The 110,591-nt window shown below is 72.8% G+C and carries 108 protein-coding genes (2 of these 108 running past the window's edge); 51 read left to right on the top strand and 57 right to left on the bottom strand.

Annotated features, from left to right (window positions below; all coding sequences use genetic code 11):
• From SGA01_RS16525 to SGA01_RS16510, 4 genes are all read right to left on the bottom strand, one after another.
• Positions 1-111 carry the 5' portion of a DinB family protein gene (locus SGA01_RS16525; protein ID WP_141297256.1) on the bottom strand. 396 nt of this gene lie to the left of the window's left edge, so the window shows 111 of its 507 coding nt (coding positions 1-111); the start codon lies at positions 109-111; its stop codon lies off the left edge, out of view.
• A gap of 52 nt (positions 112-163) precedes the next feature.
• Positions 164-793 (bottom strand): hypothetical protein, encoded by a 630-nt coding sequence (locus SGA01_RS16520; RefSeq protein ID WP_141297255.1) that lies wholly within the window; start codon positions 791-793, stop codon positions 164-166.
• Between the two features lie 282 nt (positions 794-1,075).
• Positions 1,076-2,044 carry a WXG100-like domain-containing protein gene (locus tag SGA01_RS16515; RefSeq protein ID WP_141297254.1) on the bottom strand — a complete coding sequence of 323 codons (969 nt, stop codon included), beginning with the start codon at positions 2,042-2,044 and terminating at the stop codon, positions 1,076-1,078.
• Between the two features lie 116 nt (positions 2,045-2,160).
• Positions 2,161-2,901 carry a PIG-L deacetylase family protein gene (locus SGA01_RS16510; protein WP_055642088.1) on the bottom strand — a complete coding sequence of 247 codons (741 nt, stop codon included), beginning with the start codon at positions 2,899-2,901 and terminating at the stop codon, positions 2,161-2,163.
• 171 nt (positions 2,902-3,072) lie between these two features.
• Here SGA01_RS16510 and asnB point away from each other — a divergent pair, with 171 nt between their 5' ends.
• The 6 genes from asnB to SGA01_RS16480 all read left to right on the top strand — a co-directional run bounded on the left by asnB (position 3,073) and on the right by SGA01_RS16480 (position 10,529).
• Positions 3,073-4,890, top strand: coding sequence for an asparagine synthase (glutamine-hydrolyzing) (gene asnB, locus SGA01_RS16505; RefSeq protein ID WP_141297253.1), 1,818 nt, complete (start codon positions 3,073-3,075; stop codon positions 4,888-4,890).
• Between the two features lie 169 nt (positions 4,891-5,059).
• Positions 5,060-6,025: a 2-methylaconitate cis-trans isomerase PrpF family protein gene (locus tag SGA01_RS16500; protein WP_167534117.1), complete on the top strand. Its 966-nt coding sequence runs from the start codon at positions 5,060-5,062 to the stop codon at positions 6,023-6,025.
• A gap of 91 nt (positions 6,026-6,116) precedes the next feature.
• Complete coding sequence (locus SGA01_RS16495) at positions 6,117-6,863, top strand: SDR family oxidoreductase (RefSeq protein ID WP_086832434.1); 747 nt, start codon at positions 6,117-6,119, stop codon at positions 6,861-6,863.
• Between the two features lie 64 nt (positions 6,864-6,927).
• On the top strand, positions 6,928-8,493 hold the full coding sequence (locus SGA01_RS16490) for a class I tRNA ligase family protein (protein WP_141297251.1): 1,566 nt from the start codon (positions 6,928-6,930) through the stop codon (positions 8,491-8,493).
• Between the two features lie 211 nt (positions 8,494-8,704).
• Positions 8,705-10,060, top strand: coding sequence for a D-inositol-3-phosphate glycosyltransferase (mshA, locus tag SGA01_RS16485; RefSeq protein WP_141297286.1), 1,356 nt, complete (start codon positions 8,705-8,707; stop codon positions 10,058-10,060).
• Between the two features lie 217 nt (positions 10,061-10,277).
• Positions 10,278-10,529, top strand: coding sequence for a hypothetical protein (locus SGA01_RS16480; RefSeq protein WP_141297250.1), 252 nt, complete (start codon positions 10,278-10,280; stop codon positions 10,527-10,529).
• A 102-nt stretch (positions 10,530-10,631) separates the two neighbouring features.
• On the opposite strand, the gene SGA01_RS16475 is transcribed toward SGA01_RS16480, so the two are convergent.
• The 10 genes from SGA01_RS16475 to SGA01_RS16430 all read right to left on the bottom strand — a co-directional run bounded on the left by SGA01_RS16475 (position 10,632) and on the right by SGA01_RS16430 (position 19,879).
• Positions 10,632-11,657 (bottom strand): helix-turn-helix transcriptional regulator, encoded by a 1,026-nt coding sequence (locus SGA01_RS16475; RefSeq protein WP_229918081.1) that lies wholly within the window; start codon positions 11,655-11,657, stop codon positions 10,632-10,634.
• Positions 11,658-11,903: 246 nt separating this feature from the next.
• A complete protein-coding gene (locus SGA01_RS16470) occupies positions 11,904-12,941 on the bottom strand; it encodes a helix-turn-helix domain-containing protein (protein WP_141297249.1) in 1,038 nt (345 codons plus the stop codon).
• A 98-nt stretch (positions 12,942-13,039) separates the two neighbouring features.
• Positions 13,040-13,480, bottom strand: coding sequence for a Fur family transcriptional regulator (locus tag SGA01_RS16465; protein WP_229918079.1), 441 nt, complete (start codon positions 13,478-13,480; stop codon positions 13,040-13,042).
• An 80-nt stretch (positions 13,481-13,560) separates the two neighbouring features.
• On the bottom strand, positions 13,561-14,448 hold the full coding sequence (locus tag SGA01_RS16460; RefSeq protein ID WP_167534115.1) for an SAM-dependent methyltransferase: 888 nt from the start codon (positions 14,446-14,448) through the stop codon (positions 13,561-13,563).
• A gap of 191 nt (positions 14,449-14,639) precedes the next feature.
• Positions 14,640-15,008, bottom strand: a complete 369-nt coding sequence (locus tag SGA01_RS16455; protein ID WP_229918077.1) for a GNAT family N-acetyltransferase — start codon at positions 15,006-15,008, stop codon at positions 14,640-14,642.
• A 274-nt stretch (positions 15,009-15,282) separates the two neighbouring features.
• The gene (locus SGA01_RS16450; protein WP_141297246.1) at positions 15,283-16,194 is read right to left on the bottom strand and encodes a M56 family metallopeptidase; all 912 of its coding nucleotides are present in this window, start codon (positions 16,192-16,194) and stop codon (positions 15,283-15,285) included.
• A complete protein-coding gene (locus SGA01_RS16445) occupies positions 16,191-16,592 on the bottom strand; it encodes a BlaI/MecI/CopY family transcriptional regulator (RefSeq protein ID WP_141297245.1) in 402 nt (133 codons plus the stop codon). The genes SGA01_RS16450 and SGA01_RS16445 overlap by 4 nt, the downstream gene beginning before the upstream one ends.
• 327 nt (positions 16,593-16,919) lie before the next feature.
• Positions 16,920-17,201: a metal-sensitive transcriptional regulator gene (locus SGA01_RS16440; protein WP_051494446.1), complete on the bottom strand. Its 282-nt coding sequence runs from the start codon at positions 17,199-17,201 to the stop codon at positions 16,920-16,922.
• Between the two features lie 38 nt (positions 17,202-17,239).
• On the bottom strand, positions 17,240-19,507 hold the full coding sequence (locus tag SGA01_RS16435; protein WP_141297244.1) for a heavy metal translocating P-type ATPase: 2,268 nt from the start codon (positions 19,505-19,507) through the stop codon (positions 17,240-17,242).
• A gap of 87 nt (positions 19,508-19,594) precedes the next feature.
• Positions 19,595-19,879, bottom strand: a complete 285-nt coding sequence (locus tag SGA01_RS16430; RefSeq protein ID WP_141297243.1) for a heavy-metal-associated domain-containing protein — start codon at positions 19,877-19,879, stop codon at positions 19,595-19,597.
• A gap of 197 nt (positions 19,880-20,076) precedes the next feature.
• Here SGA01_RS16430 and SGA01_RS16425 point away from each other — a divergent pair, with 197 nt between their 5' ends.
• Positions 20,077-21,087: a DUF8832 domain-containing protein gene (locus tag SGA01_RS16425; protein ID WP_141297242.1), complete on the top strand. Its 1,011-nt coding sequence runs from the start codon at positions 20,077-20,079 to the stop codon at positions 21,085-21,087.
• Positions 21,088-21,139: 52 nt separating this feature from the next.
• Positions 21,140-21,838: a copper homeostasis protein CutC gene (locus tag SGA01_RS16420; RefSeq protein WP_141297241.1), complete on the top strand. Its 699-nt coding sequence runs from the start codon at positions 21,140-21,142 to the stop codon at positions 21,836-21,838.
• Positions 21,839-21,949: 111 nt separating this feature from the next.
• On the opposite strand, the gene SGA01_RS16415 is transcribed toward SGA01_RS16420, so the two are convergent.
• Both SGA01_RS16415 and SGA01_RS16410 read right to left on the bottom strand, forming a co-directional pair.
• Entirely contained in the window at positions 21,950-22,621 is a 672-nt protein-coding gene (locus tag SGA01_RS16415) for a response regulator (RefSeq protein WP_141297240.1), read from the bottom strand.
• Positions 22,618-23,778: a sensor histidine kinase gene (locus SGA01_RS16410; protein ID WP_141297239.1), complete on the bottom strand. Its 1,161-nt coding sequence runs from the start codon at positions 23,776-23,778 to the stop codon at positions 22,618-22,620. The genes SGA01_RS16415 and SGA01_RS16410 overlap by 4 nt, the downstream gene beginning before the upstream one ends.
• A 216-nt stretch (positions 23,779-23,994) precedes the next feature.
• On the opposite strand from SGA01_RS16410, the gene SGA01_RS16405 reads away from it, so the two are divergent.
• Complete coding sequence (locus SGA01_RS16405) at positions 23,995-24,390, top strand: DUF6223 family protein (protein WP_141297238.1); 396 nt, start codon at positions 23,995-23,997, stop codon at positions 24,388-24,390.
• Between the two features lie 96 nt (positions 24,391-24,486).
• A complete protein-coding gene (locus tag SGA01_RS16400; RefSeq protein ID WP_141297237.1) occupies positions 24,487-25,365 on the top strand; it encodes an aminoglycoside phosphotransferase family protein in 879 nt (292 codons plus the stop codon).
• A gap of 21 nt (positions 25,366-25,386) precedes the next feature.
• Here the strand turns inward: SGA01_RS16400 and SGA01_RS16395 are convergent, their stop codons facing one another.
• The 5 genes from SGA01_RS16395 to SGA01_RS16375 all read right to left on the bottom strand — a co-directional run bounded on the left by SGA01_RS16395 (position 25,387) and on the right by SGA01_RS16375 (position 30,173).
• Positions 25,387-26,328: a transporter substrate-binding domain-containing protein gene (locus tag SGA01_RS16395; protein WP_141297236.1), complete on the bottom strand. Its 942-nt coding sequence runs from the start codon at positions 26,326-26,328 to the stop codon at positions 25,387-25,389.
• 16 nt (positions 26,329-26,344) lie between these two features.
• A complete protein-coding gene (locus SGA01_RS16390) occupies positions 26,345-27,058 on the bottom strand; it encodes a hypothetical protein (protein WP_141297235.1) in 714 nt (237 codons plus the stop codon).
• Positions 27,059-27,060: 2 nt separating this feature from the next.
• Positions 27,061-27,546: a hypothetical protein gene (locus SGA01_RS16385; protein WP_141297234.1), complete on the bottom strand. Its 486-nt coding sequence runs from the start codon at positions 27,544-27,546 to the stop codon at positions 27,061-27,063.
• Between the two features lie 186 nt (positions 27,547-27,732).
• Positions 27,733-28,137, bottom strand: a complete 405-nt coding sequence (locus tag SGA01_RS16380) for a VOC family protein (RefSeq protein ID WP_141297233.1) — start codon at positions 28,135-28,137, stop codon at positions 27,733-27,735.
• Positions 28,134-30,173, bottom strand: coding sequence for a HelD family protein (locus SGA01_RS16375; protein WP_141297232.1), 2,040 nt, complete (start codon positions 30,171-30,173; stop codon positions 28,134-28,136). The genes SGA01_RS16380 and SGA01_RS16375 overlap by 4 nt, the downstream gene beginning before the upstream one ends.
• A gap of 250 nt (positions 30,174-30,423) precedes the next feature.
• Between SGA01_RS16375 and SGA01_RS16370 the strand changes: the two genes are divergently transcribed.
• Together SGA01_RS16370 and SGA01_RS16365 are read left to right on the top strand one after the other, a co-directional pair.
• A complete protein-coding gene (locus tag SGA01_RS16370; protein WP_017239332.1) occupies positions 30,424-30,612 on the top strand; it encodes a hypothetical protein in 189 nt (62 codons plus the stop codon).
• Positions 30,613-30,661: 49 nt separating this feature from the next.
• Entirely contained in the window at positions 30,662-30,955 is a 294-nt protein-coding gene (locus SGA01_RS16365; RefSeq protein ID WP_141297231.1) for a hypothetical protein, read from the top strand.
• Positions 30,956-30,974: 19 nt separating this feature from the next.
• On the opposite strand, the gene SGA01_RS16360 is transcribed toward SGA01_RS16365, so the two are convergent.
• Positions 30,975-32,615, bottom strand: a complete 1,641-nt coding sequence (locus SGA01_RS16360; protein WP_055642063.1) for a DNA repair helicase XPB — start codon at positions 32,613-32,615, stop codon at positions 30,975-30,977.
• A gap of 205 nt (positions 32,616-32,820) precedes the next feature.
• On the bottom strand, positions 32,821-35,346 hold the full coding sequence (locus tag SGA01_RS16355; protein WP_141297230.1) for a helicase C-terminal domain-containing protein: 2,526 nt from the start codon (positions 35,344-35,346) through the stop codon (positions 32,821-32,823).
• A gap of 72 nt (positions 35,347-35,418) precedes the next feature.
• Between SGA01_RS16355 and SGA01_RS16350 the strand changes: the two genes are divergently transcribed.
• Positions 35,419-36,477: a hypothetical protein gene (locus SGA01_RS16350; RefSeq protein WP_141297229.1), complete on the top strand. Its 1,059-nt coding sequence runs from the start codon at positions 35,419-35,421 to the stop codon at positions 36,475-36,477.
• Positions 36,478-36,550: 73 nt separating this feature from the next.
• Here SGA01_RS16350 and SGA01_RS16345 read toward each other — a convergent pair whose 3' ends face one another.
• From SGA01_RS16345 to SGA01_RS16335, 3 genes are read right to left on the bottom strand one after another with little or no spacing between them, the layout of a single operon-like run.
• On the bottom strand, positions 36,551-37,354 hold the full coding sequence (locus SGA01_RS16345; protein ID WP_141297228.1) for an ABC transporter ATP-binding protein: 804 nt from the start codon (positions 37,352-37,354) through the stop codon (positions 36,551-36,553).
• Positions 37,351-38,406 (bottom strand): FecCD family ABC transporter permease, encoded by a 1,056-nt coding sequence (locus SGA01_RS16340; protein ID WP_141297227.1) that lies wholly within the window; start codon positions 38,404-38,406, stop codon positions 37,351-37,353. The genes SGA01_RS16345 and SGA01_RS16340 overlap by 4 nt, the downstream gene beginning before the upstream one ends.
• Positions 38,403-39,407 (bottom strand): FecCD family ABC transporter permease, encoded by a 1,005-nt coding sequence (locus SGA01_RS16335; RefSeq protein ID WP_141297226.1) that lies wholly within the window; start codon positions 39,405-39,407, stop codon positions 38,403-38,405. Before SGA01_RS16335 ends, SGA01_RS16340 begins: the two co-directional genes overlap by 4 nt.
• Before the next feature lie 102 nt (positions 39,408-39,509).
• Between SGA01_RS16335 and SGA01_RS16330 the strand changes: the two genes are divergently transcribed.
• Positions 39,510-40,163, top strand: a complete 654-nt coding sequence (locus SGA01_RS16330; RefSeq protein WP_141297225.1) for an HAD family hydrolase — start codon at positions 39,510-39,512, stop codon at positions 40,161-40,163.
• Here the strand turns inward: SGA01_RS16330 and SGA01_RS16325 are convergent.
• Positions 40,151-40,429 (bottom strand): hypothetical protein, encoded by a 279-nt coding sequence (locus SGA01_RS16325; protein WP_055642056.1) that lies wholly within the window; start codon positions 40,427-40,429, stop codon positions 40,151-40,153. The two genes, SGA01_RS16330 and SGA01_RS16325, sit on opposite strands and share 13 nt — an antisense overlap.
• A gap of 364 nt (positions 40,430-40,793) precedes the next feature.
• Between SGA01_RS16325 and SGA01_RS42595 the strand changes: the two genes are divergently transcribed.
• Complete coding sequence (locus tag SGA01_RS42595; RefSeq protein ID WP_033211384.1) at positions 40,794-41,177, top strand: cold-shock protein; 384 nt, start codon at positions 40,794-40,796, stop codon at positions 41,175-41,177.
• A 19-nt stretch (positions 41,178-41,196) separates the two neighbouring features.
• Here the strand turns inward: SGA01_RS42595 and SGA01_RS16315 are convergent, their stop codons facing one another.
• The 4 genes from SGA01_RS16315 to SGA01_RS16300 form a co-directional block, all read right to left on the bottom strand.
• Positions 41,197-42,060, bottom strand: coding sequence for a 1,4-dihydroxy-6-naphtoate synthase (locus SGA01_RS16315; RefSeq protein ID WP_141297224.1), 864 nt, complete (start codon positions 42,058-42,060; stop codon positions 41,197-41,199).
• Entirely contained in the window at positions 42,057-42,851 is a 795-nt protein-coding gene (locus SGA01_RS16310; protein WP_141297223.1) for a futalosine hydrolase, read from the bottom strand. Before SGA01_RS16310 ends, SGA01_RS16315 begins: the two co-directional genes overlap by 4 nt.
• Before the next feature lie 7 nt (positions 42,852-42,858).
• Complete coding sequence (locus SGA01_RS16305) at positions 42,859-43,338, bottom strand: DUF2771 domain-containing protein (RefSeq protein ID WP_141297222.1); 480 nt, start codon at positions 43,336-43,338, stop codon at positions 42,859-42,861.
• A gap of 87 nt (positions 43,339-43,425) precedes the next feature.
• Positions 43,426-44,814, bottom strand: a complete 1,389-nt coding sequence (locus SGA01_RS16300; protein ID WP_141297221.1) for an MFS transporter — start codon at positions 44,812-44,814, stop codon at positions 43,426-43,428.
• A 536-nt stretch (positions 44,815-45,350) separates the two neighbouring features.
• On the opposite strand from SGA01_RS16300, the gene SGA01_RS16290 reads away from it, so the two are divergent.
• Positions 45,351-46,280 (top strand): DUF3027 domain-containing protein, encoded by a 930-nt coding sequence (locus tag SGA01_RS16290; protein ID WP_055642052.1) that lies wholly within the window; start codon positions 45,351-45,353, stop codon positions 46,278-46,280.
• Between the two features lie 175 nt (positions 46,281-46,455).
• Complete coding sequence (locus SGA01_RS16285) at positions 46,456-49,620, top strand: sacsin N-terminal ATP-binding-like domain-containing protein (protein ID WP_141297220.1); 3,165 nt, start codon at positions 46,456-46,458, stop codon at positions 49,618-49,620.
• Between the two features lie 21 nt (positions 49,621-49,641).
• Here the strand turns inward: SGA01_RS16285 and SGA01_RS16280 are convergent, their stop codons facing one another.
• The 5 genes from SGA01_RS16280 to SGA01_RS41080 form a co-directional block, all read right to left on the bottom strand.
• Positions 49,642-49,977 (bottom strand): SCO4225 family membrane protein, encoded by a 336-nt coding sequence (locus SGA01_RS16280; protein ID WP_141297219.1) that lies wholly within the window; start codon positions 49,975-49,977, stop codon positions 49,642-49,644.
• A 168-nt stretch (positions 49,978-50,145) separates the two neighbouring features.
• Complete coding sequence (locus SGA01_RS16275; RefSeq protein WP_229918075.1) at positions 50,146-50,502, bottom strand: hypothetical protein; 357 nt, start codon at positions 50,500-50,502, stop codon at positions 50,146-50,148.
• 105 nt (positions 50,503-50,607) lie between these two features.
• Entirely contained in the window at positions 50,608-50,991 is a 384-nt protein-coding gene (locus SGA01_RS16270; protein WP_141297217.1) for a VOC family protein, read from the bottom strand.
• 75 nt (positions 50,992-51,066) lie between these two features.
• Complete coding sequence (locus SGA01_RS16265) at positions 51,067-51,285, bottom strand: hypothetical protein (protein WP_141297216.1); 219 nt, start codon at positions 51,283-51,285, stop codon at positions 51,067-51,069.
• On the bottom strand, positions 51,282-51,455 hold the full coding sequence (locus tag SGA01_RS41080; RefSeq protein ID WP_167534114.1) for a hypothetical protein: 174 nt from the start codon (positions 51,453-51,455) through the stop codon (positions 51,282-51,284). Before SGA01_RS41080 ends, SGA01_RS16265 begins: the two co-directional genes overlap by 4 nt.
• A gap of 164 nt (positions 51,456-51,619) precedes the next feature.
• Here SGA01_RS41080 and SGA01_RS16260 point away from each other — a divergent pair, with 164 nt between their 5' ends.
• From SGA01_RS16260 to SGA01_RS16245, 4 genes are all read left to right on the top strand, one after another.
• Complete coding sequence (locus tag SGA01_RS16260) at positions 51,620-52,951, top strand: NsdA family TPR-like regulatory protein (protein ID WP_141297215.1); 1,332 nt, start codon at positions 51,620-51,622, stop codon at positions 52,949-52,951.
• Positions 52,952-53,100: 149 nt separating this feature from the next.
• Positions 53,101-53,538 (top strand): hypothetical protein, encoded by a 438-nt coding sequence (locus SGA01_RS16255; RefSeq protein WP_229918073.1) that lies wholly within the window; start codon positions 53,101-53,103, stop codon positions 53,536-53,538.
• A gap of 315 nt (positions 53,539-53,853) precedes the next feature.
• Positions 53,854-54,600, top strand: coding sequence for a helix-turn-helix domain-containing protein (locus SGA01_RS16250; protein WP_229918072.1), 747 nt, complete (start codon positions 53,854-53,856; stop codon positions 54,598-54,600).
• Between the two features lie 9 nt (positions 54,601-54,609).
• Positions 54,610-55,401: a class I SAM-dependent methyltransferase gene (locus SGA01_RS16245; RefSeq protein ID WP_141297213.1), complete on the top strand. Its 792-nt coding sequence runs from the start codon at positions 54,610-54,612 to the stop codon at positions 55,399-55,401.
• A gap of 19 nt (positions 55,402-55,420) precedes the next feature.
• On the opposite strand, the gene SGA01_RS16240 is transcribed toward SGA01_RS16245, so the two are convergent.
• The 3 genes from SGA01_RS16240 to SGA01_RS16230 form a co-directional block, all read right to left on the bottom strand.
• Entirely contained in the window at positions 55,421-57,517 is a 2,097-nt protein-coding gene (locus SGA01_RS16240) for a serine/threonine-protein kinase (protein WP_229918070.1), read from the bottom strand.
• 128 nt (positions 57,518-57,645) lie between these two features.
• Complete coding sequence (locus SGA01_RS16235; protein ID WP_141297211.1) at positions 57,646-60,054, bottom strand: HAD-IC family P-type ATPase; 2,409 nt, start codon at positions 60,052-60,054, stop codon at positions 57,646-57,648.
• Between the two features lie 88 nt (positions 60,055-60,142).
• A complete protein-coding gene (locus tag SGA01_RS16230) occupies positions 60,143-60,472 on the bottom strand; it encodes a DUF2530 domain-containing protein (protein ID WP_141297210.1) in 330 nt (109 codons plus the stop codon).
• Between the two features lie 146 nt (positions 60,473-60,618).
• On the opposite strand from SGA01_RS16230, the gene SGA01_RS16225 reads away from it, so the two are divergent.
• On the top strand, positions 60,619-62,070 hold the full coding sequence (locus SGA01_RS16225; RefSeq protein ID WP_141297209.1) for an NCS2 family permease: 1,452 nt from the start codon (positions 60,619-60,621) through the stop codon (positions 62,068-62,070).
• Here SGA01_RS16225 and SGA01_RS16220 read toward each other — a convergent pair.
• Positions 62,040-62,306, bottom strand: a complete 267-nt coding sequence (locus tag SGA01_RS16220) for a hypothetical protein (protein WP_141297208.1) — start codon at positions 62,304-62,306, stop codon at positions 62,040-62,042. The two genes, SGA01_RS16225 and SGA01_RS16220, sit on opposite strands and share 31 nt — an antisense overlap.
• A 200-nt stretch (positions 62,307-62,506) precedes the next feature.
• Between SGA01_RS16220 and SGA01_RS16215 the strand changes: the two genes are divergently transcribed.
• The 3 genes from SGA01_RS16215 to SGA01_RS16205 all read left to right on the top strand — a co-directional run bounded on the left by SGA01_RS16215 (position 62,507) and on the right by SGA01_RS16205 (position 66,073).
• Positions 62,507-62,950 (top strand): MarR family winged helix-turn-helix transcriptional regulator, encoded by a 444-nt coding sequence (locus tag SGA01_RS16215; protein WP_024759949.1) that lies wholly within the window; start codon positions 62,507-62,509, stop codon positions 62,948-62,950.
• Positions 62,951-62,977: 27 nt separating this feature from the next.
• Positions 62,978-64,315: an MFS transporter gene (locus tag SGA01_RS16210; RefSeq protein WP_141297207.1), complete on the top strand. Its 1,338-nt coding sequence runs from the start codon at positions 62,978-62,980 to the stop codon at positions 64,313-64,315.
• A 354-nt stretch (positions 64,316-64,669) separates the two neighbouring features.
• Positions 64,670-66,073 carry a signaling protein gene (locus SGA01_RS16205; RefSeq protein WP_141297206.1) on the top strand — a complete coding sequence of 468 codons (1,404 nt, stop codon included), beginning with the start codon at positions 64,670-64,672 and terminating at the stop codon, positions 66,071-66,073.
• Positions 66,074-66,103: 30 nt separating this feature from the next.
• Here the strand turns inward: SGA01_RS16205 and SGA01_RS16200 are convergent, their stop codons facing one another.
• Complete coding sequence (locus tag SGA01_RS16200; RefSeq protein ID WP_255325206.1) at positions 66,104-66,604, bottom strand: GNAT family N-acetyltransferase; 501 nt, start codon at positions 66,602-66,604, stop codon at positions 66,104-66,106.
• 49 nt (positions 66,605-66,653) lie between these two features.
• Here SGA01_RS16200 and thpR point away from each other — a divergent pair, with 49 nt between their 5' ends.
• A complete protein-coding gene (gene thpR, locus SGA01_RS16195) occupies positions 66,654-67,238 on the top strand; it encodes an RNA 2',3'-cyclic phosphodiesterase (RefSeq protein WP_141297204.1) in 585 nt (194 codons plus the stop codon).
• A 172-nt stretch (positions 67,239-67,410) separates the two neighbouring features.
• Positions 67,411-68,400, top strand: coding sequence for an aldo/keto reductase (locus SGA01_RS16190; protein WP_141297283.1), 990 nt, complete (start codon positions 67,411-67,413; stop codon positions 68,398-68,400).
• A 12-nt stretch (positions 68,401-68,412) separates the two neighbouring features.
• On the opposite strand, the gene SGA01_RS16185 is transcribed toward SGA01_RS16190, so the two are convergent.
• Positions 68,413-68,952 (bottom strand): MarR family winged helix-turn-helix transcriptional regulator, encoded by a 540-nt coding sequence (locus tag SGA01_RS16185; RefSeq protein ID WP_218037837.1) that lies wholly within the window; start codon positions 68,950-68,952, stop codon positions 68,413-68,415.
• On the opposite strand from SGA01_RS16185, the gene SGA01_RS16180 reads away from it, so the two are divergent.
• A complete protein-coding gene (locus tag SGA01_RS16180; protein WP_141297203.1) occupies positions 68,951-69,400 on the top strand; it encodes a carboxymuconolactone decarboxylase family protein in 450 nt (149 codons plus the stop codon). The two genes, SGA01_RS16185 and SGA01_RS16180, sit on opposite strands and share 2 nt — an antisense overlap.
• A 40-nt stretch (positions 69,401-69,440) precedes the next feature.
• Here the strand turns inward: SGA01_RS16180 and SGA01_RS16175 are convergent, their stop codons facing one another.
• Positions 69,441-70,130, bottom strand: coding sequence for a GDSL-type esterase/lipase family protein (locus SGA01_RS16175; protein WP_141297202.1), 690 nt, complete (start codon positions 70,128-70,130; stop codon positions 69,441-69,443).
• A 63-nt stretch (positions 70,131-70,193) separates the two neighbouring features.
• Positions 70,194-71,039 carry an alpha/beta fold hydrolase gene (locus SGA01_RS16170; RefSeq protein WP_167534113.1) on the bottom strand — a complete coding sequence of 282 codons (846 nt, stop codon included), beginning with the start codon at positions 71,037-71,039 and terminating at the stop codon, positions 70,194-70,196.
• 71 nt (positions 71,040-71,110) lie between these two features.
• Between SGA01_RS16170 and SGA01_RS16165 the strand changes: the two genes are divergently transcribed.
• On the top strand, positions 71,111-72,112 hold the full coding sequence (locus SGA01_RS16165) for an SdiA-regulated/phytase-like domain-containing protein (protein ID WP_141297200.1): 1,002 nt from the start codon (positions 71,111-71,113) through the stop codon (positions 72,110-72,112).
• Here the strand turns inward: SGA01_RS16165 and SGA01_RS16160 are convergent.
• The gene (locus SGA01_RS16160) at positions 72,099-72,881 is read right to left on the bottom strand and encodes a TetR/AcrR family transcriptional regulator (protein ID WP_141297199.1); all 783 of its coding nucleotides are present in this window, start codon (positions 72,879-72,881) and stop codon (positions 72,099-72,101) included. The genes SGA01_RS16165 and SGA01_RS16160 overlap by 14 nt on opposite strands.
• 98 nt (positions 72,882-72,979) lie before the next feature.
• Here SGA01_RS16160 and SGA01_RS16155 point away from each other — a divergent pair, with 98 nt between their 5' ends.
• A complete protein-coding gene (locus tag SGA01_RS16155; RefSeq protein WP_141297198.1) occupies positions 72,980-73,987 on the top strand; it encodes an ATP-binding cassette domain-containing protein in 1,008 nt (335 codons plus the stop codon).
• The gene (locus SGA01_RS16150; protein ID WP_141297197.1) at positions 73,984-74,838 is read left to right on the top strand and encodes an ABC transporter permease; all 855 of its coding nucleotides are present in this window, start codon (positions 73,984-73,986) and stop codon (positions 74,836-74,838) included. The genes SGA01_RS16155 and SGA01_RS16150 overlap by 4 nt, the downstream gene beginning before the upstream one ends.
• A gap of 70 nt (positions 74,839-74,908) precedes the next feature.
• On the opposite strand, the gene serC is transcribed toward SGA01_RS16150, so the two are convergent.
• On the bottom strand, positions 74,909-76,027 hold the full coding sequence (gene serC / locus SGA01_RS16145; RefSeq protein WP_055642027.1) for a phosphoserine transaminase: 1,119 nt from the start codon (positions 76,025-76,027) through the stop codon (positions 74,909-74,911).
• Positions 76,028-76,078: 51 nt separating this feature from the next.
• On the opposite strand from serC, the gene SGA01_RS16140 reads away from it, so the two are divergent.
• Positions 76,079-78,841 (top strand): FAD-binding and (Fe-S)-binding domain-containing protein, encoded by a 2,763-nt coding sequence (locus SGA01_RS16140; protein ID WP_141297196.1) that lies wholly within the window; start codon positions 76,079-76,081, stop codon positions 78,839-78,841.
• A complete protein-coding gene (gene ppnP / locus SGA01_RS16135; RefSeq protein ID WP_229918066.1) occupies positions 78,838-79,179 on the top strand; it encodes a pyrimidine/purine nucleoside phosphorylase in 342 nt (113 codons plus the stop codon). The genes SGA01_RS16140 and ppnP overlap by 4 nt, the downstream gene beginning before the upstream one ends.
• 21 nt (positions 79,180-79,200) lie before the next feature.
• Here the strand turns inward: ppnP and SGA01_RS16130 are convergent, their stop codons facing one another.
• On the bottom strand, positions 79,201-79,734 hold the full coding sequence (locus tag SGA01_RS16130; RefSeq protein ID WP_141297195.1) for a DinB family protein: 534 nt from the start codon (positions 79,732-79,734) through the stop codon (positions 79,201-79,203).
• 100 nt (positions 79,735-79,834) lie between these two features.
• Between SGA01_RS16130 and SGA01_RS16125 the strand changes: the two genes are divergently transcribed.
• Positions 79,835-80,404 (top strand): GNAT family N-acetyltransferase, encoded by a 570-nt coding sequence (locus SGA01_RS16125; protein WP_141297194.1) that lies wholly within the window; start codon positions 79,835-79,837, stop codon positions 80,402-80,404.
• Here SGA01_RS16125 and SGA01_RS16120 read toward each other — a convergent pair.
• Positions 80,391-81,248: a LysR family transcriptional regulator gene (locus SGA01_RS16120; protein ID WP_141297193.1), complete on the bottom strand. Its 858-nt coding sequence runs from the start codon at positions 81,246-81,248 to the stop codon at positions 80,391-80,393. The two genes, SGA01_RS16125 and SGA01_RS16120, sit on opposite strands and share 14 nt — an antisense overlap.
• 161 nt (positions 81,249-81,409) lie before the next feature.
• On the opposite strand from SGA01_RS16120, the gene SGA01_RS16115 reads away from it, so the two are divergent.
• From SGA01_RS16115 to SGA01_RS16100, 4 genes are all read left to right on the top strand, one after another.
• Complete coding sequence (locus SGA01_RS16115; protein WP_229918064.1) at positions 81,410-82,372, top strand: EamA family transporter; 963 nt, start codon at positions 81,410-81,412, stop codon at positions 82,370-82,372.
• Positions 82,373-82,402: 30 nt separating this feature from the next.
• On the top strand, positions 82,403-82,780 hold the full coding sequence (locus tag SGA01_RS16110) for a VOC family protein (protein ID WP_141297191.1): 378 nt from the start codon (positions 82,403-82,405) through the stop codon (positions 82,778-82,780).
• 130 nt (positions 82,781-82,910) lie between these two features.
• Entirely contained in the window at positions 82,911-83,096 is a 186-nt protein-coding gene (locus SGA01_RS16105) for a DUF1272 domain-containing protein (protein WP_055642019.1), read from the top strand.
• A gap of 46 nt (positions 83,097-83,142) precedes the next feature.
• Complete coding sequence (locus tag SGA01_RS16100; RefSeq protein WP_141297190.1) at positions 83,143-83,607, top strand: pyridoxamine 5'-phosphate oxidase family protein; 465 nt, start codon at positions 83,143-83,145, stop codon at positions 83,605-83,607.
• A 35-nt stretch (positions 83,608-83,642) separates the two neighbouring features.
• Here SGA01_RS16100 and SGA01_RS16095 read toward each other — a convergent pair whose 3' ends face one another.
• On the bottom strand, positions 83,643-87,416 hold the full coding sequence (locus SGA01_RS16095; protein ID WP_141297189.1) for a trypsin-like peptidase domain-containing protein: 3,774 nt from the start codon (positions 87,414-87,416) through the stop codon (positions 83,643-83,645).
• Between the two features lie 7 nt (positions 87,417-87,423).
• The gene (locus tag SGA01_RS16090) at positions 87,424-87,738 is read right to left on the bottom strand and encodes a trypco2 family protein (protein ID WP_141297188.1); all 315 of its coding nucleotides are present in this window, start codon (positions 87,736-87,738) and stop codon (positions 87,424-87,426) included.
• Between the two features lie 202 nt (positions 87,739-87,940).
• Between SGA01_RS16090 and SGA01_RS16085 the strand changes: the two genes are divergently transcribed.
• From SGA01_RS16085 to SGA01_RS16065, 5 genes are all read left to right on the top strand, one after another.
• Positions 87,941-88,735: a TIGR03084 family metal-binding protein gene (locus SGA01_RS16085; RefSeq protein WP_141297187.1), complete on the top strand. Its 795-nt coding sequence runs from the start codon at positions 87,941-87,943 to the stop codon at positions 88,733-88,735.
• A gap of 71 nt (positions 88,736-88,806) precedes the next feature.
• Complete coding sequence (locus tag SGA01_RS16080) at positions 88,807-90,474, top strand: acyclic terpene utilization AtuA family protein (RefSeq protein WP_229918102.1); 1,668 nt, start codon at positions 88,807-88,809, stop codon at positions 90,472-90,474.
• Between the two features lie 190 nt (positions 90,475-90,664).
• Entirely contained in the window at positions 90,665-92,263 is a 1,599-nt protein-coding gene (locus tag SGA01_RS16075) for an acyl-CoA carboxylase subunit beta (RefSeq protein ID WP_141297185.1), read from the top strand.
• Positions 92,264-92,271: 8 nt separating this feature from the next.
• Complete coding sequence (locus tag SGA01_RS16070; protein WP_141297184.1) at positions 92,272-94,155, top strand: acetyl/propionyl/methylcrotonyl-CoA carboxylase subunit alpha; 1,884 nt, start codon at positions 92,272-92,274, stop codon at positions 94,153-94,155.
• The gene (locus SGA01_RS16065; RefSeq protein ID WP_141297183.1) at positions 94,152-95,285 is read left to right on the top strand and encodes an acyl-CoA dehydrogenase family protein; all 1,134 of its coding nucleotides are present in this window, start codon (positions 94,152-94,154) and stop codon (positions 95,283-95,285) included. Before SGA01_RS16070 ends, SGA01_RS16065 begins: the two co-directional genes overlap by 4 nt.
• Positions 95,286-95,309: 24 nt before the next feature.
• Here SGA01_RS16065 and SGA01_RS16060 read toward each other — a convergent pair whose 3' ends face one another.
• The 3 genes from SGA01_RS16060 to SGA01_RS16050 all read right to left on the bottom strand — a co-directional run bounded on the left by SGA01_RS16060 (position 95,310) and on the right by SGA01_RS16050 (position 98,352).
• On the bottom strand, positions 95,310-96,953 hold the full coding sequence (locus SGA01_RS16060; protein WP_141297182.1) for an FG-GAP repeat domain-containing protein: 1,644 nt from the start codon (positions 96,951-96,953) through the stop codon (positions 95,310-95,312).
• Between the two features lie 179 nt (positions 96,954-97,132).
• Positions 97,133-97,939 carry a sporulation protein gene (locus tag SGA01_RS16055; RefSeq protein ID WP_141297181.1) on the bottom strand — a complete coding sequence of 269 codons (807 nt, stop codon included), beginning with the start codon at positions 97,937-97,939 and terminating at the stop codon, positions 97,133-97,135.
• Between the two features lie 17 nt (positions 97,940-97,956).
• Positions 97,957-98,352 (bottom strand): RidA family protein, encoded by a 396-nt coding sequence (locus tag SGA01_RS16050; protein ID WP_141297280.1) that lies wholly within the window; start codon positions 98,350-98,352, stop codon positions 97,957-97,959.
• A 115-nt stretch (positions 98,353-98,467) separates the two neighbouring features.
• On the opposite strand from SGA01_RS16050, the gene SGA01_RS16045 reads away from it, so the two are divergent.
• From SGA01_RS16045 to SGA01_RS16030, 4 genes are all read left to right on the top strand, one after another.
• Positions 98,468-99,439, top strand: a complete 972-nt coding sequence (locus tag SGA01_RS16045) for a helix-turn-helix transcriptional regulator (RefSeq protein WP_141297180.1) — start codon at positions 98,468-98,470, stop codon at positions 99,437-99,439.
• 161 nt (positions 99,440-99,600) lie between these two features.
• On the top strand, positions 99,601-101,178 hold the full coding sequence (locus SGA01_RS16040) for a 4-coumarate--CoA ligase family protein (protein WP_141297179.1): 1,578 nt from the start codon (positions 99,601-99,603) through the stop codon (positions 101,176-101,178).
• Complete coding sequence (locus tag SGA01_RS16035) at positions 101,175-101,897, top strand: enoyl-CoA hydratase family protein (RefSeq protein ID WP_141297178.1); 723 nt, start codon at positions 101,175-101,177, stop codon at positions 101,895-101,897. The genes SGA01_RS16040 and SGA01_RS16035 overlap by 4 nt, the downstream gene beginning before the upstream one ends.
• A complete protein-coding gene (locus SGA01_RS16030; protein WP_141297177.1) occupies positions 101,885-102,502 on the top strand; it encodes a TetR/AcrR family transcriptional regulator in 618 nt (205 codons plus the stop codon). The genes SGA01_RS16035 and SGA01_RS16030 overlap by 13 nt, the downstream gene beginning before the upstream one ends.
• Before the next feature lie 12 nt (positions 102,503-102,514).
• Here SGA01_RS16030 and SGA01_RS16025 read toward each other — a convergent pair whose 3' ends face one another.
• The gene (locus SGA01_RS16025) at positions 102,515-103,558 is read right to left on the bottom strand and encodes a M4 family metallopeptidase (protein WP_141297176.1); all 1,044 of its coding nucleotides are present in this window, start codon (positions 103,556-103,558) and stop codon (positions 102,515-102,517) included.
• Positions 103,559-103,949: 391 nt separating this feature from the next.
• On the opposite strand from SGA01_RS16025, the gene SGA01_RS16020 reads away from it, so the two are divergent.
• Positions 103,950-105,065 (top strand): isopenicillin N synthase family dioxygenase, encoded by a 1,116-nt coding sequence (locus SGA01_RS16020; RefSeq protein WP_229918063.1) that lies wholly within the window; start codon positions 103,950-103,952, stop codon positions 105,063-105,065.
• 17 nt (positions 105,066-105,082) lie between these two features.
• Here SGA01_RS16020 and SGA01_RS16015 read toward each other — a convergent pair whose 3' ends face one another.
• Complete coding sequence (locus SGA01_RS16015) at positions 105,083-106,183, bottom strand: citrate synthase 2 (protein ID WP_055642003.1); 1,101 nt, start codon at positions 106,181-106,183, stop codon at positions 105,083-105,085.
• Positions 106,184-106,419: 236 nt separating this feature from the next.
• Here SGA01_RS16015 and pdxH point away from each other — a divergent pair, with 236 nt between their 5' ends.
• Positions 106,420-107,046, top strand: a complete 627-nt coding sequence (pdxH, locus tag SGA01_RS16010; RefSeq protein ID WP_229918100.1) for a pyridoxamine 5'-phosphate oxidase — start codon at positions 106,420-106,422, stop codon at positions 107,044-107,046.
• 362 nt (positions 107,047-107,408) lie between these two features.
• Positions 107,409-108,734, top strand: a complete 1,326-nt coding sequence (locus SGA01_RS16005) for a PAS domain-containing protein (RefSeq protein WP_141297175.1) — start codon at positions 107,409-107,411, stop codon at positions 108,732-108,734.
• 42 nt (positions 108,735-108,776) lie between these two features.
• Here the strand turns inward: SGA01_RS16005 and SGA01_RS16000 are convergent, their stop codons facing one another.
• Entirely contained in the window at positions 108,777-109,532 is a 756-nt protein-coding gene (locus SGA01_RS16000; protein ID WP_055642002.1) for an SIS domain-containing protein, read from the bottom strand.
• Positions 109,533-109,706: 174 nt separating this feature from the next.
• On the opposite strand from SGA01_RS16000, the gene SGA01_RS15995 reads away from it, so the two are divergent.
• Positions 109,707-110,396: an iron-dependent transcriptional repressor DtxR gene (locus SGA01_RS15995; protein ID WP_055642001.1), complete on the top strand. Its 690-nt coding sequence runs from the start codon at positions 109,707-109,709 to the stop codon at positions 110,394-110,396.
• A gap of 61 nt (positions 110,397-110,457) precedes the next feature.
• On the opposite strand, the gene SGA01_RS15990 is transcribed toward SGA01_RS15995, so the two are convergent.
• Positions 110,458-110,591, bottom strand: the final stretch of a protein-coding gene (locus SGA01_RS15990) for a hypothetical protein (RefSeq protein ID WP_141297174.1). 634 nt of this gene lie beyond the right edge of the window; 134 of the gene's 768 nt are visible here — the last part of the coding sequence; the start codon falls outside the window, past its right edge; it ends in the stop codon at positions 110,458-110,460.

Here is a 110,591-nt window from a genome sequence, read left to right as displayed (position 1 = left end):
CGCGGAGACGCCCTCGCACTTGGTGCGGGCGGTGTCGCGTGCGTAGTCGAGGAACGTGGTGAGCTGGGTGCGCTCGTCCCACGCGGGCGGTGTGTCGTCGATTCTGGTCATCGCGCGTAGCGTCCCCGATCGCACGGATCGTGTCGAGGCATTTGATTGCGTCTCACGAGCGGAGGACGGCGTCCGCGAGCGCGATCACGACGCCGTCGGGGTTGCAGAAGGAGCCCTCGCTGATGTCGATGTCGAAAGCGAGTGTGACCACGCCGGTGAGGTCCACCGTGACGGTCTGAGGGCGGTTGATCTCCAGCATCACGCTCTTGAGCGGGCGCCCGTCACCGGTGACGGTCAGCTTCCCCGGTTTCGCCAAGCCGTTGTCGTCGAGGCCCGTGGTGAGGGTGAGGCTCTTGTAGCGCTCGTTGAGGCCGTACGCGACGGGGTCCTGGCACGGGTACCGGAGGATGATCGCGTTCTGGTGGGACTTGCCCCCCAGCGTGGCGGTGCTCAGGCCGACAATGTCGGCTCCCCAGTCGCCGAGAGGGGTGAGGTCCTTGAGCGCCACGGTGCCGGTCGGCAGCGGTGGCGGGGCGGGGATCGACCGGGGATCGTCCGCGTCCGTGGTGCTCGTCTCCGGCGACGGCGTCGGCGACGACGATTCCGAGGCGCCGGCGCTGGTGGCAGGGGCCGCGGGCACGGTCACCGTCACCACGACCGGGCGGGCCGTCGGCGAGTTGACCAGGGTCGGCAGGCCGAAGAAGCCCAGCAGGAGCCCCGCCACGGCGGTGAGGGCGGACACGAGTGCCGCGACCTCGCCCAGCCGCCGGGGTCGGGGCGGCGGCTGATCCGGAGCGGCTGCTGCGGGGACCGCCGTCGGCGGCCGGTCCGGCTGACTCGGCTGATCCGGCCGGCTCGGCGGCTGCGCCGGCGGAGGCGGCGCCTCCGGTGGAACCCGGTCATGGGAGGGCGGTAACTCGCTCACAGATGGCCCCTGCTCGTCGACGGAAGGGCATTGAACCCGATCACTGCCCCACACACCAGAGGTCCAGGGCCCGGTCCGGCCCTGATCCGCCGGACGGTCCTAGCGGTCCAGCTGGGACATCCGCTGCCTGTTGTCGTCGTCCGTGGCCTGCTGGCTGGTCGAGATCAGCAGGATCCCGTCGGGGAGCGCCCCGTCCAGGTGGTCGCCGAAGGCGGTGTTGGCCTTGGAGAGGCGGTCAAGGACCGAGTCGAGCACCGGGGCAAGGGCCGCGCCGAGGGAGCCGCTCGCCGTGGCGGTGGCGTGGTGGCCGACGGCCTGGGACAGGGCGGCGACGGTCGTTCCGAGGACCGCGGCGGCGACCTCCCTGAGCTTCCCGGCCGCGAGCCGGTGCTCGGCGTGGTCGACGTGGACGCCCCCGGCGATGGCCCGGCCGGTGTCGGAGGGGAGGCCGTGGGCCCAGCCCCGGCCCGTCCCCGAGCCGCCCGCCACGCCGCCTGCCGCCCCGCCCGCCTGGCCGCCGACGCCCGCCCCGAGGTCGGCGGCGGCGCTTTCGAGGGCGGCCACGGACGGGTCCTTCTCCAGCCGGGCCAGAGTCTGGAGGGTGTGCTCCAGGCACCTGCTGACGACCGCCTGTGCCTGGGCCCGGCACTGGACGGTGGCGCTCCCCACCACGGCTTCGCTCGCGCCGAAGGTCAACGGCCCGGCGGCTGTCGCGGCGACGGTGGTCTCGGCGAGCGAGGCCGCGATCTGCACGATGTTGATCTTCGCAGCGGCGATGTCGGTGGCGATCGCGGCCGCGGCGGCGCCGGACACCTGCGCCGCCGCCGTGATGGCGGCGGCGTGCTGGTCCTTGACCTTGTTCCAGTGCTGCCCCAGCGCGTCCATCGCTTCGCCGCTGCCCGTCGACAGCAGGCGCTGGACGTGCTGGTTCGCGGCCCAGGTGTCGTCCAGGGTGAGGTCGGCGTACGAGCCCAGGCTGTTCGCCGCCGACTGGTAGGCGTCCTCGTCGGCCTCAGGCCATACGAGGAACTGGGTGATCAGGGTCTGAAAAAGGTCAGGTACGTCCATGGCCATTGCGTGAACTCCCCCTCGTCACGCGCGTGTTGGTGGCACGCGCCCCCACGTGTGCCGTTCACCGTCTCACGCGCCCCGGGGCGCCACAAGGACTCCGCGGAGGGCGCGGCTCAGTCGATGTGCACGATCTGGAAGGCCTCGGCCATCCGGCCCGGCGGCAGCCCGCCCGCCGTCGCGTGCTCGCCGAGCCAGTCGCGGAGCAGGCCCGCCAGGTCGTCGAAGTGGGCGGTCTGGGAGGTGTGGATGCGCAGCGCCTGGACCTTGCGGTCGAAGACCGGGGTGACGTCCACGTACTGGTTGGGGGTGGGGCCCGTCATCAGCCACAGCTCGTGGACCGTCCAGGGCTCCAGGCCCTCTTCCTTGAGGAGTTGCGCGTGCGCGAAGGGGTTGCGGGCCTCGGGGTAGATCGCGCGCAGGCAGGCGTCCCCGACCGCGCGGTGGTCGGGGTGGAGGTCGGCGACACGGGCCCAGTTGATCTCGGGGGACGGGATGATGGCCCGCTGCGGCCGTACTTCGCGGATGACCCGGCAGAGATCGCGCCGCAGCTCCACGGAGGCCTCGACGAAGCTGTCGGGGTAGCCGAGGAAGCGGACGTCGGCGACGCCGCTGAGCTTCGCGGAGTGGACCTGCTCGGCGCGGCGCAGATCCGCCATCGCCTGCCGGGGGAGCTGTTCGTCGTAACCGCCGGCGCCGCCGTCCGTGACGATGCAGTACGTGACGCGGGTGCCGCGCTCGATCCACTGCATGACGGTGCCGCTGACGCAGAACTCGATGTCGTCCGGGTGCGCGGCCACGACCAGCAGTGATTCGGGCGCGCCGCGGTCCTTGGCGACTTCCTCCATGTCCCTCATGGGGCCAGCCTGTTGGGGCGGCGGGGGCGTCGCAAGGCCGAGCCGTGGCGTGAACTGGACATGGCACTTACGCGCCATTCAAAAACTTGGTAGATTCAAATCATTGGGTGCGACCAGTGTGAGACGGACAGTGACTCGGAAGCGTGACTTCGGATTTCGGAGGCGACCGCCATGTGCAGGATTCTCGGCACCATCGCCGCGGGGGCGGACCGCCCGGACCCCGCCGAGCTCGCGGCGGTCTCCGCCCGCCAGCGCCACGGCGGCCCCGACGAGCACCATGTGCTCAGCGGGCCCGGCTGGTCGCTCGGCTGCGACCGGCTCGCCGTGACCGACCCGTGCGGCGGGCAGCAGCCCTACCGGCTGCCGCACCTCCCCGGCGTCCTCGCCGTGCTCAACGGCGAGATCTACAACCACGCCGAACTGCGCCGCGCGCTCGCCGCCCGCGGCCACCGCTTCCCCGACCGCTGCGACGGCACCGTGCTCCCCGCGCTCTACGCCGAGTACGGCCCCGCCTTCGCCGAGCACCTCGACGGCATGTTCGCCGTCGCGATCCTCGACCTGCGCCCCGGCTCCACCCGACTCGTCCTCGCCGTCGACGACATGGGCATGAAGCCGGTCTACTTCCACCACGATACGTACGACGGCTCCACCCGATTCGCCTCCGAGATCCCCGCCCTCCTCGCCTTCGAAGGGGTACGGATCTCCCCGCGCGACGACGCCCTCGACACGGTCCTCGCCACCCGCACCTCCTTCTCCACGCACACCGCGCTCGACGGCGTCAGCGTCCTGCCGCCCGGCGCCACCGCCGTCGTACGCCCGGGATCGGCCCCCGTCGTACGGCGCCGGGGCCCCCGGACGCCCGCGGCGCCCCTCGGCGACACCCGGGACACCCAGGACCTCCTCCGCCACGAGGTCCGGCGGCTCGCCCACGCCGAGGTGCCCGTCTGTGCGATCACCAGCGGCGGCCTCGACTCCGGCCTCGTCACCGCGCTCGCCGCCGAACACGCCCGCGAGACCGACGCCCCGCCGCTCCACACCTTCCACCTCACCTACCGGGGCAAGTGGCCGGACTCCGAGGCCGCCCACGCCCGTTCGGTCGCCCGGCGAGCCCGAACCGTCCACCACGAGGTCTCCGTCGACCCCGGCGAGCTCTCCTCTCTCCTCACCAGAACCGTCCGCCACCTCGGCCAGCCCAACGCCGACCCCATCACCCTCTCCACGTACGCGCTCTTCCGCGCGGTCCGCCAGAACGGCTTCACCGTCGCGCTCGCCGGCGACGGCGCCGACGAACTCTTCGGCGGCTACGACCGGATGCGCGCGGCGCTGGCCGCGCCGACCGGATCCGACTGGGCCGGCGCGTACGCGGACGCGCTCTCCGCAGCCCCCCGCCTCCTCCGCGACCACCTCTACACCGCCAACTACCGTGCCCACATCGCCGATCAGGGCTCCGCCGCCGACCGCATCGAGCAGGAACTGCGCTCGGCCGAGGCCGTCGGCGCGGACCGGCTCACCGCGATGACGGCCTTCGAGACGCGCTGGCGGCTCCCCGCGTACCACCTGCGGCGCGTCGACCACCTCTCCATGGCCTGGGCCGTCGAGGCCCGCATGCCCTTCTGCCAGCCGTCCGTCGTGGCCCACGCCCGCGCCCTGCCGGCGGGAGCGCGGACGGGCAAGCGGACGCTGTACGAGGCCGGGGCCGAGCTGCTGCCGGCAGGGGTCCTCCGCCGCCCCAAGCAGCCCTTCACGCTCCCCCTCGCGGCGATGCTCGCCCCCGGCAGCCCGCTCCTCGACACCGTCCGCGACCTGCTCTCGCCGGCCAGGCTGGTCCTCGGCGGCAAGGTCCGCGCCGACCGGGTCCAGAAACTCCTGACCCGCCAGCTCGAACGCCCCTCGCACCACGACGCCTTGGCCCTCTGGGGCCTCGCCGTCCACGAACTGTGGACGGAGGTCGTACAGGGCATGCGAATCCCGGTGGGCTGTGCAGCCTGATCCCCCGGGACCTCCCCGTCCCGAACCCGCCCTGGGTGCCGAGCACCCGGGTCCGGCACTTGGCCCCGCACCCGGCGGTGCCGCCGTGGGCCCTCGCCCTTCCCGTGTGCCCACCCGTTCCGCCCCGGCGGAACGAATGCCCACAACGGCGGACCACGGGGGCCGCCGCATGGGTGACGGGAACTGCCCAGCGGGCAACAGGGTCCGCTCCGCAGGCGACAGGCTCCGTCCCGCACCCGGCCGGGTCCGGTCGGCGGGCGTCGTCCGTGCCACCGTCGTCCGGGCCGAGGACGCCCCCGGGCCCACCCTCGTCGTGCGGCTCGACCAGCTGCCCGTCGGGGCGCTCGCGCTCGGTGGCGAGCTGGCGCGGTTGCGCCACGCGCTCTCCGGGACGGCGTACGCCGGGCTCGACAAGATCGCCCTGTACGGTCCCGCCACCCGCGCAGGGCACACCCTCGACTACCGCTTCGTGCAGGCCCTCCCCGACGGCGGTTTCGACTTCCGGGCCGGCTGCGGTCATTCCCTCCTGGCCGCCGTCGTCGCCGACGGCCACCCCGCGGCCGTCACCGTCCGTGCCGTGACCACCGGCGACACCGTTCTGTGTGAGCCGTACGGCGACGCGTACACCCTGAGTTTCCTCAAGGCCCCGACCGCCCCCGGCACCCTCCCCACCGGCCGCCCCGTCGACGTCCTCGGCGGGGTGCCCGTCTCCCTCGTGCGGTACGGCAACCCGTACGTCTTCGTCGATGCCCGCCACCTCCCCGAGACCGAGGACGAGGACGACCTCCGGGACCGGCTCCTCGCCCTCCGCGCCGAGGCCGCCCGGATCCTCGGCCATCCGCCCCGCTCCGCCCTCCCCAAGATCGCCGCCTTCGCCGAGGGCCCCGAGGGGCTCTCCGTCCGGGCCCTGACCGTCGGCGGCTGGCACCCCCGGCTCGCGCTCACCGGCGCCGCCGCCCTCGCCGCCGCCGGCGCGCTCGACGGCACCGTCGTCCCCGCACCGACCGGCCCCGTCCGCACCCCCGGCGGCACCGTGACCGTCTCCGCCGCGGCCGACCGCGTCCGGGTCCACCACAAGCGCGCGAAGGTCCTCGGCGGCCTCGAACTGCCGTGGCGTATCCACGCAACGGCGTGAACGCGCACCCCTCTCACCGGGCCCACGGTGTCCTTTCTCTGCCACGCTGAAATGGACCGGCAATCGGTATCCGTGGGGAGAGCAGACACACATGAAATTCGAGAATCTGCGTGTCGTCGTGACCGGAGCGTCCCGCTATTTCGGTCGCGCGCTCGCCGTCGGATTCGCGCACCTCGGCGCCGAGGTCTACGTCTCGGCGCGGACCGTCGAAGCCGCCGAACGCACCCGCACCGAAGTCATGGGCTCGGCCCGTGACCGTATCCACGCCTTCGGCTGCGACCTGAGCAGGCCCGCCGAGATCCGGGAGTTCGCCGCCCGCGTCGGCGAACGCACCGACCGCGTCGACCTGTTGGTCAACAACGGCGCGCGCTGGCTCGACGGCATGGACCTGGAGGCCGCCAGCGACGCCGAGATCGTCGAGACGATCGAGTCGACGGCCGGCGGCACGGTCCTGATGGTGAAGCACTTCCTGCCGCTGCTGCGCGGCTCGCTCCGCCCCGACATCGTCAACATGGTCGCCGTCCGCGACGCCGAGGGCGCCTCCGCGGCGACCGCCGGCGCCGCCCACGAGGCCTTCTGGGCGGCGAAGAGCGCGCAGGCCGGATTCGCCGACATCCTCTCGCGCCGGCTGCGGCCCTCCGGGGTCCGCGTCTTCTCGCTCTTTCCGCCGGACTTCTCGACCTCGGATCCGCGATTCGCGGAATGGGACGGATCGAATCCGGACGGAATAGCGCCCGACGAGAAGCTGACCACCCAGGCCCTTTTCGAATGCATCGTCTACGCCGTCGAGCAGCCGCGCGACTGCTTCATCCGTTCCTTCCACTTCGAGCCCCGCTGACCCGCGACCCGCCGCCCCGCTCACTTCGCTGAAGCCCACCGCACCACAGCGTCAAGGAGGTCCCATGAGCACCCCCGTCTGGATCACCGCGACCCCTCCCGCCACCCACGGCGAACTCCACATCGGTCACCTCGCCGGGCCGTACGTCGCCGCCGACGTCCTCACCCGCTATCTGCGGGCCGAGGGGGAGGCGGTCCGGTTCACCACCGGCACCGCCGACCACGCCAGCTCCGTCGAGGTCCGCGCGCTGCGCCACAACCGCAAGCCCGAGGAGGTCGCGGAGGGTTACCGCGCCGCGATCACCGCCGACTGGCTGCGCTCGGGCGTCGAGTTCGACCACATCGTGCGCCCACGGCGCGACAAGGGCTACGGACGCTGGGTGCAGGACCTCTTCAGCAGACTCTTCGCCCAAGGGGTCATCGCCCCGCGCACCCGTCTGCTGCCCTACTGCGAGCCCTGCGACCGCTGGCTGTACGGGGCGCACGCCACCGGCAGCTGCCCGCACTGCGGCGCGGACAGCGACGGCGGGATGTGCCACGAGTGCGCCCGCCCCAACGACGGCGGCGACCTCATCTCGGCGCGCTGCGCGGTCTGCGACACCCCGGCGGTCGCGCGCCGCTGCCGCCGGCTGTACGTGCCCCTGGAGCCGTTCCGGGAGACGCTCGCCGAGTACTGGGCGACGGCCGGGCTCCCGCCCCGGCTCGCCGCCCTGTGCGAGTCGCTCGTGGAGGACGGGCTGCCGGACATCGCCGTCGGCCACCCCGCGGAGTGGGGCCTGCCGGTGCCGGTCGACGGTTTCCCCGAGCACCGGATCGACGGCTGCTTCGAGGCCGCCGCGATGCACCTCTTCGGCTACGACACCAAGGGCCCGCTGCCCCGTCGCGCCATCCACTTCTGCGGCTTCGGGCACTCGTTCTGCCACGCGGTGCTCCTGCCGGTGCTGCTGCTCGCGCAGGACGTCAAGCTGCCGCAGGACTTCAACGTCAACGAGTCGTACGTCATCGAGGAAGGCGTCCAGGAGGGCAACGTCTGGGCGCTCGACCTCCTCACCGAGTACGGCTCCGACACCCTGCGCCGGCACGTCCTCCAGGCCCGCCCGCTGGGCCGCCGGACCGTCTTCCACCGGGAGCGGCTCGCGGCCGCCCGCCGGGAGCTGGACGAGAGCTGGAACAGCTGGCTCGCGCGGCTCTTCGCCTCCGTACGGGAGGAGTGCGGCGGTCGCGCGCCGCAGGCGCTGCCCGGCGGCACGGGCTGGGAGATCCTGGAGCGGCGGCTCCACCGGGGCGTGGACGATCTGCGCGAGGCGTACGGCCCGGACGCCTTCGACCCGCGCCGGGCGGTCGCCGTCCTCGACGAGATGGTCCGCTCGGTGGCCGACTTCGGTCATGTCAACGCCCACGAGCGGTGCCGGCCCAGCACCTCCTGCCGTCATCTTCCGGCGCTGGCGGCGCAGTTGGCGGTGGCGTCGGCGCTCTCCGCGTGGGCGCGGCCGGTGATGCCGGAGGGTGCGGACCGGCTCGCGGCGGCGCTTCAGGTGGAGGCGGGCCGGTCGGTCGACTGGCACGCGCTGACGGGCCCCCTCCCGGGGACCCGGCTGGCGCCGCCGTCCGGCCCGGTCTTCGGATTCTGATCGCACCGGCCGTCTTCATCAGCTCTACTACTAAGCAACTAAGTACTCCAGTACCTCGCTGTAGGGGTACCGCAGCACCTCGGTGCCCCGACACGTCAGTGCCCGGTACGCATGCTCGTCCCCTCCCTGCCGCGTGACCGTGCGCGCGAGCGACGCGCGGGGATACGTGGCCCCCACTCCACAGGAGCCCCACGTGTCCCTGCGCGTCGCCATGCTCAGCGTCCACACCTCCCCGCTTCACCAGCCCGGGACGGGGGACGCCGGCGGCATGAACGTCTACATGGTCGAACTCTCCCGGGCCCTCGCCGAACTGGGCGTGGAGGTCGATCTGTTCACCCGCTGCCGGGGCGAGGGCCTGCCCCCGCTCGTCGAGCTCGCCCCGGGGGTCCGGGTCCGCCATCTGTACGCCGGGCCGCGCGGGCCGCTGCCCAAGGAGGCCATGCCGGACCTGGTCGTGCCCTTCTCGCTGGCCCTGCTGAAGGAGGACCGGCGCTACGACCTGGTCCACTCGCACTACTGGCTCTCGGGCCAGGCGGGCCGGATCGCCTCGGTCGGCTGGCGCGTCCCGCTCGTGCACACCGCCCACACCCTGGCCCGGGTGAAGAACGCCTCGCTCGCCGAGGGCGACACCCCCGAGCCCGAGCTCCGCGTCCGCGGCGAGCTCCAGGTCGTCGGCTCCGCCGACCGGCTGATCGCCAACACCGCCGACGAGGCGGAGGCGCTGCGCGCGCTCTACGGGGCGGCGGAGGAGCGGACCGAGGTCGTGCGCCCCGGGGTCGACCTGCGGACCTTCCGCCCCGCCGGGGGCACCTCGCGAGCCGAGGGCGCCGAGGGCTCCGGGGGAGCCAAGGCCGCGGCCCGGGCCCGGCTCGGACTGCCCGCCGACGCCTTCGTCCCGCTCTACGCGGGCCGCATACAGCCCCTGAAGGGCCCGGACGTGCTGGTACGGGCCGTCGCCGAGCTGCTGCGCCAGGAGCCGGGGCTGCGCCGCCGTCTCCTGGTGCCGGTGGTGGGCGGTCACTCGGGCGCGAGCCGTGAGGGGACGGCCTGGAAGCTGGCGGGGGAGCTGGGCGTCACCGACGTGCTGCGGGCCTGCCCTCCCGTACCGCAGGAGGAGCTGGCGGACTGGTACCGGGCGGCGGACGTGCTGGTGGTGCCCTCGCGCAGCGAGTCCTTCGGTCTTGTGGCCCTGGAGGCGCAGGCCTGTGGGACCCCGGTGCTCGCGGCGGCGGTGGGCGGACTGCCGACCGCGGTGCGGGACGGGGTGACGGGGCTGCTGGTGCACGGCCACGACCCGGTGGAGTACGCGCGGCGGCTGCGGTGGCTCGCGGCGCACCCGGAGGAGGTGCGGGCGATGGGGGAGGCGGCGGTCCGCCACGCGCGCGGGATGAGCTGGCGCGCCTCCGCCGGCCGGACCGTCGAGGTGTACCGGGAGGCGCTTGCGGAGGGGTCGGTCCGGGGCCCGGGTCGAGGGCCGGACGGAGGGGTGGGGCAGGGGCGGCGGCACGCCCCTGCCCCGGCGGCCTCTCTCTCCTGGAGGAACGAGAAGGCCGTGGCTCAAGTCTAGCACCTCTTTTGGTTCAACCAAAGATATGGAGAGCTCCGGATGCTGCAATTCCGTTGCTGAGAAGGCGTATTGACGCATCCACGCCATGGCGGGTCCACGCCCGGACAATCCCTGGATCGGATTCCGGGGCGGGGACAGAATGGAGATGTCTTCAGGGAACGCCCGGCGGCACGGGCCCCCGGAAGGCGGAATTCACATTCCAACTCCTGGAGGAATCATGTCTGCTGAGCACGCCACGGGGATGCGCAAGACCGTCCGTCAGTTCGCCCTCGCCGCGGCCGCGTGTCTCGCCGTCGCCGGCGGCGCGGCCCTGGCGACGGCCCCGAGCGCGGACTCGGCCCCCCAGCACGTGGTCGCCGACGGCGTGGCCGACGCGGCCACCGCCACCCCGACCCCCACCCCCACCCCGTCTCCGTCCAACGGAAACGAGTGGAACAAGGTCTCCCCGGCGCCGATACCTGCCAATTGAGCGTCCGGGAATCCGAAAAGGCTCCGTGCTCGCCCCGGTTCGGGCGGTCGCGGAGCCTTTTCCGTTTGCCCGACCGTCAATTGGCGGGCATTTCCGTCCGCCTCAGTCGACCCAGCCGAGCCGATGCGCCCGCACCCCGGCCTCGAACCGGCTCGTCGCGCCCATCTCCTGCATGAGCTCGGACAGCATGCGGCTCACCGTCCGCAGCGACACCCCGAGACCGCGGGCGATCTTCTCGTCCTTCATCCCCGAGGCCAGCATCGTCAGCGCCGCCCGCTGTTGCTCCGAGAGCCCGTCACCGCCCTGTTCGGGCGTGGTGCCGTCTCCGTAGGGCGAGGCCGTGTGCCAGCAGTGCTCGTACAGCGCGATGTACGAGCGGACCAGGGCCGGTCCCCGGGCCAGCACCGCGCCCGCCATCGGCTCCGCCGGATCGACCGGCACCATCGCGAACTGCGCGTCGGCGATGATCATCGTCATGGGGACGGCCGGGGTGATCCGCACCTCCACCCCCGTCTCGACCCGGCGCCGCAGCAGCTCCGCCACCTCCGGCACGGAGACGACCCGCTCGCTGTACATGGCGCGGACCCGCACCCCGTTCTCGATCTGCCGCCGGTCCCGGCTCAGCACCCGCTCCGCCACCTCCCGGACGAGCGACGTCGGGTGCATCGAGGCCAGGCTGTGCTGGATGACGTCCGTGATGTCCTCAAGGACCTGCTGGATCCGGCGGTAGTCGCTCAGGAGCTCCACATCGGCGTCCGAGCGCGTGAGGGAACCGGCCCGCAGGAAGGCCCCCGCCAGGGTCTCCAGCGTGCCGTACGCGCGGTCCGCCTCGTCGAGGTGCTCGCGCAGCTGCTCACGCTCCCGGTGCAGCAGCCGGAGCAGTGCTATCTCCGGGTCGATCACCGCCACGGTGTCGCCGTCCGGCTGCCGGCCGCCCTCGCCCTCCCGGAGGCCCGCCCGGAGCTCTGTGCGGGCGCCGTGCTGGGCCGGATTGGTCGGCACGATGAGCCCGAGGTCCGTCAGTTCGCCGCGACATCGCTCGTACTCCTCGGGCGAGAGACGGAGTTGGGCCCCCACTTCGCCCAGGCTGGACACCCCGCGCCTGCGCAGCTCCTGGTAGAGCGTCACCACTGCATCGGGTGAGCCTTCCGAGCGCCCGGTTCCGTCCCCCGTGCCCCTACCGCCGCCGGTGGTGATCAAGGCGAAGTGACCCCCTGTTCCTTCGAGTCGCGCCGCCGTCACCCTGTCACACGGCTGGGCGGCCGTCCGTTCTGCCGATCGGGCCGGTCCGACCGATCGGGCGTCCATCGTGCGTCATCCGAACTCCCCGGCGGTATCCCGCCCTTGGTGTCCCCTGGTGTGCCCTGGTGTTCCCTACGGGGCTTCGCCGTCGAGCAGGCCGAGCCGGGACGCCTTCACGCCCGCCTCGAAACGGCTCGCCGCCCCCAGCTCCTGCATCACCTCGGAGAGCAGCCGGCTCACGGTCCGCAGAGAGACCCCGAGGTTCTTCGCGATCTGCTCGTCCTTGATGCCGGAGGCGAGCATCAGGAGCGCCGCCCGCTGCTGCTCGGAGAGCCCGTCGCCGCCCTTCTCGCTCTCCTCCTCCTCGCCGTACGGGGCCGCGGCCGTCCAGCAGTACTCGTACAGGGCGAGATAGGAGCGGACGAGGCCGGGGCCGCGCGCGAGGATCGCGGCGGACGACAGGTCGTGCGGATCGGTCGGCAGGAGCGCGAAGTTCTCGTCGGCGAGGACCATGTTCATCGGGACGACGGAGGCGAACCGCACCTCCACGCCCAGCGCGGCCCGCTCCTCCAGGTGCTGCGCCATCTCCGGCACCGAGGCGGCCCGCCGGCTGTACATGGCCCGGATGCGGACCCCGCGCTCGGCCCACAGGCGGTCCTGGGTCAGCTCGCCCGGCAGCTCCTCGCGGCGGACGGAGCCGGTGTGCATGAAGTGCGCGGCCGTCCGGACGGAGTCCGTCAGGTCCGCGAGGCTGCGCCGTACGCGGTGGGGATCGTCGACGATCTCGACCTCGATCTCCCCGCGCGGGGTGGCCCCGGCCCGCAGAAACGGTCCGGCGAGGGCTTCGAGGGCGGTGTGCGCGCGACTGGTGGCGGAGAGGCGCTCCTGGAGCCGGTCGCGCTCCCGGCGCAGCAGCCGCAGCAGGGCGACATCGGGCTCGACGACGACGCCGGCGGTGGGAGAGGGTGCGGCGAGTTCCGGCGAGGCGGCCGGGGGTGCGGTCAGTCCTAAGGAGACGAGTTCGTCACGACATCGCTCCCGCTCCTCGGCGGAGAGCTCCAGCCGGTCGGCGACCTCGTCGAAGGCCGTCCCGGGACGGGCGCGAAGCTGCTGGTAGACGGCGAGAGCCTGTTCGCTGCCCGTACGGGCCACGGCGGCGTTTCTGGACACGGCGCAGCAGACTCCCCTCGGATCCCCATGGATCCTCATGAATCGCCCTGCTAGACCCTGCCATACATTCGAACGACACGCACGGGGTTCACCGCAGCTCAGGCGGCGGGTGCGCTCGTCCGGCAGTCGGGGCACAGGCCCTTGAAGACGATCTCGGCGTCCTCGACCTGCCACTCCGGCAGTGCGCCCCGGGGCGGCTTGGGCGCGGTCGTCTCGACGTTCTCGACGCGGCCGCAGACGCTGCACAGCGCGTGCTGGTGCGCGGGGCCGGAGATCTCGAAGACGGCGGGCAGGCCGGGCCGGTCGAACTTGCTGACCAGGCCGGTCTCCTGGAAGTGCCGCAGCATCTCGTACACGGCCTGGCTGGTGAGCGTGCCGAGCCGCTCGCGCGCGGTCGTGGTGATCGCCTCGACGTCGAGATGGCCTCCGGCGGCGAGCACCGTGAGCACCTCCAGGCGCGGGCCCGTGACCCGCAGCCCGACGTCGCGCAGGCGCTGGATCACCGCCTCGCGGCCCGTCAGCTCTTCCACGACTGCCATCTTCTCCGCCCGCCACCTGGTCGGCTCAAACGTTTGTGGGCATCGTACCTCTTGCTCGTCAACCTCGTCAGGCGTCCGGGTCAGTCGTCCGTCCTGCAGACCAGCAGGACGCTCTCGGTCCGGTCGTCGATCCGGTGCCGTCGCCGGCCCTCGATGTGCAGGCCGGCCGAGTGCAGTTCGGTCGCGAGCCGCTCGGGATCCACGATCCACTTGTCGGTGGTCAGCACGACCCGCTCGGTCGAGACCTTGCCGGTGCGGGCCGCGTAGTACGTGATCCGCTCGCTCATCGACGGCAGGTCGAAGACCTGCCGGGCCACCACCCACTCGTCGATCCCGTCGAAGCGCGGCACCTGGAAGGCCCAGGTCCGGCGCGGCTCGGCGATGAGCCCGGGGAGCTGGTGCGCGGTGTAGTCGAGGGCGAGCGCCCCGCCCGCCTCCAGGTGGGAGGCGACCTCGCGCAGCAGCTCCGGCCGGTGCGCGGGCGGGACGGCCGTGACCATCGCGCCCGCGAGGAGCGCCAGCCGGTAACTCCCTTCGAGCCGCAGCTCGGTGAGGTCGGCCCGGTGGGTGACGACGAGCCCGGCGACCTGCGGGCCGATCCGGCGGGCCCAGCCTTCGAGGCGCTCGAGGGCCGAGGCGTCCCGGTCCACGGCTTCCACGGCGAAGCCGTGCCGGGCGAAGGGGACGGCGAGCCGTCCGGCGCCGGAGCCGAGGTCCAGGACGGGTCCGCCGGTGGAGCGGGCGAGGCTGAGGTACCGGACGATGTCCGCGCTGTGCGGGCCGAGCAGGGCGTCGTGCAGCCAGACCGAGCCCTCGTCGACGGGGGAGACCGATTCGAGTCCCGGCAGGGTGTCGGACTTGATCCGGATGCCGGCGCCGGGGGCGGGCTCCCGTTCGTATCGGGACGGCAGGACCGGAGCGAACGCTGCGGGCACGACGGGCAGGGAAAGGCCGCTCGGTGTGTGCATCGCTCCTCCAGGGGCTCGCTCGGTCCATGCCGTCCGGACGAGGTACCCGTGCCGCCGGGACCGCGCCGCTGAACCCATCCTGACCTGGCGGGGGAGCGCCGATCCACCGGATCGGGCTGCGTGAACACGCGATGGCGTGGATCTGCCACGACCGCCCGTTCGAGGGTCGTGCGCGGTGCCGGGGCGGTGCGTCAGACCGTACGGCTCCAGCGGGTGGGGCCGAGGGAGCCGAAGCCCATCCGTGTGTAGAAGGGGAGCGCGGGGTCCTTCTCCGCCGGGAGTTCGACCCGCTGGTCGTGGGCGCCGTAGCTCCGCATCCGGTCCGTGGCCGCGGCCAGCAGGGCCGTACCCACTCCCCGGCGGCGGGATCCGGCCGCGACGGCCAGTGCGTACACCTCGCCCTCGCCCGGGACGGGGACGCCGCCCGCGGCGACGCCGAGGACCGCGCCCTCGGGGTCGGTCGCGACGAGCCAGCCGAGCCAGCCGGGCGCGCCACCCGGAATTTCAATTTCCGCTCGGATGCGGGGGAGCGCGCATTGCGCCGAGATCAGCCGCCGCATCGGGATTTCGTCCAGTATTCCCTCGTAGCTGCTCCGAATGGCGTCCGCGAGCAGCCTGGATATCGTCGTCGCATCGCCGGCCGCGGCCGCTCGAACGCCAGCCAGCTGCATAGGTTTCGTACCCTTCGACGTGCCGAGCCAGAGCCCCAACATACCCACAATAGCGGTGAATTAAGTGGCCCGTGACCGATGCGAAATCTACGAATTCGCTTAGTAATTAACGGCGTTCGGGGGGTCGGACGGTGAAGCGGGCCGAGGCGGTGAAGCGAGTCAATTAGCCGGGGAAGGAACAGCAGGCGATGACCAGTGGCGCCATCGCGAGCGCCGCCGAGGCGACGGTGAACAGTCCGCGCAGGACGGGGTGTCCCGCGCTGTACGGGGTGAGGATGCGCCGCATCCGCAGCGCCGCCGAGGGGCCGCCCGCCGCGAAGGCGGACCGCGGCGCCCGGCCCGAGGCCAGCGCGTACAGCGCCGTCGCGAGCGCGTCGCGCGTGCACCGGCGCAACGCCCGGTCGTCGGCGGCCATTTCGAGGAGCAGCGGTACGGACGTCCCGCCGTACCGGGCGAGCGGGAGGTGCGGGAAGACGGCCGCGAAGGCCTCCGTCGCCGCGACGAGGAGGTGGTGCCGGCCCGCGATGTGGGCCCGCTCGTGCGCGAGGGCCGCCGCGAGCTGCGCGGGCGTCAGCGTGTCCACCGCCCCGGAGGAGACGACCACGCGGCGCGAGCGGCCCGGCAGGCAGTAGACGGCGGGCCGGTCGTCGTCGAGGACCGTGGCCCGCAGGCCGGGGTCGTACCGTCCGACGAGCCGCAGCACACCCGCGTGCCGCACCCGCACCCGCCGGGCCCGCGCCAGCCTCCGTAAGAAGGCGGTGACGGGGAGCGCGACGACGCCGAGGGCGATCACGAGGGCCAGCCGCTCGCGGCCTTCGAGGGCGAACAGCTGCCCGGGGGCGGGGAGTCGGAGGGTGATCACCATGTCGGTGAGGCGGTGGCTGCTCTCGCCGGGGAGCACCAGCTGGGCGGGGAGCAGGGCGGCCGCGGCGGTGAAGACGGCGCCGCACGCCGCCCAGACGGCGAGCGCGAGGCGGGGCACCTGCTGGGCCCAGCGGGCCCGGACGACGAGCCACGGCACGAGGAAGCCGGCGACCAGCACGAGCCCGAGGGGGACGAGGGCGTGGTGGTTCACGCGCCACCGCCCCCGGGGCCGGCGCCCGGGTCCTCGGGCTGGCCGCCGCGGGTCGCCCGGAGGGCCGCGTCCAGGGCGGCCATGTCCTCGTCCGAGATGACCTCGACGAAGCGCAGGAGGGCGGCCGGCCGGTCCTGGCTGTCGCCGAGGGCGTCCCGCATCAGTCCGGCGGTGTACTCCTCGCGGCTGCGGACGGGCTCGTACAGCCAGGCCCGGCCCGCCTTCTCGCGGCGGAGCCAGTCCTTGCGGTGCAGGATGTCCGCGACCGTCATGACGGTCGTGTAGGCGACCCGGCGTCCCCGATTGATGTCGTCGACGATCTCGCGGACCGTGGCGGGCCGCTGCCAGGCCCACAACCGGTCCATGATCTCGGCCTCCAGCTCTCCCAGCCGGCGCACGTGGATCCCCTTCCCCCTGGGCGGCTCATCGTACGGGCCGCCTCCCTCGTCCAGGTATACCCCCCAGGGGTACGATGGCGGGATGTCGACCCTCATGAGGAACCGCCCCTGCGTGAAGCTCTGCGGCCCCGGTCTGCCCGGTTCGGCGGAGCTGGTGCTCCTCCGGCAGGTGCTCGGGCTCTGTCTTCGCCTGAGCATCAAGCTGTCCGCTGAGTGCCCTTCACACAAGGGCGGTTGACACCGCTTCGGCCCTCCGAAGCACCGCTTCGGTCCTCCGGAGTCCCGCTTCGGTCGTGCGGAGTCCCGAAGGCCGTACGCGGTACTTCGTCAGGTCCGGATGAGCCGGGCGATCGCCTTCGACGCCTCGCCCACCTTCACCTTGGCCTGGTCCCCGCCCTGGGCGATGGCCTCCGTGACGCAGCAGCTGAGGTGCTCGTCCAGGAGGGCCACCGCGCAGGACTGGAGGGCCGCGTTGATGGCGGAGACCTGGGTGAGGACGTCGATGCAGTAGGTGTCCTCGTCGACCATCCGCTGCACCCCCCTGACCTGGCCCTCGATGCGGCGCAGGCGTCTGATGATGTCTTCCTTGTGCTGTCCGTAACCGGCCACGACGGGCTCCTCGGGGGATTGGCGGGGAAGGGAGTTCGTCAGCGGTCGGCGGCCTGGAAGCCGCGCAGTCGCAGGCTGTTGCCGACGACGAAGACCGAGGAGAAGGCCATCGCGGCCCCAGCGATCATCGGGTTGAGCAGTCCGGCCGCGGCGAGCGGCAGGGCGGCCACGTTGTAGGCGAAGGCCCAGAAGAGGTTCGAGCGGATCGTGCCGAGCGTCTTGCGGGAGAGCCGGATCGCGTCGGCCGCGGCCCGCAGGTCGCCCCGTACGAGGGTCAGGTCGCCGGCCTCGATGGCGGCGTCCGTGCCGGTGCCCATCGCGAGGCCCAGGTCGGCCTGGGCGAGCGCGGCGGCGTCGTTCACGCCGTCGCCGACCATCGCGACCGAACGGCCCTCGGACTGGAGCTTCTTGACGACGTCGACCTTGTCCTGCGGCATGACCTCCGCGATGACCTCGTCGATGCCGACCTCGGCGGCGACGGCCTCGGCGACCGCCTTGTTGTCACCGGTGAGCAGGATCGGGGTGAGACCGAGGGCGCGCAGCCGCCGGATGGCCTCGGGGCTGGTCTCCTTGACGGCGTCGGCGACCTCCAGGACCGCGCGGGCCTCCCCGTCCCAGGCGACCGCGATGGCGGTCTTGCCGGCCTTCTCCGCGGTGTCCTTGGCGGCCTTCAGCTCCGCCGGGAGGGCCATGGCCCACTCCTCGAGGAGCTTCTCGCGGCCGACGAGGACGGCGTGGCCGTCGACGATGCCCTGGACGCCGAGGCCGGGGATGTTGGCGAAGTCCTCGGGGGTGGGGAGCGTGCCGACCTTCGCGGCGGCGCCGGTGGCGACGGCCTGGGCGATCGGGTGCTCGGAGGAGTGCTCCAGGGCGCCGGCGAGCCGCAGCACGTCCTTCTCGTCGACGTTCCCGGCGGTGTGGACCTTGATGAGGGTCATGCGGCCGGTGGTGACGGTGCCGGTCTTGTCGAGGACGATCGTGTCGACCTTGCGGGTGGTCTCCAGGACCTCGGGGCCCTTGATGAGGATGCCGAGCTGGGCGCCGCGGCCGGTGCCGACCATGAGGGCGGTCGGGGTGGCCAGGCCGAGGGCGCAGGGGCAGGCGATGATCAGGACGGCGACGGCGGCGGTGAAGGCGGCGGTGAGGCCCTGCCCCGTGCCGAGCCAGAAGCCGAGGGTGCCGAGCGCGAGCGCGATGACTACGGGTACGAAGACGGCCGAGATCCTGTCGGCGAGGCGCTGGGCGGCGGCCTTGCCGTTCTGGGCGTCCTCGACGAGCTTGGCCATGCGGGCGAGCTGGGTGTCGGAGCCGACGCGGGTGGCCTCGACGACGAGCCGGCCGCCGGCGTTCAGGGTGGCGCCGGTGACGGAGTCGCCGACGGAGACCTCGACCGGGACGGACTCGCCGGTCAGCATGGAGGCGTCCACGGCGGACGAGCCCTCGACGACGGTGCCGTCGGTGGCGATCTTCTCGCCCGGGCGGACCAGGAAGCGGTCCCCGACCTGGAGTTCGGCGGTCGGTACGGTGACCTCCTGGCCGCCCCGCAGGACGGTGACCTCCTTGGCGCCCAGCTGCATCAGCGCCTTGAGCGCGGCGCCCGCCTTGCGCTTCGACCGGGCCTCGAAGTACCGGCCGGCCAGGATGAAGGCGGTGACGCCGGCGGCGGCCTCCAGGTAGATGTTCCCGGCGCCGTCGGTGCGGGCGATGGTGAACTCGAAGGGGTGCGTCATCCCCGGCGTACCGGCGGTCCCGAAGAACAGCGCCCACAGCGACCAGAGGAACGCGGCGATCGTGCCGACCGAGATCAGGGTGTCCATGGTGGCCGCGCCGTGCTTGGCATTGGTCCAGGCGGCCTTGTGGAAGGGCCAGGCGGCGTAGACGACGACCGGCGCGGCGAGCGTGAGGCTCAGCCACTGCCAGTACTCGATCTGGAGGGCCGGGACCATCGCCATCGCGATGACCGGCACGGCGAGCGCGACGGCGGTGACCAGCCGCTGCTTGAGGGGCCGCAGCTCCTCGTCGGCCTTCTCCTCGTCGGAGGGGCCCTCGGGAGCGCCGGGGGCCGCGCTCTTCGGCGGCGCGGGCTCGGCGGCGGTGTAGCCGGTGGCCTCGACGGTCGCGATCAGGGCGGCGACGTCGATGTCGGCGTCGAAGGTGACCTTCGCCTTCTCGGTGGCGTAGTTGACGGTGGCCTCGACCCCGTCCATGCGGTTGAGCTTCTTCTCGATACGGGCCGCGCACGAGGCGCAGGTCATGCCGCCGATGGCGAGCTCGACCTGGGCGGTGCCCGGTGTCGTCGTTGTCATGGCTGTTCCTGCTCCTCGTGAGTACGGGTCGGGGGCCGGGACCCGGGCGTGGTGGGCGGGTCCCGGCGGCCGGGGTGGGGCGGCGTCTCAGGCGCGGCCGGTCAGCTCGTAGCCCGCGTCGTCGACGGCGGCGGCGATGGCGGCGTCGTCCGGCTCGCCGCCGGTGGTGACGGTCACCAGGCCGGCGTTGACGTCGACGTCCACGGAGATGACGCCGTCCAGCGCGCTGACGGACTTGGTGATCGCGGTCCTGCAGTGGCCGCACGTCATGCCGGAGACGGCGTAGACGGTCGCGGTGCTCTCGGCGATCGCGACCGCGGTGGTCTCCGCGGTGGTCGAGCAGCTGTTGTCGGGGGTGCAGCAGGAGCCCATGGCTTCTCCTCGGTCGGTTCCTCCGGACCGGGATACCCTCGGGGGGTATCCGGTTGTGAGTCCATGTATACCCCCCTCCCGTATCCGACGCAAGCAGATCCCCGACTTGACTTGATACCCCCCAGGGGTATGGTGAAGTGCATCGAACGGTTACCGCGCCACCCCGCGCACCCACCCCACGTATCGGGAGAGCAGCCATGAACACCGGTGTGAAGATCACTGCCTATGCCGCCGCGCTCGCCGCGACCTTCGGGGCCGCGTACGGGGTCGGCAAGGGTGTCGGACCCGTCGAGGAGCCGAAGAAGGCGGAGCACGGCGACCACGCGGCCGCCCCCTCCGAGAGCGCGACCGCCGACGACGGCCACGCGGGCCACGAGGGCGGTGGGACCGGGGACGCCCCCGCCGCCGCGAACCTTCCCGGCGGGCTCCAGGTCTCCGACGGCGGCTACACCCTCGCCCTGGAGACCCCGACCCCCGCCACCGGCAAGAGCGTCCTGAAGTTCTCGATCAAGGACGCGGCCGGCCGGAAGGTCACCGCCTTCACCACCGAGCACGGCAAGGAACTGCACTTCATCGTCGCCTCGCGCGACCTCAACACCTTCCGCCACCTGCACCCGGTGAAGGCCGCGGACGGCACCTGGACCACCCCCGTCGACCTGCCCGCCGCCGGCGGCTACAAGGCCTTCGCCGACTTCAAGCCCGCCGCGAAGGGCGCCAAGGGCATCACGCTCGGCGCCGACCTCTCCGTACCGGGCGCGTACGCCCCCAGGCCGATGCCGGCCGTCGCCCCGACCGCGAACGTCGACGGCTACCAGGTCCGCCTCGGCGGCACGCTCGACCCGGGCAAGGCCGGCGAGCTCAAGCTCACCGTCACCAAGGCCGGAAAGCCGGTCACCGACCTGGAGCCCTACCTCGGCGCGTACGGACACCTCGTCGCCCTCCGCGACGGCGACCTGGCCTACCTCCACGTGCACCCGAACGAGGGCGGCCCCGGCCCGGACGTCTCCTTCACCGCGACGGCGCCCAGCGCGGGGACGTACCGTCTCTTCCTCGACTTCCAGCACGAGGGCAAGGTCCGGACGGCGGCCTTCACGGTCACCGCGGGAGCCGGGAAGGCGACCGCCCCGGCCCCCGAGGCCACCGTCCCGGCAGCGGGTGAGACCACGGACGAGGCCACGGACGATGCGGGAGAGCACACGCACGGCTAGTCTGGTCATTGGACTAGACCTGTAGCCGTCATTCATGGAGGAATGGGCCGCGATGAGCAACCGTGCAGTCCTTGAGGTGATCGCCCTCGACGAGGAGGACGCGGTCGCTGCCCAGACCGGTGGAGCCGACCGGCTCGAACTCGTCACCGACATGGCGGCGGACGGGCTCACCCCGTCCCGGGCCGGCTTCGCCGCCATCCGCGCCGCCGTCGACATCCCGCTGCGTGTGATGCTCAGGCTCACCGACGGATTCTCGGCCGGCGGCCCCGAGGGCATCGACGCCCTCGTGGCCCGGGCCGCGGAGCTCCGCGAGGCCGGCGCGGACGAGTTCGTCCTCGGCTTCCTCACCTCGGACGGCGAACCGGACCTCGTCGCCGTCGAACGGCTCATCGCCGTCCTCGACGGCTGCCGCTGGACCTTCCACCGGGCGATCGACCGCGCCGCCGACCGCGACGGCCTTCGCAAGCGCCTCGCCGACCTCCCCGGCCTCGACACCTACCTCACGGCGGGCTCCGCCACCGGCGTCGACGACGGCCTCGCCACCCTCAAGGCCGAGGCCGCCCGCGCGGGCGAGCCGGGCTACGAGCCCCGGATCCTCGTCGGCGGCGGCCTGCGCCTCGACCACCTCCCCGAGCTGCGCGCGGCCGGCCTCGACGCCTTCCACATCGGCGGCGCGGCCCGCCCCCAGGGCTGGACCGCCCCCGTCTCGGCGGACGCGGTACGGGCCTGGCGCGAGGCCGTCGACGCCTGACGCCCGTGGCGTGGCGTGGGCCGCGCCCGGCTCGTCGCGAAGACACCCGCCAGGCCGAGCGTCCTGGACCGGGTCCTAGGCCCTGTCCGGCGGATCAGGGTCGGACAGGGCCTAGAGCGAACCAGGACTTCCCGGTGTCACCAGGCCCGATTCGTAGGCCAGGACGACGAGCTGAGCGCGGTCGCGGACAGCGAGCTTGGTCATCGCGCGATTGACGTGAGTCTTCGCGGTCAGAGGGCTGATCACCATGCGATCGGCGATCTCGTCGTTGGCCAGGCCGCTCGCCACCAGGACGACGGCCTCGCGTTCGCGCTGGGTCAGCTCCGCCAGCCGGTCGCGGACCTTCGCGGGCGGTGGCTGGGTGACGTACCGGTCGATCAGCTTCCGTGTGATCGACGGCGCGAGCAGGGCGTCGCCGCGCGCGGCGACCCGTACGGCGTGCAGGAAGTCCTCGGGGACGATGTCCTTGACGAGGAATCCGGCCGCGCCGGCGCGCAGCGCGTCGAAGACGTACTCGTCGAGGCCGTAGTTGGTCAGGACGACGACGCGCACCCCGGTGAGACCCGGGTCCGCGGCGATGCGCCGGGTCGTCTCGATGCCGTCCACGACCGGCATCCGGATGTCGACGAGCGCGACGTCGGGCAGGTGCTCCCTGGCCAGAGCCAGGCCTTCCTGCCCGTCGCCGGCCTCGGCCACCACCTCGATGTCGTCCTCGATGTCGAGGATCGCGCGGAATCCTCTGCGGATGAGCGGCTGGTCGTCGACCAGCAGGACACGGATCACGGCGTGTACTCCAACGGCGTGTTCTCCAACGGTGTGTGCTCCAACGACGTCCGTTCCACGGGAAGTTCTGCCTGGACGGTGAACCCGCCCTCGACGCGTGGCTCCGCCCGCAGCCGGCCACCCAGGGCGGTGACCCGTTCGCGCATCCCGAGCAGTCCGACCCCGGGCACCGACGCGCTGTCGTGGGTCGCCCTGCCGTCGTCGTCGACCCGGATGGCCAGGACGTCGGGACGGTGGTCGATCCGGACCGACACGCGGGTGGCGGCGGCGTGCCGGGCGACGTTGGTCAGCGACTCCTGGACGATCCGGTACGCCGTCCGGTCCACGGCGGCGGGGACGTCGATCCCGTGCCCGTCGACCGTCAGGCGTGCGTCCAGGCCGGTCGACCGGGCCCGCCGCACCAGTTCCGGTATGTCGGCGAGCCCGCGCGGCGGGTTCCTGTCGTCGTCGCGCAGCGCCTCCAGGGTCGCCCGCAGCTCCCGTGCCGCCTCACGGACGGCCTCGCGGATCACCAGGACGGCCTCCGGCACCTCTTCGCCCCGTTTGCCGGCCAGGTGGACGGCGACCTCCGCCTGCACCTTGATGACGGAGATCTGGTGGGTGAGCGAGTCGTGCAACTCCCGCGCGATGTGCAGCCGTTCCTCGTCGGCGCGGCGCCGCGCGGCCTCCTCCCGGGTGCGCTCGGCCTCGTCCGCCCGGCGCTCCGCCTGCCGCAGCGCCTCACCCGCCGCACCGGCGGCGATCAGCCAGGCCAGCTGGAGCACGTCCCGGGTCCGTGCGAACGCCTCGCCCACGGCCAGGTCGTGCGGGGAGACCAGGAGCGCCAGCGTCACCGCGCCCAGCATGAACACGGAGCCCGCCACCGCGACGACGTGATGCCCCGCCCGCACGGTGGCGTACACCGCGAACAGGTAGGCGACGGCGGGCACGTCGAAACCGATCGTCTGATGGCCCAGGGCGCACACCCCGGTCACGGCCAGCACGGTGACGGGCGCCCGACGGCCCCAGGCCAGGGCCAGACCGCCCGCGGCGAGCAACGCGTAGCCCAGCGGGTCGAGCCGCGTGGGCCCTTGCTGCGCGAGACCGGCGAACAGCAGGAGCGCCGTCACGCCCACGGCGATCGCCCCGTCCATGACACCGATCCGTTGCCTGTCCATGCGTGGACCCTAGCCGGACGCCGACGCGGGCGAATCCTGCGTGAGGAGGGCCGGCGGACTACCGCGTCCGCGGTAGTTCCGCGGTTCCTGCCGCGTCCGCGGTAGTCGGCTACGACGGCTGCGGCAGGGCGCGTTGTCCGCGTACGGGGGACGACCGGCGGGGGGTGCGGCGGACACGATCGGCGGGTAGCAACCGCCGCCGTGAAGGAGCCCTCCATGTCCGTTCGTCATCTGCTCGCCGCTTCCGTCCCGCCGGCCGACACCGCCACCGCCGCCGATGTCCTCACCCTGAGTTCCGGGCGCGTCGGAGCCATCGTGGCCACACTGCTGGGACTCGCCGGCGTCGCCGTCGGCGGTCGGGCCCTCGCCCGCGCCCTCGGGCGCACCGGCACCGGAATCGGCACCGGGTCCGTGCGGACGGGGGCCGTCGCGGCCCTCGCCGCGGGGCTGATCGCCATGGGACTCGGCGGGACGGTCGTCGCCACCTCCGACGGTTCCCTCGGCACGGGCAACGGGCTGGGCGGCGCCTTCGTGGCCCTGATCGTGGGGCTGATCGCCTCCGCCCTCGGCGCCCTGGCACTGACCCGCTCCACCCGCCGCCGTACCGCCTGACGTCCGGAGGCCCTCCACCTCGTGGAGTCGGACGTGCGTGGTCGCGGAGCCGAAAACCCGTGGTCGTAGGGGCGGGTAGCCGTTAGCGTCGCCGTCATGGCCTCCCCCGTGACCCTCGACACCGCCCTCGTGTCCCGTCTGATCGCCGCGCAGTTCCCCGAGTGGGCGGGACTCCCGGTGCGGGAGGTGGACTCCGCCGGTACCGACAACGCGATGTTCCGACTCGGGGACGAGTTCGCCGTACGGCTGCCGAAGGCCGAGTGGTCGACCGGGCAGGCCGAGAAGGAGCAGCGCTGGCTCCCGCGCCTCGCGCCGCACCTGCCGCTGCCCGTCCCCGTGCCCCTCGGGCGAGGCGTGCCCGGGGAGGGCTTCGACCGGCCCTGGTCCGTGTACGGATGGCTCGACGGCGCCGACGCCTTCACCGACCCCATCACCGATCTCGCCGACGCCGCCGTGCAGTTGGGCCGCTTCGGCGCCGCCCTGCGTGCGCTCGACGCGAGCGGCGGCCCGGCCTCCTTCCGGGGCGGCTCGGTCACGGAGTGGGAGAAGGGCGCGATGGCGGGGGCGATCCGCGACCTCGGCGCCGACGGCACGGTCGACGCCGAACTGGCCACCAGGGAATGGGAGTCGGTCCTCGCGCTGCCCCAGTGGGACAGCGGCCCCGTCTGGGTCCACGGCGACCTGCTCCCCGGCAACGTCCTCACCCGCGACGGCCGCCTCAGCGCCGTCATCGACTTCGGCGGCCTCGGCGTGGGCGATCCGGCCTGCGACATGATGCCCGGCTGGTCGCTCCTCACCGCGGAGACCCGTCCCCTCTTCCGCAAGGCGGCCCGGGTCGACGACGCCACCTGGGCGCGCGGCCGGGGCTGGGCCCTGTGCTGGGGCCTGGTGACCGAGCACTACTACCGCGTCACGAACCCGGTCCTGGCGGCCGTGGCCCACCGCACCTGGTCCGAGGCGCTCGCGGAGTACTGACCTCGGCCCCCGCGTCGGTGCTCAGCCCACCGGCGCGTTCCCCGGCTTCTCCCGGCACGACATCGCCTCGATGTCGTCCAGCGTCGGCCGGGCCTCGTTGCGGGCGGCGACGGGGACGCTGGGGAGGTTGTTCTCGAGGTCGTGGTCCCAGTCGTTGCCGGTGACGTACTTCTTCAGGGCGTCCCGGAGCTTCAGGCAGTCCTTGCGGTGGGCGGGGGTGCGGAACATGGCGATGCCGTACTGGTTGATCTCGCCGAACTCGATGGTCGGGACGACGGCGAGCGTGGGTTCCGCCGCCATGAAGCCGTAGAGGATCAGCTGGTCGGTGGAGACGGCGTCCACCATGTTCTCCTTGAGCTTCTTGACGCACTCCCCGGCGTCCGTCGCCTCGGTCTTGCCGATCTTGTCGTACGCGGGCTTTTTCAGCTCGTTCATCGACGTCGTGCCGGGCCACACGCAGATCTGCTTGCCGTGGAAGTCGGTGAGGTTGCGGTAGCGGCCCTTGTCCGCGGCGCGGATGAGGACGCCCTGAGGTGTGGACACGTACGGGCCGACGAAGTCGAGGCCGTCGCCGTTGTCGTCGTTCATCGGCCGCATCCGCTGCGCGGTGATGGAGTAGGTGGCCGCGACCAGGTCCACGCGGTCTTTCTGGAGGGCCTTGGCCCTGTTCTTGGACTGGAGGGGCTGGGGCTCGATCGCCTCGGGGTCGAGGCCGACCCGGCCGATCAGGTCCCGGGAGACCGCGAGGTCGAAGCCCTCGAACTCCTCGGCGTGCCGCATGAATCCGGTGCCGGGCTGGTCGTTCTTCATGCCGAGGCGGATCTTCTGGCCCTCGACGAGGATCGACGCGTCCGGCTTCGGGTCGGGGGAGGTGCAGCCGGTGACGAGGAACGCCAGCGCGGCGAGCGCCCCGAGCAGGCGCCCGGACAGGGGCCCGCGGGGGCTTCGCACCTTGTGGCTCACGGACGTACCTCCGGGTTCAGCGGTTGTGGAGGGTGCCCCGCACCTTCGCGAGGCGCATGACGCAGTTCGGTTCGGTGTGCAGGACGAACGAGAGGACGACCTCGCCGCGGTGCCCGCCGAGGTCGAGGTCGACCTCGGAGTCGGCCGCGATGCGGCGCGAGCCTGGCGTGACCCCGGCGGTGGTGGCGGAGAGCGTCGCGGTCGTCCGGTGGACGCAGGTCGGTGCCAGTGGGTCGGAGTCGGAGATGGTGAGCGCGACCCGGAGCCGGTCGCGGACGTCGTCCGCCGCCGGGGCCGGCATCACGAGCGTCAGGGCTCCGGTGGCGGAGCCGTGCAGGGGCTGCGTCCCGCGTACGTCGATCTCGACCGCGACCTCGCCGTTGCGGGCGACGGAGGCGTGCGCGCCGAAGGCGACGAGGGTGCAGCCCAGGGCCAGGGCGAGCTGGATCCGGCCCTGGCCGCGGACGGCGTACGCGACGGAGCAGACGAAGCCGGTGACGAGGAACGCGTAGAAGGAGAAGTACTGGCTCTGCGGGCCGCCGGGCCAGGTCAGGACGGAGTACGTGGCGACGCCGACGGCGACGAGGAGGGGCAGGGTCTCCAGGAGGCGGTGCCGCTGGAGGAAGTGGAAGGCGGCGTTGTTGCCGACGCGGCCGATGACGGGGGAGTTGGATCCGAGCGTCGTGTTGTTCTGGGACTCGCCCTCGCCCCTGCCGTTCGTTCCGGCCACGGTCAGGACCGTCGTCTCGGCCGGTCGTCGCCGCCACCGCCGAAGGTGAAGGTGGCGTTGTCGCCGACGGAGTCGATGATCGCCGAGTTCGGACCGTAGGTGGCGTAGTTCTTGGTGACCTGGGTGACCGGTTGGTCCTCCTCGTCGATCTCCCGTACGAGCTCCACCAGCCGCTCCGGATCGGGTGCGACCCCGTCCTCCTCGGCCTCCTCCAGCCACTGGGTCAACGCCCCGGCCAGCTGGCGCCGTTCGTTCTCGTCAAGCCGCGACAGCCCGTCGTCGGCCCGGTGTTCCTCCTCCTCGTCGAGGAGCTCCGGATCGGTGCGGTCCCCCCACGGGACGAGCCGGCGGAGGAACCCCTCGCCCGCGTCCACCGTCCCGTCGGCGACCCGCTGGACGGCGGTGGTCGCCACCGCCCCGCCCAGGGCGCCGAAGAACGTGGAGAGGTAGGGAGCGACTTCCGCGGTGACAGTGAGCAGTTCCGACACAGGTCCCCCAGGTGTTCCGTGGTGCACGCCGTGCACGGGAATCTCGGTGAGCGCAAGGCGATGGTAAGCCCTCACCCAGGGGTCGTGCAGTGTCCAATTCCGGGCGTTGTGAAGGAAGTTGGTGGATCGTGGAAACCCGCAGGTGGGGCGGGATCCCTTGGTCAAACGGACGCGGGTTCCACCGGTTCAGGCGGACGCGACGAGCTCCACCTCGAAGCCGTCCCCGTTCTCCAGGTAGGCCGCGTAGTGGCCCTCGCCGCCCGCGTACGGGTGCCGGTCGGCGAACAGCAGGCGCCAGCCGTGGGCCGGGGCCTCCGTGGCGAGCGCGTCGACGGCCGCCCGGTCGCCCGCGTGGAAGGCCAGGTGGTTGAGGCCGGGCCGGAGCCGGTCGTGGGTGTCTCCCGTACGGGCCGGGGACTGCTCGACCACGAGGTAGCAGGAGCCGAGAGCCCAGCTGCGGCCGCCCTCCCAGCGCTGGAAGGGCGTGTACCCGAGGGCGCCGAGCAGCCAGCCGAAGCTCGCCTCGGCGCCCGCCAGGTCGCCCACCCAGATCTCGACGTGGTGCAGGGAGCCGGCCGCAGGGCCGGTCACAGGGCGCCCAACTGTTCCGGAATCGGCGCCGAGTGAAGGATCGTCAGGCCGGACACGGCACGGGTCAGGGCCACGTACAGGCGTCGCAGGCCCGTCCGCTCGTCCGGTTCGCCGTCGACGACCGCGGCCGGCTCGTCGAGGACCACGTAGTCGTACTCCAGGCCCTTCGCGAGCGAGGCGGGGACGAGGGTCAGCCGGGACTCGGCGGTCGTCTCCTCGCCGGGGGAGAGGTACGCCATCCCGGCCGCCGTCAGGGCCTCCGCCAGCGGTGCGATCCGCGCGTCGGCGGCGATCAGGCCGACGGAGCCCTCATGGGTGAGGGACTCGACGCAGGCCGCGACCACGTCGGCGTCGAGGTCGTCGGCGGGGCGGACGGCCAGCGAGCCGGGGTTCTCCCGGACCGACTCCACCGCCGCGAGCCCCGGCGACATGTGCGGAAGCAGCCGCGAGGCGTACGCGATCACCTCGCGCGGCACGCGGAAGCCGGCGGTCAGCTCCTCCACGACCGCCTCCGGCTTGCCCAGGTGCCCGAGCGCCTGCGCCCAGCTCTCCGTGGCCCACGGCGTCGTCCCCTGCGCCAGGTCGCCCAGGATCGTCGCCGAACCCGTCGTGCACCGGCGCCCCACCGCCCGGTACTGCATCGGGGACAGGTCCTGCGCCTCGTCGAGGACCACGTGCCCGAGCGAGTGCGTCCGCTCGACCAGGTCCCTCGTCTCGTCGATCAGCACCGCGTCCGCCGCCGACCACTTCGCCGACTTCGCACTCCGCGCCGGCTTCGCCCACAGCAGCAGCTTCTGCTCGTCCTCGGTGAGCAGCCCCTCCGCGTGCTCCGCCAGGAAGTCGGCGTCGCCGAGCAGCCGCAGCACCAGCTTCGCGGGCTCCACCAGGGGCCAGCACTCCTTCACGACGGCCTTCACCGCGGGGTTCCGCGCGACCGCGTTCTGCACGCGGTCGTCGGGCGCCTCGCCGGCCTCCTCCATCCGCACCAGGACCGCGTGCGCGATCCGCTGCGGCAGCGCCTCGCGGGCCGCCCCGTACCGGATGTCCCGGTCCAGCAACTCGCGGACCATCTCCTCCAGTTCGTAGGCGGGCACCCGCCAGCGGCGCGAGCCGCGCACCACCATCAGGGGCTCCTTCGGCAGCGCGACGTGCGAGCGGACCGCGCGCCGCAGCACCTCGGCCATCCGGGCGTCGCCCTTGACGACCGCCGTCGCCGCATCGTCCGTCCCCCGCACCTCGACGTGCGCCACGAGGTCGTCGACGGTCGCCTGCTGGACCTCCAACTCGCCCAGGGCCGGGAGCACCTGCTCGATGTAGTGGAGGAAGGAACGGTTCGGCCCGATGACCAGGGTGCCGGTGCGGGCCAGCCGCTCCCGGTGCGCGTACAGCAGATAGGCGACACGGTGCAGACCGACGGCCGTCTTTCCGGTCCCGGGGCCTCCCTGCACGCACACCGTCCCGGACAGGTCGGAGCGGACGATTCCGTCCTGCTCCGGCTGGATCGTCGCCACGATGTCCCGCATGGGGCCGACGCGGGGCCGCTCGATCTCCGCCTGGAGCAGCCGGCTCGTCGTCTCCAGCTCCGCCGGGTCGGAGAGGTGCTCGTCCTCGTACGCGGTGAGCTCGCCGCCCGTGTACCCGAAGCGCCGCCGCAGCCCCACGTCCTGCGGGTCCTTCTTCGACGCCTGGTAGTACGGCTGCGACACCGGGGCACGCCAGTCGATGACCATCGGGTCGCCGTCGGCGTCGTGGACGTGCCGCCGTCCGATGTAGAAGCGCTGCCCCTCCTGCGTGGTGTGCAGGTAGTCGAGCCGGCCGAAGAACAGCGGGGTGTCGGCGAGGTCCGCGAGCGCCTTGATCCGGTCCTCGATCTGGCGCCCGAGGACGAGGGAGTTGACCCAGTTCGCCGTGACGTCCTTGATGTCGAGCGCCTCGACGTCCTCGCGCATCGCGCGGAGGGCGGAGCGGGACTCGGTCAGATGGGCGCGCTCACGCGCGAGCGGATCGAGCGGATCGAGTGGATCGGAAACGGGCACGATGAAGCCTCCGAGCAGGTGGATACACGGACACGACGAGGTGGCCGCCGGTTACCGGCCGGGCGGCGGCTCTCCACAGGGGAGGCGGGGAAGCTGGCGAGTGTAACTCCGGCCTGCCGCGCGAGGCGAATCGCTTCTCACCCTCTCCGTCCGGCCGCCTACCCGTAGGGGTCGGGGTCCGTCGTGAGAGGGACCCCGGTTCCACCCCCAGGCCGATGTGTTCGGAATGTCCGGATTCCATGATGGAAGCATGACCGCGACGACCTTCACCCTCGTGACCACCGTCCCGCGACCCCGTACCCGCCCCCTCGCCACCGCGTTCCGCGCGATACGCGCCTTCGGCGGCGCGGCGGCCGGCGTCGTCCTCCTCGGCGACTACGGCCCGCCCGAGGCGGGCGTCAGGAACCCGCGACCTGAGTACGCACCCGGCCCCGACTGAGTACGCGAACGCCTGGCCGCAGCCCTGTCGGACCTGATGTGATCAGGACATGGAGACGACCACCACCACGGACACCCCCGGCCAGACGCCCTTCACCCTGCGCGTCTGGGCGAGCTTCGGCCTGCTGCTCCTCGTGGCCTGCCTGGTGGCCACTTTCATGATCACCCTCCGCGACGCCATCGAGGGCGACGGCGCCGGCGGTATGTTCATCGTGGCCGGCTTCTGGGCGCTGGCCGCCGGAGCCGTGGCGGGCGTGGCGGCCCTGATCGTGCCCCGCCGGGGACTTGTCATCGCCCAGTACTGCCTGGCGATCGCGGGCCCGTTCCTCGCAGTGATGGACTGAGCCCGCCCTCGTACAGGCTCTAGGGGGCCAGCAGCTCGTCCGCGTCGACGATCCGGTACGCGTACCCCTGCTCCGCCAGGAACCGCTGCCGGTGCGCCGCGAAGTCCTGGTCGATCGTGTCGCGCGCGACGACGGAGTAGAAGTGCGCCTGGTGCCCGTCGGACTTCGGCCGCAGGACCCGGCCGAGGCGCTGCGCCTCCTCCTGGCGCGAGCCGAAGGTGCCCGAGACCTGGATCGCGACCGTCGCCTCCGGCAGGTCGATCGAGAAGTTCGCGACCTTCGAGACGACGAGCACGCTGATCTCGCCCGTACGGAACGCGTCGAAGAGCTTCTCCCGCTGCGCGTTCGACGTCTCGCCCTTGATGACCGGTGCGTCCAGGTGCTCGCCGAGCTCGTCGAGCTGGTCGATGTACTGCCCGATGACGAGGATCTGCTGCCCCTCGAACTTCTTCACCAGGGCCTCCGTCACCTTCCGCTTCGTCGCGGTCGTCGCGCAGAAGCGGTACTTCTCCTCCGGCTCGGCCGTCGCGTAGGCGAGCCGCTCGGAGTCGGTGAGATTGACCCGGACCTCGACGCAGTCGGCGGGCGCGATGTACCCCTGCGCCTCGATCTCCTTCCACGGCGCGTCGAAGCGCTTGGGCCCGATCAGCGAGAAGACGTCGGACTCGCGCCCGTCCTCCCGGACGAGGGTCGCGGTCAGCCCCAGCCGCCGCCGCGCCTGGAGGTCGGCGGTGAACTTGAAGACGGGCGCGGGCAGCAGGTGCACCTCGTCGTAGACGACGAGGCCCCAGTCCCGGGAGTCGAAGAGCTCCAGGTGCGGGTAGATGCCCTTCCGCTTGGTCGTGAGGACCTGGTAGGTGGCGATGGTGACGGGCCGGATCTCCTTCTTCGTCCCGCTGTACTCGCCGATCTCGTCCTCGGTGAGCGAGGTCCGCTTGACCAGCTCGCTCTTCCACTGGCGGGCGGAGACGGTGTTGGTCACCAGGATCAGCGTGGTCGCCTTGGCCTCGGCCATCGCCCCGGCCCCGACCAGCGTCTTCCCGGCGCCGCAGGGCAGCACGACGACCCCGGAACCGCCGTGCCAGAAGCCGTCGACGGCCTGCCGCTGGTACGGGCGCAGGGTCCAGCCGTCCTCGGCGAGCTCGATCGGGTGGGCCTCCCCGTCGACGTACCCGGCGAGGTCCTCGGCCGGCCAGCCGAGCTTCAGCAGCGTCTGCTTGATCTGCCCGCGCTCGGAGGGGTGCACGGCGACGGTGTCCTCGTCGATCCGCGCCCCGACCAGCGGCTGCACCTTCTTCGACCGGAGGATCTCCTCCAGGACGGGCCGGTCGGTGCTGGTCAGGACGAGCCCGTGGGTGGGGTGCTTGGAGAGCGTGAGCCGCCCGTACCGGTCCATGGTCTCGGCGATGTCGACGAGCAGCGCGTGCGGCACGGGGTAGCGGGAGTACTCGACGAGCGCGTCGACGACCTGCTCGGCGTCGTGCCCGGCGGCACGCGCGTTCCACAGGCCGAGCGGCGTCAGCCGGTAGGTGTGGATGTGCTCGGGCGCCCGCTCCAGCTCCGCGAAGGGCGCGATGGCCCGTCGGCACGCCTCGGCGAGCTCATGGTCGACCTCCAGGAGCAGCGTCTTGTCGCTCTGGACGATGAGAGGCCCATTCACGCGCGATCAGTCCTTCCCGGGCCGCTCCCGACGACGGCGGCCAATCCTCCAGTCTGCCTGATGAGGGGTGGTCGGCGCGATGCCGGCGTCGCGAGGCGGGCGCCGGACCGGGGCGCCGGACCGGGGCGCCGGACCGGGGCGCCGGACCAGGGTGTCGGACCCGGGCGTCGGACCGGGCGTCGGACCCGGTGGTCGGACCCGGTGGTCAGACCTGGTCGTCCGCCAGTTCCGCGACGCCCGTGATCCGGTGCAGGGGGTACGTGCGGACCTCGTCGGCCGTGTGGTCGTAACCCGTCACGAAGCCGCCCTCCACACGGACCGGGGCGATGACCCGCTGGCTCGCCGCGCCCTCCGCGTTGACGTAGCCGATCCAGACCGCCGAGCCGGTCATCGCGGCCGCCTGGACCGTGGCCAGGGTCTCGGCCGCCGACGTACGGGGGAGGGTGCCGGCGGTCGACGGGGTCGCGGGCTCCTTGCGGACCGCCGTCGCCGCCCGGTCGCCGGCCCGGATGGCCTTGACCGCCGCGGTGAGGAGGGTGCCGTCGGGGGACGGCGGGCCGTCGGGGACGGGGACGGGGGCCGTACGGTCCGGGGTGCGGTACGCGTCGGCGCGGGCGATCAGGACGTCGCCCTCGGCCGACTCGGCCGCCGGGGCGTACCCCATCGACCGCAGCCCGTCGAGCAGCGACACCGGGTCCGTCTGCGCCGCGAGCACGGTCGGCGCGAGGCGGCGCAGCCCCAGGGGCTGCGACCTGCGGTCGGCCAGGATCTCGCCGAGGACCGTGTCGTCGTCGCAGCGCACGTACGCCGAGGCCGCCCCGACCTTGAGATGGCCGTGGCGTCTCGCGACGTCGTCGATCAGGTAGGCGAGCGGCTGCGGGACGGGCGTCCGCGAGTGCTGCGTGAGGAAGTCGTGGAGGTCGCTCGCGGTCCGGCCCGAGTCGAGCGCGCGCCGCACGGAGCCCGGCGTGAACCGGTAGACCGTCGCACCACCCTTCGATTCCACGTCCGCGAGGACGCCCAGCGCGTCGGCGAGCGGCCGGCGCAGCGGGCCCGGTGCCACGGCCGTCAGGTCGGCCTGGAGGAGCACGTGGTCGACGGCCTCGGGGAGCAGCGGTGCGAGCAGCGTGGCCGCCCGTGTCGCGGCCACCGACAGCTCGACCCCGCCGCCCGGCTCCGCGGCGGTCGCGGCCTCGGCGAGCGGCAGGTTGAGGAGCGCGCGGGCCGGTCCTGACAGGGCGCCGCGCCCGGTCAGCCCGAGCAGCTCGGCCTCCTCCAGGGTCCAGCTCGCGATCCGGGACCGCACGGTCGCGGCCCCCGCGGTCGCCGAGCCCTCGGCGCCCCGCAGCGGGCGCTCCCAGCGCAGCCGGGCGAGCAGCGACTCGGGGTCGGCGGCGGCGCCCGGCGGGAGCGTCGCGAGCAGGAAGAGGACCCGGTGCCGCACCTCGGGGGCGGCCGAGCGGTCCAGGTCCGGGCCGAGCGCCGAGAGGGTCCGGCCCTTCGCGTCCTGCCCGCCGACCAGACCGGACGTGCGGGTCGCGCCCAGCCAGGGCGTGACGAGCCGCGCCCACCGCTCGGCGGGCGGCAGGTCCAGCCAGTCGTCGTAGGCGGGCGTCGGCGCGTACCGCTCGTCGGCCTCGCCGTCCGAGGCGAGCAGCCCCGCCGCGTAGCCGAGCTCCAGCCAGAAGCAGGCGATCTGCTCGGAGACGTCCAGGGCCGCGGCGATCCGCTTGAGGTCCCGCACGGCGAGGCCGCCCGCGCGCAGGACCGGCGGGCCGCCCCGGTCCCAGGCCTTCAGCAGCTCCTCGACGGTCGCGAGCGCCACGTACGCCTGCCCGGCGGCGGCGCTGTCCACAACCTGTGGGCGGTAGTCGCGCAGCACGACCGGCTCCGGCGCCACCGGCTCCGGCGCCCGGTGCGCCCGGCCGCCCCGCAGGTGCAGCGCCACCTCGCGCGGCAGCACCATCGTCCGCGCCGACACCGGCAGCAGCAGGCCCCGGTCGCGCAGCCAGCGCACGGGCGGCGCCGGGTTCGCCGTCACCTCCCCGTAGGGCGGACCCCACACCAGCCGGTCCAGGACGGCGAGCGCCTCCGGCGGCGCGGTGTCGAGCAGCTCGCCCATCCGCGTCCGGTCGGTGAAGAGCTCCGTCAGCACGGCCACCGCCGACACCGGGTCGTGCGTCGGCGTCAGACCGGCCGCCGCGATGATCTCCTGCACCCGGCCCGGCGACATCCCGGACGTGGCCTCGGCGACCGTCGGCCCGAGCCCGGTCGGCGACGGGTGCTGCGCCGAGGGCGCCAGCAGCTCCCGCGCGGTCCGGACGAGCCGCAGCCGGTCGTCCTCGCCCCACACGAGCGCCTGCTCGCGCAGCACGGCGACCGCGCCGGGCAGCGCCGCCTCGATCTCGGGGTCGCCCTCGTCGCCGGCGAGCAGCCCGAGGAGCACGGGGTAGGGGGTGGGGTCCGGGCCCACCGCGAGCGCTTCGGCCGTCTGGAGGGCGAACCGGTCGAGCCGCTCGATCGCCCGGATCACGGAACCGCGCGTACCGGCGCGGGTCGCCAGCTGCGTCAGGTCGTTCGGCACGGGTCCGAGGAGGTCCGGCCGGGCGCGCAGCAGCGCGGCCAGGCCGTCGTCGGCCCGCGCGCGCAGCGCTTCCGCGAGCGTGCGCGGCGCCGCGGCACCAGATGCTTCGGCCACGTGCGCCTCCCGGTCGAGCTCACCGATCCCCATCCGCACCACGTTAGCCCCTGCCCGCGCGCTACCGTCGGGTCGTACCGGGCGAACCGGCCGTGGAGGGGCACCGTGGGGATCGAGAGCGACCAGTTGGTCTACGACTATCTGAGCCGGGTCGGCGATCTGGCACAGCAGCGGCAGCTGCCGGCGAGCGACCGGATGCAGCTGGTGTCGACGCTGCGGAACGAGATCGACCGGCGCCGCGCGACGTACGGCGAGGAGAGCCCGGCGGCGGTACGGGGGATCCTCGGCGCGCTGGGTACGCCGGACGAGATCGTGGAACGGGCCGAGGACAGGCCGAGCGGGGCGGCTGGGGCGGGTGGGGCCGACGGGACGTCGGTCCCGGCACCGCGGTCCAAGACCGCCAAGGCCCCCAAGCCTCCCAAGCCCCCGAAGGCCTCCAGGAAGTCCGGGAGGACTCCCGCGAAACCGGCCGCGAGTCCCTCCGCGAATCCGGCCGTCAAGCCGGCCCCCTCCTCCACCCCCGCCGTCCCGCCGCCCCGCGACGGCGACATGGACCCGGACTGGTGGCGTACCGACGCCGGCCGCGCCACCGACATCGACGTGACCGAAGGGCTCCCGGGTTTCGTCGGCGGCATCGAGCGGCCCGACCTCTTCGAGCCCCCGGCTCCCGAGGCCGAGGACGAGGAGTTCGAGGACGAGGAGGCCGCCCCCGGCCGGTGGCGCCGCGCCGCCCGGGTCGTCCTGCGCCGCAGGACCGCACCGGCCCACGATCCCGACCTGGAGACGGAGGAGGCCGAGGAGACGGCGGAGGCCCCCGCCCGCCCCCGTCTCGCGAACCCCTTCGTCCTGCTCGCCGCGCTGCTCCTGATCGGCGGCGCCGTCTTCGGCTCGCTGATCGCCCTCGCCGTCGGCTGGCTCCTCGCCTACGCCTCCCGCCGCCTGACCCCCGGCGAGGTCAAGGGCGCCGTCCTCGTGATCCCCGGTCTCGCCGCCGCGACCGGAATCGTCTGGCTGTGGGGCCGCATCGAGGGCCGCTGGGGCGAGGCCGTGGCCCCGGGCGGCGAGGCGATGGGCGCGGCGGTCTCCGAGACCTGGCCCTGGGTGCTGCGGGGCGCGGCCGTCGCCTCGGCCCTGTTCCTGGTCTGGCGCTCCCGCAAGCACTGAGCCCGCTCGGCCCGATCAGCCCGCTCGGCCCGCCCCGCCACCGCTCGGCCCACTCAGCCCACCGGGCCTCCCGCTACAGCACGACCTCCGCATGCCACGGCGCCCCCGGCACCACCAGCGGAGAGCCCGTGACCGGGTCCGGGACGACGACCGACTCCAGCCCGAAGACGTCCCGTACGAGCTCCGCCGTCACGACCTCCGCCGGCGGGCCCTCCGCGACCACCCGGCCGGCCTTCATGGCGACGAGGTGGTCGGCGTACCGGGCGGCCTGGTTGAGGTCGTGCAGGACGAGGACGACGGTCCGGCCGCGCAGCCGGTTGAGGCGGCGCACCAGGTCGAGGACCTCCACCTGGTGGGAGATGTCCAGGTAGGTGGTGGGCTCGTCGAGGAGGAGCAGGTCGGTCTCCTGCGCGAGCGCCATCGCGATCCACACGCGCTGCCGCTGGCCGCCCGAGAGGGCGTCGACGGACCGGTCGGCGAGCGCGGCCACGTCCGTGCGTTCCATGGCGTCCGTGACGGCCCGCTCGTCCTCCTCCGACCACTGCTTCCACCAGGCCTGGTGCGGCTGGCGGCCCCGGGAGACGAGGTCGCCGACGGTGATGGCCTCGGGTGCGACGGGCGTCTGCGGGAGGAGCCCGATGGAGCGGGCGATCCGCTTCGTGGGGAGCTTGGCCAGCTCCTCGCCGTCGAGGAGGACGGCGCCGCCGGCCGGCCTGAGGAGCCGGCCGAGCGCCCGGAGGGTGGTCGACTTGCCGCAGGCGTTGGGGCCGACGATGACCGTGACCTTGCCGTCGGGGATCGCGAGGTCGAGCTCGTGGACGACGGTCCGGTCCTCGTAGGCGAGCGTCAGCCCGCGCGCGGTCAGCCTGCTGCTCACGCGTTACCTCCTGCGGTACGGCTCCGGACGATGAGCCAGATCAGATAGGGGGCGCCGACCGCCGCCGTGAGGACGCCCACGGGCAGTTCGACGGGGGAGAGGAGCCGCCGGGCGAGCAGGTCCGCGACGACCACGATCACCGCGCCGGCGAGCGCGGAGCAGAGCAGCGGGATCTGCGCGGTCCGCGTCATGCGGCGGGCGATCTGCGGGGCGAGCAGGGCGACGAAGTCGACCGGCCCGGCGACGCCGGTCGCCACCGACGCGAGGACGACCCCGACGGCGACGAGCCCGAGGCGGACCCGGCCGAGCCGGACGCCGAGGGCGGTCGCCGTGTCGTCGTCGAGGGAGACCGTCCGCTGGGCGCGGGCGGCCCAGAGCACGGCGGGCAGCATCAGGAGCAGCGTCCACCGGATCGTCGCGGACTCGTCCCAGCCCCGCCCGTTGAGGGAGCCGGTCATCCAGATCTGGGCCTGCTGGGCGACGAGGTAGTCGCCCTTCGTCATGAAGAGGGTGGTGAGGGACCGCAGCGCGATCGCGAAGCCGATGCCGATGAGCACGAAGCGGGTCGCGTGCAGCCCGCCGCGCCAGGCGAAGACGTACACGAGGGCGGCTGCGAGGACCCCGCCCGCGATCGAGAGGTACGGCAGCACGGTGTACGAGCCGATGCCGAAGGTCATCGCGGCGACGGTGACCGCGCCCGCGCCCTGGCTGATGCCGATGATGTCGGGGCTGGCGAGGGGGTTGCGGGCGACGGTCTGGATGAGGGCGCCGCCGATCCCGAAGGCGGCGCCGACGGCGAGGGCGACGACGAGCCGCGGCTCGCGCAGCTCCTCCACGACGAACGCCGACGGCGAGGACTCCCCGAGGAGGATCCGTACGACCTCCGAGGGGCCGACGAACCGCTCGCCGACGCAGAGGTACGCGACGGAGGCGGCGGCCAGGAGCAGGAGGAGCCCGCCGGCGACGAGGGCCGAGCGCCGGTGGACGAGGAACGAGCCCCGTCCGGTGCGCACGAGCCCGTATCCGGCGGGCCGGACCGCGGTGCTGCTCACGCGGGCACCGCCTTCCGGCGTACGAGGGTGACGAGGAACGGCACGCCGATCAGCGCGGTCATCACGCCGGCGGGCACCTCGCCCGGCGGGAAGACGATCCGCCCGGCGACGTCCGCGACGAGCAGCATCACGGGCCCGATCAGCGCGGCCATCGGCAGGACCCACCGGTGGTCGGAGCCGACGACGGCCCGCGCGATGTGCGGGACGGCGAGGCCGACGAAGGCGACGGGCCCGGCGGCGGCCACGGCGGCGCCGGTCAGGACGGTCGCGCCGAGACCGCCGACGATCCGCACGGTCGCGACCCGCTGCCCCAGACCCTTGGCCACGTCCTCGCCGAGCGCGAGCGCGTCGAGGCCGCGGGCCACGGAGAGCACGAGGACCGTGCCGAGCAGCAGGAAGGGCCAGATCTGCCCGACGATCTCGGCGTTGCGCCCGTCGAGGGTGCCGATCTGCCAGAACCGGAACTCGTCGAGGGCCGAGGCCCGGGTGGTGAGGACGCCGGTGGTGACGGAGAGCAGCAGCGCGTTGATCGCGGCTCCGCCGAGCGCCAGCTTCACGGGCGTGGCCCCGCCGCGCCCGCCGGAGGCGACGGCGTAGACGGCGACCGAGGCGAGCGCGGCGCCGGCGAAGGCGAACCACACGTACCCGCTCAGGTCGTGCACGCCGAGGAAGGCGATGGCGAGGACCACGGCCACCGACGAGCCCTGGCTGATGCCGAGGATGCCGGGGTCGGCGATCGGGTTGCGGGTGATGCCCTGGAGCGCGGTGCCGGCGAGGGCGAGCGCGGTGCCGACCATCAGCCCGATGAGCGTGCGGGGGACCCGGAGCTGCCGTACGACCTCGGCGTCGTCGCTCGTCCCGCCGTGCAGCAGGGCGTCGAGGACGGTGGAGGGAGCGATGGGACGGGCGCCCACGGCGAGGCTCAGGAGGACGGCCAGGAGCAGGGCGACGACAGCCGCCGAGGTCGCGAGGACCCGTCTGGAGGGGAAAGCGGCTGGCATGGGGACCCATCGGCGGAGTGCGGGGTTCGGTAAGGCTCGCCTCAGTGTAAGCAGCACGGATTTTTCGAACGTCCGGGCCCGGAGCTCCCGGAGAATGGCCCCATGACGACTCCGCAGCCGCAGCAGCAGCCCCCGACGCCCGAGCCCGCGTCCCCGCTCACGGTCGGCTTCGACCTCGACCTGACGCTGATCGACAGCCGCCCGGGCATCAAGGCCGCCTGGGAGGCCTTCGCCGCCGAGACCGGCGCCGAGATCGACGCCGACCTCGTCGTCACCCGCCTCGGCCCGCCCCTCGAACACGAGATGGCGTACTGGTTCCCCGAGGAGCGGATCGCGGAGATGGTGGTCCGCTACCGCGCGCTCTACCCGGCGTACGCGATCGAGCCCTCGCCCCCGATGCCGGGCGCCCGGGACGCGATCCAGGCCGTACGCGACGCCGGCGGCCGCACGATCGTCGTCACCGCCAAGAACGGTCCGCACGCCGAGCTGCACCTCGCGCACCTCGGCATCGAGCCGGACGCCGTCGTGGGCGGCCTCTGGGCCGAGGGCAAGGCCGAGGCCCTGCGCGCCCACGACGCCCAGGTGTACGTCGGCGACCACGTCGGCGACGTCCGCGGCGCCGCCACGGCGGGCGCCCTCGCGGTGGCCGTCGCGACCGGCCCCTGCGCCCCCGAGGAGCTGCGCGCGGCCGGAGCGGACGTGGTCCTCACGGATCTGACGGGCTTCCGCCCGTGGCTGGAGGCCTACCGCGCCTGAGAGGCCGCGGCCGCGCCTTCCCGGGCCTGCCGCCGCTGGGCCGCGATCGACCGGAGCACCCCGGCGGCGGCGACGGCGAATCCGACCCCCATGAGCATGGAGACGGTGTACGCGACGGTGGGGAACGGGTCGGTCCCCAGGAACAGCGGAGCCACCGTGACCAGCGTCGCCACCGCGCCGACGGCGAAGAGGACGACACCGGCCTTGACGAGGCCGTCACCCGGCGCGCTGTCGTTCACCGGTACGGCAGGGGATTCAGTACGCATCCGGCCAGGGTAGTTCCCGGGCCCGAGGTGCGGCCCGCCGCCGTCCTGGCGGCGGCCTCCGGGCAGGAGATCACACGACCTGACAAACCCCCCTCCCGTATTCGCTACGGGAGGGGGTTTGTCGTACGTCCCGGGGTAATCACCTCTCGGGGCGTCCCGTACGTGTGCTGTGATGTGCGTGCCTTCTCGCCCCGGGCGAGCCGCGATCGATACCGGCCAGGACTGCTGGCCGGGATGGGTGGAGCTGCTTGACGGGGGGTACACAGCTGGGGAGGCTTCGAACGACGGCAGGCACGAGCAAGCGCTGGATGGCCTGACCTGCGACGACAGTGTTTCGGCTTACTGGTGGAATGGGGTGCGTGCTTTGCCTACCGGCAAGGTCAAATGGTTCAACAGCGAGAAGGGCTTCGGCTTCCTCTCCCGCGACGACGGCGGCGACGTCTTCGTCCACTCGTCGGTGCTCCCCGCCGGAGTCGACGCACTGAAGCCGGGCCAGCGGGTCGAGTTCGGAGTCGTCGCAGGTCAGCGTGGAGACCAGGCGCTCTCCGTGGCGATCCTCGATCCGACGCCGTCCGTCGCCGCGGCGCAGCGCCGTAAGCCCGACGAACTGGCGTCCATCGTGCAGGACCTGACGACGCTCCTGGAGAACATCACTCCGGCGCTCGAGCGCGGGCGCTACCCCGAGAAGACCCAGGGCAAGAAGATCGCCGGGCTGCTCCGCGCGGTGGCGGACCAGCTCGACGTGTAGCGGCGCTGTGTAGCAGCGCTTACGGGAACGACAGCGCGTCCGGGCCGAGGGGCGGTACGAGTCCCTCGGCCGCGGCGCGGGTGAGCAGCCCGCGGACCGCCGCGTAGCCGTGCTCGCCCAGGTCGGCCGTGAATTCGTTGACGTAGAGGCCGATGTGCTGGTCGGCCACCTTCGGGTCCATCTCCTGGGCGTGCTCCAGGACGTAGGGCCGGGAGGCCGGCGGGTCGTCCCAGGCCATCCGCACGGATGTGCGGGCCGACTCGGCGAGCAGCCGCAGGGTGTCCTCGCCCAGCGAGCGGCGGGCGACGATCGCGCCGAGCGGGATCGGCAGCCCGGTCGTGGCCTCCCAGTGCTCGCCCATGTCGGCGAGGCAGTGCAGGCCGTAGTTCTGGTACGTGAAGCGGGCCTCGTGGATGACGAGCCCCGCGTCGACCTTGCCGTCGCGGACGGCGGGCATGATCTCGTGGAACGGCATGACGACGACGTTCCCGACGCCTCCCGGCACGGTCTCGGCCGCCCACAGCCGGAAGAGGAGGTAGGCGGTCGAGCGCTCGCTCGGCACCGCGACCGTCTTCCCCGCGAGGTCCGCCCCGGTGACGGCCCCGCTGCCGGCGCCGCGGGTGAGCACGAGCGGCCCGCAGCCCCGGCCGAGGGCGCCGCCGCAGGGCAGCAGCGCGTACTCGTCGAGGATCCACGGCAGTACGGCGTAGGAGACCTTCAGGACGTCGTGGTCGTCCGTGCCGCCCTCCGCCCAGCCGTTGGTGACGTCGATGTCGGCGAAGGTCACGTCGAGGCGGGGGGCGCCGGGGACGCGGCCGTGGGCCCAGGCGTCGAAGACGAAGGTGTCGTTCGGGCAGGGCGAGTAGGCGATCTTCAGTTTCACTTCGCCTCCACGGAGGTGGTGGGGTTCGCGAGGACGGTGTGGGCGGTGGGGCTCCCGACGAGGGCCGGGCTCAGCAGGGAGAACGCCCGTCGCAGCGAGTCCAGGGCCTCGCCGATGCGCCAGGCCGCGCGGTCGCGCGGGCCGACGGCGTTCGACACGGCCCGGATCTCGACGACGGGCACGCCATAGGCGGCGGCGGCCTCGGCGACGCCGAAGCCCTCCATGGCCTCGGCGGCGGCCGTCGGGTGGCGCCCGGCCAGCTCGGCGGCGCGACCGGCGGTGCCGGTGACGGTGGAGACGGTGAGGACGGGCGCGACGGTGTGCGGCCGGCCGCCGGCGTCCAGCGCGGCGGCCAGGGGGCCGGTGAGGGAGTGCGGTACGGGGTGGGCGGACCGCCCGAAGCCCAGCTCCTCGACGGCGAGGTACCCGTCGGGGGTCTCCGCGCCGAGGTCGGCGGCGACGATCGCCGCGGAGACGACGACGGTGCCGATCGGGGCGTGGGGCACGAATCCGCCGGCGATCCCGGCGGAGACGACGAGGTCGTAGGGGGCGCCGGAGCCCGCCCCGGTGAGCGAGGCGCAGGCGAGCGCCGTCCCGGTCGCCGCGGCCACGGCCGCGGGCCCGACCCCGCCGACGAGGAGATCGACTCCGTCGGCGTGGCGGCGCAAGGTGAGGTCACCCGGGAGCGGTACGGGCTCCCAGGCGGTGTCCGGCGTGTCGTGACCGAGGCCGGCGGCGACGGAGTCGGCCTCCGCCGCCACGGCCGTCACGATCAGGATCCGGTGGACCACCGGCGGATCAGGATTCCTTCTTCAGCTGGAAGTGCCAGATGCCGGTCAGCTTCTTGCCGGTGTTCTCGACGATGGTCACCTGGGTGTTGTCGGTGGCCTCGCCGGTCTGGCTGGAGAAGAAGGCGCTGGCCGGAATCGTCCGGTACGTCTTCTTGTACGGCTCGGGCTCGGCCTGCTGGCCGCCGAGGAAGATCGTCCAGCCGTTGTCCGCGATCTCGGGGTCGACCCCGAAGCGGATCTTGTCGTCCATCGCCACGGTGATGGACTTCTCGGCCTTCTTGTTGAGGCACTGCTGGATCTGCGACTCCTTGATGGCGTCGCCGTCGTTGTAGCAGGCGGCCTCGGAGTGGATCGAGTCGGACCCGACCGTGACGGTCGCGATCGGAGTCGGCTTGTCGCAGGCGGAGAGAACGAGGAGCCCGGCGGAGACGGCCCCGAGGGCGACGGCGGCCCGGCGGCGCGAGCCGGAGAAGAACGCAACGGTCATGAGCCGAAGGCTATCGGGCCGCCGCGCCCGCGCCACGCGGGGGTACGGCGCGCCGCCGGTCCGTGACCTCGGGAGAGTTCCGCGGCCCTACGCCACTCGCGCCTTGTGCCGCCCCTGCGGGCCCGGAGGGCCCGGGTTCCGGCGGGCGGCGGCGAGCAGGCCGCGGACGGCGAGGAGCGCGCCCACCGCGAGGATCCCGGCGGCCACGGCCATGCCGAGCGTGCCGTTCAGCGGCAGCGCGATGCCGATCCCGCCGCCCACCACCCACGCCATCTGCAGCGCCGTCTCCGATCGGGCGAACGCGGAGGTCCGCACCTCCTCGGGCACGTCCCGCTGGATCAGCGCGTCCAGGGACAGTTTCGACAGGGCCTGCGTGAGGCCCGCGACCGCGCCGAGGACGGCGACCATCAGGCCGCCGAAGAAGATGGCCGCGCAGATCGCCGTACCGCACACCACGGTGATCATCGTGGCGATGATCACCTCGGGCCCGTGGCCCCGGTCGCGCAGGAGCGAGCCGGCGGCCGTGCCGCAGGCGTTCCCGACGCCCGCCGCGACGCCCACGATCGCCAGGGAGACGGCGGCGCTCTGCCCCGGCAGCGGATGCTCGCGCAGCAGGAACGCCAGGAAGAAGATCAGGAAACCCGACAGCATGCGCTGGGCCGCGTTCGCCTCCAGGCCGTGCAGGACGGACGGGCCGACCGTCCGCAGGCTCGGTTTCCGCTCGCCGTGCGTCAGCAGGTGCGCCCGCCGTTCACCCTTCGCCGAGTCCACCTTGTGCGGCAGCCGCAGCGCCCAGAACGTCCCGAGCAGGAACAGCGCGCACGCCCCGTACAGCGGATAGCGCGGCCCGATCATCTGGAGCCCCGCCCCGATGGGCGCGGCGATCCCGGTGGCGAGCAGTCCGGCGAGGGTGACCCGGGAGTTCGCCTTCACGAGCGAGAACTTGGGTGGGAGCAGGCGCGGGACGACCGCGCTGCGCACCACCCCGTACGCCTTGGAGGCGACCAGGACGCCCAGTGCCGCCGGGTACAGCTCCAGGTCGCCGGTGGCGACCGCGCCCGACATCATGATCGCGAGGACCGCGCGGGTCAGCATCGCGCCCGCCATGGCCGCGCGCCTGCCGTGCGGGATGCGGTCCAGGAGCGGGCCGATCACGGGTGCGAGGAGCGTGAAGGGTGCCATCGTGACGGCGAGGTAGAGGGCGACGCGGCCGCGGGCCTCGTCCGTGGGCACCGAGAAGAAGACCGTCGACGCGAGGGCGACGGTGATCATGACGTCCCCGGCGCCGTTCACGGCGTGGAGCTCGATCAGTTTGCCGAGTCCCGACTCGCCCGCGCCGTGCGCGTGGGTGGCTCTGCGGATGCCCCTCGCGGTCCCGGTGAAGGGCAGGTGCAGGGCGCGTCCGACCGACCGGCCCGCTCGGCGGAGCGGTCCGGCATGATCTTCGGATCGTGCGGGGGGCCGTGCGGCTGCCACTCCGTCATAGTGCCCCACCGGCGCGCCGGACGAACCGTGGCGCGGCGAACGGCGGCGGTACGAAGGCCGTACGAACACGGTACGAACGCCGTACGAAGCCGGTACGGAGGCTGTGCGGACGCCAGTTCGAAGGCCGTACGAAGCTGGTGCCGAGGCCGAACGAACCTCGTGACGAAGGCGGCTCCGGGACGGCGATGGGGCGGTGACAGGGCGGCTGCAGGGCGGCCACAGAGCGCCGAGGGAGCGGCGCGGGGGCGGTCCCGGCCGTCCGCGATCCGGGCCACTTGAGACGGGCAGGTGGGCGGAGGCCCGCGAACGGGGTAGCGTGCGTAGCGCGTCACCGGCGGAAGTTCTCGGCCGCGCGCCTCTTCGGCATCCCGCAGAATGGATGGCGATAGGTGTGCCCGAGACACGCGAGACAAGTCGGGTGCGGACGTCGATGCGGCCCTCAGGTCCGCTCCGCCCGCCGCCCGTGGCTTCGCTTTCGCCCCTCGGCCGGCGCACCCGTGAGACGGCGTAGGAGAGAAGCGAGACCTGTGAGTGCTGCGACGACGCGAAGCGGTGCCCCGCGTACCCCGCGAGCCACGCGTACCCCCGACCGCCTGTGCGTCGAGGCGGTAGACCTCGCGCGGGAGGCCGCCGAAGAGGCGGCCGCGCCCGGCGTCGTCGGCCCACACGTCGAGGTCGTCGCGGAGGGCGACCGGGTCGTCACGCACTTCTTCGAGTGCCAGGAGCCCGGCTACCGCGGCTGGCGCTGGGCGGTGACGGTCACCCGCGCCTCCCGCGCCAAGAACGTCACGCTTGACGAAACCGTCCTGCTGCCCGGCGCCGACGCCCTCCTCGCCCCCGAGTGGGTGCCGTGGAGCGAGCGCCTGCGCCCCGGCGACATGGGCCCGGGCGACCTGCTGCCGACGGAGCAGGACGACCTGCGCCTGGAGCCCGGCTACTCGGGCGAGGACGCGCCGCCGCCGAACTCGGCGGTCTCGGAGGAGCTGGCGGACCACCTCGACGTCGAGGACGCCGAGATCGTCTCCCGTACGCCCTCCCGGGGCGCCATCGCCTCGGTCGCCGAGGAGCTCGGCATGCGCCGGGCCCGGGTCCTCTCCCGGTACGGACTCCACGTCGCCGCGGACCGCTGGGACGAGAGCTTCGGCGCCAAGACGCCGATGGCGCAGGCGGCGCCCGCGTCCTGCGAGTCCTGTGCGTTCCTGGTGCCGCTCGCCGGCTCGCTGAAGCAGGCGTTCGGCGTGTGCGCCAACGAGTTCTCCCCGGCGGACGGCCGCGTCGTCTCCCTCGCCTACGGCTGCGGCGGCCACTCGGAGGCCGCGGTCATGCCGAAGCCCCCGCGCCCGGCGCCCCCGGTCCTCGACTCGATGGCCGCGGACGCCTTCCCGCTCCGCCCGGCCAAGGACTCCGGCTCGACGACGGAGCCCGACGACTCCTCCGAGGACCTGGGTCACTCGTAACCCCTGACGTGTCTCCCTCCCCGGGATGTGCTTCCGCGCGCCCCGGGGCGGGGTCGCGCCCCGGCGGCCGGGGCGGGGCGGAGCGCGGTACCTTTCGGGCCCCGGACCTTCGGGTCCGGCAGTGTCACCGCCCGGGTGATCGCTCGGATCACCGCCCAGATCACCGCCCCGCAGAGTGGAGTCAGACGTGAGCGTCAGCGTCCGGACGACGACCGACGGAACCGATCCCTTCGGCACCGCACGGCTGCGGCGGGGAGTGCTCGACGCCTGGGGCGCCTCGCCCGCCCGGTTCCGGGAGGACGCCAACGCCGAGGAGGACCTCGCGCTCGGCGGCTACCGCGACCGGCTCGTCGTCGAGCTCGCCCAGAACGCCGCCGACGCCGCCCACCGCGCCGGCGTCACCGGCCGCCTCCGCCTCACCCTCCACCCCGCGGACCACGAGAGCCCCGCGATCCTCGCCGCCGCCAACACCGGCGCTCCGCTGGACGCCGCGGGCGCCGAGTCGCTGTCCACGCTCCGCGCCTCCGCCAAGCGCGACCAGAGCGGTCCGGGCGGGTCCGGCGGGCACGGTGCCGTCGGCCGCTTCGGCGTCGGCTTCGCCGCCGTCCTCGCCGTCTCCGACGAGCCCGCCGTCCTCGGCCGCCACGGCGGCGTCCGCTGGTCCCTCGCGGAGGCCCGCGAACTCGCCGCCGAATCCGCCCGGTACAGCCCGGGCCTCGGCGACGAACTGCGCCGCCGGGACGGCCACGTACCCCTCCTGCGGCTCCCGCTGCCCGCCGAGGGCACCGCGCCCGACGGCTACGACACGGTCGTCGTCCTCCCGCTGCGGGACACCGCGGCCCAGGACCTCGCCGAACGCCTCCTCGCCTCCGTCGACGACGCCCTGCTCCTCACGCTCCCCGGCCTCGCGGAGATCGTCGTCGAGACGGCCGAAGGGGTACGGACCCTCCGCCGCTCCGAGGACGACGGCTACGTCCGCATCGACGACACGGCGACCGGCACCCACCGCTGGCGGACCGTCGCCCACAGCGGGCCCCTCGACTCCGAACTCCTCAAGGACCGCCCGGTGGAGGAGCGCCTCCGCCCCTACTGGTCCGTCACCTGGGCCGTACCCGTGGACGGGGAAGGCGCCCCGGCCCACCCCCGCACGGAACCCGTCGTCCACGCCCCCACCCCCACCGACGAGCCCCTCGGCATCCCCGCCCTCCTCATCGCCTCCCTGCCGCTGGACACCGCGCGGCGCCACCCGGCGCCCGGCCCGCTCACCGACTTCCTGGTGCAGCGCGCGGCCGACGCGTACGCCGAACTCCTCGCCGACTGGCACCCGGTGACGACCTCGACCCTCGACCTCGTCCCCGGCCCGCTCGGCAAGGGGCCGCTCGACGGGGCGCTGCGCGAGGCGATCCTCGACCGCCTGCCGAGGGTCGCGTTCCTGGCGCCGGCCGCCCCGACCGAGGAACTGCCCGCGCTCCGCCCCATCGAGGCCGAGGTCGCCGAGGGCGCCGGCGCGGACACCGTCGACGTCCTCGCGGAGGTCTTCCCCACGCTCCTCCCGGCGGGCCTGGAGCGCCGCCCCGAGCTCCGCACCCTCGGCGTGGGCCGGGTCCCCCTCACCGAGGCCGTCGACCGCCTCGCCGGGGTCGACAGGGCTCCGTCCTGGTGGTGGCGGCTCTACGACTCCCTCGCCGGCGTCGACCCCGACCGCCTGACGGGCCTCCCGGTACCGCTCGCGGACGACACCGAGGCCGTCCGGATCCGCACGACGATCGGCCCCCGTCAGGTCCTGCTCCCGCAGGACAGGACCCCCGCCGAGCTGACCCGGCTCGGTCTGAAGGTGGCGCACCCGGAGGCGGCGCACCCGCTCCTGGAGAAGCTGGGCGCCCTGCCCGCCACGCCCCGCGCGGTCCTGACGACCCCGCAGGTGCGGGCGGCGGTCGCGGCCTCCCTCGACGCGGGGGAGATCTGGGACGAGGACGCCGACACCCTCGACGCGGAAGAGCTGGCCGACACGGTCCTCGCCCTCGTCCGGGACGCCGAGATCGACCCGGGCGACGAACCCTGGCTGGGCGCCCTCGCCCTCCCCGACGAGGACGGCGAACTCTCCCCGGCGGGCGAGCTGGTGCTCCCGGGCTCCGCCTTCGCGGCCGTGATGCGCGAGGACGAACTGCCCTTCGTGGACGCCGAGCTCGCCGCCCGCTGGGGCGAACGCCCCCTGGCCGCCTGCGGGGTCCTGGCGAACTTCGCCCTGGTCAGGGCGACGGACCTGGTCCTCGACCCGGACGAGGTCGAGCCGCGGGAGGGCGACTACCCGGAGCCGGACGACGCCGGGCTGCTCGACGCGGTCGACGTGTGGTGCGAGGACGTCCTGGACCGCCTGCCGGAGTCGCCGGTGCCGCCGGTGGCGACGGAGATCGTGGCGGTACGGGACCTGGACCTGGTGGACGACGAGGCCTGGCCGCAGGCGCTCGCCCTCCTGGCGCAGCCCCCGCTCCGCGACGCGCTCACCCAGCCCGTACGGATCCTCCTCCCGGACGGCACGACGGAGACGGTCCGCTCGTACACGGCGTGGTGGCTCCGGGACCACCCCGTCCTGGACGGCCGCCGCCCGGCGGGCCTCCGGGCCGAGGGCTCGGACCCGCTCCTCGCCGGCCTGTACGACTCCGCCGACGCGACCGGCTTCGACGACGAGCAGGTCCTGAGGGCGCTGGGCGTCCGCACGTCCGTGGCGGCGCTGCTGGAGGAACCGGGCGGCGCGGCGGAACTCCTGACCCGCCTGGCCGACCCGTCCCGCGAGGTCACGGCCCCCCAGCTCCACGCCCTCTACACGGCCCTCGCGGACCTGGACCCGGAGCAGGTGACGCTCCCGGACGAGCTGCGTGCGGTCGTGGACGGGGAGCTGGTCGTCGTGGACGCGGCGGAAGCCCTGGTGGCGGACGCCCCGGACCTCCTCCCCCTCACCGGCGACACCCCGCTCCTCCCGGTCGCCCCGTCCCGCGCGGCCGACCTGGCGGAGCTGTTCCAGGTCCGCCGCCTGAGCGAGGCGTTCGAGGCGGAGGTGACGACGGTCGGCGAGGAGCACGAGGTCCCGCCGTCGGTCCACGCCCTCCTGGGCCCGTCCACCCCCTCCTCGTACATCGAGCACGAGGAACTCCGCGCGGCGGGCGTGGAGCTGGACTGGCGGGTCACCCCCGACGGCATCCTCCACGCGTCGACCCTGGAGGGCGTGGCGGCGGGCCTGGCCTGGTCGGCCGCCCAATGGCCGCGCCGCTTCGAGGTGGCGGCCCTCCTGGAGGACCCGTCCCGCACGGCGGAACTGGCGAGGGACCGCTGGTTCGACTGAGCCGGGCCCGGGCGAGACCGCTCACGCGGTGGTGCGGACCTGCGGCGCCAGGCTCTTCCGGATGGCCCGGTAGGCGAGGCCGAGGAGGAAGGCGTGGAGCAGGGCGCAGAAGGCCATCGCCGAGAGAAAGTACCCGGTCGACAGAACCGAGTCGCCGTTCGCGAACTCGGGGAGGAGCAGGAACCCACTGGTGGGCATGGTGATCATGATGAGCCAGAGGGGCGCGAAGGAGGGGTCTGCGCTCCACGGGGCGAACACCACAGGGAGCGACGCCACGACCACCAGGCCGAGGTAGACCAGCGAGGCGGGGTTCGCGAACGTGAGCCGGACGAGAGTGCGGGGGCGGCTGTCTCGCATGATCGATTCCTCCTGGGCGGTTCGGTTGCGCCGTGACGCTTCGATCCTGCGGCGGTGCCGCCCCCGGCACCTGAGTAGCGCTACTCAAACCGGTGTGAGGACACGCGCGTCGCGGGCCGCGTAGCTGCTCACGGCAGCGGTCCCCCTCGAAGATCGCCCGGCCGAGCCCTAGGCGAACCAGACACCACTGTGCCGATGGCGGGCCGGGGGAATGTCCACGACGTCCGCGTAATCGAGGTCAATCACACCGGCAGGGGAGTTGACCAGCCGCAGAAGGACCCCGACCCGGCTTCGGAGCCGCTGCCGGGCCCGGCGCTCCTCCTGCGCGGCCCAGTGCGCGACGGTGCGGTCCTGGTGGTGCCGGGGCAGGGAGTAGACGTTCACGGCGCGGCGGATGAGCCGCGGCGGCCCGGGGGAGCCGTAGCGGAGGTCGCAGAGGACGACGGACCGCCAAGGCTGCCCCGGCAGCCAGTCGTCGGTGCTCCGTCTGCGGGCGGCGGAAGAGTGATGTGCGGTGCGTGCCACGGGGGACTCCGTCGGTAGCAACCGCCAGGTATCTCCTGGCGGACTACCGGAAGCCGGTCGGCTCGCCCCCGCGCGCGTTCCCGAGACCCCTGCGCCTCTCCGCCCTCAGTCCAGGCAGAACTCGTTCCCCTCCGGGTCGCCCATCACGATGATCCCCTCGTTCTCGCCGTCGGACTCGAGCCGGTACAGCCGCTTCGCCCCCAGCCCCTCCAGCCTGGCGGCCTCCACCTCCAGCGCGTCCATCCGCTCGTCCCCGGTCAGACCGGGCGCCGAGCGCACGTCCAGGTGCAGACGGTTCTTCACCGTCTTGCCCTCCGGGACCTTCTGGAAGTACATCCGCGGCCCCTTGCCGTCCGGATCCGTGATGGCCGCCCAGTCGACGAACCCCTCCGGCGGCGGCTGGAAGCGATAACCCAGCACCTCGGCCCAGAAGGCCGCCACGGCGCCCGGATCGGCACAGTCGTAAGTCACCTGAAATTCTTTGGCCATACCGGCATCCTCGCACCGCCCTCCGGCTGTCCGCGCTGATTTTCGGGTGGGGGTCACCCGACGCACCAAGTCGGGTCATGTCGGCCAGGGGGCGGCGGCGTGGATGTTGTCGGCCGAGGTCGTCCACTCGATGCCGCTCTCGGGCCGGATGTGAGCGATACGGACCACTCGGCCGTCGCTGTGCAGCTCGTGCGTCACCGCCGTCAGTTCGCCCTCGCCCTGGCTGGCGATGTCGCGGACTCTCTTGTGAAGCAGGGGGTGTTGCTCGTACCCGTCGTGGCCGACCGCGTTCACATCTTCGCCTCTCGCGGGTTCCCGACCTCGGCCCGCCGCATGAACCTCGCCCAGCCGGCGGCGGCGCGCATCCGGAGCGCCCGGCTCGGGGCGCCGGGGGCAGGCTCGGGGGCGGTGTGCCTCCGTTCGCTGGAACCGGGGATCCGGCGGGGCAGTTCGGGTGTGGTCATGCACGTGTTCCTCTCCGGCGGCGCAGCGGCGCCCATTCGCGGGATGCCGCAACGGGTGCCGCTCTGCTCAGCGATGTGATGTTCAGTCAACTGTCAGACACGGACCGTGAGTACTGTGGAAGCGGCAGTGGCCCGTGAAAGCCGTGAAAGTTCAGGGGGCAGTCATGACGGCACGCACACCGAACACCGCCCTGGCCGCGCTCTTCGAGGAATCCGGCTGGTCGAGAGGTCAGCTCATCCGCGCGGTCGCCCGCGTGGGAGCCGAGGTCGGCATCCCGTTCCAGTACGACGAATCAGCAGTGCCGCATTGGCTGGCGGGCAGCCTTCCGAGGAAGCCGGTCCGTCCCCTGGTCCTGGAGGCGCTCGCGCGCAGGCTGGGCCGTCCCATCAGCGCGTACGCAGCCGGGTTCGCCCCTTCGCCCGAGCCGTCCGGCGGCGCTCCGGATACCGTGGCGGGGCTGGCCGACCTCGGGAGCGCGGACATGGATCCATCACGCAGAAGCGTTCTCGGTGCCGGAGTCTTCTCGGCTGCCGCCGTCATCCCCGGATGGCCGGACGTGCGGGACCGCTTGGAGAAGGTCCAGGTCGACCCGCACACGCGGATCGGGCGTCCGGAGGTCGCGGCGATCACCGCCATGACCGAGCACATCAGCGATCTCGACGACAAGTTCGGCGGCCGGATGGCCCGCCCCATGGCAGCGGCCTTCCTCGTGAACACGATCGTTTCCGCGCTTCGAGCAACCGCCTCCGACGACGTGAAGAACGCTCTGCGGTCGGCGGCTGCCGACCACTGCTATCTGACCGGATACATGGCGATGGACGAGCGGAAGGACGGCCTGGCTCAGCAGTACTACACCAAGGCCCTCGAACTGGCCGGCGCGGCGGGCGACCACCTGACCTACTGCACCACCCTGCGCGGGATGAGCGTGCAGGCCGTCGACCTCGGCCACGGACCTCTCGCCGTGCGGCTGGCGGACGCCGCCGCTGCTGCGTCGCCGCAGGCCGGTCCTCGCATGGTCGCCTTCCTCGCGGGGCAGCAGGCCCACGCCGCCGCACAGGACGGAGACCGGGTGGACGCTCTGCTCCGTATCAAGGAGGCGGAGAGGGCCATGGACAAGGCGGAGTCGGGGGCGAAGGCGTTCGGGTCCTACGATCCGTCCGCGCTGAACTATCACGTGGGACAGGTCCGTTATGAGCTCGGCGATGTCGCCGGTGCGATCGAGTCCCTGGAACTGGCCGACCGTCTGAGGGAGCCCGCCTACCGTCGGACGAGAGTGCGGTACAACGCCATGCTCGCGGAGAGGAAACTGGCGATCGGGCGTCTGGAAGAGGCATGCGTCGATTGGAACCGGGTCCTGGACGACTACCCGCACGTACAGTCCGGCCGGTGCGACGACCGGGTGCGAGCCATGCTCTCCGCACTTCGACCGCATCTCGCCAACACCCACGCGCGCGAGGTCTTCGATCGAGGTCGCCCGATGCTGCGGGTGACCTGAGCGGCGACGGGAACCCGACTTCGGGTACTACGCGCAGGCCCTCGCAGAGGCCGCGCTCACCATGTCGCCGCTGGAGTGGCGCAAGACCTTCCTGCGCTGATTCCGAGGCCCCACCGGGGCTCGGCCGGCCCGGCGGGCAGACTGCGTGCATGCAGCTCCCCGCCGAAGCCGTTGCCGCCACCGTGCTGATCGAGGTCGTAAGGATCTCCGCCCTTCCGACCGAGCAGGGCGCCCCGTATCCCGGCAGGGTGGTCGCCCACTGGGCCGGGAGCGAGGCCGCCGACGCACTGGCCTTGATCGAGAGCCTGCCCGGCAGTGAGCAGCACCGCTGCGGGTTCTCGCCGGGCTGGAGCATCCGGGCGTACGAGGACTCGCTCGACGTGGCCCTGTTCGAGGCGGCGTTCTGTTTCACGTGCCACGAGGTCCGCATGCACGGATCGGCCGTGCCGCCCGCGCTGGCCACGCAGTTCTTCGACGCGGACGCACCGCCGGCCCAGGCCCTTCTGGCCCTCTTCCGAGCGGCGACTCGTCGTCGGCCGGGGCGCGCTCGGCCACGCCCCGGTGGGGCGCGTCGCCTCTTCAAGTAACGGGAAGAGAACTCCCCAACCCATCCCTCCCGCTCCCCAACTGGCCTTGCCACACGTTCGGGTGAAGGCGCGTCCGGAGTGCGGACGGATGCGGTACGGTCGGCCGCAACAACGGCATATGCAACAACTCGGCCCCCGACAGGACTGGCATCCTGGCGAGGGCCTGACCAAGAAGGAATCTAAGGCTTCCCCATGGCTTGTCCGCAGTCTAACGCGGCCGTGTCCGCGTGCCCTGTTCCGTTCGAGATTCCCGCCGACGCGCCCCGCTCCGGGGTGATCCGGGTCCGGTTCCGGCATACCGACCGGTTCACGATCGTGGGCAATCACCTCGCCCAGCATCCGTCCCTGTCGGCCGCGGCGATCGGGCTCGGGGTCCACATCCAGTCGCTGCCCGAGGGCGCCGACGTCACCGTGAAGACGCTCACGAACCGCTTCAAGGAGGGCGAGATCACGATCCGCCGAGCCCTCAACGAGCTGGTCGTCGAAGGCTACTTGGAGCGGCATCGGATGCCTCTCGGGGGCGGGCGGTTCGCCACCCGGATCGTGTCGTACGACAAGCCCGGGTGCGGCTTGTCGGCCCGGCGAGCGGCCGAGCCCGTGGCCGAGGTCGAGGCTGAGATCGCGATCGAGTACGTGCCGGAAGAGGGCCTCGCGGAGGACCTACCGACCCCGGAACCCCCCGCCCTCCCCGGGCCCGCCGCCGACCTGCTCGCGCGGCTGCGGACCGTCGACTCCCGGCTGCTGTTGCCCTGGCGAGAGGTCCTGCGGCTCGCGCCCGCCGTCGAGGCATGGCTGGCCCGGGAAGTCGCTCCGGCCCAGGTCGTCCGCACGCTCACGGCGGCCCTGCCGCCCGCCCACGTACCCATCCACCACCCGGGCCGGTTCCTGGAGTACCGCCTCTCCGCCCTCCTGCCGCCCCGGCTGCCCGCCGGTCCGCCGCCGTCGGTCGTCGAGGGGCCCGCCCCGCTCATCACCTGCGACGGGTGCGACCGGGCGTTCCGCAGTCGCGACGCCGAGGCCGTCTGCGGCGACTGCCGTGAGGAGTTGGTCCCGGCCGGGTAGCGTCACCGCATGGAAGAGGGCGAACGGCTCCTGCACAGCTCGTCGTTCGGTACCGCGGCCGCCGCATACGCCGCGCACCGCCCGGACTACGCGCAGGCCGCGGTGCGGTGGGCGCTGGGGCCCGCGCCGGGCGCGCGGGTGCTCGACCTCGGTTCCGGGACCGGCAAGCTGACCGCCACGCTGGTCGCCCTGGGCGTCGACGTCGTCGCGGTCGAGCCCGACCCGGCGATGCTGGCCGAGCTCCGCCGCGCGCTGCCCACCGTCCGCGCTCTGCCGGGCAGCGCCGAGTCGATTCCGCTGCCGGACGCATCCGTCGACGCCGTGCTGGCCGGGAACGCCATGCACTGGTTCGACATGGCCGTCGCCGGCCCCGAGATCGCCAGGGTCCTCGCGCCCGGCGGCGTACTGGCCGGCCTGTGGAACCTCATGGACGACCGGGTCGAGTGGGTCGCCGGGCTCGCGCGGACGGGCGGGAGCGCGGCCGTCGGCCCGCGTGACACACCTGCCGCCTGGCGCGCCGCGACGGCGGGCATGCACCTTCCCGGGACGGGCGTGGCCGCCCTGTTCGGCTTGCCGAAGCAGGCCGAGTTCCCGCATGGGCAGCGCCGCACCGCCGACTCCCTCGTCGCCACCCTCGCGACGCGCGCGGGAATGCTGGTCATGCCGGAACCGGAACGCGAGGCCACGCTCGCCCGGATGCGCGCTTTCCTCGCGAGCCGGCCGGAGACCGCCGACGGCGAGTTCACTCTCCCGATGCTGACCGCCGCGCTGCGCCTGCGGCGGCTGGGCGAGCCGGCGTGACGCCCCAGCGGTGGCTGACTCATCCGGCCGCCGCGGTCGACGGAGCCGCCGTCCGAGAGGCCGTGACGGTCGGCGGCGCGAGGAAGGAATGGATCCAAGCCTGGTAGGCCGGTGCGACGATGATGTCGCCGAGCACTACGGGGGCAGGGATGAGCGGGGTGAGTCTGCCCGATGGGCCCGGTTCGGATCCGCCTTGCGGAGGGCGCTGTTGCCACAGCGCGCCGCCGCTGTGACGGTCCAGGGCGATGACGGTGCCGTCCTGGGTGGTGAAGTGGATCCGGTCGCCTTCCACCGTCGGGGCGGAGAAGCGGTGGTGGAGCGTGCTGGAGGACCACAGGCGCCGGCCGGTGGCGATGTCGTACGCGCTGATGACGCCGCCGCGGTGGCTGTAGAAGACCTCGCCGACGATGTCCAGCATGCGTTCGGGGACCGCCAGGTCCGTCGTCGTCTCGCCCCCGCGCTCCGGGTCGAGCCGGACGAGTTTCGTCACGCCTCCCCGGTAGGTGAGGAAGTAGAGGAAGCCCTCACCGGACACCGTGGCGAAGTCGGTGCCCTTGGGGACGTCCTTGCGCCAGATGAGGTGGCCGTCGCCCTGGCTGATCTCGCCGACCTCCGTGGGCAGACCGGACTCGGTCTTCTTCATGACGTAGACGTTCTGCGACGGCGATCCCTTCGGCGAGGGGAGCAGGACCCGGTCCGATGGAACGGTCCACAGGGGGGAGAGTCCCTCCAGGCTCCACGCCGAGATGCTGTCGCCGTGGGAGCAGACGACGATCTCGGCAGCGATGCCGCACTCCTGCGCCCCGGGGACCGAGCGCTCGTTCCGCGGTCTTCCCGTCTCCATGTCGTACGCCTGGATCTTGTACGCCTGCGTGGACCCGGTGTCCTGGTGGGCGCCGGCCAGAACGGTCCAGCGCGTCATGCCCAGGAGGGTCGCTCCCGACCCGCCGGGTCGGGTCTGCCGCCAGAGCACCTTTCCCGAGCGGGGGTCCAGACGTGCCAGCAGCAACCGCTCGCCTGTGCACCAGAGGGCCGACACCTCGTAGTGGCAGTCGGTCATCTCGCTCACCGCGCCCCGGTCCGGGCTCAGCTGGGTCACCCACGGCTTCCACCCCGGCATCCGTACCGGCGCGGACGTCGCTTCCGATGCCGGAGGGCCGGTCGTGGCGAGCGGCTTCCGCGGGCTTTCGTCGCTGCCCGCCTTCGGCCACCACGTCCCTACGCCGATGGCCAGCGCCGCGCACGCCAGCGCGCCCGCCGCGAGGGCGCCTCGACGCAGCCGGACGCGGCGGGTGCGGGCGAGTTCGGCTTCCCGGGCGGAGCTGCGGTGGGTGCGTCGTTCCCGGCGGGAGGAGAGGAGGGCCAGCAGCGTTTCCGGGGCGGGGCGTTGGGCGGGGTCCTTGCGCAGGCAGGGTTCGACGACGGGGCGGAGGGATTCGGGCAGGCCGGTGAGGTTCGGCTCCTCGTGGACGGCGTTCCAGGCGATCGCATACGGGCTGTCCGCGTCGAACGGGCCGTGGCCGGTCGCCGCGTGGACCAGGACCGAGCCCAGCGCGAAGACGTCGGCGGCCGGTCCCGCGTCACGGGGCGTGCGGAACTGTTCGGGCGCCATGAACAGGGGCGTGCCCAGGATCTGACCGCTCTGGGTCAGGGCCGTCGCGTCCACGACGCGCGAGATGCCGAAGTCGATGACCCGGGGGCCGTCCTCGGCCAGCAGGATGTTCCCGGGCTTCAGGTCGCGGTGCACCAGGCCCGCGCGGTGGATGTCGCGCAGTGCCTCGCAGAGGCCCGACGCCAACCGCCAGACCTCGTCGGCGGGGAGCGTGCCCCGATCGTTCACGATGTCGGCGAGGGTGGGGCCTTCGACGTACTGGGTGGCCATCCAGGGGGTGGGACCCGTCGTGTCCGCGTCCAGGACCGGTGCCGTGAACGCGCCGCTCACCTGCCGGGCCGCCTGGACCTCGCGGGCGAACCGTTCACGGAAGCCGGGCTTCGCCGCGAGGTCCTCGCGGATCACCTTGACGGCGACCGCTCGCCCTGAGGGCGAGTGGGCGAGGTAGACCTCGCCCATTCCGCCGGCTCCCAGCAGTTCGGCCACCTGATAGTGGCCGAGCATCGTGAGACGCGTTTCCCCCGTACCCGCAGCCATCCCTGCCCCCAGCCGATGATCACGCACGATCGATCGGACACCCTAGCGGTACGGGGCCCGCGCGTGGCGCCCCGGCGGGGACTGACCCGAAGGCCCTACGCCGGGAACCTCCGGCTCACCCAGCGGTACGCCACCTCCAGGAGCACGCCGCCCGCCGCCGCGATCACGACCGCCGCCCACGGCATCGTCGTGCCCACCAGCTTCAGCGCGAAGAAGTCCTGGAGCCAGGGGACGACGAGGACGAGGAGGAAGGCGCCGGCCATCGTGGCGACCAGGGTGAGACGCCACCAGGTGTAGGGGCGGGCGATGATCGCGAGGACCCACATGGAGACCAGGAAGAGCGTGAGGGTGGCCGCGCTGGTCTCGGCCTCCAGGGCGCCTTCGCCGCTGTAGTGGTGGCGGGCGAGGAGGTACGTCGTGAAGGTGGCCGCCGCCGCGATGACGCCGCCGGGGATCGCGTACCGCATCACCCGGCGGACGAAGTTCGGCTTCGCGCGTTCCTTGTTGGGGGCGAGCGCGAGGAAGAAGGCCGGGACGCCGATCGTCAGGGTGGAGAGGAGCGTGAGGTGGCGGGGGAGGAAGGGGTACTCGACCTGTGAGCAGACCACCAGGACGGCCAGGAGGACCGAGTAGACCGTCTTGGTGAGGAAGAGGGTCGCGACCCGCGTGATGTTGCCGATGACCCGGCGGCCTTCCGCCACCACGGAGGGGAGCGTCGCGAAGCTGTTGTTCAGGAGGACGATCTGGGCTACGGCCCTCGTCGCCTCCGAGCCCGAGCCCATCGAGACGCCGATGTCGGCGTCCTTGAGGGCCAGGACGTCGTTGACGCCGTCGCCGGTCATCGCGACCGTGTGGCCGTGGGACTGGAGCGCCGCCACCATGTCCCGCTTCTGCTGCGGGGAGACCCGGCCGAAGACGCCGTTCGCGTCCAGGACCTTCGCCATCTCCTCCTTGTCGGTGGGGAGGGTGCGGGCGTCCACCGTGTTCTCCGCGCCGGGCATGTCGAGCTTGCCGGCGACCGCGCCGACCGAGACCGCGTTGTCACCCGAGATGATCTTCGTGGTGACGTTCTGGTCGGCGAAGTAGGCGAGCGTGTCGGCGGCGTCGGGGCGCAGTCGCTGTTCCAGGACGACGAGGGCCGTCGGCCTGGCGTCGGCGGCGACGCCGGGGTCGTCGAGCTCGTGGGCCGTACGGGCGAGGAGGAGGACCCGCAGGCCCTGCTCGTTGAGATGGTCGATCTCGGTGAGGGTCGGGTCCCCGGCGCGGAGCAGGACGTCGGGGGCGCCGAGCAGCCACGTCGAGTCCTCGCCGTTGCCCTCGCTGAACGCCGCGCCGCTGTACTTGCGCGCCGAGGAGAAGGGGAGCGACTCCGTGCAGCGCCAGTCCACCGAGTCCGGGTAGGCGTCGATGATCGCCTGGAGGGAGGCGTTCGGGCGGGGGTCGGACTCACCGAGGGCGCCGAGCACCTTGCGTACGTACGCCTCGTCGCTGCCGTTGAGGGGACGCAGCTCCGTGACGTCCATGCCGCCCTCGGTGAGCGTGCCCGTCTTGTCGAGGCAGACGACGTCGACGCGGGCCAGGCCCTCGATGGCGGGGAGCTCCTGGACGAGGCACTGCTTGCGGCCGAGGCGGATCACGCCGATCGCGAAGGCCACGGAGGTGAGGAGCACGAGGCCCTCGGGGATCATCGGGACGATGCCGCCGACCGTGCGGGCGATCGAGTTCTTGAGGTCGTTGTCCTTGACGACGAGCTGGCTGATGATCAGCCCGATCGCGGTCGGGACCATCATCCACGTCACGTACTTGAGGATCGTGGAGATGCCGCTGCGCAGCTCGGAGTGGACGAGGGTGAAGCGGGAGGCCTCTTCGGCGAGCTGGGCCGCGTAGGCCTCGCGGCCGACCTTGGTGGCGGTGAACGCGCCGCCGCCGGCCACCACGAACGAGCCGGACATCACCGGGGCGCCGGGCTGTTTCACGACCGGGTCGGCCTCGCCGGTGAGGAGCGATTCGTCGATCTCCAGGCTGTCGGCCTCGGCGACGACGCCGTCGACGACGACCTTGTCGCCCGGTCCCAGCTCGATCAGGTCGCCGAGGACGATCTCGGAGGTGGAGAGCTCGGCGGCGACCCCGTCGCGGCGGACCGTCGGTTTCGCCTCGCCGATGACCGCGAGCCCGTCGAGGGTCTTCTTGGCGCGGAGCTCCTGGATGATGCCGATGCCGGTGTTGGCGATGATCACGAAGCCGAAGAGGCTGTCCTGGATCGGCGCGACGAAGAACATGATCACCCACAGCACGCCGATGATGGCGTTGAAGCGGGTGAAGACGTTCGCGCGGACGATGTCGGTGGTGGAGCGGGAGCTGCGCAGGGGTACGTCGTTGACCTCGCCGCGCGCGACCCGCTCGGCGACCTCGGCGGAGGTGAGCCCGGCCGGGCGGTGCACGACGGGGGGTTCCACCGCCTCGGTCTCGCCGCCGCCGGTGTCGATCTTCGCCCGCTGAGTCATGTTTTCGACGGTACGACCGGAACGGGTCGTTCACCTGCCGAGAAGGGCGAAGATCAGACCGGGGGAGGAGGAGAATCGTCCCCTGGTGCTACGCGCCCGGGTGCGTCTCGGGGGCCCGGGGCTCCGGAGCCTCCGCCGCACCGGCTCCCTGCGCCGCCGCATCCGCTTCCTGCGCCGCCGCGTGTCGCTTGAGCGCCGCGTCACGGCCCCGTACGTACCAGATGCCGATCAGGCCGAGCCCGGCGCCGGCGAGGCAGGTCCACACCCACCAGGTCAGGTCCCGGTCGTCGAACCAGCCGTAGAAGGGGAGCTGGACGAGGAAGAGGACGAACCAGAGGATCGTGCCGCCGGTGATGGTGGCGACGACGGGCCCTTCGAGGGGCTCGGGTGCCTCGTGCTTCGGTGTCCACTTCGCCATGGCTCTCAGTCTAGGCGGCGGGAATTGTTGTCTACGCGCGGAGATAGACGCTCACTCGTTCATGTGTTCATACTGAAACGGTTTGCCTCTGGCGGGTTTCCCTCGTATGAACCGCCAAAAAGGACTTCTTCCGAAGAGGAACCCCCATGAGCACCACGGCCACCGCCAAGGCCACGTCCCCCGAGCCTGCGCTTCCCCCGCAGTCGGACTCGGGTCTCGACCGCTTCTTCAGGATCTCGGAGCGCGGTTCGACCGTCGCCCGCGAGGTCCGGGGCGGTTTCGCCACCTTCTTCGCGATGGCCTACATCATCGTGCTGAACCCGATCATCCTCGGCAGCGCCAAGGACATGTACGGGAACCAGCTCGACAGCGGTCAGCTCGTCACGGCGACCGTCCTCACGGCCGCCTTCTCGACGCTCCTCATGGGCGTCATCGGCAACGTCCCGATCGCGCTCGCCGCCGGCCTCGGCGTCAACACGGTCGTCGCGCTCCAGCTCGCGCCCAAGATGTCCTGGCCCGACGCCATGGGCATGGTCGTCCTCGCCGGCATCGTCGTGATGCTGCTCGTCGCGACCGGTCTGCGCGAGCGCGTCATGAACGCCGTCCCGGTCGGCCTGCGCAAGGGCATCGCGATCGGCATCGGCCTCTTCATCATGCTCATCGGCCTCGTCGACTCGGGCTTCGTCTCCCGCATCCCCGACGCCGCGCACACCACCGTCCCGCTCCAGCTGGGCGGCGACGGGCACCTCACCGGCTGGCCGGTCCTCGTCTTCGTCCTGGGCACCCTGCTGACCCTCGCCCTGATCATCCGCAAGGTGCCGGGCGCGATCCTCATCTCGATCGTCGTCATGACGATCGTGGCCATGGTGATCAACGCCGTCGCGACCGTCCCCTCCTGGGGTCTCACCACCCCGAAGTGGCCGGGCAACCCCGTCGCCTCGCCCGACTTCGGGCTGGTCGGCGAGGTCAGCCTCTTCGGCGGCTTCGAGAAGGTCGGTCTGCTGACCGGCGTCCTCTTCGTCTTCACCGTGCTGCTGTCCTGCTTCTTCGACGCGATGGGCACGATCCTCGGCGTCGGCGACGAGGCCAAGCTGATCGACAAGGACGGCAACTTCCCGGGCATCAACAAGGTCCTGCTCGTGGACGGCCTGGCCGTCGCCTCCGGCGGCGCGACCTCGTCCTCCGCCACCACCTGCTTCGTGGAGTCCACGGCGGGCGTCGGCGAGGGCGCGCGGACGGGCCTCGCCTCGGTCGTGACCGGCGGTCTCTTCTCGATCGCGCTGTTCCTCACGCCGCTGGCCACGATGGTCCCGTCCCAGGCGGCCACGCCCGCGCTGCTCGCGGTCGGCTTCCTGATCCTGGCGGGTTCGATCAAGGACATCGACTGGAGCGACTACACCATCGCGGTGCCGGCGTTCCTGGCCATGGTGATGATGCCGTTCACGTACTCGATCACGAACGGCATCGGCATCGGCTTCATCGCGTTCAGCGTGCTGCGCCTGGCGGCCGGTCGGGGCCGTGAGGTCCCGGTGGCCATGTACGTCGTGTCGGCGGTCTTCGTCTTCTACTACGCGATGCCGGCGCTCGGCCTCACGTGATCGCGGGGCGAGGCGGCCGCAGGGCCGGCCGCCTCGTCGCCGTCGGCCGTTCGGTCGGCCGCCCCGTAGAACCTCTCCGTCTCGTCGACGGCGGTCTTGAACCGCTCGTCGAAATCCTCGCGAATGAGCGTCCGGACGACATAGTCCTGGACGCTCATTCCTCTTTTCGCGGCGTGACTCCTGAGCCGGTCGAGCAGCTCACCGTCGATGCGCAGGCTGAGCACTGTCGATCCCATGCCGTTCAGGGTCGGGGCACCCGGCGCCTCTTTGCGTCACTTTCTGGATCCGACTCACTCATTTGGGTGATACATGGATGCCGAAGCGTGACCTTCCCGCGCCTGTGTTGCCGGTGCTGCCGGTGTGATCCGTGCGACGTCGGCGCGGTCGGCGTGTTTCCGTTGGTATTTAGACAGAGTAATGAGTTAGGCTAACAAACATGCCAGACCTGTCCCACGGCACCGCCGACGACGCCGCGGCCGTGAACGCGCTCCGCTCCTCCGTCATGCGACTGAGCCGACGACTCAAGCACCAGCGCGTCGACGAGTCGCTGAGCCCGACCGAGATGTCGGTGCTCGGCACCCTGAAGCTCTGCGGCTCCGCCACCCCCGGTGAGCTGGCCCGCAAGGAGCACGTCCAGCCTCCGTCGATGACCCGCATCGTCGCGCTGCTCGAAGCCAAGGGACTGGTCCGGCTGGAGCCGCACCCCGACGACCGCCGCCAGAAGGTGGTCCGCCAGACCGAGACGGCCGAGGCCATGCTCGAAGAGTCCCGCCGCAAGCGGAACGCCTGGCTGGCCACCCTCGCCGAGGGTCTGGACGAGGACGAATGGGCCAAGCTGCGCGCGGCCGCTCCCGTCCTGGAGAAGCTCGCCCATTTGTAGACCCGCAGCCGAGGAGGCGAACGCACTTTGAGTACGGGACCCGGAGCAGACTCCGCACCCGTCCATCAACCCACCCTCAAGACCCGTGGGCGGGGGGAAACCTTCTCCTCGCTCCGTATCCGCAACTACCGGCTGTTCTTCACCGGAGCCATCGTCTCCAACACCGGTACGTGGATGGCCCGCATCACCCAGGACTGGCTGGTCCTGAGCCTCACCGGCTCGGCCGCCGCCGTCGGCATCACCACAGCCCTGCAGTTCCTGCCGATGCTGCTCTTCGGCCTGTACGGCGGTGTCATCGCCGACCGCTACCCGAAGCGGAACCTGCTCCTGGTCAGCCAGGCCGCCCTCGGCCTGTGCGGCCTCGCGCTCGCCGTCCTCACGCTCTCCGGCTCCGTCCAGGTCTGGCACGTCTACCTGATCGCCTTCCTCCTCGGCATGGTGACCGTCGTCGACAACCCGGCCCGGCAGGCGTACGTCGCCGAGATGGTCGGCCCGAAGCACCTCCGCAACGCCGTCTCGCTCAACTCCGCGAACTTCCAGTCCGCGCGGCTCGTCGGTCCCGCCGTCGCCGGTGTGCTGATCGCCGGAGTCGGCAGCGGCTGGGCCTTTCTCCTCAACGGCCTGTCCTTCATCGCCCCCCTCGTGAGCCTCCTGCTCATGCGGACGAGCGAGCTCCACAAGGTGGAGCGCGCCCCGCGCGGCAAGGGCCAGCTCCGGGAGGGCCTGCGGTACGTGGCCGGGCGGCCCGACCTGATCTGGCCGATCGTCCTCGTGGGCTTCATCGGCACCTTCGGGTTCAACTTCCCGATCTGGCTGACGGCCTTCTCGGAGGAGGTCTTCCACGTCGGCGCCGGTACGTACGGCTTCCTGAACACCCTGATGGCGGCCGGCTCCCTCGTGGGCGCCCTCGCCGCGGCCCGCCGGGGCTCGACCCGGCTGCGGATGCTGGTGATCGCGGCGGCGGTCTTCGGCGTCCTGGAGATCGCGGCGGCGCTGTCGCCGGCGTTCTGGCTGTTCGCGCTGCTGCTCGTGCCGATCGGCATGATCGGCCTCACGGTCAACATCACCGCGAACTCGGCCGTCCAGATGGCGACCGACCCGGCCATGCGGGGCCGCGTGATGAGCCTCTACATGATGGTCTTCGCCGGCGGCACCCCGATCGGAGCGCCGCTCCTCGGCTGGGTCACCGACACGTACGGCGCCCGCGTCGGCTTCGCGACGGGCGGCGTGATCTCGCTGGCCGCGGCGGGCGTCATCGGCCTGATCCTGGCGAAGGTCGGCGGCCTGAAGATGGCCTTCGGCTGGCGCCACGGCCACCCGCAGGTCCGCTTCGTGGCGCGCGAGGGGCTGGCCACCGCGGCCTGACCCTCGGGGGTGGGGCGGAGGTTTCGCCCCGCCTTTCCCGGGTGGGGTGGAGCCAGAGCCTCCGTCTTCTCCGGGGCGCGAGCGGAGCCAGAGCCTCCGTCATTTCCGGGGCGGGAGCGGAGTTTCTGCTTCCGCCCCGGCCCTCCGTCAGGCGCCCGAATCTCCCTCTTGATCGCTCGCTCCCGTGTGCGAAGATCGCGGCACCGTGCAGGTGATTGATCTTGAAAGGGGGGCTTGCACGCCCATGTTCATACGTTCCGCCCACATACCGAGCCGCGGCCGAGGCCGCAGCTCGTCGAAGGCTCCGGCGGCCACCGCCGCACCGTCTCCCCGAGGAAACGGAGCCGTTCCGTCATGCCGTTGAGCCGCCGTACCCTCCTGACCGCGATGGCCGCCACCCCGGTCCTCGCCCCCGTCGGCGCCGCCCATGCGGCCGTCCCGCAGGCGGCCGTTCCCCAGGCGGTCGTCCCGCAGGCCGGGCCCGCGGTCTGGCCCGCCGCCGTGACCCTGCCCGCAGGGCACAGGTTCGACCTGAAGGCCGAGCCCGTCGATCTGTTCGGCAGGGAGATCCTCCTCGACCAGACCAGGGTGCACCAGCAGGTCGCCTTCGACCCGGTGACCGGTCTGGCCTACGCCGTGCAGTGCATCAGTGACAAGCGCGTGCTCGCCGACGAGACCGTGACCCTGCCCGACGACGAGCGTGCACGCCGGGGAGACCTGTGCGTCAACCAGGTGGCGCCCGACGGCACCGTCCTCGCCGTCATGTACCTGAGGGGCTTCGGCCACGGGGGCGGGCTCGGCGTCGAGCACGTCGACGGCACCCCCTGGCTCTGGCTGGAGACCGACGCGGACTACGTCCCCGATGACGGCAACCCCCAGACCAACGAGAACGCCTACGGCAAGCACATCGGCCGCGTCGCGTTCAAGCCCGGCACCATCGTCGACGCCGTGAGCCCCCTCGTCGAGGTCTTCGACCCCGTCCCCGGAGCCACCGCGGTCACCCCGTCCCTGGACATCGACCACGGCCGTATCGCGGTACGTCATGTGCCGTCGTCCGGCCCCGCGGAGTACCGCGTCTACGACCTCGACGCCTTCAAGAACCGCGACTTCACCCCGAAGCACAGCATCACGGCGAAGTACCGCACCCAGGCCTGGTGTCTGTACGGGAACCTCGTCTACCAGAACGAGGGCAGCGCCTACAGCACCACCAACCCGAGCCCGGGCAACTCCTGGTGGACCGTCTACGACGTCCTCACCGGCGAGGTGGTCGAGCGGACCTTCAACGCCACCGCTCTCGGCCTGGCCCACCGCGAGACCGAAGCCATCGCCGTCCGCCGAACGCCCGCCGGGCCGCAGCTCGTGTTCGGCTTCGCCACCCAGGAGAAACGACACATGGCCCTCTACGGCATTTCCGCCACCACCGTCCCGTGGACCGACCTGGACTACGGCTCCGCCTACACCGCCACCGACAGCTACCGCCCGCAGTACCGCCAGTCGGGCGACCGCGTCGACCTCCGCCTCCGGGTGACCCGTGTCGACGGCAAGGCGTGGACCAGCGGCGAGACGATCCTCACGCTCCCGTCGCAGCTCCGCCCCAGCCGCACCCAGGGCATGGTGGGCACGGCGACCGGCGCCGGCACGATCACCGGCCCTCTCACGACCCGGTGGGAGGTCATGCCCGACGGCCAGCTGCGCATCTACGACGAGCGCGCGTTCACCGGCTGGATCGCGTTGGACGCCGGGTACTTCACCAGCTGACCGCGCGCGAGCGGCGGGTCGTCTTCCTCCTCAGACCCGCCGCTCCAGCACCTGACCCGCCCACTCCCCGACCAGGAACGTGTCCGTCGGGGTGAAGCCCTGGCCCTCGTAGTACGCGACGAGCCGCCCCTCGCTGCCCGCGAAGCAGTCCACCCGCAGCAGCGACACCCCCCTCCGCCGGGTCTCCTCCGCCGCGTGGGCGAGGAGCGCCGCCCCCACCCCGTGGCCGTGGAAACGGGCGTCGGTGGCGAGGAGGCGTACGTACACCTCGGGCTCGTCGGCCGGCGCGATGTGCTGGCCGGGGTGCGGGGTCAGCGTCATCGTGCCCGCCGGTACGCCGTCGATCTCGACGATCCACGGGTCGCCCTCGCCCATGGTCCGCCGGACCTGCTCCACCGCCTTGGGGCGCCCGGAGAACGACTCCGTGCCCCACTGCGCGGTGATCCCCTTGCCGTTGAGCCACACCACCGCGCTGTCGAGCACCGCGAGTATCGCGGGGAGGTCCTCCGCCCCGCCCATTCGGATCTTCATCCCGTTGTTCATTCAGCAGAGGCTAGCCCCGCCCTGCCAGACTCTTCCCATGAGGCTTTTCGCCGCCGTCCTGCCGCCCGCGGAGCAGCTGGCCGAGCTCGGACACGTCACCGACACCCTGCACCGGCTGCCCGGGGCCGACCGGCTGCGCTGGACCTCGCGGCCCGGCTGGCACCTCACGCTCGCCTTCATGGGCGAGGTCGACGAGGAGCTGCTGCCCGAGCTGCGGGTCCGGCTCGCCCGGGCCGCGCACCGCACCCCGCCGTTCCCGCTGCGCCTCCACGGCGGCGGCCACTTCGGCCGCCGTGCCCTGTGGACGGGCGTCGCAGGCGACCTGGACGAGCTGCGGCTGCTGGCCGAGCGGGCCGATGCCGCCGCGCGCCGGGCCGGGGTCGCGATGGAGGAGCACCGCCGCTACCAGGCGCATCTGACGCTCGCCCGCGCGCGGACGGACGAGACGGACCTCCGGCCGTTCCTCGACACGCTTCACACCTTCGAGGGCGACCGCTGGCAGGTGGCCGAGCTGGCGCTCGTCCGCTCGCGGCTGCCGGTGAGCGGGGTGCAGGGCGAGCAGCCCCGGTACGAGACGCTCGACGCCTGGCCCCTTGAAGGGGGAGAGGTGCGGTCGGGTTAACCTCGATGCGTGGACCCGAAGACCCGTAACCGAATCATGGCCGGCGTGCTCGTACTGATGTTCGCGATCATCGCGGTGGCGGCGGTCACCGGACAGTAAGCACGCACCCTCCGTCTTCCTTCGTGGGAATCTCCTTGCTTCGAGCGGACTCGAAGCAGTTGGCTTGACCCTCATGGAGTACACGCAGCTCGGACGCACCGGACTCAAGGTCAGCCGACTCGTCCTCGGCACGATGAACTTCGGTCCGCAGACGGACGAAGCCACCAGTCACGCCATCATGGACGCCGCGCTGGACGCGGGTCTCAACTTCTTCGACACCGCCAACGTCTACGGCTGGGGCGAGAACAAGGGGCGGACGGAGTCGATCATCGGCTCCTGGTTCGCCAAGGGCGCCGGCCGCCGCGACAGGACCGTTCTCGCCACCAAGGTGTACGCGAACATGGCCGCCGAGGGCGACGCCTGGCCCAACCACGACAAGCTCTCGGCGCTCAACATCCGCCGCGCGGTCGAGGCCAGCCTCAAGCGGCTCGGTACCGAGTACATCGACGTCTACCAGTTCCACCACATCGACCGCGCGACCCCCTTCGAGGAGATCTGGCAGGCGGTCGACGTCCTGATCCAGCAGGGCAAGATCCTGTACGCGGGCTCCTCGAACTTCCCCGGCTACAAGATCGCCCAGGCCAACGAGACCGCCGCCCGGCGCGGCTCGGTCGGGCTCGTCAGCGAGCAGTGCCTCTACAACCTCTCCGAGCGGCGCGCCGAGATGGAGGTGATCCCGGCCGCGCAGGAGTACGGCCTCGGGGTCATCCCGTGGTCGCCGCTCCACGGCGGCCTGCTCGGCGGGGTGCTGAAGAAGGAGGCGGAGGGCAAGCGCCGGACGGAGGGCCGCGCGGCCGCCACGCTCGCCGACCCGGCGGCCAGGGCGCAGATCCAGGCCTATGAGGACCTGCTCGACAAGCACGGTCTTGAGCCGGGCGAGACGGCTCTCGCGTGGCTGCTCACCCGCCCCGGGGTGACGGGCCCGATCGTCGGCCCGCGCACCCCCGAGCAGCTGACGAGCGCGCTGCGCGCCCTGGAGGTGGAGCTCAGCGAGGAGGTCCTGTCCGGCCTGGACGAGATCTTCCCGGGCCCGGGCCCGTCCCCGGAGGCCTTCGCCTGGTGACCCCGTGAGGGGTCAGGGCGCGCCGAGCCAGCTCGTGGCGTCCAGGCGGAACGCCGTCTCCGCGGGGACGACGTTCCGCAGGGCCGCCTCCAGGTCCCGGACGCGGTCCGCGCCGAGGGTCGCGGCCCATTCCGCCCGCAGTTCGTCGAAGATCGCGGCGGAGCGGGCGAGGGCCGCGTACCCCCGTGGGGTGAGGTGGACGAGTTTGCGGCGGGCGTCGGCGGGGTCGTCGGCGCGCTCCGCGTAGCCGAGGGCGAGCAGCCGGTCGACGGTCTTGCCGGCGGCCTGCTTGGAGACGCCGAGGCGCCGCCCGATCTCGCTGGCGGTGGCGCCCTGCGGACCGATGGCCTGCATGGCGAAGCCGTAGGCGGGGCGCAGGTCGGGGTGTCCCTCGGCGGCGAGGCGGGCGTGGAGCCGGTCGATGAGGGTGCGGAAGCCGCCGAAGAGGAGCAGGGGCAGCTCGTAGCCCCTGCCGTCGCCTTCGGGTCCGCCTTTCCCCTTGCCGTTATCGACAACCTGGTTTACGTTTTCCCTCGACACATGGTCAACCATGTTGTCGATTCTAGTCGAAATCCGAGGAGACGCCTTGCCCGCAGACCTTTCCGCCCGCACCGCCGACGCCGTCGCGCTCCTCAAGGAGTCGCCGGAGACGCTGAACGGCTTCCTGAAGCTCAGCGAGATCTTCGAGTCCACCACCCTCGACCCGCACTCCCGCGAGACCGTGATCCTCACCGTCGCCGCCCGCAACCAGTGCCACCTGTGCGTCGACATGCACGAGGCCAAGATGGCCGCCCTCGGTCCCGCCCCGGATCCCGAACGCCTCGACGCCGTGCGGACGTTCACCCTCCAGGTGCTCGCCGCCTCCGGCGCCGTCGGCGACGCGGACCTGGCGGCCTTCGAGAAGGCCGGCTACACCCGCCGGAACGCGCTGGAGGTCGTCCTCGGCATCGGTACGTACACGGTCTCGACGTTCGCGAACCGCCTCACCCGCGCCGCGTGACGCCCGACGTCGTGACGCCCGACGTCCTCCGTGACCGCTCTCAGAAGGAGCCGTAGGGCCCGCCCAGGCCCCAGGCCTGGTGCATCGCCGTGGCGAAGGCGGCGGCCAGTTTGTGTTCGCCGGTCACGCCCGGGTGGGTGCCGTCGTAGGTGTCCGTGTGGATGTCGTACGACTCCGGGATCGTCGCCAGGAGCAGCGGCGAGCCCGGCGTGTCCAGGTCGGCGACCGCCTTCCCGAGGAGCTCGTTGAAGCGCTCGCACTCGGCGGCGAAGGGGGCGTCGTACTCGGCGCGGACGTTCGGGATGACCGGCAGGAGCACGGCCCGCACGTGCGGGTTCGCGGCGCGGGCCGCCGCGACGAACGCGCGGACGTTCTCCTCGGTCTGGTCGCTGTTCGTGTAGAAACCGAGGTCGATCAGACCGAGGGAGATCAGCAGGACGTCCGCCCCCGTGGCCGTGACGGTCTCGCCGATCACCGGCGCCATGTGCAGCCAGCCCTCGCCCCAGCCGGCCAGATGGCGCCGGGCGGGGGCGGGGAAGGAGGGGTCGGCGTAGGCCTCGACGCCGTTCGGCTCGTCGGGCGCCGTCGGGTCGTAGAGCCCGGTGCGCGGGCCGACGATCTCGTACCCGCCGGGGAGTGTCGTCTCCAGGTGCTGCCACATCCGGTGGCGCCAGGTCCAGTCGCCGACGCGTCCGATGGTCATGCTGTCGCCGACGAACAGAAAACGCATGGTCACATCATCGCGGACCGCTCGCGGGCGCGGCGACGTGATCCGGGACACGGGCCCGTGCCGCTACTCCAGGAAGGAGTCGACCGTCTCCACGAGCCACTCCGCGTCGTCGTGCCAGGGGAAGTGCCCGCCCCCGGCCAGGACCGCGAGCGTGGCCTCCGGGAACAGCTCCGCGTACGCGGTGGCCGTCGGCACCGGAGTGTTCGCGTCGCCCTCGCCGGCGACGACCAGCACGGGCTGCCCGAACTCCGCGAACGCCGCCCGCGTCGCCTCCGGCCGGAACGCGCCCTCGCTGCCGTAGACCCCCGCCCCCTCGCCGTTCCGCTGCCGGACCGTGGCCGCGTGCCGCTCGCGGGCCGCGTCGTCCCACGTCCCGTGGAAGAACGGCGCGATCGCCTGGAAGGTCTCCGCCGACCCGCGCCCCGCCGCGAGCTCGCCCAGAGCCGCGTACGCCTCCGCGAACCACGGCTCCTCCTCGCGCCACGGCCGCCGTGCCGCCGCGAGCCGCTCCTCGCCCGTGGTGTCGAGTCCGACGGCCGCCGTGCCCGGGGTGAGAAGGACGAGACGTGCCACCCGCTCCGGGTACCGGGCGGTGTACAGCGCGGCCAGGTTGGCGCCCGCCGAGTGGCCGAGGAGGTCGAGGGTGTCGAGCCCCAGCTCGGTCCGCAGCGCCTCGACGTCCTCGACGAGCCGGTCGCAGCGGTACGAGGACGGGTCCTCCGGCACCGCGGAGGCGCCGGTGCCCCGCAGGTCGAGGCGGATCAGCGTGCGGTGGGCGTCGAGCCCGCCCAGCTCGCCGAGGTAGACGGAGTCCTGCACGGGGCCGCCGGGCAGACAGATCAGCGGGGCGCCGGAACCGGACGCGTGGTACGCGAGCAGGGTGCCGTCGGGGGCGGTGAAAGTGGGCATGCGCGCGACCCTGGCAGTGGCTTCGGCGCAGGTCAAGCGGGTTTCCCTGCTGTCGTGGCAGGCTTGAGGTCATGCGAACTGCTCTGTGCGCCCTCGGTGCGGCGGCGGCCCTGGCGCTGCTCCCCGCCGGTCATGCCCGTGCCGAAGGGCAGGAAGCCGACCGGGACTTCACGATCGCGGACCCCCGGATCACCGAGTCCAGCGGTCTCGCGGCGAGCCGGGCCCACCCGGGGATCTACTGGACGCACAACGACCAGGACGCACCCCTGATCTACGGCATCGACTCCCGTACGGGCGAGACCGTCGCGACCCTGACGATGCAGGGCGTCGGCACCCCCCGGGACATGGAGGCCATCGCCGTCGGCCCGGACGGCGACATCTATGTCGGCGACATCGGCGACAACCTCGACGGCTCCTGGGACCACGTCTGGATCTACCGCTTCCCCGAGCCGAAGGTGCTGGGGGACCAGAAGGTGGCGGCGGAGCAGTACGACGTGAAGTACGCCGACGGGCCGCGCAACGCCGAGGCCCTGATGGTCCATCCGAAGACCGGCCGGGTGTACATCGCGAGCAAGAACCAGGACGGCGGCGGTCTGTACGCGGGACCCGAGCGGCTCTCCACGTCCGGGACGAACGTCTTCCGGCGCGTCGACGACGTGCCGTGGGTGACCGACGGCGCCTTCTCCCCGGACGGCGGACGGCTCGTCCTGCGCGGCTACTTCAGCGCGAAGGAGTACGCGTGGAAGGACGGACGCCTCGGCGACGGGGGCACGGGCGTCGGGGCTCCCTTCCAGGGGCAGGCGGAGTCGGTGACGTACACGACGGACGGCTCGGCGTTCATGTTCGGCTCGGAGGGTGTGAACAGCAAGGTCGTCCGGGTGGATCGACAGGGCGCCGCGAGCCCCTCGGAGAAGCCGGAGAAGCCGGCGGACACCCCGGGCGCGCCGCAGGCGCCGAAGTCGCCGGCCGCGCAGGACGGCGGCGAGGGCGGCAACGCCACGCTCGGTTTCCTGGTCCTCGCCGGAGCGACCGTGCTCGTCGTGGGCGCGAAACGCCTTCTCAGGCGCCGCTGACGCCGCCGGTGTCGCCGCCGGTGTCGCCGGCCCCGTCCCCGCCGCCCGCCTTCGCCACGAGGATCTCGAAGCCGTCCAGGAGCCGTTCGAGGCCGAAGGCGAAGTGGTCGACGTCGCGGGAGAAGGTGTCGGCGGCGAGCGCCGCCATCAGCGGGTAGTCGCCCGATGCCATCGCCCGCTCCAGGTAGGGCTGTTGTGTGCGCCAGAACTCCTCGTGGTCGACGCCGGTCTCCTTCGCGGCCTCGACGGTCTGGAGTTCCGTGCGGGCGATGCCCGCCGTGAAGCTCTGCACGGTGATGATGACCGAGATGGTCTCGGGGTCGCTGAGCCCCATCCCGTGCGGCCCCTTGAGCCCCGACAGGCAGAGCTCCAGGCCGCGCAGCGCGCTCGGGCCGAGGACGGAGCGGGCCTCGTTGACCTTGAGCAGCCAGGGGTGGGCCCGGTAGAGGGCGAGGGTCGTGCGGGCGAGCGCCGTGACGGTGTCGCGCCAGTGGGTGGGCGGCGGCGGGTCGGCCTCGAAGGACTCGCCCTGGACGCGGTCGAGCATCAGGTCGAGGAGCTCGGTCTTGCCGGGGACGTACCGGTAGAGCGACATCGTGCCGACGCCGAGCTCGCCCGCCACCCGCCGCATCGAGACGGCGTCCAGCCCTTCGGCGTCGGCGAGGCCGACCGCCGTGGCGACGATCCGGTCGAGGGTGAGGCCCGGCTTGGGGCCGCGGCTGGGTCGGTCGCCCGTGCCCCAGAGGAGGTCGAGGCTGCTCGTCGTCATGGGGCCACTTTAGAACTGAGTACGCTGTACTCTGAATTGGGTACGGTGTACTCAGATGCTCGCGGAGACGCGAGTCCGCGACCCACCGGAGGTCTCCCATGCCCGAACACGCCGTCCTCGCAGAGGGCTTGAGCAAGCGGTACGGAAAGGAACGGCGCGACGACGTCACCCACGCCCTCGACGGCTTCGACCTCGCCGTCCGCCCCGGCACCGTCCACGGCCTCCTCGGCCCCAACGGCGCCGGCAAGACCACCGCCGTCCGCATCCTCGCCACCCTCCTCAAGGCCGACGGCGGCCGTGCCGAGGTCGCCGGCGTCGACGTGGCCCGCGACCCGCGCGCCGTCCGCGCCCACATCGGCCTCGTCGGCCAGTTCGCCGCCGTGGACGAGGGCCTCACCGGACGCCAGAACCTCGAACTCTTCGGCCGTCTCTTCCACCTCGGCGGCCGCCGCGCCCGCGTCCGGGCCGCCGAACTCCTCGACCTCTTCGCCCTCACCGAGGCCGCCGACAAGGGCGCCGGCCAGTACAGCGGAGGCATGCGCCGCCGGCTCGACCTCGCGACCTCGATGATCCTCGCCCCCGCCGTCCTCTTCCTGGACGAGCCGACCACCGGCCTCGACCCGCGCGCCCGGGGCGAGGTCTGGGACGCGGTCCGCACCCTCGTCGCGGGTGGGACGACCGTCCTGCTCACCACCCAGTACCTGGACGAGGCCGACCGGCTCGCCTCCCGGATCACCGTCATGGACCGGGGCCGGGCCATCGCCGACGACACCCCCGACGGCCTCAAGGACCGGGTCGGCGGCGACCGCGTCGAGGTCGTCGTCGCCGAGCGCGCCGACCTCCCGGCCGCCCGCGCGATCCTCGCCCGGATCGCGGGCGCCGACCCCCGCACCGACGAGGCCGAACGGCGCGTCCACGCCCCCGTCACCGACCGGGTCGCCGCCCTGACCGAGGTCGCCCGCACGCTCCAGGAGGAACGGATCGCCGTCGAGGACCTGGCACTGCGCCGCCCCGCCCTGGACGACGTCTTCCTCCGGCTGACGGGCGGCAGGGCAGCCGACGAGGACCAGGCAGCCGACACGGACAGGGAAGAGGTCGCCGCATGAGCAGCACGATCAACGACACCGCCGGCACCGGGATCGCCACCGGGATCGGCACCGGGACCGCCGGCCGCGCCTACTGGGCGTGCGTCGACTCCCTGACCCTCGTCCGCCGCACCCTGCTCAACTACCGCCGCCGGCCCTCCGCCATCCTCTGGCAGCTCGGCTTCCCCATCGTCTCCGTCCTCCTCTACGGCTTCGTCTTCGGCAGCGCCATGGTGGTGCCGGGCGGCGGTGACTACCGCGAGTTCCTGATGCCGGGGATGTTCACCATGACCATGGCCTTCGGGCTCATGAACACCGCGGCGGCCGTCGTCTCCGACAGCGGCAGGGGGGTCGTGGACCGGTTCCGCTCCATGCCGATGGCCCCGTCCGCCTTCCCCACCGGCCGGAGCCTCTCCGACCTCATGATCGCCGCCGCCGAACTCGCCATCCTCGCGGCGACCGCCCTCGCCATCGGCTGGACCTCGGACGGCGGACCCGGCGCGACCGCCCTCGGCTTCGGCCTGCTGCTGCTCCTGCGCTTCAGCATGATCTGGGTGGGCGTGTGGTGCGGTCTCGTCCTGCCGAACACCGAGGCGGCCGGTGCGCTGTACGCCGTGATCTTCCCGGTCACGATGATCTCCAGCGTGTACGTGGCGCCGACGCTGATGCCCTCCTGGCTCGCGCCCGTCGCCGCCTGGAACCCGATCTCGTCCACGGTGACGGCCACCCGCGAACTCTTCGGCAACCCGGGCGCGGGCGGCGGCTCCTGGGTCGAACAGCACGCGGTCCTGATGGCCATCGCCTGGCCACTGGCGCTCACGGCGGTCTTCCTGCCCCTGGCGGTCCGCCGCTATCAGTCGCTGAGCCGGTGACGCACGAGGGCCCGGCGTCGGATTCCGACGCCGGGCCCTTCGTACGTACGCGTTCTACAGGAGCGGAGAGTTACAGCTTCTCGATGACGTAGTCGATGCACGCCGTCAGGGCGCGCACGTCCGCCGGGTCGATCGCCGGGAACATCGCGATCCGCAGCTGGTTGCGGCCCAGCTTGCGGTACGGCTCGGTGTCCACGATCCCGTTGGCGCGCAGCACCTTCGCGACCGCCGCCGCGTCGACCTCGTCGTCGAAGTCGATCGTGCCGATGACCTGCGAGCGCTTCGCCGCGTCCGTCACGAACGGCGACGCGTACTTGGACTCCTCGGCCCAGCCGTACAGCGCGTCCGAGGACTCCTTCGTCCGGGCCACGGCCCAGTCGAGACCGCCCTGGCCGTTGATCCACTTCAGCTGCTCGTTGAGCAGGAAGAGGGTCGAGAGCGCCGGGGTGTTGTACGTCTGGTTCTTCAGCGAGTTGTCGATCGCCGTCGGCAGCGAGAAGAACTCGGGGATGTGCCGGCCCGAGTCGTGGATCTTCTGCGCCCGCTCCAGGGCGGCCGGGGAGAAGGCCGCCAGCCACAGGCCGCCCTCGGCGGCGAAGGACTTCTGCGGGGCGAAGTAGTAGACGTCCGACTCGGTGATGTCGACGGGCAGGCCGCCCGCGCCCGAGGTCGCGTCGACCAGGACGAGCGCGCCCTCGTCGGCACCGGCGACCCGCTTGATCGGGGCGGCGACACCGGTGGAGGTCTCGTTGTGCGTGTACGCGTAGACGTCGACGCCCGCCTCGGCCACCGGCTCCGGGTGCGTGCCCGGGTCGGAGGAGATCACGGTCGGCTCGGCAAGCCAGGGAGCCAGCTTGGCGGCCTTCGCGAACTTGGAGGAGAACTCGCCGAAGGTGAGGTGCTGCGACTTGTTCTCGATGAGACCGTGGGTCGCGACGTCCCAGAAGGCGGTGGAGCCGCCGTTGCCCAGGATCACCTCGTAGCCCTCGGGGAGCGAGAAGAGGTCGGAGACACCGGCACGCACTTCGCCGACCAGGTTCTTGACCGGGGCCTGGCGGTGGGACGTGCCGAGGAGAGAGGAGCCGGTCGCGGCCAGGGCGTCCAGCGCCTCCGTACGCACCTTGGAGGGGCCCGCGCCGAAACGGCCGTCGGCGGGCTTGATGTCAGCGGGAATCTGGATCTCAGCCACGAGGCGGAGAGTATCGGGTCGGGAAGGGCCCGGTCGCGGGATGTCCGCCGGATGAGACGAGGACTGAGACATCCTGGCGCTGTGGGAACACACGAGGATCATGCGTCCGCCCTCGCCGCGGAGCTGCGCGCCGCCGTCGCCGGAGACGTCGACTTCTCCGTCACGGCGAGGGCCCTGACGACGATGGACGCCTCCAACTACCGCCGTGTGCCGGTCGGTACGGTCGCGCCGCGCGACGCGGACGACGTGGCGGCGGCCCTGGAGGTGTGCCGGGCCCACGGCGCCACGCCGGTCGTCGCGCGCGGCGGCGGCACGTCCATCGGCGGCCAGGCCACCGGTACGGGCGTGGTGCTCGACCTCACACGGCACATGGGCGGGATCGTCTCCCTGGACCCGGAATCGCGCACGGCCGTCGTCCGGCCGGGGCTCGTCCTCGACCGGCTGCGGGAGGCGGCGAGGCCGTACGGGCTGACCTTCGGCCCCGATCCGTCCACGCACAGCAGGTGCACCCTCGGCGGAATGATCGGCAACAACGCGTGCGGGGCGCACTCGGTCGCCTGGGGGACCACGGCGGACAACGTGCGCTCGCTGGATGTGGTGACCTACCGAGGAGCGAGGTTGACGCTCGGCCGGGACGGGCAGGGCGCGCCGCCCGGACTCGGGGAGCTCGTCGACCGCCACCTCGCCCTCCTGCGGACCGGCTATCCGGCGGGCCTGCCGCGCCGGATCTCCGGCTACGCCCTCGACGCGCTGCTGCCGGAGCGCGGTACGGACGTCGTCCGCTCCTTCTGCGGGAGCGAGGGCACGCTCGGCGTGGTGACGGAGGCGACGGTCCGGCTCGTCCCGCTGCCGGCCGACCCGGTCCTCGTCGTCCTCGGGTACGCGGACGAGAGCGCGGCGGCGGATGCGGCGGCCGGGCTCCTCCCGTACGGGCCGCTGACGGTGGAGGGCATGGCCGCCGACCTGGTGCGCGGCGGCGCGGAGGGGCTGCCGCGGGGCGGGGCGTGGCTGTTCTGCGAGGTGGACGGGGAGGGGGCGGCCCGGCGGCTGGTGCGGGCGGCGGACGCCCTCGACTCGGCGGTGGTGTCGGACCCGGCCGGGCAGCGGGCGCTGTGGCGGATCCGCGAGGACGCGGCGGGGACGGCGACGCGGATGCCCGACGGGGCGGAGGCGTGGCCGGGATGGGAGGACTGCGCGGTGCCGCCGGCGCGGCTGGGTGCGTATCTGCGGGAATTCCGGTCCCTGCTGGCGGACTTCGGCCTGCGGGGGACCCCGTACGGGCACTTCGGGGACGGCTGCGTGCACGTCCGGATCGACTTCGACCTGTGGACGGGGAAGGGGGTACGGGACTTCCGCCGCTTCTCGGAGGCGGTGGCGGACCTCGTGGTCGCCCACGGCGGCTCGCTCTCCGGAGAGCACGGCGACGGGCAGGCGCGGGCCGAGCTGCTGCCGAGGATGTACGGGGAGGAGCTGGTCGGCCTCTTCGGCGCGGTGAAGGACGTGTGGGACCCGGACGGGGGCCTGAACCCGGGGATGCTGGTCCGCCCGAAGGCGCTGGACGAGGGGCTGCGGTTCGAGGGGCTGCCGCTGGTGGGCCTCGGCCGGGAGGCGGCGCGTTGCGTCGGGGTCGCCAAATGCCGCACGGAAGGACCGAGTTCGGGGCCGTCCGTCATGTGCCCCTCCTACCGGGCGACGGGGGAGGAGAAGCACTCCACGCGGGGCCGGGCGCGGCTGCTGCACGAGATGGCGCTCGGGGAGGTGATCACCGACGGCTGGCGCTCGGAGGAGGTCCGGGAGGCGCTCGACCTGTGTCTGTCCTGCAAGGGGTGCCGCAGCGACTGCCCGGTGGGCGTCGACATGGCCGCGTACAAGGCGGAGTTCCTCGACCGGCACTACGCGGGACGGCCCTTCGCGCGCCCCCGCTCGCACTGGACGATGGGCGGGCTGCCCCGGTGGCTGGACCTGTTCGGGCGGGGCATGAACACGGCGACGCGGCTGCCGTTCGCGGCGCGGCTCGCGGGGGTGACGCCGGAGCGGGCGCTGCCGAGGGTGGCGGATCGGACGTTCGTGTCCTGGTTCGGCGAGCGCGGCTCGCGCCGCCCGCCGGCCCTCACCCTCTGGCCGGACACCTTCACGAACCACCTGGCGCCGGAGGTGGGCCGCGCGGCGGTGCGCGTCCTGGAGGACGCGGGCCTGGGGGTGGTTCTCCCGCCGGGGCGGGTCTGCTGCGGCCTGACGTATGTGTCGACGGGGCGGCCGGGGGCGGCGCGGAAGGTGATGCGGCGGACGCTGGACGCGGTGGGGGGCGCCGGGGGACCGCTGGTCGTCCTCGAACCCTCCTGCGCGGCGACTCTCCGCACGGACCTGCCCGAACTCCTCCCGGACGACCCCCGGGCGGCCCGCCTCGCCGCCTCCGTCCTGACCTTCGCCGAGGCCCTGGAGACCCTGGCCCCTGACTGGACCCCGCCCCGCCTCGACCGCCGGGTCGCCGGCCAGACCCACTGCCACCAGCACGCGGTCCTGGGCGACGGCCCCGACCGCCGCCTCCGCGCCCGCGCGGGCCTCACGGGCGAACTGTCGGGCGGCTGCTGCGGTCTGGCGGGCAACTTCGGCTTTGAACCGGGCCACTACGAGGTCTCGGTCGCCTGCGCCGAGGACCAGCTCCTCCCGGCCCTCCGCGAGGCCCCGGAGGGATCGGAGGTCCTGGCGGACGGCTTCTCGTGCAGGACCCAGATCGCCGACCTCGCGGGCGGCCGGGCCCGACACCTGGCGGAGGTGCTGGCGGAGGGGCTGGAGGAGGGCCGGGAAGGGTGACTCGTACACTCGCCTCGCCAGTAGCGGCGCGCGACGAGTTCCCCCGGAGGACGGTCATGTTCAAGGTCAACGAATACTTCGACGGCACGGTCAAGTCGATCGCCTTCGAGCAGGAGCAGGGCCCGGCGACCATCGGCGTCATGGCTCCCGGTGAGTACGAGTTCGGCACGGCCGCCCCGGAGACGATGCACGTGGTCAGCGGCGCCCTGACGGTGAAGCTGCCGGACGCCGGTGACTGGAAGACCTTCGAGGCGGGCACGCGCTTCGAGGTCCCGGGCGACAGCACGTTCCAGCTGAAGGTCGAGGTCGCGACCGCGTACCTCTGCGAATACCGCTGACCCGGGGTTTCCGGGCGGTGGTCACCGCTGGGCGGTGGTGCTGGCTCCGTCGAGCGTTTCCCGGATGATGTCCGCGTGGCCGGCGTGCTGGGCCGTTTCCCTGATGAGGTGGAGCAGGATCCGGCGCACGGACCAGTAGACGGTCTCGGGCGGAGACCACGGGGTCCTGGGCAGCGGCACGATCCGGCCCGGATCGGGCAGGCCGGCCAGAGTGTCCTCGGTCGTCCGGGCGGCGGCCGCGTACTGCTCCAGCAGCCCGGCGAGCGTCTCGCCGTCGACCATGCGGTACTGCTCCATGTCGAGCATGCCCTCGGGCAGTTCTCCGTCGCCCTTGGCGATGATCTGCGTCCAGACCTGCTCGGCGCGGGTGAGGTGCTTGAGGATCCCGCCCAGCGTCAGTTCGCTCACGGTCGTGCGCTGCACGGCCTGGGCGTCGCTGATTCCGCGGACCGTGATGAGCAGCAACTCCCGCTGCTCGGCGAGCGCATGCAGCAGTTCGCCGCGCTCGCCTTCGAGGGAAGGGAGCGAGGTCGGGTTCTCCGGGGAAGTGGTCATGGCCCGACGGTAGGGAGCATGTAGGTCAGGGTGTGTCCTCGATCCCGCCCGGCCGGGGCAACCCCCGTCGTCTGAGCGGGAGTCCCGATACCCTCGGCCTATGGAGCGACCTGTCCCGTCCGCGTACGGCCGGCTCGTGCTCCGCGAGCTCCGCCCCGACGACGTGTCCGCCGTGCACGGCGTCTACGGCTCCGAGGCCGCGACCGAGCACCTCAGTTTTCCGCCGCGCTCCCTCGACGAGGTGCGGGGGATCGTCGAGCGGTCCATCGTGTCCGCGCGGGCGGTTCCGCGGGAGGAGTACGCCCTCGGGATCGTCGAGCAGGCCACCGGTGTGCTCGTCGGGTTCGGGCGGCTCGCGGTCGATCCGCATCAGCAGCGCGCGGCGACCGTGGGGTTCGCGCTGCGGCCCGAGTCGTGGGGGGCCGGGTACGGGCGGGAGACCGTCGGGCTGCTGCTCGCGCTGGCCTTCGGGGAGCTCGACCTGCACCGGGTGTGGGCCGCGCGGGCGCCCCTCAACACCGCCTCCGCGCGGACGCTGCTCGCCGCCGGGTTCGTCGAGGAGGGCCGGATCCGGGGGCATGTCCACGTCCGGGGCGCCTGGCGGGACTCGATCACGTACGGGATCCTCCGCGAGGAGTGGGAGGCGCTAGGGGGGATCACTCCCCGCTGACGATCTCCCGGGCCATCGCGACCAGCGCGCCCGTCGCCGGGTGCGGGAAGGCGTCCCGCCAGGCCAGGACCACCGGCAGTGGCGGTGCGTCGGACAGCGGGCGGTAGGCGACGCCCGGGTGCGGGTGGAGCGCGGCGGTGGAGGCGGAGGAGACGCCGATGCCCCGGCCCGCGGCGATCGCGGTGAGCCAGTCGTCGGTGTTGGCGACGGTCAGTGTGGCCGCGGGGCGGGCGCCGGGCGGCCAGAGCGCGAGTGTGGTCGTGCCGGAGACGGTGTTGAGGACGATCGTCTCCGTGGTGAGGTCCTCCAGGGCGAGGCCTGGTCGGTCGGCCAGCGGGCCGTCGGCGGGCAGTGCGGCGACCCGCTCCTCCGTGGCGAGCTCCTCGGTGACGAGGCCGGGCGCGTCGACCGGGCCCCTGAGCAGCGCCGCGTCCACCTCGCCTCGGGCGAGCCCGGCCGTGCGGTCGTCGATGCGGAGCAGTTCGAGCGGGGTCTCGGGGTGCAGTCGCTGCCAGCGCCGGAGCAGGGGCGTGGTGTACGGGCCGAAGGCCGACCAGGCGTGCCCGAGGCGCAGGGGGCGGTGCCGGAGCCTGGCCGGGTCGACGGCGGCGTCGAAGGCGGCGAGGGCGGCGGCGGCCCTGTCCTGGAAGGCGCGGCCCTCGGCGGTGAGGGCGAGGTGGTGGGTCGAGCGGTCGACGAGCCGGGCGCCGAGGTGCGCTTCGAGTGCGGCGAGCGTGCGGGAGACGGCCGGCTGGGTGAGGTGGAGCCGGGCGGCCGCCCTGGTCAGGCTGGGTTCCTCGGCGATGGCGAGGAAGCAGCGGAGGTGGCGTAGCTCGATGCTCATGTCTTCGGAGCATAACCGCAGCGCAATCGGCATTTCCGGTGCCGCGCGGGTGTTCGTAGCGTGGGAGGGGAATCCTGGCGGGAGGAATGCAGAGTTCACTTGATTGGACTTGCAGTACAGTGAAGTGGACTTGTGATGGTGTGGAGCGGAGGAGTGGCCCGGTGAACAGTCCGGTGAACAGCCCGGTCAAGGACGTGCCGCCGGCCGCCGTGACGGTCGGGGGCCAGGGGATTCCCGCGCCCGGGACGGCAGTGGACCCGCCCAGGCGAGGAGGCCGTCACCTCGGCCCCGTCGCCCTGGTCGTCGCGGGCGGACTCTCCGTGCAGTTCGGCTCGGCCGTGGCCGTCCTCCTCATGCCCCGCGCCGGGGCGCTCGGCGTCGTCACCCTGCGGCTCGTGCTCGCGGCGGTCGTCCTGCTGGCCGTCTGCCGGCCCAAGGTGCGCGGCTACAGCCGCGCCGACTGGGGCACCGTCGTCGCCTTCGGGACGGCCATGGCGGGGATGAACATCCTCTTCTACCAGGCCGCCGACCGGATCCCGCTGGGCGCCGCCGTGACCCTGGAGGTCCTCGGCCCGCTGATCCTCTCGGTGGTCGCCTCGCGCCGGGTGGCCAACCTGCTCTGGGCCGGGATCGCGCTCGGTGGTGTCGTCCTGCTCAGCGGTGGCGGCTTCGACCGTCTCGATCCCGTCGGCGCGGCCTTCGCGCTCGCGGCGGGCGCGATGTGGGCGGCGTACATCGTCTTCAGCGCCCGCACCGGCCGCCGCTTCCCGCAGGCCGACGGGCTCGCGCTCGCCATGGCCTTCGGTGCCGTCCTCAGCCTGCCGCTGGGCATCGCGGAGGCGGGCGACAAGCTCCTCGTACCGTCGACGGTCCTGCTCGGCCTGGGCGTCGCGCTGATGTCCTCGGTCCTCCCGTACACCCTCGAACTCCTCGCCCTGCGCCGCCTGCCCGCCCCCACGTTCGCGATCCTGATGAGCCTGGAACCGGCCATCGCGGCGGCGGCGGGCTTCCTCATCCTGAGCCAGGCCCTGTCGGTCGTCGACGCCTTGGCCATCGCCCTGGTCATCGCGGCGAGCATGGGAGCGGTCCGCACCCAGGTCCGGGCGGCGAAGCAGGCCGCCTGACGCGAGCGGCCGGCTGGATAGGCTCCGCACGTGATCGCCGACCTGCAGTGCCTCGTCATCGACTGTCCCGCGCCCCGCGCGCTCGCGGAGTTCTACCGCCAGGTGCTGGGCGGGGAGGTCGACCGGCCGGACCCCCGCTGGTCCCTCGGCGAGGCCTGGTCCACCCTCCACACCCCCGGCGGTCTCGTCCTCTGCTTCCAGGGAGTCGCCGACCACCGCCCCCCGACGTGGCCGGACCCCGAACGCCCCCAGCAGTCCCACCTCGACTTCGGCGTCCCGGACCTGGACGCGGCCCATGCCCAGGTCCTCGCCCTCGGCGCGACCGTCCTGGACGAGGGACCCGCCCGCCGGAGCTGGCGGGTGTACGCCGACCCCGCCGGCCACCCGTTCTGCCTGGTCCGCCACTGAGGCGGACACCGGCGTCCAGGGGCGTGGCCCGATCCTTTCGATCTCTGTCTTCCGGCCTGTTTCGGGGGTGCGGGGGCGCCTCGGAGGATGAGGGTGTCGTTTTCGGACGTTACGAGGAGGGGAGCCGGTCATGGCCCTGGAGATGCGAGACCGTTGCGAGCGCTGCGAGACGGCGGTCCTGACCGTGGACGGGCCCGCGCGGATCTGTACGTACGAGTGCAGCTTCTGCGTGCCGTGCGCCGACGCCATGGACGACGTCTGTCCCAACTGCGGCGGCGAGCTCGTCGCCCGTCCGCGCCGGGCGGCTGTCGCGTAGCGACTTCTCGCGGAATGGGCGAGCGGGTCCGGGAGTTGGCCCTGACATGACGAAGCCCGCCGCGCCCCGCGCCCTGTCCGACGAAGAGCTCTCCGAGCTGCTGAGCACGCAGCAGTTCGGCACCCTCGCCACCAACAAGAGCAGCGGGCATCCGCACCTCACCACCATGCTCTTCCACTGGGACGCAGCGGAGCGCGTCGTGCGGTTCTCCACCACCGCCGACCGCGTCAAGGTCAGGCAGATCCGGCGCGACCCGCGCGCGGCCGTGCACGTCCCGGGCGGGGACGTCTGGTCGTTCGCCGTGGCCGAGGGCGAGGCCGAGGTCTCCGAGGTCACGACCACTCCGGGTGACGCGACGGGGCGTGAGCTGCTCGCGATGGTGCCGGAGGCCGCGCGGCCGCGGGGCGAGGACGAGGCCGCGTTCCTGGAGCAGCTGGTCGCCGAGCGCCGGGTGGTCATCCGGCTGAAGGTCTCCCGGCTGTACGGGACGGCGCTCGACATCAGCGGCTGAGGCGCTCCGGCCCTGACCGCGCGACCGCGTGGGGGTCACGCCGCGGCGGTCTTGCCCTCCCGGCCCTCTTCCTCCCGGCCCTTCTCCTCCCCGCCGCTCCCGGTCCGGCCGCCCTCCTCGCTCCGTGGCGGCGGAAGTGGCGGCAGGGCCGGCAGTGCCGGCCGCGGCGGCGGTGGGCCCGGGCGGGGTGCCGGCGCGGGGTGTGGCGGCGGTGGGCCCGGGCGGGGCGGGAGCATGTGGGCGTCGATGTAGGCGAGGGCCGCCGTGTTCCGCTCGTGGGCCGGCCAGGACGCCACCCACGTCCGCAGCCGTGCGGTGATGCGGGCCCGCTCCGCCCGGTCGAACCCGCCGCTGAGGAGCAGCGCGTGGCAGCGGCTGACGATCCCGTCGTTGTGGCGGAAGACCGTGGGGTCCATGGAGAACGGCAGCGCGATCCACCTGCGGAGGCAGTCGTCGGCCCACGCCGCCCCGATGCCCGTACGGAACTGCTGGGCCAGCGTCGAGATGAGGGCGTCGAGCACGCCGTTGACGTTCGACGGAGGGCCGTGGCGTTCGGCGTGGTCGAGGCACAGCTCGACGGTGCGGAGCCAGTCGCGGGCGCCCTCCCACGTCCGCACGTACGGCCACACGTGGAACCCGGTGCCCGCCATGCGCGGGACGAGGTCCTCGTTGTCGGTGTTGGTGCGGGCCCAGTGGAGCAGGGCGCGGTAGATCGTCGGGCTCATCAGGCGCTGGCGCAGCACCCACTTGCTGAGGAACGTGAAGTCCTGCTCCGGCGTGTGCAGGCCGACCCAGGTGTCGACCATCTCCCGTATCTCCGGGGGAGTCTCGCCGCGCGGCAGCTGCTTGAGCAGCGAGCCGAGGACGAAGTCGGCGTCCTCGTTGGTGTGGTGGGACGCGAGCCAGGTCCGGGCGGAGGCGACCGCCTTCTCCGCCGTGTCCGGGTCCAGGTCCGTGCGGGACAGCAGGAGCTTCAGGACGAAGTCGGCGTCATGGGTGTGGGTGTGCTTCTCCAGCCACCTGAGGGCGGAGGTGACCGCCTTCTCCGACGCGACCGGGTCGAGGTCGGTGCGGGACTGCAGGCGGTTGAGGACGAACCGGGCCTCTTGCGTGGCGGCGTGGTGGTCGAGCCAGACGAGGGTGGCCTCGACCGTCGTCGCCGCCGAGTCGGCGTCCAGGTCGGTGCGGGACAGCAGCGGGTGGAGGACGAAGCGGGCCTCCTGCCCCTTGACGTGCCGGCCCAGCCACGTGAGGGACGCCGCGATCGCCGTCGCCGCCGAGTCGGCGTCCAGGTCGGTGCGGGACAGCAGCGGTTCGAGGACGAAGCCGGCCTCCTGGGTGGCCGTGTGCCGCTCCAGCCACGTCAGGGCCGCGGAGACCGCCTTCTCCGCTCCCTCGGGGGCGAGGTCGGTGCGGGAAAGCAGCGGATTGAGGACGAACTGCGCCTCCTGCGCGGAGGCGTGGAGGGCCAGCCAGACGAGCGCGGCCGAGACCGCCTGGGCCGTCTCGTCGGCGAGTAGCTCCGGGCGGTGCAGGACCGGGGCCAGGACGAAGCTCGCCTGCCCGAGCTCGCGGTGCCGCGCCAGCCACGACCACACCGTGGGCAGCAGCAGCCGGGCGCCCTCCTCGGGGAGGTGGTGGAGGCCCCGGTAGAGCAGGTGGCGGGCGGCGACGCGGGAGCCGTGGTCCGCGAGCCAGGGGCTGACCACCTGCGACCAGCACTGGACGGCCGAGACGGACCACGGCGCGCCCGAGCAGACTGCGCCGAGGGCGTAGCCGCCGACGCCGGGGTCGATCCGCAGGAGGGCGCCGAGGTCCGCGGCGTGCTGGGTGAACCACGCGTTCAGCACGGCGGAGACCGGCCCCGAACGGTCCGCGAGCGCGAGGTCGTTGACGACCCGCCCCAGGTTGAGCGCGGCGCGGCCCACCGCGCGGGGGCTCACGAGACACCCGGCGAGCAGGGCGTGGGCCCCGTCGGTGTCGGGCGCCTCGTCCCGCTCGGGCAGGAGGACGGACTCCACCAGCTGGTCGGTGACGAGGTCGTGGGCCACGGTCAGCGTGCCGTCGGGCTCGGTCTCCAGCCAGCCGAGGGAGAGGAGGGTCGCGACGACGTCCTCGGCGCGCGGGACGGCGCTCTGGGCCGCCGCCGGTACGCCGGTGCCCTGCTGTGCCGCGAGCGCCATGGCCTCCCCGAGCGCCGTCAGGGCCGCGCGGGCCGCCGCCGTCACGTCCTCGCGGGCCTGCGGGCACGCCGCCGTGGCAGCGGCGGCGGCCACGAGCGAGTGGGAGGCGCGTACGGGGACGAAGGCGTGCTCGCGGCCCGGAAGACCCAGGTCGTCCTCGCCGAGCCGGCTCCTGAGCCACCGGGGGATCTCCCCGCCCTCGCGCAGCCCCGTCAGGTCGGGCAGGGACAGGCCCGAGGTGACGCGCCGCTCCACCTCCCGCGCGACGAGCAGCGCGACGATCGGGCGGTGCCCGCAGATCTCCCGCATCCGGCCGATGGTGTACCGCTCCGTCGCCACCGGGGCGAGCGCGTGCAGGGCGTTGTCGGCGACCTCCTTCTGGAAGTCGTCGTCCTGGCGCAGCTCCACCTCGTCGAACAGGTCGTGCAGCTGCCCCCGGTTGGCCTTCCGCAGCCAGCCGGGGCGTACGGACGCGAGGATCGCGACCTGGATGTCGCGGCGGCGGGCCTCCGGGATGAGGCGGTGCCGCAGCGCCGGCAGGTCGAGCTGCGATTCGTTGAGGTAGTCGACGACCACGAGGGCCGGTGTCGGTTCCGCGTAGACCTGCTCGGCGATGACCTCGGTGACGGAGCCGTCCTCGCCCGGCAGGACGTGCAGGACCCGCCAGCCCGCTTCGAGGGCGATCCGGCCCACCTCGATCCCGGCCCGGGTCTTGCCCGTACCGGCCGCGCCGACGAGCAGCACGCCCCGGTCTCCCGAACTGACGAGCCGGACGAAGAGGTTGGCGGGTTCGGCCGGGTGGTCGGGTCCCGGGGAGACGAAGGAGAGCTGCTCGGAGGTGAGGTTCTTCTTGAAGTCACCGAAGCCGCTGACGAGTTCGTGCTGCGGGATGACCGCGCGCAGCAGCGGCTCCGGTTCGGGCGGTTCGTCGCCGAGGGGTACGGGCCGGGGCTCGTACCGCACGCCGCCCAGGGCGAGCTGGCGGCAGAGGTCCGGGTCGTCGAGGGCGTCGGCGATCGGTTCGGCCTCGGCGCCGCTGATGCCGGCGGCGGGCAGCCGGTGCGCCTGCACCCCGATGAGGAGCCCGCCGGTGGGGGTGAGGAAGGCGGCGCCCGACATGCCCCGCCACGGGTCGCCGTCGCCGCCGCCGGGCGGTCGGGGCGCGGTGGTCGTGTACTGGAGGTCGAGCAGCCTCGACTTCAGGTTGGAGCCCAGCAGGACGAACCCCTCGGCCTGCCGGCTGTCCCGCCGGCGCAGGCCCGTGACGCCGGGTTCCTCGTCGCGGGTCGCGAAGGCCGGGAAGCCGATCCCGATGAAGGGCACGCTGCCCGCGCCCTCCGGCAGGACGCCGAAGGACACCGGCTGCACGGTGTCCGCGGGGGCTTCGTCGAGGCGTAACAGGGCCAGGTCCCGGCCGTTCTTGCCGCGCCACACGGGTGTCGCGGGCAGCGCGGTGTCCCCGCCGCCGAGGCGGACGGTGCACGTGCCCGGGTTCGGGTCCTCGCCGAAGAGATGGTCCACGGTGAGGACGAGCCGGTGTGCGATGCGGTAGCCGGAGCCGTACTCCGCCTTGCCGTTCCCCGTGACGACGACCTCGGCCACCCGGGCCGTGTCGGGCACTGTCACGGGCCGCTCAGCCGGCGCCGAGGAGGTCGGACACGTCGTCGCCGGTGCGGACCTTCTGGCCGGTCGCGGCGTCCTCTGCGGTGAGCGTCATCCGGACCGTGTGCGTCTGGCCGCTCTTCGCGCCGGCCTTGCCGCCGAGGGAGACCACCCAGAACTTCATGCCCGCGTTCGCATCGGCCGACTTCTCCACGGAGACCTGGAGCTCCAGGTCGATGGAGTCGATACGGAACTTCACGTCCTGGTCCGCCGCTTCGAGCCGGGCGCGGCCGATCTCCGATCGCAGTGAGGCCAGCAGGTCGGCGAGTTCGATGTCCATGCTCATGGGACCCCCGTGGTCGTGCGCAGCGGTACCGGTCAAGTGTTGCAGAAGGGTGTCGAGTTCGGCAGTGGTCCGGTGGGCCGGTGTGGCCGGTCGGCCCGCCCTCGGCAGAAATCAAAGCAAGCATGCTTGATTGTTTTCTGGTTCGCTGCCATGCTCCGGGGCACGCCGTCGTGCCGTCGCCGTGTCCCGAGGGGAGCGCACCGTGTCCGATCCCGCCGTCGTCCTCGACGATCTGCGCGAGGAGAGCGAGGAACTCGACCTGCTGGTAGCAGAGTTGGGCGAAGAGCAGTGGGGTGCCGCGACCCCCGCGCCCGGCTGGACCGTCGCCCACCAGATCGCCCACCTCGCCTGGACCGACCGGGCGGCCCTCCTCGCCGCCACCGACCCCGAGGCCTTCGCCGCCGAGACCGCGAAGGCCCTCGCCGCCCCCGACCGCTTCGTCGACGAGGGCGCGGAGGAGGGCGCGAAGCTGCCGCCCGCCGAGCTGCTCGCCGCCTGGCGCGCGGGCCGCGAGCGCCTCCAGGAGGCCCTGCGCGCGGTCCCGCCCGGCGCGCGTTTCCCCTGGTACGGGCCGCCGATGAGCGCCCCGGCCATGGCCACCGCCCGGCTCATGGAGACCTGGGCGCACGGCCAGGACGTCGCCGACGCCCTCGGGGCGGTCCGCACCCCCACGGCCCGGCTCCGGCACGTCGCGTGGATCGGCGTCCGCGCCCGCGACTACGCCTTCCTCGTGCGGGGAATCCCGGCGCCCGCCGAGCCCTTCCGTGTGGAACTCGCGGGTGTCGACGGGGAGATGTGGGCGTACGGCCCCGAGGGCGCCGCCCAGACCGTCACCGGCCCCGCCCTCGACTTCTGCCTTCTCGTCACCCAGCGCGTCCATCGCGACGACACCGCGCTCCTCGCGCACGGCCCCGACGCCGAGCGCTGGCTCACCATCGCCCAGGCCTTCGCCGGCCCGGCGGGCCCGGGCCGCGCGGCCGAGGGGGCGGAACAGTGACCCGGCACGGCGCCCCCGCCGGCCCCGGCCTCCCCGCCGGCCCCGGCCTCCCCGCCCGCCCCGTCCTCCGGATCGGCAACGCCTCCGGCTTCTACGGCGACCGCTTCGCCGCCGTCCGCGAGATGCTCACGGGCGGTGAACTCGACGTCCTCACCGGCGACTACCTCGCCGAGCTGACCATGCTCATCCTCGGCCGCGACCAGCTCAAGGACCCGGGCGCCGGATACGCCAGGACCTTCCTGCGCCAGATGGAGGAGGGCCTCGGCCTCGCCCACGAACGCGGGGTCCGCATCGTCGCCAACGCGGGCGGCCTGAACCCCGCCGGCCTCGCCGAGGCCCTGCGCGCGCTCGCCGAGAAGCTGGGTCTGCCGACCCGGATCGCCCACGTCGAGGGCGACCGGCTCCCGCCCCGCGACGGGGTGCTGACGTCCAACGCCTACCTCGGCGGGGCCGGCATCGCCGCCTGTCTCGCCGCCGGCGCCGACGTCGTCGTCACCGGCCGGGTCACCGACGCCGCCCTCGTCACCGGACCCGCGCAGTGGCACTTCGGCTGGGGCCCGGAGGAGTACGACAGGCTCGCGGGCGCGGTCGTCGCCGGGCACGTCCTGGAGTGCGGCACGCAGGCCACCGGCGGCAACTACGCCTTCTTCGCCGGTCACGACCCGGCCCTGTTCCGCCGCCCCGGCTTTCCGCTCGCCGAGCTCCACGCGGACGGCAGCGCCGTGATCACCAAGCACGCGGGGACGGGCGGCCTCGTCGACGTCGGCACGGTCACGGCCCAGCTGCTCTACGAGACGGCCGGCGCCCGCTACCCCGGCCCCGACGTGACGGCCCGGCTCGACACCGTACGGCTCGGCCAGGAAGGCCCGGACCGGGTCCGGATCCACGGCGTGACGGGCGAGGCCCCGCCCCCCGCCCTCAAGGTCGGCCTCAACCGCCTCGGCGGCTTCCGCAACGAGGTCGTCTTCGTCCTCACCGGCCTCGACGTCGAGGCCAAGGCCCGGCTCGTCCGCGAGCAGATCGAGGACGCCCTGGCCGACTCCCGCCCCGCGGACCTCCGGTGGGAGACGGTCCGCACCGACCGCGAGGACGCCGCCACCGAGGAGACCGCGAGCGCGCTGCTCCGGCTCGTCGTCCGCGACCCCGACCCCGAGGCCGTCGGCCGCACCCTGACCGGCGCGGCGATCGAACTGGCCCTCGCGAGCTACCCCGGCTTCCACGTCACCGCCCCGCCCGGCAGGGGCGCCCCCTACGGGGTCTTCACCACCGCGTACGTCCCCGCCGGCGACGTCCCGCACACGGCGGTCCTCCCGGACGGGACCCGCCAGGAGATCCCCGCACCGGTACGGACGCTCGACCTGGCCGCCGTACCCGACCCGGAGCTTCCGGAGCCGTTGGCGCATGGGCCTGTCACAAGGGCCCCCCTCGGCCGGATCGCCGGGGCCCGCAGCGGCGACAAGGGCGGCGACGCCAACGTCGGCGTCTGGGTCCGCACGGACGAGGAGTGGCGCTGGCTCGCGCACGCGCTCACCGTCGAGGCGTTCCGCGAACTCCTCCCGGAGACCGCCGACCTGCCGGTCGTCCGGCATGTCCTCCCGCACCTGCGGGCGGTGAACTTCACGATTGCCGGACTGCTCGGCGACGGTGTCGCCTCGCAGTCCCGCTTCGATCCTCAGGCCAAGGCGCTCGGCGAATGGCTTCGCGCCCGCCACTTGGCCATCCCGGAGGTACTGCTTTGAACCCTCTCCCTCGGCAAGCGAGGGAGATTCCTGGCTCACGCTGCTCGGATGCTCAGCAAGCGTCCGAGTCTGACGCGATCAGCACCAGTCGGGTTGGAACCAGCCCGATTTCCCCAAACGAGGAGGTTGTTGTGCCAGCTTGGTTCTCGCGAAGCACGCCGCGACTTTACCATCGGGCGCAGGAAGTCTCGTGACCTTCATCACTTCCGCCCTCGACACCGGCGGACCCGAGTACCGAGAGCACCGCTCCGCGATGCTCGACAAGCTCGCCGCCCTCGACGCCGAGCACGCCAAGGCCCTCGCGGGCGGCGGCGAGAAGTACACCGCCCGGCACCGGGGGCGCGGCAAGCTCCTCGCCCGCGAGCGCATCGAGCTGCTCGTCGACCCCGACAGCCCCTTCCTGGAGCTGTCGCCGCTCGCCGCCTGGGGCAGCGACTACCAGGTGGGCGCCTCGCTCGTCACCGGCATCGGGGTCGTCGAGGGCGTCGAGTGCCTGATCACGGCCAACGACCCGACCGTGCGCGGCGGCGCCTCCAACCCGTGGACGCTGAAGAAGGCCCTGCGGGCCAACGAGATCGCGTTCGCCAACCGGCTCCCGGTCGTCTCGCTGGTCGAGTCGGGCGGCGCCGACCTGCCCTCCCAGAAGGAGATCTTCATCCCGGGCGGGGCGCTCTTCCGCGACCTCACGCGTCTCTCCGCCGCCGGCATCCCGACCGTCGCGGTCGTCTTCGGCAACTCGACGGCCGGCGGCGCGTACGTCCCCGGCATGTCCGACCACACCGTGATGATCAAGGAGCGGTCGAAGGTCTTCCTCGGCGGCCCGCCGCTCGTGAAGATGGCGACGGGCGAGGAGAGCGACGACGAGTCCCTCGGCGGCGCCGAGATGCACGCGCGGACCTCCGGCCTGGCCGACCACTACGCCGTCGACGAGACGGACGCGATCCGCCAGGCCCGCCGGATCGTCGCCCGCCTCAACCACCGCAAGGCGCAGGCCGATCCGCCGCTCGCGGCGCCGCCCACGTACGACGAGGACGAGCTCCTCGGCATCGTGCCCGGCGACCTCAAGACGCCCTTCGACCCGCGCGAGGTGATCGCCCGGATCGTCGACGGCTCCGACTTCGACGAGTTCAAGCCCCTCTACGGGACGTCCCTGACGACCGGCTGGGCGCGGCTGCACGGCTATCCGGTCGGCATCCTCGCCAACGCGCAGGGCGTGCTGTTCTCCGCCGAGTCGCAGAAGGCGGCGCAGTTCATCCAGCTCGCCAACCAGCGCGACATCCCGCTCCTCTTCCTCCACAACACCACCGGCTACATGGTCGGCAAGGAGTACGAGCAGGGCGGCATCATCAAGCACGGCGCGATGATGATCAACGCCGTCGCGAACTCGCGCGTCCCGCACCTCTCCGTCCTCATGGGCGCCTCGTACGGCGCCGGGCACTACGGCATGTGCGGCCGGGCGTACGATCCCCGCTTCCTCTTCGCCTGGCCCAGCGCGAAGTCCGCCGTCATGGGCCCGCAGCAGCTCGCCGGCGTCCTGTCGATCGTGGCGCGGGCGTCCGCGGCCGCGAAGGGGCAGCCGTACGACGACGAGGCCGACGCCGGTCTCCGCGCGCTCGTCGAGGCGCAGATCGAGTCGGAGTCCCTCCCGATGTTCCTCTCGGGGCGGCTGTACGACGACGGGGTCATCGACCCCCGCGACACCCGCACGGTCCTCGGGCTGTGCCTGTCCGCGATCCACACGGCACCGGTCGAGGGCGCGCGCGGCGGCTTCGGCGTCTTCCGAATGTGAGGGCTCTGATGATTTCGACCGTACTGGTCGCGAACCGCGGCGAGATCGCCTGCCGGGTCTTCCGCACCTGCCGTGAGCTGGGCATCTCCACCGTCGCCGTGTACTCCGACGCGGACGCCGGCGCCCTGCACGTCCGCGAGGCCGACGCGGCCGTACGCCTGCCGGGGGCGGCGCCCTCGGAGACGTACCTGCGCGGCGACCTCGTCGTGAAGGCGGCGCTCGCGGCGGGCGCCGACGCCGTCCACCCCGGCTACGGCTTCCTCTCCGAGAACGCCGACTTCGCGCGGGCCGTGACGGACGCCGGCCTCGTCTGGATCGGCCCGCCGCCCGAGGCGATCGAGGCGATGGCCTCGAAGACCCGGGCGAAGGAGCTCCTGGGCATCGCCCCCCTGGCGGACGTGACCGAGGCCGACCTGCCCGTCCTGGTGAAGGCGGCGGCGGGCGGCGGCGGCCGGGGCATGCGGATCGTCCGGGAACTGGCGGCGCTGCCGGAGGAGTTGAAGGCCGCGTCTGCCGAGGCCGCGAGCGCCTTCGGGGACGGCGAGGTGTTCGTCGAGCCGTACGTGGAGAACGGCCGGCACGTGGAGGTGCAGGTCCTCGCCGACACCCACGGCACGGTCTGGGCGCTCGGCACCCGCGACTGCTCCCTCCAGCGCCGCCACCAGAAGGTGATCGAGGAGGCCCCGGCGCCCGGTCTGCCGGACGAGCTGCGGGCATCCCTCCGCGACACCGCCGTCCGCGCGGCGGAGGCCGTCGGCTACGTCGGCGCGGGCACCGTCGAGTTCCTGGTGGCGGACGGCCGGGCGCACTTCCTGGAGATGAACACCCGGCTCCAGGTCGAGCACCCGGTGACGGAGGAGGTGTACGGGGTCGACCTGGTCGCCCTCCAGCTCGCCGTCGCACAGGGCGAGGCGCTGCCCCCGGAGCCCCCGGCCCCGAGCGGCCACGCGATCGAGGCCCGCCTCTACGCCGAGGACCCGGCCCGGGGCTGGGCGCCCCAGACGGGCGTCCTGCACCGCTTCGAGGTCCCCCGCGAGGGCCGCGTCCGGGTCGACACGGGATACGTCTCCGGGGACGAGGTCGGCATCCACTACGACGCGATGCTCGCGAAGGTCGTCGTCCACGCCCCCACCCGCGCCGAGGCCGTCCGCAAGCTCGCCCACGCCCTGGAGCGGACCCGGATCCACGGCCCCGCCACCAACAGGGAGCTGCTCGTCGCCTCGCTGCGCCACCCCGAGTACGCCGCGGCGGAGAGGCTGGACACCGGCTTCTACGAGCGGAACCTCACCGCCCTGACCGTCGCCCCCGAGGGCGCGGAGTACGCGGCCGTCGCCGCCGCACTCGCCGAGGCGAGCGCCAACCGCGCGCGCTTCGGGGGCGGTTGGCGCAACCTCCGCTCCCAGGACGAGACGAGGGCGTACGGCGACACCGAGATCCGCTATCGGCCGACCCGCGACGGCGGCTACGAGGTGACCCTGCCCGAGGGGGTGCGGGTGGTGTCGGCGGGGCCCGACCGCGTACGCCTGGAAGTGGGCGGAGTCGTCCGGGACGTCGACGTCACCGCGTACGAGGACGGGACCGTCCACGCGGGCCCCCACCGCCTCACCCCCCGCCCCCGCTTCCCCGACCCCGCCGACCAGCGGGAGCCCGGCTCGCTGCTCGCCCCCATGCCCGGCACCGTCGTCCGGCTCGCGGACGGCCTCGCCGTCGGCGACCGGGTCGCCGCCGGGCAGCCGCTCCTCTGGCTGGAGGCCATGAAGATGGAGCACCGCGTCACCGCTCCCGCCTCCGGCACGCTCACCGCGCTCCACGCCGCCCCCGGCCGCCAGGTCGAGGTCGGTGCCCTGCTCGCCGTCGTACAGACCGAAGCAACGGAGGAAGACCCCGTATGAGCACCCTCATCGAGACCGAAGAGCTGTCCGCACTCCGATCCGCCGTCTCCGCCCTCGGTCACCGGCACGGCCCCGGCTTCGACCGGGCCGCCCTGTGGGCCGAGGCGGGGAAGCTCGGCTACCTCGGGGTGAACCTGCCCGAGGAGTACGGGGGCGGGGGAGGCGGCATGGCCGAGCTGTCGGTCGTCCTGGAGGAGGCGGGCGCCGCCGGGGCCCCGCTCCTCATGATGGTCGTCTCGCCCGCGATCTGCGGCACGGTCATCGCCCGCTTCGGTACGGACGAGCAGAAGCGGGCCTGGCTCCCGGGCCTCGCGGACGGCTCGAAGACGATGGCCTTCGGCATCACGGAACCCGACGCGGGCTCCAACTCGCACCGCATCACGACGACCGCGACCCGCACCGAGGAGGGCTGGGTCCTCAACGGCCGCAAGGTCTTCGTCTCGGGCGTCGACATCGCCGACGCGACCCTGATCGTGGGCCGCACGTCCGACGCCCGCACGGGCAGCCTCAAGCCCTGTCTCTTCATCGTCCCGCGCGACGCCCCGGGCTTCGGTCGACGCCACATCGAGATGGAACTCGACGCCAACGAGAAGCAGTTCGAGCTGACCCTCGACGACGTGCACCTGCCGGCGGAGGCGCTCGTCGGCGACGAGGACGCGGGCCTGCTCCAGCTCTTCGCCGGCCTCAACCCGGAGCGGATCATGACGGCGGCCTTCGCGATCGGCATGGGGCGGTACGCCCTCGCCCAGGCCGTGAAGTACGCGAAGGAGCGCCAGGTCTGGAAGGCGCCGATCGGCGCCCACCAGGCCATCGCGCACCCCCTCGCGCAGGCCCACATCGAGCTCGAACTGGCCCGCCTGATGATGGCGAAGGCGGCCCATCTCTACGACGCGGGCGACGACATGGGCGCGGGCGAGGCCGCCAACATGGCGAAGTACGCGGCGGCGGAGGCCTGTGTGCGGGCGGTCGACACCTCGGTCCACACCCTCGGCGGCAACGGCCTCACGAAGGAGTTCGGGCTCGCCCGCCTGGTCACCGCGGCCCGCGTGGCCCGGATCGCCCCGGTCAGCCGGGAGATGATCCTCAACTTCGTGTCGCACCAGACGCTGGGGCTGCCCAAGTCGTACTGACCCGGGCAGCCCGCCGCGACCACGTCAGCTGACGTGGTCGTACTTCCAGCCCGAGGCGATCTTGACGCGGGCGGAGAACGTGTACGCGCCGCGCAGGCCGCGGGCCGAGTAGCGGTACACGTCACCGCCCGGGGTGACGGCGACCAGGTCGGCCCGGCCGTCGCCGTCCATGTCGCCGGGCGAGGCCAGGTGCTCGTACGCATACCAGCCGTGGCCGACGTAGGCGCGCGGAGCGAACGGAGCGGTGGAGGACCCGGTGCCCGCGTGCACGTACAGGACCTCGCCCTCCCGGGAGACCAGGTCGGGGCGGCCGTCGCCCGTGACGTCCCCGGGGCCGATCAGGATGTCCCTCGACCAGTTCGTGCCGATCCGCACGGCCGGGCCGAGGTACGCGGGCGAGTGACTCTTCAGGCCCAGGTGGAGGAAGACGCCGCCCTGGTGGTCCATGCCGACGAAGTCGGCCTCGCTGTCGCCGTTGACGTCGCCGGGCGAGACCTTGATCAGGTAGTTCAGGTAGGCGCTGCCGCTGCCGACCTGGTGGCCGAGCGGGCTGCCGCCCTCCTCGCGCCACATCATGAGGCCGCGGTTGTCGGCGGTCAGCACGTTGGCCCGGTCGACCCCGTCCAGGGCGTACCCGTTGACGGTGGGCCAGTGGTAGGCGAAGTCCCCGGCCCCGGCGTACTGCCTGGCCGCGGTGAGCCTGCCGTCCGCCAGCGTCCCGTGGGTGAAGGCGGTGCCCGCGCCGTTCACGGTGAACAGGTTGTGCTTTCCGTACGCCGGTACGCCGCCCTGGCCGAGGTAGTACGAGAGGCTCTGGCCGCCGCCCCCGTAGTACGTCCGTGTCCCGAACTTGCCGCCGCCGACGGAGAGGTACCGGTAGAACTCGCCGCTGTACGTGCGGGCCAGGAGGTCGGCCCTGCCGTCGCCGTCGAGGTCGTCGGCGCCGATGATCTGGTTGTACGTGTACCAGCCGCCGCCGATCAGGACGCGGGCCTTGAAGGGGACGGTGGCCGAGCCGGTGCCCTTGTAGAAGTAGAGGTCGCCGCCCGGCGTCCTGGCGACCATGTCGGCGATCGCGTCGCCGTCGAGGTCGTTGGTGCCGACGAGCTGGTCGTAGACCTGCCAGCCGTTACCGACCTTGGCGCGGGTCCTGAACGGGCCGCCGTTGTCGATCGTGCCCTTCCCCGCGTACAGGTAGAGCGTGCCGTCCGGGGTGCGGGCCAGCAGGTCCTGGTGCCCGTCGCCGGTCAGGTCGCCGGGGGCGAGGACCTTGTTGTAGATCTGCCAGCCGTATCCCGACCAGTCGGCCGTGCCGGCGGAGGTGGGGCTGTCGCCGCGACGCAGCACGAGGCCGCCGTCGGCATGGAGCGTCAGCAGTTCCGGGGTCGCGGTTCCCGTGAGGTCGTCCGCCGGCAGGATCTCCATGCCGGGGTGGCTGAGCGCGAACGGCGCGCTGGTGCCGGTCTTCGACAGGGATATCCGCAGCTCGCCGGTGGCGGCCGACCGGTAGACCCGGTCGCTGCGGCCGTCACCGTCCCGGTCGAAGCGGGGCTTCGCCGGGGTCGCGGCGGGGGCCGCGTCCGCCGTCGGTGACGTGGGGCCGACGGACAGCAGACCCACGCCGAGCGCGAGGGCCGCGCAGGCCGCGAGGCGGCGCGTTTGGAGCAAGGTTTCTCCTGGGGCGACGAGCAGAACAGGATCGGGAGCGTCCGGATCCTAGAGCCCGCCGGAATCGGAAAAGAAGATCTTCCGCGTACAACCTTTCACCGACCCGGTCGTGCGCGTGCCCGGTCGTGCGCGTGCCCGGCCGTGCGCGTGCCCGGCCGGGCGTCGGGTCGTCGGGCGGTTCAGTCCTCGTCCTCCCCGGCGGCGTGGCTGCCGGCCAGGACCGTGACCTCGGAGATCCAGCGCCGGACCTCCTCTGCGAAGTCCACCCGGCCGAGGTCGTGGTGGGCGGCCACGTAGCGGAGGGCCGGGGGCTTCTTCTCCCAGTACTGCGTGCCGAGGGCGGCCCTGCGGAGGTAGATCTCGCAGCCGACCGGGTTGGCGCGGAAGGTCAACTCCAGCTCCTTCGGCCGCCCCTCGCCCCCCGACCGGTCGACGAGGAGGAATCCCTGCACGAGATAGACGTGGTACTCGGTACGGGGGATGTATCCCGTGAAGACGCGCGACCCCTCCAGCGCGTACCCCTCGCCGGCGAAGGCGTCGAACACGGCCTCGTGCAGGGGCGTACCGGTGATCCGGACGGGGTCGTCGTCCGTCTGGGCCTTGACGCCCTCGGCCTCGACCTCGGTGTTCAGTCCCAGGTGGACCCCGAGCTGCTGCCCCCGCACCTCCGACAGCGGGGTCTCCCACTTCAGCCGGTGCTTGATGGGCAGCCGCCGCTCCTCGCCCTTCCTGAGCGTGAACCAGCCGCTCACGCTGGGGTAGTCGTACACATCGCCCTGGCGCTCCCCGTCCCCGTCCCCCTTGTGCGCGACCGACACGTTGGCGGCGATGCGCAGGCTGATGGACTTCACCTCCACGTCCCGGTCGGGGGCGCGGACCACGACCTCCCCGGTGAGGATGCCGCCCGGCAGTGCCGGCTCGGACTGCACGATCGTGTCTATTTCGAGCGGTACGCCGCCGATGCCCAGAAGACGCTTGAAGACCATGCGCGCAGGCTAGCCGCTCACCCGACGGCCGTTCCCTCCAGTTCGATCAACTGCCCGGGAATCGCCAGCCGGACGACCCCGAGCATCGTGGTCGCGGGTGCCGCGCCGGCGGCGCCCAGCCGTCCCGCGAGCACGCCGTAGTGCGGGAACAGCCCGTCGACGTCGGTCGTGTAGACGTTGAGACGGACGAGGTTCGCGAGGGTCATGCCGGCCTCGGCGAGCACCGCCTCCAGGTTCTCGACGCTCAGGGCCAACTGCGCCGCCATGTCGCCCTCGTGCAGGGGCTTGCCCTCGGCGCTCATCGCGGTCTGCCCGGAGACGTACAGGGTTCGGGTGTGCCCGGAGACGAGCTCGCCCTGGTTGAACCCCATCTCCAGGGACCACGTCACCGGGTTGATCGCCGTTCGCTCCATCGCCATGTCGGTCGACTCCATTTGCTTCTCGGGTTCTCGGGTTCTTTCGCTTCCTCCGGTGAGCCTTCCGGTAAATCACGACACCCTCCGTCATGTATTCCGTTAGCTTTTTCGCATGCGCGCCGATCGGCTGGTCTCCCTGGTGCTCCTGCTGCGCCGGCACGGCCGGTTGACCGCGGACACGCTCGCCCGCGAGCTGGAGGTGTCCACCCGAACCGTGCTGCGCGACATCGAGGCGCTGTCCGTGGCGGGCGTCCCGGTCTACGCCGAGCGCGGCCGGCACGGGGGCTTCTCCCTGCTGCCCGGCTTCCGGACCGAGCTCACCGGGCTGAACCACGACGAGGCCCTCGCCCTGCTGACCGCCGGATCGGGGCGCGGCGAGCAGGTGCTCGGCCTCGGCTCGGCGCTCGCCTCCGCCGTGCGCAAGGTGGTCGACGCGCTGCCCGAGAGCCGGCTGGCCACCGCGAGCGACGCGGCCCGGCGTTTCCTCGTCGACCCGGAGACCGACCTGCTCTCCCGGCGGCCGGTCACCGACGAGGTGCCCGACGCCGTCATGACCGAGGTCCGGCGCGCGGTGCTCGCCGGGCACAAGCTGCGCATCCACTACGCGGCCGCGGGACAGGCGCCGCAGTGGCGCACGGTGGACCCGATCGGTCTCGTCACCGTCAGGGACCGGGGCTACCTGCTGGCCACGAGAGCGGGCGAGGACCGCACCTACCGGCTGTCGCGGGTGGTGGCCGCCGAGGAGCTCCCCGAAGCGGCGCAGCGGCCGAACCGGGTCGATCTGGACCGGATCTGGCGGGAACGCTCCGCGCGGTTCCTCGCCGACGGCCACATCACCGTGCTGGTGCGGGTGAACCCGGCGCGCCGGGAGGACCTGCTGGACACCGCGGTGGCCGTCCGCGCGGAGGAACCCGACGAGGACGGCGGGCTGCGTCTTGAGCTGACCTATCAGGACGCGTGGCATGCCGAATGGGCGCTGTGGCAGCTCGGCACGGACGTGGAGGCCCTGGCCCCGCGGTCGTTGAGGGTCGCACTGCGGGACCGGGCCGCGGCGATCGTCGCCCGTTACGAGGACCCGTCCTGAGCCGAAGGGGACCCGATCCCGTCGGCCGACGTTCTTCCCGAAAATCATGCATGCGTGCTTGATTGTTTCGATGGAGTGCTGACAAGGTCTCCCCAAGTCGTACCGACACACGCGATCCTGGCGACCACCTTCCACCTCTCCCACCTCTCCAGGGGGCTTGCATGGTGTTCCACAGCGAGTACGAGGCCGTTCCGACCGTCTCCCTGCCGATCCACGACGCGGTGCTCGGCGGCGCAGCAGAGCGAGGTGACACACCCGCACTGATCGACGGAGCAGGGGAGTTCACCCTCACGTACGGGCAGGTCGACGCCTTCCATCGGCGGGTCGCCGCCGGGCTCGCCGAGGCCGGGGTGCGCAAGGGGGACGTGCTCGCGCTGCACAGCCCCAACACCGTGCTCTTCCCGGTCGCGTTCTACGCCGCGACGCGCGCGGGCGCCTCCGTCACCACCGTGCATCCGCTCGCCACGCCCGAGGAGTTCGCCAAACAGCTCCGCGACTCCTCCGCGCGCTGGATCGTCACCGTCTCACCGCTGCTTCCGGCGGCCCGCGCCGCGGCCGAACTCGCGGGCGGCATCGAGGAGATATTCGTCTGCGACCAGGCGCCGGAGGGCGAAGGCATCCGGTCGCTCCAGTCCTTCCTGGCCTCCACCGGCCCCGTCCCGGAACCGCCGATCGACCCCGACGAGGACGTGGCGGCCCTGCCGTACTCCTCCGGCACCACCGGCGTCCCCAAGGGCGTGATGCTCACGCACACGTCGATCGCCACCAACCTCACGCAGTTGGCCCCGCTGGTCCCGATGGGCCCGGGTGACCGCATCCTCGCGGTCCTGCCCTTCTTCCACATCTACGGCCTGACGGCCCTCATGAACGCCCCGCTCCGCCAGGGCGCCACCGTCGTCGTCCTGCCCCGCTTCGACCTCGACACCTTCCTCGGGGCGATCCAGAAGCACCGCATCAACGGCCTGTACGTCGCCCCGCCGATCATCCTGGCCCTCGCCAAGCACCCGGCCGTCGCCGACTACGACCTGTCGTCCCTGGAGTACATCGTCAGCTCCGCCGCCCCGCTCGACGCGGCCCTCGCCGAGACCTGTTCGGCCCGGCTCGGGCTGCCGCCGGTCCGCCAGGCGTACGGCATGACGGAGCTCTCCCCGGGCACCCACGTCACCCCGCTCGACGCGGTGAACCCCCCGCCCGGCACCGTCGGCAAGCTGCTGCCCTCCACCGAGCTGCGGATCCTCTCGCTCGACGACCCCGCGAAGGACGCGGCGCCCGGCGAGGCGGGCGAGGTCGCCATCCGGGGGCCGCAGGTCATGAAGGGGTACCTGGGGCGGCCCGAGGCCACCGCCGCGATGATCGACGGCGACGGCTGGGTCCACACCGGCGACATCGGACGCGTCGACGCCGACGGCTGGCTGTTCGTCGTCGACCGGGTCAAGGAGCTCATCAAGTACAAGGGCTTCCAGGTCGCCCCCGCCGAACTCGAGGCGCTCCTCCTGACCCACGAGGGCGTCGCCGACGCCGCCGTCATCGGCGTCACCGACGCCGAGGGCACCGAGACCCCCAAGGCCTTCGTCGTACGCCAGCCCGCGGCGCCCGGCCTGACCGCCGAGGACGTCATGGCGCACGTCGCCGCCCGGGTCGCCCCGTACAAGAAGGTCCGCGGCGTGGAGTTCGTCGAGAGCATCCCGCGGGCGGTGTCCGGCAAGATCCTCCGCAGAGAATTGAGGGACCGCGCATGACCCTGGTCGACATCACCGAGGAGCGGGGCGTCACCACCCTGGCCCTCGACTCCCCGGCCACCCGCAACGCCCTCTCCACCCACCTCGTCACCGAGCTCGCCGACGCCCTCACCGCCTGCGGCAAGGACCCGGCGGTCCGGGCGGTGGTCCTCACCCACACCGGCGGCACCTTCAGCGCGGGTGCCGACCTGAAGGCCCCGCCCAGCCCGTACGCCTTCGTGGACCTGCTCCGGCAGCTCGTCGAACTGCCCAAACCGGTCGTCGGCCATGTCACCGGGCACGTCCGGGCCGGCGGACTCGGCCTCCTCGGGGCGTGCGACGTCGTGGTGGCGGGGGAGGCGGCGGACTTCGCGCTGACCGAGGTACGCATCGGGGTCGCGCCCGCCGTCATCTCCCTCACCCTCCTCCCGAAGCTCGACCAGCGCGCGGCGGCCCGCTACTACCTGACGGGGGAGCGGTTCGGCGTGCCGGAGGCCGTCGCGATGGGCCTCGTCACGGCCGGGGCCGAGGCCCTCCCCGGCATCCTCGACGGCCTCCGCGCGGGCTCCCCGCAAGGCCTCCGGGAAGCGAAACGGCTGGTCACCGCTAGAGTCCTGGAGACCTTCGAACGCGACGCGGAGGACCTGGTGCAGAGGTCGGCCACGCTCTTCGCCTCCGCCGAGGCGCGCGAAGGGATGACGGCCTTCCTCGAACGACGGGACCCCGAATGGCGGCTTTGACCGCGCCCAGGCCGGACCGGAATCCCAAGCCGGACCGGAACCCCAAGCAGGACAGGAGCCGCGCCACCCGGCAGCGGCTCCTGGAGGCCGCGGTGGCCTGTCTGGCCGAGCGCGGCTGGGCGGGTTCCACGGTCGCCGTCGTCGCCGAACGGGCCGGCGTCTCCCGGGGCGCGGCCCAGCACCACTTCCCGACCCGCGAGGATCTCTTCACGGCGGCCGTCGAGTACGTCGCCGAGGAGCGCTCGCAGGCTCTGCGGACGCTCCGTACGGACACCCGCGAACAGGCCGTCGAGGCTCTCGTCGACCTCTACACCGGGCCGCTCTTCCGGGCCGCGCTCCACCTCTGGGTCGCGGCCTCCGACGAGGCCCAGCTCCGGGACCGGGTCACCGAGCTGGAGGCCCGCGTCGGCCGCGAGTCCCACCGGATCGCCGTCGAGGTCCTGGGCGCCGACGAGTCCCGCCCCGGCGTCCGCGAAACGGTCCAGGGCCTCCTGGACATGGCCCGCGGCCTGGGCCTCGCCACCCTCCTGACGGACGACCGCGCCCGCCGGGAACGGGTGGTGGCCCAGTGGGCGCGGCTGGTGAACGAGGCGCTGAGCGACTAGGCCCTGTCCGGCCTAGACGCCCGGGATCGCGCGCGCCCGGAAGGCGTCGCGTACGGCGCCCGCCGCCGCCGTGCCGTACATCTTCTGCGCCGTCGCGATCGTCGTCTTGGCCGCGGCCTCGAAGCTCGTGTCGGGGGCGAAGCCGAACTGGGCGTTGACGATGATCCGGTCGGCGGTCCTGGCGCCGAGCGAGGTGCGGATGTCGAGGAGCGCACGGGACCAGATCTCGCCGTCGGCGTGGACCTCGCCCTCGCGGTCCGCGTACGTCTTCGTCCCGTCGATCCGGCGCAGGCAGTGCGGCGCCTCGCTGTAGCCGGTGGCGTCCCAGTCGGCCACGCAGGCCGCGTCGGCCTTCAGCGGCCAGCCGTACTTCGTGGCCGCGTGCGTGCCGACCGCGACGGCGAGGTAGTCGCCGAAGGCCTCGCCGATCGCGCCGGACTCGGCGTTCGTGCCGAAGCCGGGCACCTGGGCGTCGTGCACGGCGTGGCCGTACTCGTGGACGATGACGTCGGCGTCCTCGGCGTCGTCGACACCGCCCTTGCCGAAGCGGATCTCGTCCTTCTTGTCGGTGAAGAAGGAGTTGTCGGCGCCCCACTGGTTGAGCCGGACCGGCTGCACGCGGTCGTTCGCCCCGGGCAGCTCGGTGCCGAAGCCGAGACCCTGGAGGTACTCCTGGGCCTCGTTGACCCAGAAGTACGCCATGACCTGCTCGAACTGGTCGTCCGAGCGGTTGTACGTGGTGGCGTCGGCGACCTTGGCGGGCTTGCCCGTCTCGGAGCGGACGGCCGCCCACTTCCCGGACAGGCCTCCGCTCGCGTCGAGGTTCCGGAGCGTGACGGTGGCGTAGGCGGAGGCGGGCACGTCGCTCGCCGCGTCCTTGTGGTCGGCGAGGGACTGGTCGCCGGAGGACTGCACCGGGTTCACCATGAAGACCCGGGCCTGCGGCAGGGTGGCCGCGACGGCCCCCGGGGAGGGGAGCAGGGCGGCGGCGGCCGTACCGGCGACGGCGGCCGCGGCGACCAGGCCACGCGAGGTGCGGCGGGTGCGGCGGGTCATGGACATCCTCCTGCGATGGGATGCTGCGACGGGAAGGTTGGCATGCGCGTGACATGCGTGGCGGTGATCTTCGCGCACGCCCACCGTTTTGGCCAGAGTCCGGAACTCGTACGTTCCGATGCCCGGGACGTGACGCCGACCACACCCCGTAGCGGCCCGCCGCAGTACGCTGTTCGCATGCCTTCGCTCGTACGCCGTCGCCACGTGGACTTCGTCCGCGTCACGAGCATGAGCTGTCGCCGCTCCGCCTGACCCCCCGACCTCCGGGCGCCACACTCCGCCCCCGGGTCCCCGGGTCCCTCGTTCAGAGCCCAAGCCCGACCGGCACCCGTGGCCCCCGCCCCACCCCTGGCGGCCGCCCGGGCACCCCGTACACCCCGCGGACGCACCCATGAATCGCAGCTCGTACCCCCTCCAGCAGTCGACCCGCAGCGCGCGCTCGCACGAGCCGGTGGACGGCTCGCGGATCCACCCCTCGTACGCCTCACAGCTCCCGATCGTCGACCTCTCCGCCGCCGACCGGGGCCCCCAGGCCCGCCGCCTGCTCCACGCCCAGCTCCACTCCGCCGCCCACGACGTCGGCTTCTTCCAGCTCGTCGGGCACGGCGTGAGCGAGGCCGAGACGCAGGCCCTCACCTCCGCCATGCGCGCCTTCTTCGCACTGCCCGAGGCCGACCGGCTCGCCCTCGACAACATCAACTCGCCGCACTTCCGCGGCTACACCCGCATCGGCGACGAGCGCACCGCGGGCGCCCGTGACTGGCGCGACCAGCTCGACATCGGCGCCGAGCGCCCCGCGCACGCCCCCGCGGCCTGGGAAGCCCCGTACTGGTGGCTCGAAGGCCCCAACCAGTGGCCCGAGGCGCTCCCCGAGCTCCGGACCGCCGCCCTGCACTGGATCGACCGGCTCAGCGGCGTCGCCCAGCGACTCCTGCACGAGCTGCTGACCTCGATCGGCGCGCCCGCGGACTTCTACGACGGGATCTTCGGCCCGCGCGCCCACCCGCACCTCAAGCTGGTGCGCTACCCGGGCAGCAGCGGCGAGGGCGACGACCAGGGTGTCGGCGCGCACAAGGACTACGGCTTCCTCACGCTGCTGCTCCAGGACCAGGTCGGCGGGCTCCAGGTCCAGCGGGAGGACGGGGAGTTCCACGACGTGCCGCCGCTGCCGGGCGCCTTCGTCGTCAACCTCGGCGAACTCCTCGAAGTGGCCACGAACGGCTACCTGATCGCGACGAACCACCGGGTGGTGTCCCCGCCCGGGGCGACGGAGCGCTACTCCGTGCCGTTCTTCTACAACCCGCGCCTGGACGCCCGGATCGCGCCGCTGACCTTCCCGTACGCCTCCGCGGCCCCGGGCGTCACGGACGACCCGGCGAACCCGCTGTTCGCCGAGTACGGCCGCAACGAACTGAAGGGCAAGCTCCGGGCCCACCCGCTGGTGGCGGCCCGCCACCACGCGGACCTGCTGCTGCACCCGGAGACGTACCCGGCGATGGCGTCCTAGGACAGGCCCCGGGGGGCTCAGCCGACGATGTCGGCGTACCCCTCGATCTCGCGCGGGTCCCGCTGGCCGGGACCCGTGTAGCGGGCCGACGGACGCACGAGCCGCCCGGTGCGCTTCTGCTCCAGGATGTGCGCCGACCAGCCGGCCGTACGGGCGCAGCTGAACATCGACGTGAACATGTGCGCAGGGACCTCGGCGAAGTCGAGGACGATGGCCGCCCAGAACTCGACGTTCGTCGCCAGGATCCGGTCGGGGCGGCGGTTGTGGAGCTCCTCCAGGGCGGCCTTCTCCAGCGCGGCGGCCACCTCGTAGCGCGGGGCGTCCAGCTCCTTGGCGGTCCGGCGCAGGACGCGGGCGCGCGGGTCCTCGGCGCGGTAGACGCGGTGGCCGAAGCCCATGAGCCGCTCGCCCTTGTCGAGGGCCTGCTTCACCCATGCGGTGGCGTCGCCGGTCCGCTCGATCTCCTCGATCATGCCGAGGACGCGGGAGGGCGCGCCGCCGTGCAACGGGCCGGACATGGCGCCGACGGCCCCGGAGAGCGCGGCGGCCACGTCGGCGCCGGTGGAGGCGATGACGCGGGCGGTGAACGTGGACGCGTTCATGCCGTGCTCGGCGGCGGAGGTCCAGTAGGCGTCGACGGCCTTGACGTGCTTCGGGTCCGGCTCGCCGCGCCAGCGGATCATGAACCGCTCGACGACGGACTGCGCCTTGTCGATCTCGCTCTGCGGGACCATCGGCATGCCCTGGCCGCGCGCGGACTGGGCGACGTACGAGAGGGCCATGACGGCCGCGCGGGCGAGGTCGTCGCGGGCCTGCTCGACGGAGATGTCGAGGAGCGGCTTGAGACCCCACACGGGCGCGAGCATCGCGAGCGCGGACTGCACGTCGACCCGGATGTCACCGGAGTGCACCGGGATCGGGAACGGCTCGGCCGCCGGCAGACCGGGGTTGAACGCGCCGTCGACCAGCAGGCCCCAGACGTTGCCGAACGAGACGTGGCCGACGAGGTCCTCGATGTCGACGCCTCGGTAGCGAAGGGCGCCGCCCTCCTTGTCGGGTTCGGCGATCTCCGTCTCGAACGCGACGACTCCCTCGAGCCCGGGTACGAAGTCGGACATCAGGCGGCTCCTCTATCGATGATCGATCAACCGTGCGGTGGTCGATGGTGGGGAATCAACAGTCATCCAGCGGAAGAGTCTGTACGGTTCCGATGATGCGGGGAAGCGTGACATCCGGCACACTGCGCCGATCCGGCGAGAGAGGATTAGGGCCGGGTGGTGCCGGGCAGGCTCAGGTGCTGCGGCAGGATGGCCCCGTGACCGATCCCGTGACCGACGCCCTGGATCCCGCCGACATGCGCGAGCAGTACCGCACCACGGAACTGACCGTGGCCGACCTCGCGCCCGAGCCGATCGCGCAGTTCTCCCGCTGGTTCAAGGAGACCGCGGAGAACCCGGCCATCCACGAGCCGAACGCGATGGTCGTCTCCACCGCGACCCCCGACGGCCGCCCGTCCTCCCGGACGGTCCTGCTGAAGCACTACGACGGGGCCGGCTTCGTCTTCTTCACCAACTACAGCTCCCGCAAGGGCGAGGAGCTGACCGCCAACCCGCACGTCTCGCTGCTCTTCCCGTGGCACCCGCTGGCCCGCCAGGTCATCGTCACGGGCCGCGCGGTCCGCACGGGCCGCGACGAGACCGTCGCCTACTTCCGCACCCGCCCGCACGGCTCCCAGCTCGGCGCCTGGGCGAGCCACCAGTCCTCGGTGATCGCCTCCCGCGAGGAACTCCTCACCCGCTACGAGGAGCTGGAGACCCGCTACCCCGAGGGCGAGCAGGTCCCGGTCCCGCCGGAATGGGGCGGCGTCCGGGTCGTCCCGGACGCGATCGAGTTCTGGCAGGGCCACGAGAACCGCCTCCACGACCGCCTCCGCTACGTCCGCGAGGACGAGACCTGGCGAGTGGAACGCCTCGCTCCCTGAGCGGTCGGCACAAGGCGTGGAGGTCCCGAAAACGCAGACGACCCGTGAGCCTTGGTCCCGTCCGCCTAGGTTCGGACAGGAGCCGGTCGGACTGACCGGCGACTCACGGGTCGGGTGACTGCGGTGGTGTTCGGCAGACAGGCCTGCCGAGGTGCACAGAGTGCGTGCGACGGCAGGCCTTAGCCCGCAGTCACCTCACGAGTCCGAAAAGAAACCATGTCTTCGGATCACCTCCTTTCGCGTGTACCCACACCCTAGGAAGCGCCCCCCACGCACCTCAACCCATTTATTCAATTCGCGGAACAGGGTGTGCCCTGCGTCACGTTTCCAGTTGAATGGGGCGCAGCATGGGGGGTACCGGGATGAGTGCTTTCACGGGGGCCACGAGCGAGACGGCGTCCGTTCCGGGGGCCGGGGCCGATCTGTTGGCCGCGCTGCTCGACGGGATGGACGCGGCGCTCTGTGCCCTGGACGCCGACGGGACGATCACGCACTGGAACCGCGAGGCCGAGCGGATCCTCGGCTGGTCCGCCGCGGAGGCCGTCGGGCGGCGCGGTTTCGGCGGGTGGGCGGCGCGCGGCGCGGACGCCGAGGAGACCCTCGGGCGGCTGATGGGGGCCATGAAGGGCCCCGGCCGGCAGGTCCACGAGCTGGCGCTGCTGCGCAAGGACGGCGGGCGGGTGCTCGTGCGGAGCCAGGCCGCCGGGGTGCGCGGCGCCGACGGCGGCCCGGCGGGCGTCTACTGCGCCTTCAGCGAGGTCCACGTCCAGCTCGACCTGGAGCGTTCGGTCGCCCTGAGCGAGGCCCTCTTCGAGGACGCCTCCTGGGGTGTCGTCCTCGTCGACGCCGACCTGCGCCCCGCCGTCGTCAACGGCCACGCCGCCCGCGCCTTCGGGACGGGCCGTACGGCCCTGCTCGGGCGCCCGCTCGGCGATGTCGTCGTGCACGGCGCCGAGGAGCTGGAGGGAGCGCTCCAGCACGTCCTGGCGGAGGGCACGCCGCCCGCGCCCGCCGAGGTGTGGGTGACGCTGCGGACATCGGAGGGCGAGCGGCGCCGGTGCTGGCGCAGCGGCTTCCTGCGGCTGTCCTCGCCGATGGCGGAGGAGCCGGTGCCGCTGGGGGTGGCCTGGCTGTTCCAGGACGTGACGGAGGAGCGGCTCGCGGTGCGCGAGGCCGACCGGCTGCGGTTCCGGTGGAGCCAGCTGCACCGGGCGGGCGCGGCGGCCGCGGAGTGCGAGGCCCCGGAGGAGGCGGTGACGGTCCTGCTCGACTTCGCCCTGGCCGGCTTCGCGGACCACGCCCTCGTCGACCGGGTCGTGGGCGAGCGCCGGCTGACCCGCGCCCTGGCCACGCCGCCCGGCGCCCCCGGCCCGTCCTCCCCGGTCGTGGGCGGCGGCATCCCGCTGCGGTACGGGCCGCGGCACCCGGCGCTCCAGGCCTTGGACCGGGCGGGCACGGTGCGGGCGAGCGCGGGCCGGACCGCCGAGGTGTGGGCCGAGGCGCACCAGTGGCCGGGGGACGCGGCGCACGCGCTGTGCGTGGTCGTGCGCACCCGGGGCCGGACGCTGGGCGTGCTGACCTTCCTGCGGGCGTCCTGCCGCCCGGGCTTCGAGCGGGAGGACGTGGTGTACGCGGAGACGGTGGCGTCCCGGGTCGCGGCGGAGCTCGGCGTACCGCCGGAGGAATGACGGGTGCGCTGCCGTTCAGTGCCTGTTGAAGGTCCGGTCGGCTCAGTGCCGGTAGAAGATCCGGTCGGCGTACTCCGACATCACGCGGCCGTTCCACTCGTGCCCGCCGTCCACGTTCCCCGAGCGCAGCAGCGGCGGCTCGATGCCCCGGCGGACGAGCTCCTCGGCCGCGGCGGCCATCGTGGCCTGCATGAGGGCGCTGGTGACGACGGTCGAGGCGGGTGCGAACGGCGCCTCGATGCCGTCGTGGGTGAGCTCCGCGTCGCCGATGGCGATCCGGGAGTCGAGGACGATGTCGCAGTGGTCCTTGAGGTACTGCCCCGAGACGTGCCGCGACTTCGTCTCCGTCGCGTACGCCACCGAGGTGACGCCGATGACGGTGAGGCCGAGCGCGCGGGCGTTCATCGCCATCTCGACGGGCAGGGCGTTGCGCCCGGAGAGGGAGATGATGATCAGGACGTCCCCGGCCTTGGCGGGGGAGGAGTCGAGGACCGCTCCGGCGAGGCCGTCGACGCGCTCCAGGGCCGAGCCGAGCGTGGCGGGCATGACGTCCACGCCGACGACGCCGGGGACGGCGAGCAGGTTCATCAGGGCGAATCCGCCGGCCCGGTAGACGACGTCCTGGGCGGCGAGCGAGGAGTGGCCGGCGCCGAAGGCGAAGAGCCGGTTGCCGTTCGCGACGGCTTCCGCGATGGCCGCTCCGGCGGCGGCGATCTCCTCGGAGTCCCCGTCGCGGACCTGCTGGAGCAGGCCGATCGCGGCGTCGAAGAACTGTCCGGCCAGCTTGCTCTCGCCCATGAAGGCGGCTCCTTCTCGTCGTGGCTTTCTTCGTGGCTCTCGCCGAGGTCGCGGATCACGGTGCGGTCTGGACCATTGCTCTGTCAATACCGCCTCACCCCGGTGAGGCCCGGTTGTCGGTGTGATGCGTCAGAATTGGGGCAGGGCCAGCGCACGACTCATCGAGGGGCACGTATGTCCGGACTGATCGACACAACGGAGATGTATCTCCGCACCATCCTCGAGCTTGAGGAGGAAGGTGTGGTCCCCATGCGTGCCCGGATCGCCGAGCGGCTCGATCAGAGCGGCCCCACGGTGAGCCAGACAGTGGCCCGGATGGAGCGCGACGGCCTGGTGGCCGTGGCGAGTGACCGCCATCTGGAGCTGACGGACGAGGGCCGTCGCCTCGCCACCCGCGTCATGCGCAAGCACCGGCTCGCGGAGTGTCTCCTCGTCGACGTGATCGGCCTGGAGTGGGAGCAGGTCCACGCGGAGGCCTGCCGCTGGGAGCACGTGATGAGCGAGGCCGTGGAGCGGCGGGTCCTGGAGCTGCTGCGTCACCCGACGGAGTCGCCGTACGGGAACCCGATCCCGGGTCTCGAGGAGCTGGGCGAGAAGGCGGAGGCCGAGGCGTTCCTGGACGACTCGATGGTCTCCCTCGCCGACCTGGACGCGAGCGGTGGCAAGACGGTGGTCGTGCGCCGGATCGGCGAGCCGATCCAGACGGACGCCCAGCTGATGTACACGCTGCGGAGGGCAGGCGTGCAGCCCGGTTCCGTGGTGTCGGTGACGGAGTCGCCGGGCGGTGTCCTGGTGGGCAGCAGCGGCGAGGCCGCCGAGCTGGACGCGGAGGTCGCGGCGCACGTCTTCGTCGCGAAGCGCTGACGCCGGCAGAACGGTTGAAGGAGGGGTGCCCGCGCGGGCGCCCCTCCTTTCCGTATGCCCGTCAGATGTACGGCGCCAGGACTCCCCAGAGGCCGAGTGCGAGCAGTCCGAGCGCGGCGAGCGAGCCGAAGAAGTACTGCACGACCACGAAGGGGAGCCATTTCCGCTGGATGTGGCGGGCGGGCCGCTGCGGGT

The organism is Streptomyces gardneri (assembly GCF_006539185.1).
GTDB classification, from domain to species: Bacteria; Actinomycetota; Actinomycetes; order Streptomycetales; family Streptomycetaceae; genus Streptomyces; species Streptomyces gardneri.
This window is presented reverse-complemented; position numbering and strand designations above follow the sequence as displayed.

What these genes read in the sequence shown, in the direction of transcription:
- SGA01_RS16405 (WP_141297238.1), top strand. Translation starts at nt 23,995, where the DNA reads ATGTCCGTTCGTCATCTGCTCGCCGCTTCCGTCCCGCCGGCCGACACC.
- thpR (WP_141297204.1), top strand. Translation starts at nt 66,654, where the DNA reads ATGAGGCTTTTCGCCGCCGTCCTGCCGCCCGCGGAGCAGCTGGCCGAG.
- SGA01_RS16240 (WP_229918070.1), bottom strand. Translation starts at nt 57,517, where the DNA reads ATGCTCGGCCACTATCAGGTGGCCGAACTGCTGGGAGCCGGCGGAATG.
- SGA01_RS16045 (WP_141297180.1), top strand. Translation starts at nt 98,468, where the DNA reads ATGCGCGCCGATCGGCTGGTCTCCCTGGTGCTCCTGCTGCGCCGGCAC.
- SGA01_RS16435 (WP_141297244.1), bottom strand. Translation starts at nt 19,507, where the DNA reads ATGACAACGACGACACCGGGCACCGCCCAGGTCGAGCTCGCCATCGGC.
- SGA01_RS16150 (WP_141297197.1), top strand. Translation starts at nt 73,984, where the DNA reads ATGAGCAGCACGATCAACGACACCGCCGGCACCGGGATCGCCACCGGG.
- SGA01_RS15995 (WP_055642001.1), top strand. Translation starts at nt 109,707, where the DNA reads ATGTCCGGACTGATCGACACAACGGAGATGTATCTCCGCACCATCCTC.
- SGA01_RS16180 (WP_141297203.1), top strand. Translation starts at nt 68,951, where the DNA reads ATGTTGTCGATTCTAGTCGAAATCCGAGGAGACGCCTTGCCCGCAGAC.
- SGA01_RS16090 (WP_141297188.1), bottom strand. Translation starts at nt 87,738, where the DNA reads ATGAGCATGGACATCGAACTCGCCGACCTGCTGGCCTCACTGCGATCG.
- SGA01_RS16165 (WP_141297200.1), top strand. Translation starts at nt 71,111, where the DNA reads ATGCGAACTGCTCTGTGCGCCCTCGGTGCGGCGGCGGCCCTGGCGCTG.
- SGA01_RS16425 (WP_141297242.1), top strand. Translation starts at nt 20,077, where the DNA reads ATGAACACCGGTGTGAAGATCACTGCCTATGCCGCCGCGCTCGCCGCG.
- SGA01_RS16200 (WP_255325206.1), bottom strand. Translation starts at nt 66,604, where the DNA reads ATGAAGATCCGAATGGGCGGGGCGGAGGACCTCCCCGCGATACTCGCG.
- SGA01_RS16460 (WP_167534115.1), bottom strand. Translation starts at nt 14,448, where the DNA reads ATGCACACACCGAGCGGCCTTTCCCTGCCCGTCGTGCCCGCAGCGTTC.
- SGA01_RS16255 (WP_229918073.1), top strand. Translation starts at nt 53,101, where the DNA reads ATGCAGCTCCCCGCCGAAGCCGTTGCCGCCACCGTGCTGATCGAGGTC.
- SGA01_RS16220 (WP_141297208.1), bottom strand. Translation starts at nt 62,306, where the DNA reads ATGGGATCGACAGTGCTCAGCCTGCGCATCGACGGTGAGCTGCTCGAC.
- SGA01_RS16100 (WP_141297190.1), top strand. Translation starts at nt 83,143, where the DNA reads ATGACGAAGCCCGCCGCGCCCCGCGCCCTGTCCGACGAAGAGCTCTCC.
- SGA01_RS16225 (WP_141297209.1), top strand. Translation starts at nt 60,619, where the DNA reads ATGAGCACCACGGCCACCGCCAAGGCCACGTCCCCCGAGCCTGCGCTT.
- SGA01_RS16015 (WP_055642003.1), bottom strand. Translation starts at nt 106,183, where the DNA reads ATGTCCGACTTCGTACCCGGGCTCGAGGGAGTCGTCGCGTTCGAGACG.
- SGA01_RS16205 (WP_141297206.1), top strand. Translation starts at nt 64,670, where the DNA reads ATGCCGTTGAGCCGCCGTACCCTCCTGACCGCGATGGCCGCCACCCCG.
- SGA01_RS41080 (WP_167534114.1), bottom strand. Translation starts at nt 51,455, where the DNA reads ATGACCACACCCGAACTGCCCCGCCGGATCCCCGGTTCCAGCGAACGG.
- SGA01_RS16245 (WP_141297213.1), top strand. Translation starts at nt 54,610, where the DNA reads ATGGAAGAGGGCGAACGGCTCCTGCACAGCTCGTCGTTCGGTACCGCG.
- SGA01_RS16515 (WP_141297254.1), bottom strand. Translation starts at nt 2,044, where the DNA reads ATGGACGTACCTGACCTTTTTCAGACCCTGATCACCCAGTTCCTCGTA.
- SGA01_RS16125 (WP_141297194.1), top strand. Translation starts at nt 79,835, where the DNA reads ATGGAGCGACCTGTCCCGTCCGCGTACGGCCGGCTCGTGCTCCGCGAG.
- asnB (WP_141297253.1), top strand. Translation starts at nt 3,073, where the DNA reads ATGTGCAGGATTCTCGGCACCATCGCCGCGGGGGCGGACCGCCCGGAC.
- SGA01_RS16020 (WP_229918063.1), top strand. Translation starts at nt 103,950, where the DNA reads ATGAATCGCAGCTCGTACCCCCTCCAGCAGTCGACCCGCAGCGCGCGC.
- SGA01_RS16155 (WP_141297198.1), top strand. Translation starts at nt 72,980, where the DNA reads ATGCCCGAACACGCCGTCCTCGCAGAGGGCTTGAGCAAGCGGTACGGA.
- SGA01_RS16170 (WP_167534113.1), bottom strand. Translation starts at nt 71,039, where the DNA reads ATGCCCACTTTCACCGCCCCCGACGGCACCCTGCTCGCGTACCACGCG.
- SGA01_RS16120 (WP_141297193.1), bottom strand. Translation starts at nt 81,248, where the DNA reads ATGAGCATCGAGCTACGCCACCTCCGCTGCTTCCTCGCCATCGCCGAG.
- SGA01_RS16325 (WP_055642056.1), bottom strand. Translation starts at nt 40,429, where the DNA reads ATGCGTACTGAATCCCCTGCCGTACCGGTGAACGACAGCGCGCCGGGT.
- SGA01_RS16030 (WP_141297177.1), top strand. Translation starts at nt 101,885, where the DNA reads ATGGCGGCTTTGACCGCGCCCAGGCCGGACCGGAATCCCAAGCCGGAC.
- SGA01_RS16035 (WP_141297178.1), top strand. Translation starts at nt 101,175, where the DNA reads ATGACCCTGGTCGACATCACCGAGGAGCGGGGCGTCACCACCCTGGCC.
- SGA01_RS16270 (WP_141297217.1), bottom strand. Translation starts at nt 50,991, where the DNA reads ATGGCCAAAGAATTTCAGGTGACTTACGACTGTGCCGATCCGGGCGCC.
- SGA01_RS16495 (WP_086832434.1), top strand. Translation starts at nt 6,117, where the DNA reads ATGAAATTCGAGAATCTGCGTGTCGTCGTGACCGGAGCGTCCCGCTAT.
- SGA01_RS16130 (WP_141297195.1), bottom strand. Translation starts at nt 79,734, where the DNA reads ATGACCACTTCCCCGGAGAACCCGACCTCGCTCCCTTCCCTCGAAGGC.
- SGA01_RS16330 (WP_141297225.1), top strand. Translation starts at nt 39,510, where the DNA reads ATGACGACTCCGCAGCCGCAGCAGCAGCCCCCGACGCCCGAGCCCGCG.
- SGA01_RS16160 (WP_141297199.1), bottom strand. Translation starts at nt 72,881, where the DNA reads ATGACGACGAGCAGCCTCGACCTCCTCTGGGGCACGGGCGACCGACCC.
- SGA01_RS16050 (WP_141297280.1), bottom strand. Translation starts at nt 98,352, where the DNA reads ATGGAGCGAACGGCGATCAACCCGGTGACGTGGTCCCTGGAGATGGGG.
- SGA01_RS16000 (WP_055642002.1), bottom strand. Translation starts at nt 109,532, where the DNA reads ATGGGCGAGAGCAAGCTGGCCGGACAGTTCTTCGACGCCGCGATCGGC.
- SGA01_RS16480 (WP_141297250.1), top strand. Translation starts at nt 10,278, where the DNA reads ATGTCTGCTGAGCACGCCACGGGGATGCGCAAGACCGTCCGTCAGTTC.
- SGA01_RS16455 (WP_229918077.1), bottom strand. Translation starts at nt 15,008, where the DNA reads ATGCGGCGGCTGATCTCGGCGCAATGCGCGCTCCCCCGCATCCGAGCG.
- SGA01_RS16040 (WP_141297179.1), top strand. Translation starts at nt 99,601, where the DNA reads ATGGTGTTCCACAGCGAGTACGAGGCCGTTCCGACCGTCTCCCTGCCG.
- SGA01_RS16230 (WP_141297210.1), bottom strand. Translation starts at nt 60,472, where the DNA reads ATGGCGAAGTGGACACCGAAGCACGAGGCACCCGAGCCCCTCGAAGGG.
- SGA01_RS16190 (WP_141297283.1), top strand. Translation starts at nt 67,411, where the DNA reads ATGGAGTACACGCAGCTCGGACGCACCGGACTCAAGGTCAGCCGACTC.
- SGA01_RS16105 (WP_055642019.1), top strand. Translation starts at nt 82,911, where the DNA reads ATGGCCCTGGAGATGCGAGACCGTTGCGAGCGCTGCGAGACGGCGGTC.
- SGA01_RS16215 (WP_024759949.1), top strand. Translation starts at nt 62,507, where the DNA reads ATGCCAGACCTGTCCCACGGCACCGCCGACGACGCCGCGGCCGTGAAC.
- SGA01_RS16070 (WP_141297184.1), top strand. Translation starts at nt 92,272, where the DNA reads ATGATTTCGACCGTACTGGTCGCGAACCGCGGCGAGATCGCCTGCCGG.
- mshA (WP_141297286.1), top strand. Translation starts at nt 8,705, where the DNA reads ATGCTCAGCGTCCACACCTCCCCGCTTCACCAGCCCGGGACGGGGGAC.
- SGA01_RS16465 (WP_229918079.1), bottom strand. Translation starts at nt 13,480, where the DNA reads ATGGCAGTCGTGGAAGAGCTGACGGGCCGCGAGGCGGTGATCCAGCGC.
- SGA01_RS16500 (WP_167534117.1), top strand. Translation starts at nt 5,060, where the DNA reads ATGGGTGACGGGAACTGCCCAGCGGGCAACAGGGTCCGCTCCGCAGGC.
- SGA01_RS16370 (WP_017239332.1), top strand. Translation starts at nt 30,424, where the DNA reads ATGACCGCGACGACCTTCACCCTCGTGACCACCGTCCCGCGACCCCGT.
- SGA01_RS16025 (WP_141297176.1), bottom strand. Translation starts at nt 103,558, where the DNA reads ATGACCCGCCGCACCCGCCGCACCTCGCGTGGCCTGGTCGCCGCGGCC.
- SGA01_RS16365 (WP_141297231.1), top strand. Translation starts at nt 30,662, where the DNA reads ATGGAGACGACCACCACCACGGACACCCCCGGCCAGACGCCCTTCACC.
- SGA01_RS16335 (WP_141297226.1), bottom strand. Translation starts at nt 39,407, where the DNA reads ATGCCAGCCGCTTTCCCCTCCAGACGGGTCCTCGCGACCTCGGCGGCT.
- SGA01_RS16510 (WP_055642088.1), bottom strand. Translation starts at nt 2,901, where the DNA reads ATGAGGGACATGGAGGAAGTCGCCAAGGACCGCGGCGCGCCCGAATCA.
- SGA01_RS16005 (WP_141297175.1), top strand. Translation starts at nt 107,409, where the DNA reads ATGAGTGCTTTCACGGGGGCCACGAGCGAGACGGCGTCCGTTCCGGGG.
- SGA01_RS16280 (WP_141297219.1), bottom strand. Translation starts at nt 49,977, where the DNA reads ATGCGAGACAGCCGCCCCCGCACTCTCGTCCGGCTCACGTTCGCGAAC.
- SGA01_RS16490 (WP_141297251.1), top strand. Translation starts at nt 6,928, where the DNA reads ATGAGCACCCCCGTCTGGATCACCGCGACCCCTCCCGCCACCCACGGC.
- SGA01_RS16055 (WP_141297181.1), bottom strand. Translation starts at nt 97,939, where the DNA reads ATGGTCTTCAAGCGTCTTCTGGGCATCGGCGGCGTACCGCTCGAAATA.
- pdxH (WP_229918100.1), top strand. Translation starts at nt 106,420, where the DNA reads ATGCGCGAGCAGTACCGCACCACGGAACTGACCGTGGCCGACCTCGCG.
- SGA01_RS16420 (WP_141297241.1), top strand. Translation starts at nt 21,140, where the DNA reads ATGAGCAACCGTGCAGTCCTTGAGGTGATCGCCCTCGACGAGGAGGAC.
- SGA01_RS16305 (WP_141297222.1), bottom strand. Translation starts at nt 43,338, where the DNA reads ATGACCGTTGCGTTCTTCTCCGGCTCGCGCCGCCGGGCCGCCGTCGCC.
- SGA01_RS16260 (WP_141297215.1), top strand. Translation starts at nt 51,620, where the DNA reads ATGACGGCACGCACACCGAACACCGCCCTGGCCGCGCTCTTCGAGGAA.
- SGA01_RS16355 (WP_141297230.1), bottom strand. Translation starts at nt 35,346, where the DNA reads ATGGGGATCGGTGAGCTCGACCGGGAGGCGCACGTGGCCGAAGCATCT.
- SGA01_RS16065 (WP_141297183.1), top strand. Translation starts at nt 94,152, where the DNA reads ATGAGCACCCTCATCGAGACCGAAGAGCTGTCCGCACTCCGATCCGCC.
- SGA01_RS16400 (WP_141297237.1), top strand. Translation starts at nt 24,487, where the DNA reads ATGGCCTCCCCCGTGACCCTCGACACCGCCCTCGTGTCCCGTCTGATC.
- SGA01_RS16185 (WP_218037837.1), bottom strand. Translation starts at nt 68,952, where the DNA reads ATGGTTGACCATGTGTCGAGGGAAAACGTAAACCAGGTTGTCGATAAC.
- SGA01_RS16410 (WP_141297239.1), bottom strand. Translation starts at nt 23,778, where the DNA reads ATGGACAGGCAACGGATCGGTGTCATGGACGGGGCGATCGCCGTGGGC.
- SGA01_RS16140 (WP_141297196.1), top strand. Translation starts at nt 76,079, where the DNA reads ATGAGACGAGGACTGAGACATCCTGGCGCTGTGGGAACACACGAGGAT.
- SGA01_RS16235 (WP_141297211.1), bottom strand. Translation starts at nt 60,054, where the DNA reads ATGACTCAGCGGGCGAAGATCGACACCGGCGGCGGCGAGACCGAGGCG.
- SGA01_RS16430 (WP_141297243.1), bottom strand. Translation starts at nt 19,879, where the DNA reads ATGGGCTCCTGCTGCACCCCCGACAACAGCTGCTCGACCACCGCGGAG.
- SGA01_RS16175 (WP_141297202.1), bottom strand. Translation starts at nt 70,130, where the DNA reads ATGCGTTTTCTGTTCGTCGGCGACAGCATGACCATCGGACGCGTCGGC.